The following is a 115,343-nucleotide window of genomic DNA, read 5'->3' as shown; positions in this document are numbered from 1 at the left end:
CGCGCACCAGGGCGTTGACCATCAGGCTGTGCGGCAGCGGCATCTCCTCCGAGCCGCCCGAGCCGAGCGGGTCGGCGTCCGGGGGCGGGGTCCACGGCGTCTCCTCGGTCGGGACGCCGGGGAAGCGGCCGAGGTAGTTCCAGGCCACCTCCGGCGTGACCGGATCCACCAGCCCCGCCGTGGTGAGGACGCCGTGGCCCAGGCCGTCCCCCTGCGCGCGCAACCGCTCCCGCACGGCCGGGACGTCGTCGTCCGCGTCCAGCAGGACGGGGTGGACGGCGGTGAACCAGCCGACGGTCTGGGAGAGGTCGACCTGCGGCGGACGGCCGTGACCCTCCAGCGCGACCAGCAGCCGCCGCGCCCCGCGCCAGGCCCGGACGGCCTTCGCCAGCGCGGTGAGGAGCACGGCGTCCGGCGTTGTGCGGTGCGCCGTGGGCAGGGTCGTGACCAGGGCGCGGGTCGTCGCGGTGTCGAGCCGGATCTCGTGGTGGGCGGCCGTGGCCACGGTGTCCCGGGCCGGGTCGAGCCGGCGGGCGAGGACCGGGCCGGTGGTCATCCGCCGCCAGTGCGGCAGCTCCGCGCGCCGGTCGGCCTCCCGCAGCGAGCGGGCCCAGCCGAGGAACGACTGCCCGTGCCGGGCCAGGGGGGCGCCGCCGTGGGCGTGTTCGACGTCGTCCAGCAGGACGCGCCAGGACACGGCGTCGACGACCAAGTGGTGCGCGAGCAGCACGAGCCGTCCCGGACGGGTCGCCCCCGCGTCCACCCACAGCGCGCGCAGCAGCGGACCGGTGCGCGGATCCATGGACGCGCGGGCCCGGGCCGTCCACGCGTCGGTCACCGCCCGCAGGTCGCCGGTGGCCGCGACGCGGGTCAGCACCTCGGCCCCCGTGACGCCACCCACCGGCGGGATCCGCAGCGCGTCGTCCACCAGCCGGGCCCGCAGGGCGTCGTGCCGGGCGAGGACCGCGTCCAGTACGGAGCGCCAGGTCGCCTCGTCGCCGCCCGCGGGCACGCAGACCTCCACCCACTGGCAGAAGCCGTCGGCGGCCGCGCCGGCGCGGCGCAGCAGGTCCCGCATGACCGGCGTCAGCGGGGCGTCCCCGACGGCGGGGCCGTCGGCGGTCTCCAGGGGGCGGGCCCGCGCCGCGATCCCGGCGACCGTCCCGCCCTCGAACACGTCGCGGGCGGACAGCCCGAGCCCGCGGCGCCGGGCGCGGGAGACCACCTGCAGGGAGACGATGCTGTCCCCGCCGAGGGCGAAGAAGTCGTCGTCCGGGCCGACGGCCTCGCCGCCCAGCACCTCGCGCAGGATCTCCAGCAGCACGGCCTCGGCCGCCGTGGCGGGCTCGCGCCGCTCGGCGGCCGAGGTCCGCGGGGCGGGCAGGGCGGCGGCGTCGAGCTTGCCGCTGGGGCTCAGCGGCAGCCGGTCGATCGTCACGAACGCCGTGGGGACCATGTGGTCCGGCAGCTCCGCCGCGAGATGGTCGCGCAGCCGCCCGGCGTCCGGGGCCGCGCCGTCGGCCGGGATGACGTAGCCGACGAGCCGGCCCTCCCGCACGACCACGGCGCACGCGCGGACCTCGGGGTGGCGGGTGAGCGTGGACTCGATCTCGCCCAGCTCGACGCGGAAGCCGCGGATCTTGACCTGGTGGTCGGCGCGGCCGAGGAAGACCAGCTGCCCGTCCGGCCGCCACCGCACGAGGTCACCCGTGCGGTACATCCGCTCGCCCGGGGGACCGAAGGGGTCGGCCACGAAGGCCGCGGCGGTCAGGCCGGGCCGGCCGACGTAGCCGCGGGCCAGGCTCGGCCCGGCGAGGTACAGCTCGCCCGTCACCCCGGTGCCGACCGGCTGCAGACCGCCGTCCAGGACGTAGGCGCGGAGGTTCGGGTCGGGTCGGCCGATCGGCAGCGGGCCGGGGTCGTCCGGATCGTAGCGCCAGGTCACGGAGTTGATCGTGACCTCGGTGGGTCCGTAGGCGTTGAACAGCGCCCGGCGGCCCCTACCCCAGCGCCGCGCCAGCTCCGGGTCGAGGCGCTCGGCGCCGACGACGAACAACACCTCCGGGTCCACCGTGCGGTCGTCGGGCATCGCCGCCAGGAACGAGGGCAGCAGGTTCACCCCCGTCACGCGGTGCTCGGCGATGTAGTCGAGCAGTTCGTCGCCGGGGACGCGGACCTCCTCCGGGGCGATCACCGACGTCCCGCCGGAGAGCAGCGGCACCATCGTCTGCCAGAACGCCACGTCGAAGCCGGTCGAGGCGAAGTGCAGGTACCGGTCGTGCTCGGTGATCCCGACGACCTCCTCCTGGAGGGCGACGAGGTCGGGCACGCCGCGGTGCGTCACCCCGACGCCCTTGGGCCGCCCGGTCGTGCCGGAGGTGTAGATCACGTAGGCCAGCGCGTCCTCCGTCAGGCCGGCGCGCGCCTGCGCCGGATCGGTGTCCGGAACCGACGCGAGCGCCGCCGGGTCGTCCAGCCGCAGCACGGGGACGTCCCGGCCGGGGGGCGGCTCCGCCCCGCTCGTCACGGCGGCGGCGGGGGCGATGTCGTCGAACATGAACGCCAGCCGCTCACGCGGGTGGTCCGGGTCCATCGGCACGTAGACGGCACCCGCCTTGGCCACGGCGAACAGCGCCACCGTCATCTCGACGTCGCGCCCGAGCAGGACCGCGACCGGGTCCTGGGGCCGTACGCCGAGCCCGATCAGGGCGTGCGCGAGCCGGTTGGCCCGCCGGTCCAGCTCGGCGTAGCCGAGGCTGCGGTCGCGGCAGACCAGGGCCTCGGCCTCGGGCTTGCGGCGCACCCACCGGGCGAACGTCTCCAGCCACGGCCCGCGGTGCTTCGCGGGCACGGCTCCGGCGCCGGTGCGCAGCATCCGCTCCCGCTCCTCGGCGTCGAGCACGGGCAGCCCGAGAGCCGGCCGGGCCGCATCGTCGACGATCTCCCGCAGCAGGTGGTGCAGCCAGCGGCCGTAGTCGCGCACGGTCGCCTCGGAGAAGGCGCCCGGCTGGTGACCGAGACCGATGGTGATCTCGTCGTCGGGCAGCACGATGACGGTCAGCGCGTAGTGCGTGGCGTCGGTGATGTCCACCCCGGCGAGGTCGAGTCCGGGGGCGACGGGCGTGCGCCCGCGGCCGGAGAGCGGGAAGTTCTCCACGACCAGCATCGTGTCGAACAGCTCGCCGACCCCGACGGCCCGCTGGATCTCGGGAAGCCCGAGGTGGTGGTGGTCGGCCAGCGCCACGCTCCGGGCGTGCACCTGGGCCAGCAGGTCCGTGACGTCCTGGTCCTGGGTGTGCCGCACCCGGACCGGGATCGTGGTGCCCAACTGGCCGATCATCGACCCGACGCCGTCGACCTCGGCGGGCCGTCCGGAGACCGGGCAGCCGAAGACGACGTCGCGGCGCCCGGTGAGCCTGCCGAGCAGCAGGCCCCAGGCCGTCTGGAACACCGTGGAGAGGGTGACGCCCCGGGCGCGGGCGAAGGCCCGCAGCCGGTCGCTGAACTCCCGGCCCAGCTCCACGCGGACCCGGCCCGGACGTTCCACCCGGGGCCCGGTGCGCGCGGGGGCCAGCAGCGTCGCGTCGTCCACGCCGGCCAGCGCGTCCTGCCACGCGGCCAGCGACGCCCCGCGGTCCCGCGCCGCGAGCCACCGGAAGTACTCCGACAGCGGTGGTGCGACGGGCGCCGGGGGACCGCCGCCCAGCTCCGCGTAGAGCGCCAGCAGGGTCCGTCCGACGAGCGGCATCGACCAGCCGTCCAGCAGGGCGTGGTGATTGGTGATCACCAGCTTGTGCTCGGCCGGACCGGTCCGGGACAGCAGGAAGCGGATCAGCGGGGGCCGGGCCGGGTCGAAGGGACGCTCCAGCTCGGCGCGGGCGGCCTCGGCGAACCGGTCGTCCCGTCGCCACTCCAGAGAAACGTCGGCGGGCACCACCTGCACGACACCGTCCCCGGCGGGGGCCAGGTACACCCGCAGCGCGGGGTGCCGGCGCAGCAGTTCGCGGGCCGCCTCGGCCAGCCGCTCCGGTTCCAGTTCACCGACGAGCGTCGTCACGGCCTGCACGACGTAGACGTCCGCGTCGTGGTCCTCGCGGAGCAGGGTGTGGAAGGACAGCCCGACCTGCAGCGGCGTGGCGGGCAGGACGTCGGCCACGGGCCCGGTGCGTTCGAGGGCGTCGAGCGTGGGCTGGTCGAGCTCCACCAGCGGCAGGTCCGAGGGCGTCAGCCCGCCGGGCGCGTGCGCGGCGTGGTCGGCGAGGGCCGCCAGCGCCGCCGTCCAGGCGCGTTGCAGCGCGGCGACGGAGTCGGGGCCGAACACCGCGCTCGCGGCCGTCCATTCCACGGCGAGCCGGGGTGCCCCGTCCTCATGGACGAAGCAGTTGAGGGCCAGCACCTGTTCCAGGGCCTTGGCCTCGGGTTCGACGACCGAGAACGGGTCGCGTTCCGGCAGCCGCCACCCCGTGCCGCTCGGCGCCGCGAACCGGCCCAGGTAGTTGAGCAGCACGTCCGGCGGCGGGACGGCCCCGAGTTCGGCGGCGCCCCGCGGGTCCAGGTGCCGCAGCACGCCGTACCCGACGCCCGCGCCGGGCACGCCGCGCTTGGCCTCCTTGGCCGCGCGCAGCACCGTGCGCACGTCTCCGGACGCCGGTACGCGGACCGGGTACTCGCTGGTGAACCAGCCGACCGTGCGCGCCAGGTCCAGGTGTTCGCGTCCGTGGCCCTCCATCGTGACGGTGACCGCCTCGGCGCCGGCGCCCCACTCCCGCAGGGCGAGCACGAGCGCCGCCAGCAGCACCTCGTCGACACCGGCCCGGTAGGCCGCGGGCAGCGTGGTCAGCACCGCCTCGGTGACGTCGGGGCCGGCCACGGTGACCGACCGGTGGGCGGTGGCCACCGTGTCCCGCGCCGGGTCCAGCGGCCGGTCGCCCAACCGGGTGGCGCGGGCCAGCGCTTCCCGCCAGTGGCCCAGTTCGTCCCGCCGCGCACCGGAGGCGCCCTGCTCGGCGAGCAGCAGCGCATGGCGTCGCCAGGACGAACCGGTCGGCTCCGGCACGCCCCCCGTGCAGGCCGTGTGCAGATCGGGCAGCAGGACACGCCAGGACACGCCGTCCATGGCGAGGTGGTGCACCACGAGGACCAGGCGGTCCGGTTCCCCCGCACCGGTGCGGACCAGGGCCGTGCGCACCAGATCGCCCGAGCGCGGGTCGAGCTCCTCCGCCAGCCGCCGGGCCAGCGCGGCGACGGAGCCGTCGTCCCCGTCGCTCAGGCGGACGACGGCCGGCACGGTCCCGCTCGGCAGGACGTCCAACCCGTCGTCACCGACCCGCAGCCGCAGCGCGTCGTGCCGGTCGAGCACGACTTGGACCCCCGACTCCAGCTCCGCGAGGGTCAGTTCACCGACGCGCAGCGCGGTCCACTGGGCGTACCCGGCGACGGCGTCCACGTCGGGGTGCGGATCGAGCAGGGCCCGCACGATCGGCGGCGCGGGCACCGGCCCGGTGGGCTCGTCGGCCGGCTCCGCGTCGTCCTTCAGCCACTCGGCGGAGGCGGCCAGGGCGGCGAAGCCGCGCCGGGCGAGCAGATCGCGGGGCCGCAGCCCGAGCCCCACCGCGCGCAGCCTGCCGCTGACGGTGATCGCGGTGATGCTGTCTCCGCCGAGCGCGAAGAAGTCGTCGTCGACATCGACGTGTTCGACCTCGAAGACCTCCGCCAGGACGGCGCACAGCAGCCGTTCCCGCTCGGTGCCCGGCGCACGGCCGCCGCCGGAGAGCGTCGGCGCGGGCAGCGCGGCACGGTCCAGCTTGCCGTTGGGCGTCAGCGGCAGCGCGTCCAGCGGCACCACCACGGCCGGCACCAGGGGCTCGGGCAGCCGCCCGGCCAGGTGGGCGCGCACGTCCTCCGCGGTGACGGCGTCGCCCACGACGTACCCGACCAGCCGCGCCGACCGCAGGACGGCGGCCGCCGCGCGCACCCCCGGCACCGCCGCGAGCGCCGCCTCGACCTCGCCGAGCTCGACCCGGTGACCGCGCACCTTGACCTGCCCGTCCGCGCGTCCCAGGTAGCGCAGGCCCCGCCCGGGCACCCAGGCGGCCAGATCGCCCGTTCGGTACATCCGCGCGCCGGGCGCGCCGAACGGGTCGGCGACGAACCGCTCGGCCGTCGCACCCGGCCTGCCCAGGTAGCCCCGGGCCAGGTGCGGCCCCGCCAGGTACAGCTCGCCCGCGGCCCCGTGCGGCACCGGCTGCAGCGCGGAGTCCAGGACGTGGACGCGGGTGCCCGCCAGCGGGTGGCCGATCGTCGGCTCCGGGCCGGCGACGCGCGCGGTGGTGCTGTCCACGGTCGCCTCGGTCGGCCCGTACAGGTTGCGGGCCGCGACGCCCGACGCGGCGACTCGGCTCCACAGCGCGGGCGGTGTGGCTTCGCCGCCCAGCACCAGCAGCGTCGGACGCAGCTCCAGCAACCCGCCGTCCACCAGCGGTCCGGCCAGCGACGGCGTGGTGTCCACGACGTCGATGCCGTCGCGGGCGAAGGCGGCGAGCAGCTCCCGGGGGTCGCGGGCGGTCTCCGCGTCGTAGACGTGCAGTTCGTGCCCGCACAGCAGCCACATCAGGTGGTCCAGCGCGGAGTCGAAGGCGAACGAGTAGGTGTGCGCGGCCCGCAGCCGTCGGCCCGCCGCCCGCTCGGCCTCCGCCACGACGGTGGACCGCTGGTGGTGCAGCAGCGCCGCGAGGCCGCCGGCCCGTCCGAGCACGCCCTTGGGGCGTCCGGTCGAGCCGGAGGTGTGGATCACGTAGGCGAGGTCCTCCGGGTGTCGCGGCGCGGCCAGCTCGTCGGCGCCCAGCGGTGTACCGGGGCGTCCGGCCGCTTCGGCGAGCAGCGCCTCCCACGCCAGCCCGTCCACCGTCCCGTCGGTCAGCACGAGGGCGGGGCGGGCGTCCGTGAGGAGTCCGCGCAGCCGCTGCGGCGGGTGGGCGACGTCGAGCGGCAGGAAGGCGGCCCCGGCGTCCAGCACGGCGAGCAGGGCGACGACGAGGTCGGCCGAGCGCGGCAGCGCCAGGGCCACCACGTCGTCCGGTCCGACGCCACGGGCCCGCAGCGCCCGTGCCACCCGGTGCACCCGGTCCGCGAGTTCGTCGGTGCTGAGCCGGTCGTCCCCGCAGACGAGCGCGGTGCGTCCGGGGGCTGCGGCGACCATGGCGTCGAAGGCGGTGGGCACGTCCACCGGGGTGCCGGGCAGGGCGGGCGTCGACCGGTCGGCCAGCAGCCCGGCCACGTCCCCGGCGAGGGCGACCCGGCCCACGGTCCGGCCGTCGAGCAGTCCGCCCAGCAGGGCCCGCAGTCCGTCCAGTCGGGCGTCGACGGCGTCCTGGTCGCCGCTTCGGGCGTCGACCTCGAAGCCGAGCAGCAGTCCGCCGTCGCGCGTCGGCAGCACGCTCAGGCCCATGTCCTCCGGCGGCCCGCCGGCGACGTTGCGCAGCACGCCGCGTGCTCCCGCGAAGTCGAGCGCCAGGTCGAACGCCTTGAGGTTGATCCCGCGCCCGTGCAGCAGGGCACCCGCCCCGGGCACCCCGAGATCGCGCGGCAGGTCCTCGCCCCGGTAGCGCTGGTGGTCGCGCATCTCCCGCATCGCGGCGGCGACCCGCCGGCTCAGCTCACCCAGCCCGTCCCCGCCGTGCACCCGCACCCGCAGCGGCAGCACGTTGACGGCCATGGCGGGGGTGCGCAGCTCCACCGAGCCCGTGCGGCACATCAGCGGCAGCGCGAACACCACGTCGGTCCGCCCCAGCACGCGGTGCAGGAAGGCGGCGTAGCAGGCGATCAGCGCCTCGCCCCAGGTGACGCCCTCCCGGTCGGCGACGGCGCGCAGGCGGGCCGTCTCCTCGGGCGTGACGGCCGCGCGGGCCGTCAGCGTGCGTCCCGGCGGGCCGGCGGCGGACTCGTCGTCGCCCAGGTCGGGCAGCGGGGTGAAGCGCTCGACCCAGTAAGCCCGGTCCCGCGCGGCCCGGTCGCCGTCCCGGTAGGCCCGGTCGGCGGCGACCAGTTCGGCGAAGCCGCCGAACGTCGACGGCGGCACCTCGGTCCCGCGCACCGCGGCCGTGTAGCGGGCGGCGGTGCGGCGGGCGAGCATCGCGGCGGTGTAGCCGTCGAAGACCAGGTGGTGGCCGAGCTGCGTGTACCACACCTCGTGGTCGGACAGCCGGATCACCGTGCGCGCGTACAGCGGCCGGTCCGTCATGCCCCGGCAGATCTCGGCGGCGCGTTCCCGTTCGGCGTCGACGAGCGCGTGGGCGGCCGCCACCGGGTCGGCCGCGTCACCGACGTCGACCACCTCCGGGGCCGCGACCGGCTCGTCGCTGACCGTCTGACGCGGCCCGGACGCGGTGGCGTGGACCCGCAGCCGCAGGGACTCCGCCTCCTCGGTCGTCGCCCGGACCGCCTCGACGAGCGCGGCCAGGTCGACCGGCCCGCCGCCGGATATCTCCACCACGTCGCCGACCAGGTAGTACGGCGAGTCCGGTTCCAGCCGCTGGGCGTTCCAGATGCCCAACTGGGCGCCGGTCAGGGGCAGCGGTCCCGCTGCGGACCCACGTGCGCTGCTCAACTCATGCTCCTTGAAGTGTGGGGACGACCATCGGGGTGCCGGTCACCGGGTCGGGGACGATGACGCTCGGGAGGTCGAACACGTCCTTGATCAGGCCCGCGTCGACGACGTCGGCGGGGACCCCCTCGGCGACCACCCGGCCGTCCTTCATCGCGACCAGGTGGTCGGCGAACCGGCAGGCCTGGTTGATGTCGTGCAGCACGGCGATCACCGTGCGGCCCTCGTCCCGCAGCCGGGTCAGCAGGGCCAGCAGTTGGTACTGGTGGGTGATGTCCAGGAAGGACGTCGGCTCGTCGAGCAGCAGGTAGGGCGTCTGCTGGGCCAGCACCATCGCCATCCACACCCGCTGGCGCTGACCGCCCGACAACTCGTGGACGAGCCGGTCCGCCAGGTCGGCGACGCCGGCGGAGGCCATCGCCGAGGTGACGGCCTCCTCGTCGCGGGGGGACCAGGCGGCCACCAGCGACTGGTGCGGGAAGCGTCCCCGGCCGACCAGTTGCCGGACCCGGATGTCCTCGGGGGCCAGCGGGTCCTGCGGCAGGAAGCCGAGCTCCCTGGCCAAGGCCTTGTGCGGGTAGCCCGCGACCTCGCGGCCGTCGAGCTCCACCCGTCCCTCGGCGGGCCGCAGCAGCCGGACGAACGCGCGCAGCAACGTCGACTTCCCGCAGGCGTTGGGTCCCACGACGGCGGTGAACGCGCGGTCGGGCACATCGAGGCCGAGCCGGGTGGAGACCACCCGGTCGCCGTAGCGCAGGGTGATGTCCCGCGCGGTCAGGCGAGCGGTCACGCGCGCCCCACCTCCTTGGTCAGCAGCCAGATCAGGTAGCAGCCGCCGATCGCGGTGCTCACCACACCGACCGGCAGCGCGGCGGGCGCCAGCAGCATCTGCGCGAGCAGATCGGCGCCCTGGAGCAACACGGCCCCGGTCAGCGCGGCGGGCAGCAGCGGCACACCGGCCGCGCCCGCGAGGCGGCGGCCGATCTGCGGAGCGGCCAGGGCGATGAACGCGATCGGCCCGGCCACCGCCGTCACCGTGGCCGTGCAGCCGACGCCGACGAGCACCATCAGCAGCCGCAGCCGGCCCAGCCCGACCCCGGTGGTCACCGCGATCGCGTCGCCCAGCGCGGCCTGCTGCACGGCGTGCGCGCGGCAGGCCATCAGGGCCAGCAGGACCGCGATCACCGAGAACGGGATCCGCAGGTCCGCCCAGCCGACACCGTTGAGCGAGCCCGCGCTCCAGCCGACGGCCGCGATGGCCACCTCCAGCTCCGCCCGCAGCACGATCCACGAGTTGATCGCGGTGACCATCGCGTTGACGGCGATGCCGATCACCACCAGCCGCAGGCCGGAGAAGCCCCGGTCGAAGGAGAGCAGGTAGATCACGGCCGAGACGAGCAGGCCGCCGACGACCGACCCGGTCGCCAGCTGCCCGGAGGTGCCCGAGAGCACGGTGATCGCGAACAGCGCGCCGGTGTAGGCACCGGCGTCCAGGCCGATCACGTCCGGGCTGCCCATCGGGTTGCGGGTGAGGTTCTGGAAGACGGCCCCGGCGACGCCGAGCGCGGCGCCGAAGACCACTCCGGCCAGCACCCGCGGCAGCCGCCACTCCGAGATCACCACCGAGCGCTCCGTGCCCGTCAGCGCGGCCAGCACCTCGCCCGGACCAGACCACGTCGCGCCGTAGCACAGACCGAGCAGCCCCAGCCCCGCGGCCAGCGCGAGCAGGCTCGCGGTGAGCCAGACCGTGCGGCGCTCGGTCCGTATGCCGAAGACGTTCACAGCGACCCCGCCCCGTACCGGCGAACGGCCCAGATCAGCATCGGACCGCCGAGGAACGCGGTCACGATGGCCACCGGCACCTCGCCGGTGGGCAGCAGCACCCGGGACCCGATGTCGGCGAGCAGCAGCAGCACGGGCCCCAGCACCATCGTGTAGAGGATCAGCCACGGCACCGAGCCGCCCGCCGGCCTGCGGGCCAGGTGCGGCACGATCAGGCCGACGAACAGGATCGGTCCGGCGATCGCGGTCGCCGCCCCGGTCAGCACGGTGATGAGCACCAGCGTGACGGCGCGCACCCGGGCCACGCCCGCGCCCAGGGTGTGCGCCACGGTCTCGCCGAGCGCGAGGGCGTTGAGCGCCCGGCTCAGCAGCAGCGCCCCGAGCAGTGCCAGCCCGATCGCCGTCAACGGCAGGGCCAGCGGCGCCTGCTCCCGGGCCGCCAGCGAGCCGACGGACCAGAACCGGTAGGCGTCGAACACGTCGGGCAGCACCAGCCGCAGTCCCAGACCGACGCCGCTGAGCACGGCGGTCAGGGCGACACCGGTCAGCACCAGGCGCAACGGCGAGCGCCGGCCGACGGCGGCGACGAGCAGGGCCGCCGCCACCGAGCCGAGGACCGCGAAGGCCAACTCGCCCGCCTGGCCGACGGCCAGGCCGAGGGCCGAGCCGACGGTGATGGCGAAACCCGCGCCCGCGGTGACCCCGAGGATGCCCGGCTCGGCCAGGGGGTTGCGGGCCAGTGTCTGGATCAGCGCACCGGCCACGGCCAGGGCGGCGCCCACCGCGACGGCCAGGAGCGCGCGGGGGGCCCGCACGTCCCGCACGATGACGTGGTCGTCGGTGCCCTGGAAGTCCAGGAGCGCCCGCACGACCTCGGTGGGCGCGACCGCACGGGCGCCGACGCCGATGCTGAGCACCGCGACGACCGCGAGCAGCACCAGTCCGCCGACGAGGAGCCCCGCCTGCGGGGCGCCCCGTCCGGTCCGCTCCGCCCCGGGCGCGTGGCCGGCGGCCGTCACCGGTCCAGCAGCGGCGCGAACGCCTCGTCGATCGCGTCCAGGGTCTGGATCCCCTGCCCGTGGGTCGCGGCCTCGGTGTAGCGGATCGGGAACGTCTTCCCGGCCTTCACGGCGGGCAGGTTGTCCCACAGCGGCGAGTCCATGACGTACCGCACCGCCTCCGGGACGCTGCCGTCGGCCTGGACCGAGTAGGTGATGACGTCGGCCTCACCGAGCGACTCCGGGAGCTCCTCGATGGAGGGGTACTCGCTCACCGAACGCGAGCCGGGCCCGGGCTCCTTGACCTCTCCGTAGTACGTCGCGCCGATGTCCTCGGCGATGTTCGTCCCCCACGAACCGCTGAACTCGCGCTGGAAGGTGCCCTTGGCGACCTCCCCGTACGCCCCGACGTGGCCGAACTCCAGCCCGCCGAGCACGTCCTCGTACCGGGCGGCGACCTCGGCGGCCCTGTCCTCGTACTCCTTCTGCCGGGCGTCGAACTCCTCCAGCGCTCCGGCGGCGTCGGCCTGGTCGCGCGACAGGTCGCGCCACGCGGAGGGCACCGTCGGGCCGATCGCCACGACCGGGGCGATGGACTCCAGCCGCTCGACGTCGATGTCGCCGAGCACCGGGGCGGGGACGCCGATGACGATCAGGTCGGGCTCGGCCTCGGCGACGGCCTCGTAGTTCGTCTCCGCCGCCTGCTCACCGGCCACCTTGGGCAGGGAGGTGTAGGTCGCCAGGTCCTCGTCGCTCATCATCGGCTCGCCGCGCTGCCACGAGGAGATCCCCACCAGCGGCGCGTCGGCCTCGATCAGTGCGGGCACGGCGTAGCCGGTGGCCACGACGCGCTGCGGGTCGGCCGGGATCGTGATCTTCCCGTTGTCGGCGGTGAACACCCTGGTCTTCGCCGAGCCGGACGCCTCGTCACCGTCGTCGGAGGAGGAGGCGCCGCACCCGGTCAGGGCGAGGGCCAGGGCCACGGCTCCGACGAGGCCGGCGGATCTGCGTATCGACATGGTGGAACTCCTGGAGGTGAAAGCTGATCAAGCAGGTTCGGTTGACGCACGCCTGGGGACAGGCGCTCTGTGCGTGGGGGGTGCGTGGGGCGTGGGGTCGGGGGGACGCGGCGGGTCGGCCGCGCCCGGGGGAGAGGGGGACGTCGAAGGGGCGTCAGTGGTCGTCGTCGAAGTCGGCGACGCCGCGCTTCCAGTAGCCGGTGATGTCGTGGTCGTCCTCGGCCGGCCGCAGCGTGTCGCGGACCCAGCGGCGCAGCGGTTTGAGCTGACCCGCCTCGCCCGCGGCCCACACGAACAGCCGCTCGCCCTCGGGGACGGGCACCGAGGTCACGGCACGCGCCAACGCGTCGCCGGTGCCCGCCGGGCGCTCCCCCCGGTGCAGCCAGCGCACCTCGAAGCCCACCGGCGCCGACAGGGGGACCTCCTCCGACGCGTCGGCGACCTCGACGAAGGCCCAGCCCCGCGCGTCCTTCGGCAGCTCCTCCAGTCGGCGGGCGATGGCGGGCAGCGCCGTGAGGTCGCCCGCCAGGAGGTAGCGGTCGTAGGCGTGCGGCACGATCAGCCCGCCGGGCGGCCCGGCGACGTGCACCACGGCCCCCGGCCGGACGGCACACGCCCAGTCCCACACGAGCCCGCCGTCGTGCCGCGCGACGTCGATGTCGAGTTCGCCCGCCACCGGGTCGAAGCGGCGCACCGTGTACTCCCGCGTGGTGGGCGACGGGCGCGGCCAGCGCAGTACCGCCCCGTGCGGTTCGGGCAGCCGCAGCGAGCCGTCGGCCTCCGGGAAGACCAGCTTCACGTGCTCGTCGGGCGCGTGGGCCTCGAACCCCGCGACGCCGGGGCCGCCCAACGTCACCCGCACGAGGCCCGCCCCGACGGCGCCGGTGCGGACGACCTCCGTCTCCCGGACGCGGATCGGGTAGCCGACCTTCTCGGGTGTGCGGCCCTCCCGCACCTCGGCGATGCGCTCCAGGTGCCGGTGGCGGTGGTCGACCCGCGTCACGCGGTCCCTCCCGTCACGAGCCCGGTCCAGTGCGCCAGGACGGGCCGCTCGGCCAGGTCGGGGAACTCCAGCGTCGTCGCTCCCGCCGCGCGCCAGCGCTCGACGAGCGTCATCATCCGCACCGAGTCCAGGCCGCGGTCGAACAGGTTCTCCTCGGGGGACAGGTCGGCCGGGGCACAACCCAGCAGCTCCGCGACGTCGGCGCGGACCCGCTCGGGCGACAGGGACGTGTTCATCGGGTTGCTCCTGCGGGGGTCGGGGCGCCCAGCGCGCTCAGCGTGTCGGCGGTGGTGGTCACGACGCCGCAGCGCTGCGCGACGTAGACGCAGGTCTGGTCGTGGTGGGCACGGGAGAAGTCGGCCACCGCGTCGGCCACCAGGAACGGCTGCACGTCGCGCATGAACGCCTCGACGGCGGTGGCCTGGCAGCCGATGTGCGCGTACACGCCGGTGATCAGCAGCTGGTCACGGCCCAGCGCGGCGAGCCGCTCGGCGAGCGGGCTGCGCTGGAAGGCGCTGTAACGCCACTTCACCAGCACGGTGTCGGACGCGGCCGGGGCGAGGGCGGGCACGATCTCGGCGGCCTGCGGGTCGGAGTCGATCACCGTGCCGATCCCCTCGCCCCAGAACTCGGTCAGCAGCCCCCGCTCCTTCGGGTCCTGCCGGCCCGGCTGCGCGGTGTAGAACACCGGCACCCCCGCCCGTCGCGCGTGCTCCGCGAGGCGTCCGATGTTCCCGGTCACCTCCGGCACCGGTGCGCCGGCGTACGGCCTCAGGAAGTAGCGCTGCATGTCGTGGACCAGCAGGGCGGCGCGCGACGGATCGGGCCGCCACCGGACGCGCCCGGTGGGCAGTTCGCCCTCCGTGGGCAGCGGGTACTGCCGGATCTCGGGCAGGGACACACTCATCACTCCTCCCGCGCGAGCGCGGCCAGGGCCACTCTCAGCTCGCGCTTGCTGGTCTTGCCGACGCCGGTCACCGGGAACCGCTCCACGACGCGCACGAGGTCCGGCACCTTGAAGGCGGCCACCCCCCGCGTCCGGACGAACGTGCGCAGCTCCGGGCCGGTGAGGGACGCCTCGGCGGTGGGGACGACGTAGGCGCAGGTCCGCTCCCCCAGGTAGGGGTCGGGGACGGCCACGACGGCCGCGTCGAGCACGCCCGGGTGGGCCATCAGGTGGTTCTCGACCTCCTCGGCGGCGACCTTCTCGCCGCCCCGGTTGATCTGCTCCTTGGCCCGCCCGACGACCTCCAGGTGGCCGGAGGGCGTTCGGCGCACCAGGTCGCCCGTGCGGTAGAAGCCGTCCGGGGTGAAGGCGGCGGCGTTGTGCTCCTCGGCCCGGAAGTAGCCGCGGATCGTGTACGGGCCGCGCGTGAGCAGCGCTCCCGTCCGCCCGGGCGCCACCTCCGCGCCGGTGTCCGGGTCGACGACGCGGATCTCGTCGTCGGGGGAGAGCGGGCGCCCCTGCGTGCCGAGCACGGTCTCCTCGCCGTCGTCCGGCCGGGTGTAGCACACCAGGCCCTCCGCCATCCCGAACACCTGCTGAAGCCGGCAGCCGAGCGCCGGACCGATCCGTTCCGCCAGCTCGCGGCCGCACTTGGCGCCGCCGACCAGCAGCACCTCCAGGGAGGATAGGTCGCGCTCGGTGCGGGCGGCCGCCTGCACCCACGCGGCGGCCAGCGGCGGGACCACCCCGGTGATCGTGACGCGTTCCTCCTCGATGAGCCGGAAGGCGGTGTCCGCGTCCGGCCGGGGGGCCATGACCGTCGTCGCCCCGGCGTGCAGGGCACCGAGCACCCCCGGCGAGCTCAACGGGTAGTTGTGCGCCACCGGGAGGGCCGCCAGGTAGACGCTGTCCGGACGCAGTGCGCAGATCCGGGCGCTCTCGCGCACGCTGTAGAGGTAGTCGTCATGGGTACGCGGGATCAGCTTCGGCAGCCCGGTGCTCCCCCCGGAGAGCTGCAGGAACGCCACTCCCTCCGGGTCGGGGTCGGGCAGCTCGCGCGGAGCCGTGGCCGCCAGGTCGGTGAACTCGGCGGAGCCGACCACCAGCACCTGCCGTACGGAGTCCACCTCGGCCGCGACGGCACGGGCGGTGGCGGCGTGGTCGTGCCGCTCGTGTACGCCGACGGTGAGGACGGCGGCCGCCCCGCTGTGCGCGGCGAAGTGCCGCAGCTCGCTGTGCCGGTGCGCGGGCAGGGCGAACACCGGCAGCACGCCCGCCCGCCACAGGCCGAACACGACCGGCAGGAACTCGGGGATGTTGGGCAGTTGGAGGACGACGCGCTCACCGGGCGCGAGGCCGGCCTCCACCAGGCCCGCCGCGATCCGGTGGGCGCGTGCGTCGAGTTCGGTGAAGCTCCAGCGCCGCCCTCCGCCGACGACGGCGGTGCGCTCGGCGTACCGGTGGGCCAGCGACGTCAGCGCCGCCCCGAAGCTCTGCCCGCGCCAGTGGCCCGCCGCCCGGTAGCGCGCGGCGACGTCCGGCGGCCACGGTATGTGATCGTGGTTCCCGCTCACGCGGCCTCCTCCACCTCAAGGGCACGCAGCAGCGTCCCGAACTTCGCCGCGGTCTCCGCCAGTTCCGCCGCCGGGTCGGAGCCCTCGACGATGCCGGCGCCGGCGAACAGCCGGACCGTCCGGGCGCACACCTCGGCGCTGCGGATGGTCACCGCCCACTCGCCGTCGCCGTGGAGGCCGGTCCAGCCGACCATTCCGGCGTAGTAGCCGCGGTCCTCCGGCTCCAGCGCCGCGATGGCCGCCAGCGCCCCGGCCTGTGGCACCCCGCACACGGCCGGGGTCGGGTGCAGCGCCTCGGCCAGCCCGAGCGCCGAGCAGGCGGGGTCGCCGGGGTCGGCCAACCGCCCGGTGATGCGGGTGGACAGGTGCCACATGGTGGGCGTGCCGATCACCTCGGGCCGGTCCGGCACCTCCAGGTCGACACAGAACCGGCCCAGCACCTCGGCCACCTGAGCGGCCGTGTGGGCGTGTTCGCCGAGGTCCTTGGCCGACGCGCGCAACCGCGCGATCCGCTCCCGGTCGACCGCCTCGTCGCCGGAGCGCGGCGCGGACCCCGCGAGCGGGTTGGCCACCACGGTCGTCCCCCGACGGGAGACCAGCAGCTCCGGGCTGGCCCCGACCAGGGCGCGCGGGGCGGGGTCGCCGGGAGCCGTGACGTCGACGGCGAAGGCGTAGGCGGCCGGATCCGCCCGCACCAGCCGGGCCAGCAGCGCGGGGACCCACACCGGCGCGTCGGAGGTCAGCTCCAGGCACCGTGCCAGGACGACCTTGCGCAGGTCACCGTCGCCGATCAGGCGCAGCGCGCGGCGCACGGCGTCGGCGTACCGCGCGGGTTCGGGGCGCGGGACGGCCGTCCACACCGCTCCGGACCCCGCGCCGGGGGCGGAGACCTCCGACGCGGCGTCCGCGCGCCGCACCACGGAGGGCACCACCAGCGAGGACGGCGCGTCCGGCCGGAACCCGACCGCTCCGGCGACCACCGGGTCCGGCAGCCCCGCCGCCCTGGCCGCGGCCAGCGCCTCGGCCGCGGCCAGGGCCTTCGACCCGTCACCGGGCCGGACGTGGGCGTGCACGCCGTCGGCGAGCAGCACCCCTCGTGCCGAGGAGAAGAAGAACGAGCCGGGCAGGTAGGCAGCCAGCAGGTCGGCCGCCTGGTGCACGGGTCTGGGCCGCACCAGCGCGGATATGGACACGTCGGCGATTCCTTTCTCAGGCGCGCAGGGTCGCGCCGCCGTCAACGAACAGGTTCTGCATGGTGATGTGCCGGGCGTGGTCGGAGACGAGGAACAGCACCGCGTCGGCGATGTCGGCGGGGTCGGCGATCCGGCCCAGGGGGATGCCCACGCGGTACTGCTCCGGGCTGCCCGCGACGACGCGGGCCCGGTCGTCGTCACCGGTCCACAACTGACGCTGCATCGGGGTGTCCGTCGAGCCGGGGGAGACGACGTTGCACCGGATGCCGTGGCGGGCCACCTCCAGCCCCAGGCAGCGCGTGAGCATGACGGCGGCGGCCTTGGACGCCGCGTACGCGCCCATGCCCACCCGGGGGACGCCCGCGGCGTTGGACGCCACGGTCACCAGCGAGCCGCGGCCGCGCGGCACCATCCGGCGGGTCAGTTCCCGCAGCACCACGAACGGGCCCGTGGCGTTGACGGCGAAGGTCTCCGCCCAGTCCGCGTCGGTGGTCTCCGCCAGGGGCGCGGTGCGCAGGACGCCCGCGACGGACACGCCGGTCCCGATCGGGCCGACGTCCCGCTCCGTCCGGTCGACCACCTCGGCGACCGCCGCGGTGTCCGACACGTCGGCGGTGAAGGGGACGACCGCCCCCTTCGAACGGGCCGCCAGCTCGGTCAGCCCCGCCTCGTCGACGTCGACGGCGGCCACCCGTGCGCCTTCGCGCACCAGCGCGTCCACCACGGCGGCGCCGATCCCTCGGGCCGCGCCGGTGACCAGCGCCACCGAGCCCGCGACCCCCGAATCCCGGGCCAGCATGCGCTCTCTCCTCCCGCTAAGCAAGGTAAGGCTAACCTAACCATCTGAGTCGATCTCTGGCAAGCAAGCCGAAGCGTCCGGTCCCCGGTGGGCTGACACGACCTCACCTGGCCATGGGGGCTGGGGCCGTGGGGCGTTTGCGGGACGCCGCACGGAGCGGGAGGAGGGGGGCGGGGGCGCGTCCACCCGGCGCGGCGAGGCGGACACCGGTCCGGACCGCCACCCGATGGGCCCCGAGTTCGAGGCGCGGCGCGGGGGTACCCGGCCGATGTGACCGGCCCCCGGCGCCGAGCGCCGGGGTCATGGGCGTGGAGGAGGAAGTCCCTGCTCGTGGATGCGCGGACCGCCCTCCCCGTACCGGGGGCTGCGGCCGTGGCCACGCCGGTCGGCCCATGGTCGAGCGGTCACGCTTCCCCGGCGTCGCGCCCCGCTGCGGCGCCGCCGCCGACACCGCGACGCCCACCGGCGCGGCGGCCCCGCGGCCCTGGTGCGGTGCCTCGCCGACCGGGCCGACGCCCGGCAGCCCTCGGCGGACCCGCTCCCCTGACGGTGAGGCCACCGTCGGCCCGGGGCGGACCGGTCGGGCTCGCCGGGCGTCCCGCGTTCGAGGTCAGGGCAGGGTGAGCACGCGCGGACCGTCCTCGGTGACGGCCACGGTGTGCTCGACGTGCGCGGCCCTGCTGCCGTCGACGGTGCGCAGTGTCCATCCGTCGGGGTCGGTGCGGTAGCTGTCGCGTCCTCCGGCCATGAGCATGGGCTCGATGGCGAGGGTGACGCCGTGGCGCAGGCGGAAGCCCCGACCGGCCCGTCCGTGGTTGGGGACGTGGGGCTCCTCGTGCATGCTGCGGCCGATGCCGTGACCGCCGAAGTCGGTCGGCATACCGCACCGGGCCCCACCGGCCACCGTGCTGATGGCGTGGGAGATGTCGCCGACCCGACGGCCGACGGTGGCGGCGGCGATCCCGGCGTCCAGGGCCTGCTGGGTGGTGGCGATCAGCGCGAGGTCGGCCGGGCGCGGCGTGCCGACGGTGAAGCTGATCGCCGCGTCCCCGGTCCAGCCGTCGAGCCGGGCCCCGCAGTCGAGGCTGACCAGGTCACCGTCGCGCAGTCGGTAGTCGCCGGGTATGCCGTGGGCGACCGCGTCGTTCACGGAGGCGCAGAGCACGGCGGGGAAGGGCGAGGGCGCGAAGGCGGGTCGGTAGCCCAGGAAGGGGGAGTGCGCGCGAGCCTGTGACAGGACGCCGCGGGCCGCCTCGTCCAGATCGCGCAGACGAACCCCGACGGACGCGGCGGCCCGGGCCGCCGCGAGCGCGTGCGCGACGACGCGCCCGGCTTCCCGCATGGCCTCCAGGGCCGTGTCGGTCTTGATCTCCACCATGGGTCGTGTCTCCTTGCGCCGCGATGTGCCCCAATACTTATACCGGTATTAGTATCACGGGTATGGTCAGAGTCCCTTTGAGTCCGCAGGAGCGGCGGCGCGGAGAGCGCTTCGGCGCCCTGCTCCGCACCGCCCGCGGCGACCGCAGCATGGTCGAGGTGGCGGCGGCGGCCGGCGTCTCGGCCGAGACGCTCCGCAAGATCGAGACCGGGCGTGCGCCGACCCCGGCCTTCTTCACCGTGGCGGCTCTCGCCCACGCCCTGCACCTGTCCCTGGACGACCTGGCCGCCGCCTGCGCCGACCACGTCGAAGAGGGCGACCGGGCCGCGTCGGCATGACTCCCGCGCTCGCGCCGGCGGCCCGGCGCGTCGCGGAGGCCGGCCCGCGTCGTGCACGCGCCCTGAGCAGGCCGAAGTGCGGTGTTTGTGTGGCAACTTGCCGGGTAGGCGCTGCATTTCACGCCGTCGATTGAGCGCACACGCCGAAGGAGAAACGGTCTATGCCACAGCGGGAGCCGACCATCAGGAACCCCGACAAGGGCTACGTAGCGCTGCTGGGCTGGAGTCTCAACGCGGTGGAGGCCCTGGACCGGTTCGACCGGCGCTACGTCGTCGTCGCGCCGGAGTGGGCCGAGGAGTACTGCGTCGAACACGACATCCCCTACGTGCCGTGGAACTTCGAGCGCCTCAACGACCGCTCCATGGAGATCGCCGAAACCCTGCAGAGCGAGGGGGTCGACGTCGCGATCCCGCTCTTCGAGGAAACGGTCGAATGGGCGGGGGCGATCAACTCCGTCCTGCTGGACAACCCGCGTCTGTACGGTCAGGCCATGCTGCTCCGAGACAAGGCGCTGATGAAGCGCCGCGCGCAGCTCGGCGGCATCCGGGTCGGAATCTTCGAGGAGGCCCACGACCGGGACGACGTCACCCGCTTCCTCAAGCGTGTGAACCAGACCCTGCTCAAGCTCGACGGCGACCCGAACGACCCGATCCACCTCAAGGCCTTCGACAAGGCGGGATGCCTCGGGCACCGCGTCATCCGCACCCCCGACGAGGTCGACACGATTCCGGACGAGGAGTTCCCGATCCTCATGGAGTCCCACCTCGACGGTTGGGAGTTCGCGGTCGAGGCGTGGGTGCACAACGGCAAGATCAAGTTCCTCAACATCTCCGAATACGTGACGCTGGGCTACTCGGTCTTCGTGCCGGCCACACCGGAACTGGAGCGGTACCGCCCGCAGATCACCGCCCAGATCGAGAAGCTCATCAAGACGTTCGACATCGAGTTCGGCTTCGTGCACCCGGAGTACTTCGTCACCAGTGACGGCGAGATGTACTTCGGCGAGGTCGCCTACCGGCCGCCCGGCTTCAAGGTGTTCGAGCTGCTGGAACGGGCCTACGGGTTCAACGCCTACCATGCGCTGGTGCTGGCCTTCGACCCGAAGACGACCGAGGAGGAGATCGACGCGTTCTTCCCGCGCGAGGTCGTCGACGCCTCCGGGGTCGCCGGCTGCTTCGGCGTCTACCCGCGCCGCCGCGTCGTCAGCGAGCTGGAGATCCCGGAGGAGACCGAGGACGACGACTACTACGAGTCACACGACCTCTCGACTCCGCTGGAGGAGACGGTCACCAAGAGGACCGCGTTCGGCACCCACTGGGGCCTGGTGTACTTCTTCGGTGAGGACCCGTACCGGATGCGGGACCTGCTGAAGAAGCAGGAAGAGCTCGACTTCTACGTCTGACCGACACGGCGGACGTGGGCGAACTACCCGAGGAAGACCTGTGAAACCGACCGCCGACGTCCACGGCGAGGCCACGACGCTGGACAAGCGCGTGACCTCACTCGACGACGCCATCCTGGCCATGGCCGAAACCCGCGAGTTCGGCAAGCACACCAAGCTGCGGCGGCTCCTGGAAGCACTGCGCCGGGTGCTCCTGCAGCCGGGCGGCGCGGCAGCGGTCCAGGCCAGGGCCCGGGCTCTCGAGGAGGCCGGGCTCTTCCTGGGGACGGACTGGGCGTCGCCGGAGATCCTCATCCCCTCGCTGGTCGGCGCGGGGCTGCACAGCGGCGACGCCGACACCGTCGTCATGGAGGCCGCGAGCGAGCTGCGGATGCTCGCCATCGCCCGCGGTGACTTCACCCACCCCACCTTCCCCGCCGAGGACGCCCGGCAGTTCCTCTCCCAGGTGCTGGCCAAGAACGTGGAACTGCTGTTCACCACGCCCGGTGAGGCGGAGCGCGTCCAGCGTGGCCGCACGGCACGGCTCGTCCGGGAACTGTTCCGCCATCTCGCCGAGGAGATCGGCTACGACAGCGTTCTGGACGACCTGGTCGACGAGATCTGGCGGATCCTGCGCCAGCGTCCGATCCAGGTCGAGGCGGCCCAGTCGCTGATCACCCGGATCGCGGTCTACCGCGACGACCCGGAGATCGCCCTGGGCGCCTCCTCCGGGCAGGGCATAGACCGGCTCATCACGAGTCTGTTCGGGACCACCGAGGCGTGCCGGGAGGATCCCGGTATCGACGTCTTCCGCTCCCGACTGGAGGCGATGGACACCGGCGGCCTCCAGTACGAGGCCACCGGGTTCGCCCGGGCGATGCACGACACCGGCCTGGTGTCGCCGTACCACGCCGAACTGCTCCGGTACCTCCTGCGCGAGAGCGACTACCTCCTGGCCGAGGCCCTCGGGCTGTCCGATACCGGGCGGAACTGCCTGCTGCGCTACAGCCAACTGGTGCACCGGCTGATCGAGGTGGCCATCCACCCGCAGACCGCGCAGAGTGTCTACGGGCTCGCGCTGCTGCTCGACCGGGGCATCCTGTACGAGCCGCCGGTGGTGCCCTCCCTGTGGCGCCAGCTGGCCCTCGAGCTCTCCCCGGTGGCGCGGGAGCGGCTGACGACGGTCTTCGGCGCCGAGCCCGGGCCGCAGGCACGGCTGGTCGCGGGCGTGCTCTCGATGCTGGGACAGCCGCTCGGCGTCGGCCAGGGCGACAACCCGACCTGCCAGTCGGCCCGGGCCCTGTCGATGTGGTCGTACAACGACCCGGACTACCTGCTGCAGATGGTCGTCTGGGCGGCCCGCGACGACGAGGTCCGCATGCACTTCGAGGGCCTGCCGATCTCGTCGAAGGACAGCGGGGCCGGAGTCGCGAGCACGCTCCCGATGGACCTGGACCCCGTCTCGCTCCTCGTGGTGCCCCACCTGGACCGCATCTACGCCGAGATGGGGCGGCGCTGCGCCACCCGCCCCGGGGACCCGCACCGGTGGGTCAACCCCGAGTTCCACGGCTGGTGGGCGGCCCGCGAGTTCCACATCAACGTCGACGTCGCGACCGGCAACCTGGTGGACCTCGACGAGTTCCTGCGGCAGTTCCACGCCAGCTACCACCCGTTCTACAACGGCGAGCAGCCGCTGATCCACCCCCAGCCGGCCGGCGTCGCCGTCACCGACAGCGCGGCCCGGTACGTCGGCTGGCACGCGATCTCGATCCTGCGGGTCGCGCCCGACCCGCAGGACGTCATGCGGGTGTACTTCTTCAACCCGAACAACGACAGCGGCCAGGACTGGGGCGACGGCGTCGTCGTCTCCACCGCCGGCAACGGCGAGCGGTTCGGCGAGGCGTCCCTGCCGTTCGACCAGTTCGCCTCGCGCCTCTACATCTTCCACACCGACCCGCTCGAGCGCGGCGAACCGGAGCGGGTGCCCGCCGAGGACGTCGCCCGGATCATCGGCTACATCGAGCGCAGCTGGGGCGACGACCGTCTCCCCGGAGGGACGCTCCAGGCCCACGAAGGCCCCACCGCCCCGGAGGCCTGACCCGGCGCCCCCGTCCCGCGGGCAGTGGGCCTCTCGGTATGCCCGGACGGCTCCGGGAAACGGATCGAAAGGCAGCGCCTGGTCTGTGACCACCGCACGGAGCTGTGTGACGTCCCGACCGGGCAGCCGGCGACGGCTCTCGAAGTTGCCGACGTCGCGGCAGACCCAAGACGTGCTCCGTGCTGCGAAGAAGTCGCCGCTACACGCCTACATCGTGGTAGCACTCCTCACCGGGGCACGAAGCGAGGAGCTGCGGCCCCTCACGCGGGACCACACGTGGACCTTCTCATCCCCAGGATCGGGCTGTGGCCGCCCAGCCATCGAGGCAGGGCAGGCCAATCCGAAGGGCGAGGCTCAGGCCGAGTGACGACCGAGGAGAGGGGCAGCGCAACTCGGTGGTGGAGAAACACGAGGAAGGGGCACTCCCGAGGATGCCCCTGACCTGCTGTTGCACCGTCGGGACGACAGGATTCGAACCTGCGACCCGTCGACCCCCAGTGACCGAAGGACCGTCCACCGGCGTCCACCTGGCACTCACTGGCCGCCCCGCAGCTCCGCCCACACCCGCTTGCCCCACGGCAGCGGATCGGTGCCCCACGCGGCGGCCAAGTGCTCCACGATGGCCAGCCCCCGGCCGTCCTCCGCGTCCTCGGCGGCGCCCCGACGCTGCGGCGAGACCTTCGAGAAGTCCACCACCGCGATGCGCACGGCAGCGGGGCCGGGCCGGGTCACGGTCACCCGGATGGACTCCCGGCGGGCGTGCTGCACGGTGTTGGCCACCAGCTCGGACACGATCAGCACGCCGTCTTCGGTGAGGGCGTCCAGCCCCAAGCAGGACAGGGAGATGCGCACCAGTTGGCGGGCGGCGGCGGCGCTCTCGGGCTCTCGGGGCAGGGACTCGGTGTAACCGGGGTGCCCGAAGGGTCGGACTTGCACGCGGACTGTAGGTTGCGGCATGTCGGTCTGCTCTCTCAGATCGGCCGAGCCCCGGGGCCGTTCGCGCGGTCGCCGGGGCGCTTGCCGTCCATGTAAGCGAGCAGTGGCGGAGCGTAACCAGGGATGCAACGTCCCACTTTCCAGACGCTATTCGGCCACTCCGAGGAAGTCCGCAAGCGCGGCCAGCCCCGGCGGGTGGTTCGGAAGCGACCACAGGTCCCGCACGATCGCCACGGCCAACGTGTGGTGCTGCATCCACGTCGGCGCCACCCGGCGCAGCGACTCCAGTGTCTTCACCGCCCCCGCAGCGTCCCCCACGTCGGTGTGCGCCCGAGCCACGTCCAGCAGCAGCCACGTACGCCACGACGGCGGGGTGTCCTTGCTCAGCCGCATCCCCTTGGCGAGCGCCAGCGCGTCGTGCGGGTGCCCGTACTGCACGGCCAGGCGTACCCGCTCGATGCGCACCGACGACGGGCTGAAGACGCTCACCATCCGGTTGTCGCCGCTCTCCGGCAGCTTCGAGACGCGGGCGGCTTCCGTCTCCGCCGTCTTCATCATGGCCGCCGCGCGCTCGTAGTCGCCGCTGCGGGCCGCCGACGTGGCGGCGCTCATCGTGAGGGCGCCCCGCACCTTCAGCCCGTCGGCGGTCTCGGTGCGCCCCGCGTCCGCCATGTCCCGCGCGGCGTGCAGGGCGATGCTCAGGGCGTCTTCCAGCCGCCCCTGCCGCTGGTAGGTCCACGCGGTCGAGTTGACGACCATCGGCACCAGCAGGGGGTCCGAGGACCGCCCCGCAGCCTCTATGGCCCGCTCAAGGCTGATCAGGGCCAGGTCCGTCTTCCCCATGCGCACCGAGACGTGCCCCCCGAGTTGCAGTACCTTCGCCAGCGCCCCGTACCCGGCCGCCCGGTCGTCTTCGCCACCGGATGCGGTGGCGGACCGGGCCTCGGTGATCAGGTCGGGGAGGGCCTTCATCAGGGCGTCGAACTCGGCCGCGTGGTACTGCGACCACCCGTCGGCGATCTGTTCGCGCAGGTTCTCGATCGAGAAGTCGGGGCCGGTCTGCTCCGGCTCAACTCCCCCAAGCGCGGGCATGATGGCCCGCCGCACGGCGACGAAGCGTGGGCCGTCGCTCTCGCCTGTGGCGGCGACCGCCGGAGGGTCGCCGAGCAGCGTGGTCAGCTCCACGCCGAGCCCGTTGGCGAGGGCGTGCAGCGTCGGGAGGCGGGCGGAGTGTTTCCGCTGCTGTTCGAGTTGGCGAATCACATCGACGGAGACGCCGGAGCGCTCGGCGAGTTCCTCCTGCGTCAGAGCGGCCAAGCGGCGGTAGCGCCGTAGGGTCCGTCCGAGGTGTTCGTTGGCCACGCTGCCACGGTACCCAGCAAGCGGTGCGTACAGGGGTGATGCTGACCGCTCCGGGTGCGTGCTGCTCGCGGGAACTGGCCCCCGGGCTGACCCTAGATCCGAGCCGGCGAGTCCGCGCGGTCACGTTGTCGGGCGCGCGGGGCACACTTGGCGCGTGGTCGAGATGAGCCCTGACGAGGCCCGTGCCTTCTGGAAGGCGTTGGTGGACAAGGCCACGTCCCTGATCGCCGATGCGCACGTACTCCTCGCCGCCGAGTCTTACGGTCGCGCACGGTCACTGACTGTTCTGGCTCAAGAAGAACTGGGGAAGGCGCTCTGGATCTACGCTGCCTTCGAGAGCGCCTGGAACGAAGGCAGCGCTACGCGCCGCGCACAGTGGATGCTCTTCGCAGACATGGCCGTGACCACACGAAGAAGTATCTGGAAGCGACGCTATTCGGCGACGAACTCGCCGTCTTCTGGCGCGGCTACAGCGCGATGCGCGACTACCCGCCTGACAGTGAGTCGTGGGAGGACACCTCACGAGGAAGGGGCACCCCGTAGGATGCCCCTGACCTGCTGTTGCACCGTCGGGACGACAGGATTTGAACCTGCGACCCCTTGACCCCCAGTCAAGTGCGCTACCAAGCTGCGCCACGTCCCGGTGCTCTCGCGGCCCGGGGCTTTCGGCCCCGCGCCGTTCGTGCAGGAAAACTGTACCGCACTCGTCGCGGTGCTCGCGCACCCCTTCTGACGGGCAGGTTTCGTGGTCCTGGGGTGGGATACCCGGAGCCGGTACTGACCTTGATCACGAGTGGTGGGAGTGCGGTGTGAGGCGTCCCCGGATCGTCATCGTCGGAGCCGGTTTCGCCGGGTATCAGGCGGCTCGGGAGCTGTCGCGGAAGGCGCGGGGCGCCGCCGAGGTGGTGTTGGTCAACCCGAACGACTACTTCCTCTACCTGCCCCTGCTCCCGGAGGTGGCCGCCGGCACGCTGGAGCCCCGGAGGGTGACGGTCTCGCTGGCCGGAACGCTGCCGGGGGTGCGGGTGGTGCTGGGTGAGGTTCACGGCGTGGACATGGCCGGGAGGCAGGTCACCTACGCCGACCCCGACGGCCGCACCGGAACGCTGGACTACGACCGGCTGCTGCTGACCACGGGCAGTGTGAACAAGCTGCTGCCGATCCCCGGGGTGGCCGAGCACGCGCACGGGTTCCGGGGCATGCCGGAGGCGTTGTTTCTGCGTGATCACGTCAACCGGCAGATCGCGCTCGCGGCGGAGACCGAGGACGAGGAGGAGCGGGAGGCGCGCTGCACCTTCGTCGTGGTCGGGGCCGGGTACACCGGTACCGAGGTGGCCGCGCAGGGCGTGCGCTACACCGACGTGCTGGCGCGCCAGTACGACGTGCCCCGGCCCCGCTGGATGCTGCTCGACGTGGCGCCCCGGGTCCTGCCGTCGCTGGACGAGCGGCTCTCCGCCACTGCGGACCGGGTGCTGCGGGAGCGCGGGGTGGAGGTGCGCACCGGGTCGTCGGTCAAGGAGGCCACGGCCGACGGGGTCCTGCTGGACGACGGATCGTTCGTCGGTACCCGTTCCCTGGTCTGGTGCGTGGGGGTGCGCCCCGATCCGCTGGTGGAGGAGCTGGGGCTGCCCACGGAGAAGGGGCGGCTGTGCGTTGACGAGTACCTGACGGTCCCCGGGCACCCGGAGGTGTTCGCCTGCGGTGACGCGGCGGCCGTGCCCGACCTGACGCGTCCGGGCGAGACCACGCCCATGACGGCGCAGCACGCGGTGCGGCAGGGGAAGGTCGCCGCGCACAACATCGCGGCCTCCTGCGGAGTCGGTGCGCGCCGTGAGTACAAGCACAACGACCTGGGCTTCGCCGTGGACCTCGGTGGGATGCAGGCGGCGGCCAACCCGCTCAAGGTGCCCCTGTCCGGGCCCGCCGCAGGTCTGGTCACGCGCGGTTACCACCTCGCCTCGCTGCCGGGGAACCGCGTGCGGGTCCTCACGGACTGGGTGCTCAACGCGGTGCTGCCCCGGCAGTCGGTGCAGCTCGGGCTGGTGCCGAAGGTCGCCGTGCCGCTGGACACGGCCTCCCCGGAGACGGCGCGACTTCCGCGGTGATCACCGCCCGGAGACGGTCGGCCCGTAGGGGCCGACCACCTCCCGGTGCCACCACTCACCCGTGGCGCGCCGCTCCCGGGGCGTGGTGAAGCGGTAGCGGAAGAGCCGGGCCCGGACGTGCGCGGGCGGCGTGTCGGGGAAGGGGTTGTGACGCAGCAGCCGCACGGTGTCCGGATCGTTGGCCAGCAGCCGGGTGAGCAGTTGCGGGAACCAGGGGCGGGCGTAGCCGGGGGAGAGGGCGGCGAACCACATCAGCCAGTCGAGCCGCAGGTGGTAGGGGGCGAACTGGCGGGGCAGCCGCCCGACGTCGCCGGGTTTGCCCCGGAAGCCGTACTCCCGCCAGACCGCCCCTTCGGTGAGGCGCTGGGCGTCCGTGCCCTCGATGACGACCTCGTACCGCGTCCGCGTCACGCTGCCGAAGGCGCCGTAGGTGTTCACCAGGTGGTAGGCGTTGAACGAGCGGTTCATCTCCTGGCGGTGGGAGAGCAGGTTGCGTACCGGCTGGTAGCTGAGGACCGCCACGCACGCGGTGACCGCGACGACGACCACCGCGAACCACACCGGGGTCTGGCCGTGGGCGGGGGCGGAGGAGAGGAACGCGGTGTCGACGGCGGGGACCGCGAGCAGGATCGTCAGCCAGTTCAGCCAGGCGAAGTTCCCGGACGCCACGAGCCACAGCTGCGTGACGATGATGCCCGCCGCGGCCAGGCCCGCGACGGGCTGCGGCGCGAACACGAGGACCGGAAGGAACAACTGGGCTCCGTGGTTGGCCGCCGCCTCCACGCGGTGCAGGGGCTTGGGCAGATGGTGGAAGTACCAGCTCAGCGGTCCGGGCATCGGCTGGGTCTCGTGGTGGTAGTACAGGCAGGTCAGGTCCCGCCAGCAGCGGTCGCCGCGCCACTTGATCAGCCCCGCGCCGAACTCCACCCGGAAGAGCAGCCAGCGCAGGAGCAGCAGGGTGAGCAGCGGGGGCGCGACGGTGTCGTTGCCGAGGAACGCCGCGAGGAAACCGGCCTCCAGCAGCAGCGACTCCCACCCGAACGCGTACCACGTCTGCCCCACGTTGACGATCGACAGGTAGAGCGCCCAGGGCAGCAGCCACAGCGGGACGGTCGCCCACAACGGCACGAGGTCGCCGAGCCCCGCGACCAGGGCGGCGGACAGCGCCGCGCCGCCCCAGGCCACCCGGGCGAACATCCGGTCCGAGTAGTGCCACTGGAACAGGCCGGGGGCGGCACGGAAGGGCACGCGCGCGAGGTGGGCGGGGACGGGCGTCATGCCGTGCGCCCCGATCAGCGCGCGGAACTGCCTCGCCGCCGAGACGAACGCGACCAGGTACACCAGCGCCAACCCGCGCTGGAAGACGCTCCGTGCCAGCCAGTACTCGGGCGCCGCGAACCACTCCATAGCGGACATGAGTACCACCCGGCGGGTCGGACGCGGGCGCGCGGGACGTGTTCCGCACCCGCGCGGGGACGTCGGACCGCGGGCTCTGCGGTCAGCGTTCCAGCACCAGCGCCTGGCCCTGCCCCACCCCGATGCACAGGGCCGCCAGGCCGGTGCCCGAGCCCGCTTCGGCGAGCTGGTGGGCGACCGCCCCGGCGATGCGCGCGCCGGAGGCGCCGAGCGGGTGCCCGACGGCGATGGCGCCGCCGCGCGGGTTGACCTTCGCCGGGTCCAGCTCCGGCCACTCGGCCAGGCAGCCGAGGGCCTGGGCCGCGAACGCCTCGTTGAGCTCCACGGTGTGCAGGTCCTCAAAGCCCCGCCCCGCCTTGTGCAGCGCCCGGCGGACGGCTTCGACGGGGCCCAGCCCGAACAGCTGCGGCTCGATGCCGGTGACGGCGGAGGCGCGCACGCGGGCGAGCGGTTCCCGTCCGACGGCGCGCAGACCGGCCTCGTCGGTGAGCAGCAGGGCGGCCGCGCCGTCGTTGAGCGGCGAGGAGTTGCCGGCCGTCACGGTGCCGCCCTCCGCGCGGAAGACGGGCCGGAGCCCGGCCAGCGCCTCGACGGAGGTGGCGTCGCGGACGGTTTCGTCCCGCCGGAGGTCGACCCCCTCGTACGGCACGACCTCGGCGTCGTAGGAGCCGTCCTTCCAGGCCCGCGCGGCCTTCTCGTGGCTGGCCAGGGCGAAGGCGTCCTGCTGGGCCCGGGTGATGCCGTGCCGTTCGGCGACGAGTTCGGCGCCCTCGCCCAGGGAGACGGTCCACTCGGCCGGCATCCGCGGGTTGACCATGCGCCAGCCGAGTGTGGTCGAGAACATCTCCGGGGCCCCCGCGGGGAAGGCACGTTCGGGTTTGGGCATCACCCAGGGAGCACGGCTCATCGACTCCACCCCGCCGGCCAGGATCACCGACGCGTCGCCCGTCGCGACCGCGCGCGCCGCCTGCACCACGGCCTCCAGCCCGGAACCGCAGAGCCGGTTGACCGTGGTGCCGGGGACGGACACGGGCAGCCTGGCCAGCAGGACGGCCATGCGGGCGACGTCGCGGTTCTCCTCGCCCGCGCCGTTGGCGTTGCCGAGGACGACGTCGTCGATCCGCTCCGGGTCCAGGGCGGGGGAGCGGTCCACCAGGGCGCGGACGACGTGCGCGGCCAGGTCGTCGGGGCGCACGCCGGCGAGCGCGCCCCCGTACTTGCCCACCGGGGTGCGCACGGCGTCGACGATGTACACATCACGCAGGCGATCGTTGGTCATGCCGGCGATCGTGTCAGGGGTCCGCACGGCTTGGCCAGTGCCGGCGCACAGCGTTGCCGGTGCGAGGTGACACTCCGGCGGGATACGCCCGATGCGTGCCCGGCGGTCGTAGCGTGTCCGCATGCGTGTCCTGGTCACCGGCGGAGCCGGGTTCATCGGCTCCCACATCGTCGCGGCGCTGCGCGCCGAGGGTCATGAGGCGGTCGTCTTCGACGTCGCCGCACCGAAGGACGGGGAGGAGGGGAGCGAGATCCGGGGCGACGTACGGGACGCCGACGCCGTCGCCCGGGCCCTCACCGGCGTGGACGCCGTCAGTCACCAGGCGGCGATGGTGGGGCTCGGCAAGGGCTTCGCGGACGCCGCCGCGTACGTGGGTGTCAACGACCTCGGTACGGCCGTGCTGCTGGAGCAGATGGCACGGGCGGGCGTGGGTCGGCTGGTGCTCGCGGGCTCCATGGTGGTGTACGGGGAGGGCCGCTACGTCTGCCCGGACCACGGCCTGGTCCGGCCGGGCCCCCGGTCGGCGGCGGCGCTGGCCTCGGGCCTGTTCGAACCGCCGTGCCCGGAGTGCGGGGCCGAGCTGCGGCCGGGGCTCGTCGAGGAGGACGCGCCGGTCGACCCGCGCAACGTGTACGCGAGCACCAAACTCGCGCAGGAGCACCTCGTGGCCGCCTGGGCGCGGGCGACCGGCGGCCGGGCCGTCAGCCTGCGCTACCACAACGTCTACGGCGCGGGAATGCCGAGGGACACGCCGTACGCGGGTGTCGCGTCCTTCTTCCGCTCGGCCCTGGAACGGGGTCGGGCCCCGCAGGTCTTCGAGGACGGCGGCCAGCGCCGGGACTTCGTCGAGGTGACCGACGTGGCGGCGGCCAACGTCACGGCCCTGGAAGCGGTGGGGGAGCGGCCCGAGGGCGAGCTGCGGGCCTACAACACCGGCAGCGGTGAGCCGCACACGGTGGGCGAGATGGCCCGGGCCCTGGCCGTCGCGTTCGGCGGGCCCGCGCCCCAGGTCACCGGTGAGTACCGGCTGGGCGACGTCCGGCACATCACGGCGTCCTCGCGACGCCTGCGGGAGGAGCTCGGTTGGCGGCCCCGGACGCCCTTCAGCAGGGGCATGGAGCGCTTCGCCCGCGCGCCGCTGGGCGCCGCGGGGTGATGACGGCCCGGGTACGCGTTCGGCGCCGGCAGAACATCCCACCCGACCCGGGCGGGAGGGAAACATCCGCGTTTCGCGCGGTGATGCAGTCCGATTCAGTGCCTTTGTCCTCTTAGGGTGAGGCGGATGAACACCACCCCAACGCAGCGAGGAAGTCTGGTGCTGCCGTGTCTGGACGAAGCGGCGGCCCTGCCGTGGGTCCTGGGACGGGTGCCGCAGGGCTGGACGGCGATCGTCGTGGACAACGGTTCCACCGACGGGTCCGCGCAGATCGCCCGGGAGCTGGGGGCCCGCGTGGTGCGCGAGCCGCAACGCGGTTTCGGCGCCGCCTGTGACGCGGGTCTGCGCGAGGCCGAGACGGACATCGTCGCGTTCTGCGACTGCGACGGCTCGCTCGACCCGGCGGCGGTCGAAGCCGTCGCCGGGCCGGTGCGCGCGGGCGAGGCGGACCTGGTGCTGGCCCGCCGGGAGCCCACCGCGCGGGGCGCCTGGCCCCTGCACGCGCGGATGGGCAACCGCGCGTTGGCCCGCATGGTCCGGCGCCGGACCGGTGTGGCACTGCACGACCTCGGCCCCCTGCGGGCCGCCCGCCGGGAGGGACTGCTGCGGCTGGGCATCAGCGACCGGCGCAGCGGCTACCCCCTGGAGATGGTGATGCGCGCCGTCCGGGCCGGCTGGCGTATCCAGGAGACGTCGGTGGCCTACCAGCCCCGCACGGGCCGTTCCAAGGTCACCGGAACCTGGCTGGGGACCGCCCGTGCGGTGCGCGACATGCGGGCGGTGCTGCGATGACGACCGTGCCCGCGCAGTCCCATCCGTCCGGCCCCACCGTGCTCGTGATCGCCAAGGAACCGGTCCCCGGGCGGGTCAAGACCCGCCTCACCCCGCCCTTCACGCCCCAGGAGGCGGCCGACCTCGCCGCGGCGGCGCTCGCCGACACGCTCGACGTCGTCGCGGCCCTGCCGGTGCCCCGCCGGGTGCTGGTCCTCGACGGACGGCCCGGCGCCTGGCTCCCCGACGGGTTCGCCGTCCGGCCGCAGGCGTCCGGCACGCTCGACGAGCGGATCGCGGCCGCCTTCGCCGACTGCGACGGCCCCGCCCTGCTGCTCGGGATGGACACCCCGCAGGTGACGCCCCTTCACCTCGCGCCCGTCCTCGCGGCGGACGCCTGGGCGTCGCACGACGCCTGGTTCGGTGGCGCCACCGACGGCGGCTTCTGGTGCCTGGCGCTGGAACGGCCTGACCCGGACCTCGTCCGCGGCGTGCCGATGTCGACCCCGAACACCGGCGCGGAGCAGCGCGCCCGGCTCGTCGCGGCGGGTCTGCGCGTCGGGGACCTCCCCGTGCTGCGCGACGTGGACGTGGCCGAGGACGCCGCCGCCGTCGCGGCCCGGTCGGCGGCCCTCGGCGGGCGCCGGTTCTCCGCGACGCACGCCGCGGTGCACCGGGCGGAGGTGCGATGACGACGACGGTCCCGCTGACCGGGGAACAACACCTCCCCTGGCACGCCGATCCCTACGCCCGGGCCCTGGAGTCGGGCCGCGGGCCGCTGTTCCTGCGCCGGGCGGACGGCTGGCTCCTGCCGCTGGAGGTGGAACGGTGGTGTGCCGGCGCGGACGAGGCGGACCTCTCCGTGCTGCGGCGGTGCACCGACACCGTCATCGACCTCGGCTGCGGCCCGGGCCGCCTGGTCGCCGCGCTCGCCCGACTCGGCCGGACCGCCCTCGGGGTCGACTCCGCGCCCGCCGCCGTGCACCGGGCGCGGGCTCTGGGCGGAGCGGCCGTGTGCCGCTCCGTCTTCGACGCGCTGCCGGACGAGGGACGCTGGGGCAGCGCGCTGCTGATGGACGGGAACATCGGGATCGGCGGAGACGTCGCCGCACTGCTCGACCGGGTCGGCGCGCTGCTCGGCCCGAGCGGGGTGCTGCTCGCCGAGGCGGCCGGCTGCGAGGTCGACGAGCAGGTCGAGGTCCGGTTGCAGGACGCCGACGGCGTCTTCGGGCCCCCCTTCCGATGGGCGCGCCTCGGGGCGGCCGCCCTGCGCCGCCGCGCCCGAGCGGCGGGCTGGCACGTCCTCGAGGAGTGGACGTGCGGCGACCGGCGGTTCCTGAGCCTGTGTCCGGTCCGCGACGGAACGTCGGCCGCCGGCCCTCGCGGTGCGGTGGTCCGGCTCAGGAGGTAGCTCACCAACCCGTCAGCAGCAGATGGTTGACGGACAGCGCCACCGCTGCCTGGGCCGCCAGCCACCACCGGTGGTGGCGCCCGGGCAGCAGGGCCGCTCCCGGCAGCAGCCACAGGGCGAACGGCAGCCAGATGCGTTCCGTCTCCGCCTTGCTCATACCCGACAGGTCGGCGATGAGCATGGCGAGCGCCGCTCCGAGGACGAGCACGACCAGCGGCGAGGGGGCGCGCAGCCGGGACACGGCCCGCCGCAGACCGGCGGCGCCGGCGAGGCCGACCGAGACGACCTGGGCCGCCAGGTTCCCCCACACGTAGTACCAGTAGGGCCGGATGCCCGCCGCTCCGGCGTAGTAGCGCACCCGCAGGGTCAGGTACCCCTCCAGCCACCAGAACCCGGCCAGGGTGAACACCCCCACCCACGGTGCCGCGCCCAGCAGTACCCACGGCAGCGGCCGCACCGAGCGCGCGGCGAGCAGCACGGCCAGCCCGATGACGGCCATCAGTGTCAGCCCGTACGAGAGGTACAGGGTCCAGCCGAACAGCACACCGGAACCCAGCCCCGCGAGCCACGGCCGCCGGACGTCACCGGTCGCCGCGAGCGCCAGCAGCGCCACGGCCCACGCGCTGACCCCGGTGAAGTAGCCGTCGGCGGAGGTGCCCATCCACACGGCCGCCGGTGCCAGGACGAGGAACGGCGCCGCCCGCCGTGCCGTCTCCAGCCCGGCCAGGGCGCGCACGGCCACCACGGCCGCGGCCGCCGCCGAGGCGGCGGCGACGATGCAGAAGGCGCCGGCCCAGCCGCCGCCGGACAACCCGATCCGGTCGAGCCCGACGAAGGTGAGGAGCGCGCCGGGCGGATGCCCGGCCACGTGTGCCGGCCAGTTGTCGGGCGACTCGTACAGGATGCGGCCGGTGAACCCGCGCAGCATGGCGCCGACGTCCTCGACCCCGTCGACCGACTGCAGGTACTCGTACTTGGTGGTCAACCGCCCGGCGATACCGCGTTCCCGGCCGTCGACGAGCGCCAGCGACCAGATCCACGCGAGCGAACCCGCGAACGCCGCCCAGGCCAGCGCCGGACCGCCCAGCCGCGCCGCTGTCCGGGGCCCGTAGGCGATGACGAGGACGGCGACCGCCAGCGCGGCCGGTGTGCCCGGCCCCACGTGCGGTTCCGCGTAGGCGTACAGCGGCGGCCAGCGCAGCCGCAGCGTCTCCGTCCGGTCCTGGACGTGGTGGCCGACCAACGCCGCGACGGCGAACAGCAGCACGGCCGCCCCGGCCGCGTACAGGTCCTTGCGAGGTGAGGGGCTCGGTTCCACGTGCTCACCGTAGGACGGAGTGCCGTGGTGACCCGGATGGCTCGCCCGTCGTCACCGGTCGGGCGAGCCGAGCCGTCCGGCCACGACGGGTCTCCTGACGGCTTCCGGCCGCTCAGCCGCCGCCCCCTGAGCGCAGGAGCGCGGTGATGGCCTCCGAGGCCCGTTCGGCGGCCGTCTGCGGGTCCGCGCCGTTCAGGACCTCCGTCTGGTACTTCTTGATCGGGTTGTCCGCCTCCAGGTCCGCCCAGGACGGGGAGTTGGGCGTCGCCCGCCCGGCCTCGGCGCCCTCGGCCATGGCCTTCGCCCCCGGGTCGCCGTCCAGGGCGTCCATCAGCGTCGTCTTGCTGGGGACGTAGCTCATCGTGCTGGCGATCTCCCGCTGCCACGCGTCGCTGGTGAGGGTCTCCAGGAACGCGTACCCCCCTTCCGGGTCGCGGGCGTTTTCGGGAAGGATCAGCACCGAACCGCCGGTGAAGACGGCGCCGGGCGTTCCGGCCTCGGGCCCGGGCACCGGGAAGTAGCCCAGTTCGCCCTCCAGGTCGGGGTTCAGCTCGGTGATGAGACGGCTGTGCCCCGGCGGGGCGATGAGCTGGGCGATCTCGTTCTCGGCGAACACCTCGCTGTGATCGGGCTCGGCCTCGTCGCCGTCGGCGGGCGCGTCACCGAGCGCGTGCAGCTCCTCGTAGAACTCCATGCCCCGCACGGCCTCCGGCGTGTCCAGAGCGCCCTCCCACCGGCCACTGAGCTCCACGGCGAGATCGCCGCCCTCGTCCCAGATGAAGCCGGCCAGCACGTACCAGTTCTGCCCGGGGAGGTAGAGCCCCTGCTGGCCGATCTCGGGCTGGTTCAGCCGCTCGGTGATCTCCAGCCACTCCTCGCGGTCGGCCGGCGGCTCGGTGATCCCGGCCGCTTCGAAGAGATCCTTGCGGTAGACGACGACGCGGTTGGCGCCGTAGTAGGGGATGCCGTACTGGTAGCCGTTGATCTTCCCGGGCTCCTCCAGACCGGCGATCCAGTCGTCGCCGCCCAGATCGGGCACCTTCAGGGTGAGGTTGGAGACGCCGCCGTCCGCGACGTACCCGGCCACCTGGGTGTTGCCCACCTCGATGAGGTCGGGGGCGTCCTCGGAGGCCAGCGCGCGGGAGACCTTCTCGGTGATGTCGGTCCACTCCTGCACCGTGACCTCGACGTCGCGGCCCGGGTGGTTCTTCTCGAAGTCCGCCACGATGCGCTCGGTCAGGTCGTCGTTGAGGCTGTTGCGCATCAGCCACACGCGCAGCGGCTCCTCGGAGTCCGCGGTCCCCGAGGAACCCCCGCAGGCGGCCACCGTGCAGACCAGCAGCGCGGCGCCCGCGCCGCGGGCCAGACGTCCCCATGTGCCTTCGGGCATACCACACCCCTTGCTCCCCGTGCCGGGGCGATGCGTGAACAGTTCTCCGTGGGGGGAGGCAGACGCAAGGATTGGCATAGACCAAGGTGCAGGTCAAGCTGACGGGACGAAATGCTGAACGTCCGGTGTCCGGTCGACCCGCTCAGGGCACCTCGCCCGGGGGCGGCTGGGTGCTGACGATGCCTTCCACGACGCCCAGGGCCACCAGGTCCTGCGGCCGGACGCGCAGCTCGTCCGCCGTCCTGGGCACCTCCGCCGGGGACCGTTTGAGGATGGCCGCCGCCCACTCGGGCCCGATCACCGAGAAGTAGCTGTCCGGCGTGACCCAGGTCCGGCCGGGTGCCGCCAGCGCCAGAGCGCCGCCCGAGCCGCCCTGACCGATGACCAGCGTCGTCACCGGCACGGGGGACTCGGCCACGGCGGCGAAGCACTCGGCGATCGCCGGCCCCGCCCCCGCCCGCTCGGCCGCCGCGTCGTTGGCGGCACCCGGCGTGTCCACCAGTGTCAGCACCGGCGTCCCCAGGCGTCCCGCGAGCCGGATGAGCCGGGCCACCGTCCGGAAGCCCGCCGGACGCGTGGGCGTGCCCAACTGGGCCGCGTACGCCACCGTCCGTCCGGAGCGCTCCCCGAACCCGCAGCGCACGCCCGCGTCCACCCCGCCGCACCGGTCCCCGCTCAGCTCCTCGCGCACGCCGAAGTGGGCGTCGAGATACGCGTCCGCCCGGGGACGACGGGCGGCGCGCGCCCCGCGCACCGCGGCCCAGCCGCTGGCCGGGAGACGCGCGTCACCGAGCGCCGCCGGGGGCCGGGCGGGCCCCGCCGCCGGCCGGGTCAACAGACCCAGCCAGCGGCCCACGGCCGTCCGCAGGTCCCCCGGTGCCACGATGCCGTCCACGTGCCCGGTGGCACGCTGCCCCTCCGCGCTGTACGCCGCGGGGTCCGCGTCGGCGGGACGTACGCGGGATCCGGCGAACCCCACCTGTGCGCCGGGAAGGGCCAGGACGACGTCGGCGCCCGCGCCCAGCGTCGCCCAGCCTCCGCCCGTCGCCGGATCCCGGACGACCGCCACCTGGGCCAGCCCGTCCGCGCGGGTCAGCGCCGACTGCCGTGCCACGCGGTGGAGCTGGCTCAGGGCGCGCATGCCCTCCTGCATCCGGCTGCCGCCGGTGGCGATGAGGGAGACGACGGGCAATCCCAGGGCGCGTGCCCGGACGTGAGCGTGTTCCAGGAGGTCACCGGTCCGCTGGCCGAGCGAACCCCCCAGAAACCCGAAGTCGAAGGAGATCAGCACCGCCTGGACCCCGCCCACGCGGCCGGTCCCGCAGACGACCGCCTCCTGCTCCCCGGTCCGGTCCCGGGCGCGAGCCAGCGCCTGGCCGTAGCCGGCCCAGCCCAGCGGACCGTCGTCCCGGGGAGCCGCCGGTCCGGACCGTGCGCCGGACACGTCCCCGGAGCCACCCGGCGGGACGTCGAACGCGCGGAAGTCGTCCGTGACCAGGGCGAGTGCGGCCCGCGCGGACGCGGAACCCTCCCGGCGGCTCACCCGAGCTCCCGCTTCATGACCTTCCCCATGTCGTTGCGCGGCAGCTCCGCGACGAAGCGGACCACGCGAGGCCGCTTGTGGGGTGACAGCTGCGCGGAGACCTCCTCGGCGAGGCGGTCCGCGTCGGGCGGGGCGGCCCCGTCCACCGGGACGATCCAGGCGACGACACGCTCCCCGAGGTCGGGGTCGGGTTCGCCCGTCACCGCCGCTTCGCGGACGCCCGCACACTCGAGCAGGACGTTCTCGATCTCCCCGGCGCCGATCTTGTAGCCGCCGCTCTTGATGACGTCCGTCGAACTACGGCCGACGATGCGGTAGTAGCCCTCAGCGTCACGCGTCGCCATGTCGCCGGTGCGGAACCAGCCGCCGTCGAAGGCCTCCGCCGTCGCGTCCGGGCGGTTCAGGTACTCCGTGAAGAGGCTGGGGCCGCGCACCTGCAGCTCCCCGACGGTCTCTCCGTCACCGCCCTCGATCCGCTCGCCCCGCTCGTCCACGAGCCGTACGTCCACCCCGGGCAGCGGCACGCCGACCGTGCCGGGCCGGGACGGTCCGTCCACGCGGGTGCTCGTGTTCATGAGCGTCTCCGTCATGCCGTAGCGCTCGATCACCCGCGCTCCGGCGGCGGCCCGGATCCGCTCGTGGTCGCGCGGCGGGAGCGCGGCCGAACCGGAGACCAGCAGCCGTGCGCCCCGCAGCGCCGAGGCCACCACGGCGTCCTCCCCGGCCGCCTCGGCGAGCCGGTGGTACATCGTGGGAACCCCGAACACCATGGTGCCGCCCTGCTCGGTCAGGGCCCGTGTGACCCCCTCGACGGAGAACCGGCCCAGGTGGCGGACGGTCCCGCCCCGGCGCAGCGGCCCGAGCGCACCGAGGACCAGGCCGTGCACGTGGAACAGCGGCAGGGCGTGCACCAGGACGTCCTCGTCCGTCCACCGCCAGACCTCGGCGACGTCGTCCAGCGTGGCCGCGATCGCGCGGCGGGACAGCACCACGCCCTTGGGAGCACCGGTGGTCCCCGAGGTGTAGACGATGAGCGCGGCGCGGTCGTCCCGGCCGGGCTCCAGGGCGGCGGGCACCGGGGCGCCGCCCTCGGGCCGCTCGGTGACGACCGTCAGCCGCTCCTGGCCCGCCGCCACCTCCGGCAGCTCGTCCCCCGGCCCGGTGAGGAGGAGGTCCGGGGCGCAGTCCGCCAGGACGTGGGCCAGCTCGCGCTCGCCGCTGCGCGGATTCAGCGGCACCACGGGAACGCCCGCGAGTACGGCCGCCACCACGCCGACCACCGTGGTGGGTGTCGGCGTCGCCCACACGGCCACCCGGTCGCGTCCGGCCAGCTCCGCGGCGAGCGAGCCCGCGGCCTCGCGCAGCCTCGGGTAGCCGATGACCTCGTCGCCGAAGCACAGGGCCGGTGCGGCCGATTCCTTGCCGAGCGCGGGAAACAGGGCAGACACGCGGGCTCCTTCGCTGGGTGATCTCCTGGATCACGATCTCATCAGCGACGGCCGTCGTGCGGCAAGGGCGGGCGGTGCCCGGTGTGATCAGCGTGGGAAGGCCTGCGGGAGGAGCGTGGTGAACGGTTCGGTGGCGTCGGCGACGCCGCGCGCGTACGGAGCGTCGAAGTGCCAGATCAGGAAGAGCAGGAAGGCGATCAGGGCGCTGAAGAGGCCGGCCAGGAGCAACTCGCGCGCCGTACGGCCGATCTGGAGGGCGAAGACCATGCCGACGACCACCAGGGCTCCGGCGATGAGGCCGAACCACACCACGCCCGGCATCGTCGACCCCGCGCTCTGGCCCCGCGCGGTCCGTGCCTCGTCGGCGGCCGCCACCTGGTCGACGAGGCCGGGGTAGGCGTGCGACTCCAGCGTCGTGCCGGGTTCGAACGCGGCGACTCCGGTGCGCACACGGTGGAACAACGCGTCGCCTCTCTCGGTGAGTTCGCCCTGGGCGTTCATCCGCGGCCACTCCGTGCCGACGGTGTACGCGACGTAGGCGTCCACGTCGGAGCGCACCCGGTCGCGGACCGGGTCCGGGTACGCCTCGACGCGCTCGTGGACCTCGTGCAGCGCCTGTGCCTCCAGCCGCACCCACTCCGTCGCCCCGTCGCGGGCCTCCCAGACGCCCGCGATGGCCAGGCCCAGCACGATCGCGTACACGACTCCGATCATCATGATCAGGTACTCGATCACGTCGGGCGTCTGGGAGGCGTCCTCCGGCTGCTCCTCCGGTCCGGCCCGGCGTTCACGGCCGCGCTGCCAGATCACGACACCGGCGAGGACGAGGGCACAGGACGAGGTCATGGCCAGTGCGAGCAACAGCCAAGCGGACAAGGAAACTCCAGGGGGACGGGGCGGGACCGGACGGACGCCGGGGCCGGGACTACTCGGAGCGGGGGGCCGGGGTGCCGGAGCGCGGGCGCAGGGCGGCCGCGGCCAGGACGGCGGGGGCGACGATCAGCAACATCCGGCTCGTCGTGGACAGGCTGGGCTCGGGCAGTTCACGGGCCGCTGAGGCGTACGGGGGCGCGACGATCTGTCGCTCGGGCTCCGGAGCGGCAGAGGGGGTCGTGATGGCCTCCGGCTCCGGCTCCGGCTCGGGCACAGGCGCGGGCGGTGGGGCGGGCGGGGGTTCCGGAGCCGCAGGTGGCGGAGGGGGTGGCGGCGGAGGCGGCGGTGGCGGCGGTGCGGGCGGCGGTTCCGGAACGGGCGGAGGCGGCGCGGGTTCGGCCGGTGGGGCAGGGGGTCCCACCGAGCGGCACAGGCTCTCGATGGACTCACCGGCCCGTGCTCGTTCCGCCAGGTCGCGCACCGAGTGGTCACCGCCCGCGAAGGCGCAGGAGTCGAGGGGAGTCAGCGCCGAGGCCGATGAGGCGCTGCTCCACAGCAGCAGCCCGAGGGCGAGTGCCGCGACGCCGGTGCGGTCCCGAAGATCTCCCATGGGGTGATCGTGCGCGTTGCCCCACCGGCGTGCTGCTCCGAGTGAGTGAAATCCCCGGATCTGATGAAAATCAGCGCAGAAGGGTTACCGGCCACCGCACCGGGGCGGCCGTTGGGCGACTACTCCTCACGGCGCCTGCGGCGCTTGCGCTGCTTCCGTCGCCCGCGGCTGAAGAACCATCCCGCCGGCGGTTCGTCGGCCCGCCAGGGTGTGGGCTCGGGAGGGCTGTTCTTCCACCGTTCCCTCAGCATGCGTGTGCGGGCGGCGGGCTCGCGCACCTGAGCGTCTCGGATGAAGCGCTCGTCGAACTCCAGATCGTCCCACTCGTCCCCGCGGCTCTCGTCCCTGTCCTGCGGCTCGGGCTCCACGGCAGCCTCCCGTCCGACGGATCGCCTCCGGATCCTTCTACAACGTGCGGGGCGCGCGGAACATTCCCGAAGTCTCCGATGGGGCACGGTGACCACCCTCGGTCGCTCCTGGTTGCCCTGTGTGAGGGCGGTGGGGGTGGGAGGAGTCCGGTTCGGCGTCGAGTCGGTCCCCTCTCCGTGCGATCGACTCTGCTGCCGTGTGGTCGCCCGGTGCCGGGTTCTGTCGCTCCATCGGGTGACGCGCCGTCATTTTCCCCGTGTGTGCCGGTACGTGCGGCATCTTCTGTCGTTCAGGCAGGGAAAGAGCACATGACTTTTGGCATGGACACTTCTCGAACGGGTTGTGCGCTGCTACGACGGATGCCACAGGCGTTCCTCCATGTCCCCCCCCACGGGAGGTTCTGTGAGACTGTCCAGATTCGCGTCCGTTTCGGCCACCGTGGCAGCGCTCCTCGCTCTCACCGGCTTGAGCGGAGCCACCGCCACCGCCCAGGAAGCCACCGTCAACTACGTCGCCCTCGGCGATTCCTACTCCTCCGGCGTCGGTGCCGGCAGCTACGAGGCGGGCGACTGCAAGCGCAGCACCCGTGCCTATCCCCACCTGTGGCGCAACGCCAACGCCCCCACGTCCTTCTCCTTCACCGCCTGCTCGGGTGCGCGCACCCAGGACGTGATCAACAACCAGCTCGGCCCGCTCAACTCCTCCACGACCCTCGTCAGCATCTCGATCGGCGGCAACGACGCGGGCTTCGCCGACGCCATGACCACCTGTGTGCTGGAGGGCGAGAGCGCCTGCGTCGCACGGGTCGGACAGGCCCGCTCCTACATCAACAACACCCTCCCGGCCCGCCTCGACGCGGCGTACGACGCCATCCGGGCCAAGGCCCCCAACGCACGGGTCGTCGTGCTCGGTTACCCGCGGATGTACCAGCTCAACGGAAGTTGCTGGTTCGGCATCAGCGAGCGGTCACGCGCGGCCATCAACGCGGCCTCCGACGACCTGAGCGAGGTCACCGGTAAGCGCGCCGCCGACCACGGCTTCACGTACGGCGACGTCCGCGGCACCTTCACCGGACACGAGATCTGCTCGTCCGCGCCCTGGCTGCACAGTGTCACGTGGCCGATCGGCGACTCCTACCACCCGACCGCGGCCGGCCAGTCCGGCGGCTACTACCCGGTGATGGAGAACCTGGCCTGACACCGGAGCACCGCGGAACGCCCGTCGTCGCGGTGCGGCCCCGACACCATCGGGGCCGCACCGCCCTCGCACGTCACGCGCCGCCGCCACGCAGCGCGACGAGGCCCGCCAGTTCGGCGTCGGAGAGTTCGGTCAGCGCGCCCTCTCCGTCCCCGAGCACGGCGTCGGCCAGGCTCCGCTTGCGTTCGAGCAGCTCCGCGACACGGTCCTCGACCGTGCCCTCGGTGACCAACCGGTGGACCTGCACGGGCCGCGTCTGACCGATCCGGTACGCCCGGTCGGTGGCCTGGGTCTCGACCGCCGGGTTCCACCAGCGGTCGAAGTGCACCACGTGCTCGGCCCGCGTGAGGTTCAGCCCGGTACCCGCGGCCTTGAGCGACAGCAGGAAGACGGGCACCTCACCGTCCTGGAAGCGTCGGACCATCTCCTCCCGCCGCGCCACCGGGGTGCCGCCGTGCAGGAGCAGTACAGGCACGCCCCGGGACGTCAGGTGGTCCCGGAGCAGCCGGGCCATCCGCACGTACTGGGTGAAGACGAGGGTCGCCGCGCCCTGTGCGAGGACGGTGTCGAGGAGTTCGTCGAAGAACTCCAGCTTCCCCGACCGGCCGGCGAGCCGTCCGCTCCCGTCGGTGGTGCGGCCGGGCTCCTCCTTGAGGTACTGCGCGGGATGGTTGCAGATCTGCTTGAGCGAGGTCAGCAGCTTCACCACGAGCCCCCGCCGCGCCATGCCGCGGGTGCCGGAGACGGACGCCAGCCCCTCCCGCACGGCGGCCTCGTACAGGCCCGCCTGCTCGGCGGTCAGGGGCACCGCGTGGTCCGTCTCCGTCCTGCGCGGCAGCTCCGGGGCGATGCCGGGGTCCGACTTCCGGCGCCGCAGCAGGAACGGCCGCACCACCCGGGCCAGCGCGGCGGTGGTCGCGGGGTCCCGGCGCCCCTCCACCGCGTCCGCGTAGCGGTGCCGGAAGGCGGGCAGCGGACCCAGCAGCCCCGGGGTCGTCCAGTCCAGGACGGCCCACAGCTCGGAGAGGTTGTTCTCCACCGGGGTACCGGTCAGGGCGACACGGGCGGCCGACGGCACCGCGCGCAGCGCCCGCGCCGTGCGGGAGAAGGGGTTCTTCACGTGCTGGGCCTCGTCGGCGACGACGAGTGACCAGGGACCGGCGGCCGTCAGCCGCGCCGCGTCCCGCCGCAACGTGCCGTACGTCGTCAGGACGAACTCGCCGTCACGCACCCCCTCCAGGTTCCGCTCACGTCCGTGGTGACGGCGGACGGGAACGTGCGGCGCGAACCTCCTGATCTCACGCTCCCAGGTGCCGAGCACGGAGGCGGGGCACACCACGAGCGTCGCCCCGGCCGTGCCGGGCGGCGTGTGCCGGTGCAGGTGGAGGGCGATCAGTGTCACGGTCTTGCCGAGGCCCATGTCGTCGGCCAGGCACACCCCGAGACCGAGCGCCGTCATGCGGTGCAGCCAGCGGAACCCGAGCAGCTGGTAGTCGCGCAGCGTAGCGGCCAGGCCCGGAGGCTGGGGCGGTTCGGTGGCACCGGAAGGCACGTGCTCCGGGGCGGAAAGGCGGGCCCGCAGGTCCTCCAGAGCTCCGTCCGCCCGGACCTCCACCCGCTCCCCGGACTCCTCCACGGAACCGGCCAGCACGCTTCCGAGTGCCTCGGCGGCCCCCATGGCCCGGCCCCGGTGACCCGCCCGGCGCCGGATCTCGTCGAGGTCCAGCACCACCCAACGGTCGCGCAGCCGCACCAGCGGCCGTCGGGACTCTGCCAGCGCGTCCAGCTCCGCCCGGGTCAGCTCCTGGTCGCCGACGGCGACACGCCAGCGGAACGCGTACCACGACCCGGAGGAGAGGAGGGGACCGCCGGGCCCGGAGGCCGCCGACGTCTCCCGGGGCTCGATGACGCCTCGGGGTGACCGGACGTACCAGGTCACGCGGCCAGTGCACGTCGACCCCGGCAGCGGCGAGAGAGCGCCCGACGGCGGGGGAGAGCAGCCCGGTGACGTCCTCGTCGGTCAGCTCGACGGCATCCGGGACCGGGCCGTGGAGCAGGGGTGCCAGCGGCTCCCAGGCGGCGACCGCCCGACGCAGGGCCGGCCGGAGGTCCCTCCGCGCGTGCGGGCCGAAGCCGCGCGCCGCTTGCCTGCCCGCCCACACGTCCGCGGTGTCGGCCACGACCGCGGGCCCCTCGTGGCCGTGCACCTGGAGCACCGCGCGGCAGCGGGCTCCGCCCTCCTCGCCGTCGCCCTCCGTGGGTGCCTCGACGCGCAGGGACAGGCGGATTCCGGGCGTGTGCCGGGCCGCCGCGCCGGTGGCCCGCGCCCCGCGTTCGCGGGCCCGCCGTGCAGCGCGGGCGGAGGGGAGCGGGCCACGCGCGGCCGGGGCGGCGGCGTGCGGGCGGACCAGGCCCTCGGCGACGGCGTCCAGGAACGCCCGAAGCAACGGCAGCGGCTCGGGAAGGAGCGAGGGGCCTCCGTCGGGCGGGCACGGGGCCGCGCGGGCACAGGACGGCATCGTGGCGGCCAGTTCCCGCAGCCTGCGGGCGTCGGGCGGCCTGATCGGCCGGGCGTCGTGCGTCCGCGCGTCGCCGTCCGGCAGCGACCGCCCCCGGGCGGCGACTTGGAGCGCCAGCAGAGCCGCGGCCCCCCAGAAGGCGGCGGAGGACCGGGCCGGGTCGTCCCCCTCCCGGTGGGCCGCAGTCCCGGCACGCGCCCGGGTGAGGACCGGCAGGGCCTCGGCGGCGCTGAGCAGGAGAGCGGGTACGGACCGGAACGCGAGGGTGCCGTCCGCCTCGGGGAGGGCGACCGTCAGCTCGGCCAGGTCGCTCGGCTCAGACCCGTCCGGGGCGGAGCCGTCCGGTCGCCAGAAGGCGACGGCCGACTTCAGCGGGGGATCGGCGGCAAGGAAGGAGACCGCGCAACCGCGCAGGGAGGTCACCCGGGAGCGGACGACGGAGGCAGCGGAGCCCATTCTCGCCTCCGACACGAGTACGTTCGGGTGGTAGACGCTACAACACGGGCGGTACGGGCGGCCGCGCGGTCCGCTCCCACCACGGCCCCTGAGCGGGCGGGGGAACGCGATGCGCGGCGACCGCGTTCTAGTAGGCAGGCGGCCGGACCGTCCGCCTGCGCTGAGGAGGCGAAGAGACATGAGCACACGAGCGAAAGTCGCGGTTGGCGGGGTCGCCGTCGGCCTTCTGCTGCTGTTGGTGGGGTTGCCCCTGTGGGCCGTGCTGCTGATCGTGGTGGGGGTCCCGGCGGTGGCCTACCTGGCACTGGACCCCTCCCAGCGCCGGCGGCTGCGTCGCGTCAATCGCCGGGAGCTGGGCAGGTAGCGGGCTGCTCCCTCCTCCCTCGGCAGGCCGGGCGGGCTCGGGTGTGCGGGGGCGGCTCGCAGGCGTCGGTGGTGCTCGCGGTGCGGGGCGGGGTTCAGGAGCGCTCGGCGAGGGCGAGAAAGCGGGCGTCCTCGTCGACGTAGGACACCAGGCGCCAACCGGCGGCCCGCAGTAGCGCACGCAGTCTGGGCTCGGCCCGCGGGTCGTCCGGCGTCGGGACCCTGCCGTGGCGGGCGGCCAGGACCGCTCGGCCCACGGGGTGGAACAGGGCCAGGCGTCCTCCCGGGGCCGTGACGCGTGCCAGCTCCGCCAAGCCGGCGGCCGGGTCGGACAGGTGTGTCAGGAGCCCTGCCGCGAGCACCGCGTCCAGCGCGCCGTCCCGCAGCGGCAGCCGTTCGGCGTCGGCCAGCACCAGGCCGCCCGACCGGTCCCGGCCGGCGGCTGACGCCTCGGCGAGCATGGCCGGGGTGATGTCCACGCCCAGGACCGCTCCCTCGGGGCCCACGGCGGCACGCAGGAGCGGCAGGGCTCGGCCGGTTCCGCACCCGGCGTCGAGGACCCGGTCGCCGCCGCGGAGCCGCAGGGCCGCCACGGCGCCGGAACAGGCCGGGCCGTCGTCCGGGAAGCGGGCGTCCCATCCCGCCGCCCGCTCGGTGAAGAAGGCGCGGACGTCGCCTGCGTCGTACTGCGTCATGCGCTCATCGTCACGCATCGCAGGGGCGCGGGACCGTGTTGGGGTGGCGGCGGCATGGGTAGGGGTGCCACGACGAAGGGGGTAGGGATGGCTCTGCGCGCGCAGCTCGACTGGCTGCTGGAGGACGTGACCAAGCGGGTTCCCACGGTGCGGCACGCACTGGTTCTGTCCACGGACGGGTTGGTGACGGGGGCCAGCCAGGCGATTCCGGGACAGGAGGCCGACCGGCTCGCCGCTGTGGCATCGGGGCTGCACAGCCTGGCCAAGGGGGCCGGTCATCACTTCGCCGCAGGCCAGGTGCGGCAGACGATGATCGAGTTCGACGACGGCATCCTGTTCGTGACCCCGGCCGGGCACGGTAGCTGCCTGTGCGTGCTGACCACCGCCCAGGCCGACGTCGGTCTGGTCGCCTACGAGATGACCCTGTTGGTCAACCGCGTCGGGGAGCATCTGGCGGTCGCCGCGCGTGGCCACCGGTGAGGCGGCGGGCGCAGCGGGGGGCGCGGTCGTGGCGGGGACGCCGATGGTGTGGTCGGTCGTGTGGTCGACGGTGCGATCGGCGGCGTGGTCGGCCGTGACGGGCGATTCTGTCCCATCCTGAACAGGGCTTCTGCCTGGATTTCCACAGTGGGCACCGGGCGCTCCGGACCGACCTACGGTGGTGACACACCGTGATCGGACAACAGCGGAGGACCGCCATGTCAGTGTGTGTCGACCGGCTCGACGTTCCCTTCCGACGCCTGGGGCGCGGGGCGGCCCCGTGCGAGGGGCGGAAGGCGGCCACGAGTGTGTCCGGCGAGGAAGCCGCACGGGAGTTGCGTCTCGCGCCCCGTGAGTTCGAGCTCGCCGTGGAACTGGGGGAGGTGCGTACGGTGCCGCCCGCCCGTCCCGGGGGTCGCCGCCGGGTGCCGCGGAGCGAGGTGCTCCGGCTGCGCGTCCAACCCGGCTTCCCCGAGGCGTTGCACGCAAGGCTCCACTTGGTGGGAGCCGGCGAGGGGGCCGCTCGGCTGGGTGTCACGGCAGCTCGCTTCACCCGGCTCGCTCGTGCGGGGTGCGTCGGTCCCGTGCGCCTCACGGTCAACCGCTACCGCAGACCGGTCTGGCTGTATCGGACCATCGAGCTGGAGCAGTTCGCCACCCGACAGCCCGGTCTCCTGCACGGTGCCCTTCCCCGCACGGTACGGGATGTGGTGGCCGAAGGCGCCGACTGGCGACCGCGATGGTGGCGGGGCCGGCGGGTGGGGCAGTTCCTGCGTCAGGCGGAGGGGCCCTGGAGCGCCGCAGCCGTTCACGGCGCGGTTCTCTCCCCGGAGGCGTTGGAGGAGGCCGTGCCGGACCCGGCCGAACGGCGTCTCCTTTCGGCCCTCCGGCCTCCGTTGGTGCCGGGGCGCTCCGCCTCACCCTCGCTGCGGGCGGTCGCCGGGGAGATGTTCGTGGCCCGGTCGCCCGACGAGGTGCGCTGGCACCGGTTGAATCTGGCGCTGGAACTGGCCCGGGCCCGTGCCGCGGAGAGCGGCAGCCCCTCAGCCCCGGTGGGGGCGGAAGAGCCCCTCCTGGACCACCGACACCAGCAGCCTGCCCTCGCGGTCGTAGATCCGCCCCCTGGCCAGCCCGCGCCCGCCGGTCGCGATGGGTGACTCCTGGTCGTAGAGGAACCACTCATCGGTCCGGAAGGGGCGGTGAAACCACATGGCGTGGTCGAGCGAGGCCATGTCGAAGCCCCGCGGGCCCCAGAGCGGTTCCACGGGCACCCGCACCGCGTCCAGCAGCATCATGTCGCTGGCGTAGGCCAACGCGCACGTGTGCACGAGGGGGTCGTCGCCCAGCGGGCCCACCGCGCGCATCCACACCGCGCTGCGCGGTTCCGCGCCGCGCACCTCGTCCTCGGTCCAGCGCAGTCGGTCGACGTACCGGATGTCGAACGGCTGCCGACGGGCCATGCGCTCCAGTGCCTCGGGCAGCTCCCCGAGGTGCTCCCTCAGCTCGTCGGCCAGCCTCGGCAGGTTCTCCGGCCGGGGAACCTCACGAAGCGGCAGCTGATGCTCGATGCCCGGCTCGGGCCTGTGAAAGGAAGCCGTCAGATGAAAGATCGTCTTGCCCTGCTGCACCGCGACCACTCTCCGAGTGGTGAACGAACGTCCGTCCCGAACCCGCTCGACCTGGTACACGATGGGCACCCCGGGCACGCCGGGCCGCAGAAAGTAGGCGTGCAGGGAGTGCACCGGGCGCTCGCCGTCCGTCGTGCGGCCGGCGGCCACGAGGGCCTGCCCGGCCACCTGCCCGCCGAAGACCCTCTGGAGGTGCTCCTGCGGACTGTCACCGCGGAAGATGTCCACCTCGATCCGCTCCAGGCCGAGGAGATCGACCAACCGTTCCGCCGGGCTCTCGCTCATGGTGCTTCCCTTCTGCTCACACGGCCGGTCACCGCTGCGGCGGCCGACGCACTCGCGGGCATGCGCACGGCCACGGTGCCGGGGTCGGCGTCACAGCGCGCCGACGGCCGTCACCTTGACGACCGCGCGGCCCTCCGCGTCGGAAGCCGTCAGGTCGACCTCGGCCGAGATGCCCCAGTCATGGTCGCCCCGCGGATCCGCGAACGTCTGGCGGACGCGCCACAGGCCGTCCTCGGGCACCTCCTCCACGCGCAGAAGTTGCGGGCCCCGGGCGTCCGGTCCCGTCCCGAGCTCCTCGTACTCCTCGAAGTAGGCGTCCAGGGCGTCCGACCAGGCCGCCGCGTCCCAGCCCGCTTCGGCGTCCAGTTCACCGAGCTCGTCCACCCGGTCGAGCGCCGCCAGTTCCACACGGCGGAACATGGCGTTGCGCACGAGCACGCGGAAGGCCCGCCCGTTCGCTGTGACGGGGCGCACGTGGTCGGCCCGTTCCTGCGCCTCCTCGGGGGTCTCGTCGGCCGGGTTCGCCAACTGCTCCCACTCGTCGAGGAGGCTGGAGTCCACCTGCCGCACCATCTCGCCGAGCCACTCCACGATGTCCTGGAAGTCCTCGGACTTGAGGTCGTCCGGCACCGTGTGCTGAAGCGCCTTGTAGGCGCCGGCCACGTAACGGAGGACGATGCCCTCGGTGCGGGCCAGCTCGTAGAAGGAGACGAACTCGCTGAAGGTCATGGCGCGTTCGTACATGTCCCGGATCACCGACTTCGGGGACAGCGGGTGGTCGCCCACCCACGGGTGCGACGCGCGGTAGAGCCCGTAGGCGTGCAGCAGCAGCTCCTCCAGGGGCCGGGGGTAGCTGACGTCCATCAGCCGCTCCATCCGCTCCTCGTACTCCACGCCCTCGGCCTTCATGGCGGCGACGGCCTCCCCCTTGGCCTTGTTCTGCTGGGCGGCGAGGATCTGCCGGGGATCGTCCAGGGTCGACTCCACGACCGAGACCATGTCGAGCGCGTAGGAGGGGGACTCCGGCTCCAGCAGGTCGAAGGCGGCCAACGCGAAGGTGGACAGCGGCTGGTTGAGAGCGAAGTTCTCCTGGAGGTCGACGGTCAGCCGGACGGTACGGCCCTGCGCGTCGGGCTGAGGAAGCCGCTCGACGACGCCGGCGTCCAGGAGCGAGCGGAAGATGGCGATCGTCCGCCGGATGTGGCGCAGCTGCGCCCTCCGGTCCTCGTGGTTGTCCTCCAGCAGCCTGCGCATGGCCGTGAAGGCGTCACCCGGTCTGGCGATGACGGCCAGCAGCATCGCGTGCGTCACGCGGAACCGGGAGGTCAGCGGTTCCGGTTCGGAGGCGATCAGCTTCTCGAAGGTGTTCTGGCCCCAACTGACGAAGCCCTCGGGCGCCTTCTTCCGCACGACCTTGCGCCGCTTCTTCGGGTCGTCCCCGGCCTTGGCCAGGGCCTTCTCGTTCTCGATGACGTGCTCGGGGGCCTGCGCCACCACGAGCCCGGACGTGTCGAAGCCCGCCCGCCCGGCGCGTCCGGCGATCTGGTGGAACTCACGGGCCCGCAGGGTGCGTACACGGTTTCCGTCGTACTTGGTCAGGGCGGTGAACAGCACCGTGCGGATCGGGACGTTGACGCCCACACCGAGCGTGTCGGTTCCGCAGATGACCTTCAGGAGCCCGGCCTGTGCGAGCCGCTCCACCAGTCGGCGGTACTTGGGCAGCATGCCCGCGTGGTGGACGCCGATGCCGTGCCGCACGTACCGCGAGAGGTTCCGGCCGAACTTCGTCGTGAAGCGGAAGTTGCCGATGACGGAGGCGATCTCGTCCTTCTCCGCCCGGGTGCACATGTTGATGCTCATCAGGGCCTGGGCCCGTTCGACCGCCTGGGCCTGCGTGAAGTGCACGATGTACACCGGGGCCTGACGGGTCTCCAGCAACTCGGTGAGCGTCTCGGTCAGGCCGGTCGTGCGGTACTCGTAGCTGAGCGGCACCGGCCGGGTGGCCGAGCGGACCACCGCGGTGGGCCGCCCGGTGCGACGGGTGAGGTCGCCCTCGAAGCGGGAGACGTCCCCCAGTGTCGCCGACATCAGGACGAACTGAGCCTGCGGAAGCTCCAGCAGGGGAATCTGCCACGCCCACCCGCGGTCCGGCTCCGCGTAGAAGTGGAACTCGTCCATCACCACCTGGCCGATGTCCGCTTCCCTACCGTCCCGCAGCGCGATCGAGGCGAGCACCTCGGCCGTGCAGCAGATGACCGGGGCGTCCGCGTTCACCGAGGCGTCACCGGTGAGCATCCCCACGTTCTCCGTGCCGAACAGCTTGCACAGGTCGAAGAACTTCTCCGACACCAGCGCCTTGATGGGTGCGGTGTAGAAGGTGACCTCGTCCCGCGCCAGGGCGGCGAAGTGCGCGCCGGCGGCCACGAGCGACTTGCCGGACCCTGTCGGTGTCGAGAGGATGACGTTCGCCCCCGAGACCACTTCGATCAGCGCTTCTTCCTGCGCCGGGTAGAGGGTGATACCCCGCTCCTCGCTCCATGTGGAGAAGGCCTCGAAGAGGGAATCGGGGTCGGCGTCCTTGGGCAGCTGATCGATGAGGGTCACACCCCCATACTGCCTTCCCGCACCTCCAACCGGGGAACCGGCGGGAGTCGCAAGATCAACGGGGGCTACGCTGTCCCGCACCGCGACCGGCCGGGTACCGCCCGTTCCACGGCGGTGGTGCTCAGTACAGCGATGGGGTGGGGCAGACATGATGGGACCGGCGCACTCTCTGTCGGGGGCGGCCGCCTGGCTGGGTGCGGGCGCCGCCGCCCACGCGGTCGGCCGGCCGATGCCCTGGCCGGTCCTGGTGGCGGGCATGCTCATCTGTGCGGGCGCGGCCCTGGCTCCGGACCTGGACCAGAAGTCGGCGACGATATCCCGTGCCTTCGGGCCCTTCTCGCGAGGACTGGCCATCCTCATCGACCAGGTCGCGACGGTGGTGTTCAACGCCACGCGGGGCAAGGGCGAGCGGCGCCGTTCCGGTGGCCACCGCACCCTGACCCACACCTGGGTGTGGGCCGCACTCCTCGGCACCGGCTTCTCGGCCATCGCCGCGATCGGTGGGCGCTGGGCGGTCCTGGCGATCCTGTTCGTGCACATGGTCCTCGCCGTTGAAGGGCTCCTGTGGCGGGCGGCCCGGGTCTCCAGCGACATCCTGGTGTGGCTGCTGGGCGCGGCCGTGGCCTGGATCCTGGCGAACGTCCTCGACAAGCCGGGCAACGGTTCCGACTGGCTGTTCAGCGGAGCCGGTCAGGAGTACTGGTGGCTCGGTCTGCCGATCGTTCTGGGTGCCGTCGTGCACACGGTGGGAGACGCGCTGACCATCTCGGGGTGCCCCGTCCTGTGGCCGCTGTCCATCCGCGGCCGGCGCTGGTACCCCGTGGGCACACCGCGCTTCATGCGCTTCCGCGCCGGCCACTGGGTCGAGAACAAGGTGCTCATGCCGGCCTTCGGTGTGGCCGGCGCGGGCGGCGCCGTCTACGCTCTGGGGCTCCTCGGCTGACCGACCGGTCGTGGCTGCCGCCCCGCGACGGAGCGGTGCTCACCGTCCCGTCAGCCGTGCCACGAGCGCCACAGCGCGGCGTAGGCGCCCTGGGCGGCCACCAGCTCCTCGTGGCTGCCCAGTTCGCTGATGCGCCCGTCCTCGACGACGGCGATGACGTCCGCGTCGTGCGCGGTGTTCAGCCGGTGCGCGATGGCCACCACGGTGCGCCCCTCCAGCACCCGGGCGAGAGAGCGTTCCAGGTGCCGTGCCGCGCGCGGATCGAGCAGCGAGGTCGCCTCGTCCAGCACCAGCGTGTGCGGGTCGGCCAGTACGAGACGGGCCAGGGCGATCTGCTGGGCCTGCGCGGGCGTGATGGTCAGACCGCCGGAGCCGATCTCGCTGTCCAGCCCGTCGGGCAGCTTCTCCGCCCAGCCGTCGGCGTCCACGGCGGCGAGCGCGGCCCACAGCCGGTCGTCGGCCGCTTCCGCCCGGGCGAGCAGCAGGTTGTCGCGCAGCGAACCGACGAAGACGTGGTGCTCCTGGTTGACGAGCGCGACGTGCTCGCGCACCCGTTCCGCCGTCATCGTGCCCAGTTCGGCTTCGCCGAGTGTCACCGAGCCCAGCCGAGGGGTGTACACGCCCGCGAGCAGCCGCCCGAGTGTGGACTTGCCCGCGCCGGACGGCCCGACCAGGGCCACTCGCGCCCCCGGTTCGACGGACAGGGTGATGTCGTGCAGGACGTCCGCGGCGCCCTCGCCGTAGCCGAAGCGGACGGTGTCGGCCCGCAGATCCCGCCCTCGGGGGTCGGCCGCCGCGTCGCCCGGCTCGGGCTCGATCTCCCGCACCCCGACCAAGCGCGCCAACGAGACCTGGGCCTCCTGGAGCTCGTCGTACCACCGCAGGATCAGGCCGATCGGTTCGACCAGCATCTGGGCCAGCAGGGCACCCGTGGTCAACTGCCCCACGCTCAGCCAGCCCTCCAGCACGAACACGCCGCCGAGCACGAGGACACCGGCGAGGATGAGGAGGTGGGTGAGGTTCACCACCGGGAAGAGGACCGTCCGCAGCCATTGGGTGTAGCGCTCCCAGGCGGTCCACTCCCGGATCCGCCGGTCCGACAGCGCGACCCGGCGTGCGCCCAGCCGGTGCGCCTCCACGGTACGGCCCGCGTCGACGGTCTCGCTCAGGGCGGCGGCCACCGCGGCGTATCCGGCGGCTTCGGACCGGTAGGCCCCCGGTGCCCTCCGGAAGTACCAGCGGCAGCCCACGTACAGCAGGGGTGCCGCGATGAGCGCGGCGGCGGCCAGCGGGGGTGCCGTGACCACCAGCCCGCCCAGGAGCAGCACGGCCCACACCACACCGATGAGCAGCTGCGGTACCGCTTCCCGCATGGCGTTCGTCAACCGGTCGATGTCCGTGGTGATCCGCGACAGCAGATCACCGGTGCCCGCTCGCTCGAGCACGCCGGTCGGCAGGCGGACGGAGCGCACCAGGAAGTCCTCGCGCAGGTCGGCGAGCATCTGCTCGCCCAGGACGGCACCGCGCAGCCGGACCTCCCGCACGAACACGGTCTGAACGGCGAGCGCGACGGCGAACAGCGCCAGGACCCGGGGAAGGCCGACGTCCCGCGCGCCGTCGGACAGGTTCTCCACGACACCGCCGAGCAGGAAGGGCCCCGCCATCGACGCGAGGACCGCCACCGCCTGTGCCGCGACCAGCACGGAGAACGCCCGGCGGTGCCGCCTGACGAGGTCCCGTACGTAGTGCCGGACGGTGGCCGGCGAGCCCACGGGAAGCGTGGTGACCTCCTCGGAACCCGCCGGGTCGTAGGCGGGGGCTTCGACGCCGATCATGCGGTCTCCCTCTCCTCGTGTGCCGTGTCCACGCAGCCGGGGAGCGTGCGGTGGTCCCCGGATGCCCCGCGGCCGGGTGCGGTGTCGGGGCGGTGCGGGGTGGTGTCGTCGTGCAGCGGTTCCCTGCTGACGACCGCGCGGTAGGCCGCCTCCGTTCTCAGCAACTCCCGGTGCGTGCCGCTGGCGGTCACGGTGCCTCCGGAGAGCAGGACCACGCGGTCGGCCCGGTCCAGGACCAGGGGCGAGGAGGTGAGAACGACCGTCGTCCGGCCCGCGCGCAGCCGGATCATCGACTCGGCGATCCGCGCCTCGGTGTGGGCGTCCACCGCGGAGGTCGGCTCGTCCAGCACGAGGACGGGAGGGTCGGCGACCAGGGAGCGGGCCAGGGCCAGTCGCTGACGCTGGCCGCCGGAGAGCGAGCGGCCGCGCTCGGTGATGTTCACCGCCATCGGGTCGGCGTCCGGGCCGGCGGATCTGCCCAGGGCACGGAGCACGTCCGCGCACTGTGCGGCGTCCAGAGCCTGCTGGTGCGCCACGGCGCCGGAGCCGGGCACGTCCAGGAGCTCGCGCAGGGTCCCGGAGAGCAGGACGGGGTCCTTGTCCTGGACGAGGACGGCCGCGCGGGCCGCGGCGAGCGGGACCTCGTCCAGCGCGACGCCGCCCAGCAGCACGGACGTCTCACCGTCGGCGTCCGGAGCGTGGCCGCCCAGACGGTCGGCCAGACGTCCGGCCGCGTCCGGGTCGCCGCTCACCACGGCGGTGCACTCCCCGGCCCGGGCCAGCAGCCCGGTCTCGGGGTCGTGGAGATCGCCCGACAAGAGGGTGTCCGGGGGATGAGCGGCGGTTCCGGCCGTCCGCCGCAGGGCGAGGACGCGGGCCGCGCGCTGTGCCGACGGCCGGGAGAACGACCAGGCCATGGCGAACTCCTGGAACAGCCGCAGCGGGAACATGAGGAAGAGCACGGCTCCGTACACCGTCACGAGTTCGCCGACGGCCATCTGCCCCGCGGCGGCCAGGGTCGCGCCCCGCCACACGACCACGACGAGCAGCAGGCCCGGCAGCGCGACCTGCACCGCTTCGATGAGGGCCCACATGCGGGCGGTGTGCACGGAGGCGCGCCGCACCTCCTGGGAAGCCCGCCGGTACCGCCCGAGGAAGAGCTCTTCGCCGCCGATGCCGCGCAGCACCCGGAGCCCGGCGACGGTGTCGGCGGCCAGCTCGGTCGCGCGCCCGGCCTTGTCCCGCTGGGCGTCCGCGCGGCGGGTGGCCACCGGCAGGAGGGGCAGCACGGTCAGGGCGAGGAGCAGCACGCCGAGCACGACCAGCAGTCCGAGCCGGGGCTCGTACCAGAGGAGGGCGGTACAGACGCCGAGAGCGCCCAGGAGCGCCGCGGAGAAGCGGGAGGCGGACTCCACGCACCAGCCGATCTTCTCGATGTCTCCCGTGGAGACCGCCACGACTTCACCGGCCGCCACCTTGCGGGTCAGACCGGCGCCGAGTTCGGCGGTCCGCCGGGCGAGGAGCTGTTGCGTCCGGGCGGCGGCGGTGATCCAGTTCGTGACCGCTGTGCGGTGCAGCATGGTGTCCCCCACGGTCACGGCGACGCCCGTCAGGAGCAGGAGGCAGGCGGCGACGGCGAGTCGGTCTCCCGAGCGGGCGACGGCGGCCTCGACGGCCAGCCCCATCACCACCGGCAGCGAAGCCACCGCGGCCATGTGGAGCGTGCCCCAGGCGAGGGAGGTGAGCTGGCCGCCCAGCTGCCCCCGCCCCAGCCAGAGGAGGAATCGCAGCCCGCTGCGCACGTCGGGGACGCCGGGGTCGGGATACGGGAGGTCTCGGATCTGCATGGCGTCCCAGGGTCTGCTGAGGGGCATGGGCACGGGGCGACGCGCGGCGTGGTGGTCGACCGGAGCGCGGCGTGCCAAGGCTTGCCGGAATGCGGCGGGGAGGCAAAGGGTTTTCCGCGCGCCTCAGCCGCTGCCGGCGGTGCTCCAGCCGGTGTCGAGCACCGTCAGGAGGGCGCTGAGCTGCTCGCGCTGCGCGTCACCGAGAGGGGCCAGCAGGTCCTCGGCCGCCTCCCGGCGGGCCCCGCGCAGCTGGTCCACGAGGTCGCGGCCGGAAGGCGTCAGCTCGATGCGGGTCACGCGCCGGTTCCCCGGGTCGGGCACGCGGCGTACCGCCTGACGGTCCTCCAGCCCGTCGACGAGGGTCGTGACGGCGCGCGGCACCACGTCGAGGCGGTGTGCGAGGTCGGCCATCCGGGGCGGCTCCGCGCAGTGGGCGACGATGCCCAGGAGTCGGGCCTGGGCGGGCGTGACCCCCAGAGGTTCCAGGTGCCGCCGCTGGGCCCGGTGCAGCCGCCTGGAGAGCCGGATGAGCTGGTCGGCGAGCGGGGTGTCGGCGGGGCCGGAGGGGGCGGGGGGAACCATGGGTGGAGACTAACAGGATTTCACTCATTATGAGTAAAGGTAACAATAGGTTAGGGTCGGGACGGCACGGTCGTCGCCCGGCCGTCCCGAGGACCGTCCTGAGGAGCTCATGCACCCCGAACCGCCCCGGTGGACACCCCCGTCCAGGGAGTCCGCGGACCCCCCGCCGCCCGCTCAGCTCGGGCGCATCGTGCGGCTGTTCCGGCCCTATCGCGGCAGGCTCGCGTTGGTCGGGCTGTTGGTGTGTGCCGCGTCCCTCGTCACGGTCGCCTCCCCCTTCCTGCTGCGGGAGATCCTCGACGTGGCCATCCCCGAGGGCCGTACGGGGCTGCTGTCCCTGCTGGCCCTCGGCATGATCGCGATCGCCGTCCTCAACAGCGTGTTCGGGGTGCTCCAGACGCTGATCTCGACCACCGTCGGGCAGCGGGTGATGCACGACCTGCGGACCGGGGTCTACGGCAAGCTGCAGCAGATGCCGCTGGCGTTCTTCACGGCCACCCGCACCGGCGAGGTGCAGTCGCGGATCGCGAACGACATCGGCGGTATGCAGGCCACCGTCACCTCCACGGCCACCTCGCTCGTCTCCAACGTGACGTCCGTGGTGGCCACGCTGGTGGCGATGCTGGCGCTGGACTGGCGGCTGACGCTCGTCTCGCTCGCACTGCTGCCGCTCTTCGTGTGGATCAGCCGCCGCGTCGGACGCGAGCGCAAGCGGATCACGACCGCCCGGCAGCAGCAGATGGCGGCCATGGCGGCCATGGTGACGGAATCGCTGTCGGTCAGCGGCATCCTCCTGGGCCGCACCATGGGCCGGGCCGACTCGCTCGTCGACGGCTTCGCCTCCGAGTCCCGGCGCCTGGCGGCGCTGGAGATCCGTTCCAGCATGGCGGGCCGCTGGCGCCTGGCCACCATCGGCATCATCATGGCCGCGATCCCCGCCCTGCTGTACTGGTCGGCGGGGCTGATGCTCCAGTTCGGCGGTCCGGCGCTCTCCATCGGCACGCTCGTCGCCTTCGTGACGCTGCAGCAGGGCCTGCTGCGCCCGGCCACCTCGCTCCTCAACACCGGGGTCGACATCCAGGCCTCCCTCGCTCTCTTCCAGCGCATCTTCGAGTACCTCGACCTCCCCGTGGACCTGGCCGAGCGTCCGGATCCGGTACGCCTGACCGCCCCGCGGGGCGAGGTCCGGTTCGAGAACGTCTCCTTCCGCTACGCCTCCGGCGCCGCGCCGACGCTCAAGGGCATCGACCTCGCCGTACCGGCCGGCGGCAGCGTCGCGCTGGTGGGGGCGACGGGTTCGGGCAAGACGACGCTCGGCTACCTGATCGCCCGGCTCTACGACGTCACCGGCGGCCGGGTCCTGCTGGACGGGGTCGACGTGCGGGATCTCGACTTCGCCTCCCTGGCCCGGACCGTCGGCGTCGTCTCCCAGGAGACGTATCTCTTCCACGCGTCCGTGGCCGAGAACCTGCGCTTCGCCAGGCCCGGTGCCACGGACGAGGAGCTGCGGGCCGCGGCCGAGGCGGCCCAGATCCACGACCACATCGCGGCCCTGCCCGACGGCTACGACACGCTGGTCGGAGAGCGCGGCTACCGGTTCTCCGGCGGGGAGAAGCAGCGGCTGGCCATAGCCCGCACCATGCTGCGCAACCCTCCGGTGCTCATCCTCGACGAGGCGACCTCCGCGCTGGACGCCCGCACCGAGCGGTCGGTGCAGGCCGCGATCGACGAACTCGCCACGGGGCGGACGACGGTCACGATCGCCCACCGTCTGTCGACCGTTCGCCACGCGGACCAGATCGTGGTGCTGGACGGCGGCCGCGTCGCCGAGCGCGGGACGCACGAGGAGCTGATGGCCCGCGACGGGCGCTACGCCGCGCTCGTGCGCCGCGACGCCCGGGGCGAGCCGGCCTCCGCCGAGGTCGCCTCCTGACGTGATGCGGACGGGCCGGTCCTCGAGCCGTGTCCGGAGCCCGTCCGCGGAGGGACCGAGCGGGTGGAGCGTTCAGCGGCGCGCGAGGCGGACGCCGGGAACGGTCCGGGGGTCGGGCGAGAAGACACAGAACTCGTTGCCCTCGGGGTCGGCCAGCACGTCCCAGTTCCGCTCGCCCGTACGACGCCGTACGAGAGTGGCTCCGAGGCCGAGCAGCTCCCGCGTGTCACCCCAGACGTCGAGACGCATGCGGTTCCTCACGCTCTTGGGCTCCGGTACGGGGCTGACCCAGATGAGCGGCCCCTCACCGCGCGGGTCGTGGATGGGGACGGGCCATTCGCGCGGCGGGGGTTCCTCGCCGCCGGGCGGCACGCGCCGGGAGTAGCCCAACGCGGCGCACCACCAGTCGGCCAGCGCCTGGTGGTCGCCTGCGTCCAGGACCAGGTCCTTGAAGCGTGCGGACATGGTCGGATCGTACTGCGGCACTCCGGACACGGGCACGCGCTGCCGTCAGCCGTTCGGGCCCCGGACCGCGGGGTTCCGCGTGGTCCGGGGCCCGGTGGGGGGAGGGTCTGCCCGTCCCCGGAGAGAGGCGGGCAGACCCGGCGCCGGGTGCGGGGCAGGTGCGACCCGGCGCCGTACGGGGGCCGCCGCCCGTGGACGCTCCGCGTCCGTCGGGCCGGTCGGCGGTGGGACCGGCCCCGCCAGGGTCCGGCCCGGGGGTCATTTCAGAAGGTCGCGGACGACGCCGGGCTGCCTGCCGGCCGCCCCCGGACGGCCGGCCGCGCCCACGCCGGGAGCCGCGACGGCGTCCCGGCCGGGGTCGATCTCGGCGCCGACCGCCTCCAGAGCCGCGGTGACGGGCTGGAAGAACGTCACACCACCGCGGGTGCAGTCACCGCTGCCACCGGATGTCAGGCCCACGGCCGCGTCGCCGGAGAACACGGGGCCGCCGCTGTCGCCCGGTTCGGCGCACACGTCGCTCTGCACGAGCCCGGTGACGACGTCACCGTTGCCGTAGTTCACCGTGGCGTCGAGCCCGGTCACCGTGCCGGAACTGAGCCCCGTCGTGCTGCCGCTGCGTTGTACCCGCATGCCGACGGCGGCCGGGACGGCGCGGGTGATCTCGCGCACGGTGCCGTCCCGAAGGTCGACGGTGCTCGGCGCCTCGGCCCGGGGGTCGTCGTAGGCGACCAGGGCGAAGTCACCGTCGCCGGGGAACACCGAGGCCGTCACGGTGCCGAGTGGTTCGGTCCCGGCCGGGTCCGCGCTCCAGGTGGCGGCGGCGTCGCCGCAGTGACCGGCGGTCAGGAAGGCCCTGGCGCCACCCGCGTCGACGTTGAACCCCAGCGAGCAGCGCGCCCCGCCGCCGAACACGGCGTCCCCGCCGTCGACGGGCCCGGCGAAGGGCGTGAACGTGCCCGTGGAGCGGCGGACGCTGACGGTGTCGCCCAGCCGTTCGGTGACCCGGACGAGGCGGTCCCACCGCGCGCCGGTGACGGTGCTGTCGGCCACCACCGCGACCCGGTTGCCGCGCGGGTCGACCGACCATGCCGTGCCCGGCACCGAGGCGTCCTCGGCGAGCGCCCGGGCACTGGCGTGCAGCACCGCCGTGCTGTGGTCCACCCGCTTCGGTACGGCGCCCGTGTCGCCGACCCGCCCGGCGTCCCGGTCGTCCAGCACGTTCACCACGAGCCGGCCGGCCCCGTCGTGGTACCAGCCCGCCGCTTGCGCGCCGAGCCGCTCCGCGAGCAGCGGACCGACCCGTCCCGCCTCGGCCGGTGAGAAGACCCGCCCGTCCGCGTCGACGGCGGGAGAGGGCTTCTCGGGGGTGGCGTTGGCACCGGGCAGCAGGATCGCGCCTGCCAGGAGCGCGGTACTCGCGGCGGCGGCTGCCGCACCGGCACGCCTGTTCACTCGTCGGTGGCTCACGGACTGACCTCCAGCGGCGTCGGGATGCCTCTGTCTTCGTGGCCTCCCGTACGCCCCCGGAGCGCGGTGACGTTCAGGGCTCCTGAGAATGTGTCACCGCGCTCACAATCCTGTCGCCCCCGGACGGCGTCCGCGCCGTCTCAGGCGAAGTTGGCGCGCTCCAGCCAGAACGCGAGCAGGTCCGCGTCGCCGAGCACCTCGACGCGGCCGCTGTCCAGCGGCAGCCTCCGGTAGAAGGCCAGCAGGACGTCGGTCAGTTCACCGCGCAGCGCCACCGACGCCTTGGCGTGCGCGCGCCGCCAGTCGATGCCGCCTTCCGAGAGCTCGATCAGCCATTCGGCGTTCAGATCGGCGGGCGTGTCCGTGGCGTGCAGGTGGATGCTGCTGCCCGCGCGGGTGCGCAGCTCCCGCAGTTCCTCGTCCTCCTCCTGCAGCGCCGGACTGCTGACCAGTTCCAACCACTCGTCGATGGTGTCCGTCGCGACGTCGGGCGTGACGGTGAAGGGGATGCCGGCCGCCAGGCAGGCGTCCGCCCGGTGGACCACCGTCTCGTGCGTCATGCGGCGTGCCCAGAAGTCGGTGGTCCGGTCGGAGTGCCACGACCACACACCGGTGCCCGGACCGGCGGAGAGGAGCGCACCGTGGAGCAGTTCGGCGCCCTCGCCGAGCCAGGCGGTGAGCGGCTCGGCGTCCGTGGTGCTGGGAGCCCGCATCGCGGGGACGTCGTCGTCCGCCACCTCTGCGGTGGCCCGGGTGTGCACGATGCGGGCGGCCCAGCGGTGGGCCTGGCCGACGTGTTCGGCGAGCTCGCCGAGGGTCCAGTCGGGGCAGGTGGGAACCTGCCGGGTGAGGTCGGCCTCGTCGAGGACGGCGCACAGCGCCCGAGCCTGGGTCAGCACCTCGTCGCAGAGGCGCCCGTATGTCATACGCATCATCCGGACCCTAGACGTGTCCATGCGGATGGGCGAACTGTTTGCCGCACGTCCCGTCGGGCATCGCCGCTCGGCGCCAACGCCCCGGCGAGCTCCACCGCGGCCTCCCGCCCGGCCCGGTCGGCCCCGATCGTGCTGGCGGAGGGGCCGTAGCCGACCAGGTGCACCCGGGCGTCCCGGACCGCCCGGGTGCCCTCCAGCCGGATGCCGCCCCCGGGCTCGCGCAGGTGCAGGGGCGCCAGGTGGTCGAGGACGGGGCGGAAACCCGTCGCCCACACCACGGCGTCCGCTTCCACGAAGCGGCCGTCGTCCCAGACGACACCGTTCGCCGTCATGCGGTCGAACATCGGCAACCGGTCCAGGACACCGCGTTCCCGGGCCCGCCGCATCTCCTCGGTCATCGGCAACCCGGTGACCGAGACCACGGACTGGGGCGGCAGACCCCGTCGGACCCGGTCGGCCACCAGCGCCACGGCGCGGCGCCCGGCCGCCGCGTCGAACGCCTCCTCCCGGAACCGGGGCGGGCGGCGGGTGACCCAGGTCGTCTCCGCCGCGGAGCCGGCGATCTCCAGCAGGTGCTGCACCGCCGAGGTGCCGCCGCCCACCACCACGACCCTGCGCCCGCTGAACGCGCCGGGCCCCGGGTAGTGCCGCGTGTGCACCTGCTGTCCGGCGAAACCGGCCTGCCCCGGCACCCGGGGCCAGAACGGACGCTCCCACGTGCCCGTCGCGTTGACGACCGCGCGCGTCCGCCAGATCCCGGCGTCGCTCTCCACCAGCAGCCGTCCGTCCACGGCCGGACGCACCGCACGGACGTCGACCGGACGGCGCACCGGGAGGTCGAACGTCTCCTCGTAGCGGGCGAAGTACGCGCGCAGCACCTCGGAGGAGGGGCGCTGGGCCCCGGCGTCGGGCAGGACCGTCCCCGGCAGCGGGTGCAGGCCGTGGACCGCTCCGTAGCGCAGCGTCGGCCAGCGGGACTGCCAGGCGCCGCCGGGGTGCGGCGCGTGATCCAGTACGACGAACCCCGGTCCCGGAGCGAAACCGCGCCGGCGCAGGTGGTAGGCGCTCGACAGCCCGGCCTGTCCGCCGCCGATGACGACGACCTCCACGGTGTCCATGCCTCCACCAACCACCGTCGGGCCGTGCGCCTTCCCGGCCGACCGTGGCCGCAGGGGACCATGGGGGCATGAGCGAACGCTTCAGCACCCGCATCCTCGACCTCACGACCGGCTCCGCGGAGACGGTGACCGATCTCACCGCCGAGTGCGAGCGCTACCTGGCGGATGTGGCGGGCAGCGGCGACGGGCTCCTCAACGTGTTCGTGCCGCACGCGACGGCCGGTGTCGCGGTCCTCGAGACCGGCGCGGGCAGTGACGACGACCTGCTGGCCGCCCTGCGCGAGCTGCTGCCCGCCGACGACCGCTGGCGGCACCGGCACGGGAGCCCCGGCCACGGGCGCGACCACGTCCTGCCCGCACTGGTGCCGCCGCACGCGACGCTGCCCGTCATCGGCGGCCGGCTCGCCCTCGGCACCTGGCAGTCCGTGTGCCTGGTGGACACCAACCGCGACAACCCCCACCGTCAGGTCCGGCTGTCCTTCCTCGGGTGAGCAGGCCCGGGGCCGGTCCGGGTGAGGCTCCTCACGGTCGTCCGCGCCGACTTGGCGGAGAACCGGACGGCGTGCTTCCATCACATCGGTGTCGTATACATGTACAGGGCGCCGCGCAGTGCCGGACGGCAACGAAGCCGTTACCGGCCCGCGGCGCCCTCGTCGTGCCCGGCCGTCCACCACCCCCGGACGTCCCGCGCGCGGCGAGAACGTGGGAAAAGGGGGCGGCCGACCGCCGTGAAGAGGATGTTCACAGCTCCGGACCCGGAGCGACTGAGGCTACGGCAGGCGTCCCGCGCCGTCATCGGCGTGGGACTCGCGGTGCTCGCCGTGGCGGCCACGGGCCTCGACGTCCGCGCCGCCATCACCGGAGGCCTCGCGGCGCTGCTCGCCCTCTTCACCGTCACCGACGCCGACGTGCGCGGCCAGGCGGGCACCACGGCCCTCCTGCCGCTGGTCGGGCTCCCCGTCCTCGCGTCGGCGGCCGTGCTGCACGACGCCCCGCCGCTGCGGGACGCGGCCTTCCTCGGCATCGTCTTCGCGGGGGTGTACGCCCGCCGGTACGGGCCCCGGGGCAACGCGCTGGGCATCTTCGCCTTCATGACCTTCTTCGTGGCGCAGTTCCTGCGGCCCGCGCCGCAGGACCTCCCACCGCTGGCCGGAGCCGTGCTGCTGGCCCTGGCCGTGGCGGCCCTCGTGCGGTTCGGGCTGTGGCCGATCGAACGGCGCACCCCGCCTCCGGCCGCTCCGCCGCCCGGCGACGAGCGCGGTCTGCGGCGCCCCACCACGCGGCAGGCCGTGCAGGCGACCGTCGCCTGCGGCCTGGCCCTGCTGGCGGGGCAGGCCCTGTCCCACGAACGCTGGTACTGGGCCGTCGGAGCCGCCTGGTGGATCTTCGTCAACACGGCCTCGCGCGGGGAGACCCTCGTGCGGGGATTCCGCCGCGTGCTCGGCACGGTCGTCGGCATCGCCGCCGGGCTCCTCGTCGCCTTGCCGGTGGACGGTCACCCCGCTGCGACGGCCGGGATCGTCGCCGTGTGCGTGTTCGGCATCTTCTACACCGCTGCGGTGTCCTACAGCTGGATGATGTTCTTCGTGACGGTCATGGTGGGTCTCCTGTACGGCCTCCTGGGCGTCCTGGACGCCGGTCTGCTGGCGCTGCGCGTGGCCGAGACGCTCATCGGGGCCCTGGGCGCCGCGGCGGCCGTCGTGTTCGTCCTCCCGGTCACCACGCACGCGACGACGAACGCCTGGATCCGGCGCGCCCTGGTGGCCCTGCAGCGCGGCACCGAGGACGCCGCGCGGCGGCTCGCCGGTGACGCGGCCGCCGATCCGGCGCGCCGGGTGGCCGAGCTGGAGCTGCTCCTGGGCCGGGCCCGGCTCGCGCTCGCCCCGCTCGTTCATCCGCTGAACCCCTACCGGGAGCGCAAGGCGCGCGCCCGGCTCGTGCTCGGCCTGCTCGACGAGTGTGCCGCGCGCGCCCACGCCCTCGCGGGTATCGCGGCCGACCCGGAGGCCTCGCACGACGCCCGGCTCACCGAGGGCTGCCAGCGGGTGGAGGAGGCCGTCCGGCGGCTGCTGCGCCAGCAGGCCCCCGGAGCGGCGGAGGACCGCCGCGCCGATGCGGAGTGTGCTCACCGGCAGCCCGAGGGTGACCGCGCGGTGGCCCACCTCCACGCGCTGGAGGCCGCGCTCGCGGGCTTGGCGGGACCGCTGCACAGCGCCCCGCGCGGCCCGCTCCGCACCGCCTGAGGCCGCGCGCCACCCCTCTGCCGGGCCCGTCCGGCACCCGCTGGTCCAGACCAACTGCTACGGTGCCCCGCACAGATCGGGAACGTCGTGACGGGCGGGGAAAGGGGCAGGCCGTGGCCGGTTCGGGCAGTGGGCAGTTGGCGTACATCGGATCGTTCACCTCGGAGGGCGGTGCGGGGCTGACCGTCGCGGCCGTCGACCCGGCCGACGGAGCGCTCACGGTGCTCAGTCGCACCGCCGACGTCGCCGACCCCTCCTTCCTGGCGCTCGCGCCCGGCTCCGGCACGCTCTACACGGTCCAGGAGACCCCGGACGGGGCCGTCGCCGCGTTCTCCCTGCGGGACGCCGACCACCCCGCGCTGCTGGCCGCCCCGGTGCCGGTGGGCGGCGACGCACCCACGCACCTCACCGTGGCCGCCGGGTACGTCTTCACGGCCAACTACGGCTCGGGCAGTGTCAGCGCCCTGCCCCTCGGGGCGGACGGGGTGCCCCAGGGCGAGCTGCGCAGTGTGCGGCAGCACCGGGGAGCGGGGCCGGACGCGGACCGCCAGGCGGGCCCGCACGCGCACTGCGTCGTCGCCGACGCCGGCTGGAACTGGCTGCTCGCCGTGGACCTCGGCACCGACTCCGTGTGGGTCTCCCGTCTCGACCACTCCGGTGCCGCTCCGCAGCGGGAGGTCCCCATGCCGCCGGGCACCGGTCCCCGCCACCTCACCTTCCACCCCTGCGGCACGTGGGTCTACGTGATCAACGAGTTGCAGTCGACGGTCACCGTCTGCCGGTGGGACGGTGAAACGGGCGACCTGGAGCCCCTGCACCAGGTCGGCGTCCGGCCACCGGGGGCGGGGGGCGCCAACGCGCCGTCGGCCCTGGTGGTGTCCGAGGACGGCCGGTACGCGTGGGTGGCCAACCGGGGGGACGACTCGATCACGGTCCTGGCCCTCGGTGACGACGGCCGTGAGCCGCGCTTCGTCACCACCGTGCCGTGCGGCGGGCACTGGCCGCGCGACCTGGCGGCGGACCCGACCGGACGGCGCCTGTACGCGGCCAACGAACGCTCCGGGGACGTCAGCTGGTTCGACGTCGACCCCGCGACCGGAGTCCCCGCCTACGGGGGCACCCTGCCCGTGACGGCCGCGAGCTGCGTCGTCTTCGACTGAGGGCGCCCGGCGCCGCCTCGGCGGAGGGCCGCAGCACGCGGCGCGCGGTGGGGGCGGGCCCCGAGCTCCCGCCCCCACCGCGCGCCGTCAGTCCGGCGCCCCGCCGGACACCCGTCAGTGGGCCACGCTGCTCTGCGGTGCGCCGGCGGCGCCGATGCCGGCCTTCGCCCCGTACGCGGACGCCACCAGCTTGCCGATCGCCGGGTAGGCGCCCAGCGGCTCGGCCGCGTGGCACCCGGCCTCCTGGGCGGCCGCCGTCACCAGCCCACCGGGCACCTCGGGGCCGATCAGGCAGGGGGCCACCGCCAGTTGCTGCGAGCCCGCCGCCGTCAGTTCCGCTGCGGCACGCGCGACCGCGCCCTCCTCGTCCAGCGGCGCCGCCAGCACGGGCACGGCCAGTCGGGCCGCGAGCAGCATGCCGGTGATGCCGGCGACCTGTACGGCCTCCTCGCCGCCCACGGTGGCCAGCACGATGCCGTCGGCGGCGGTGGCCACGGTGAACAGCCGCGCCCGGTCGGCGCGCGCCAGGCCCGCCTCGGACAGTCGCACGTGGACGGCCTCGGCCAGTAGCGGGTGCGGCCCGAGGACGTCCGTCAGTTCGGCGCCCGAGCCGCTGTTCAGGACCGCCTGGCGTATGCGGCGCAGCACGGCCGCGTCGGGCCCCGCCAGGAGCGGTACGACGACGGCGCTGAGCGGCTCGGTGCCCGCCGTGGACGCCTCACCGTGCTCGGCCGCGTCCGCGTCCGCCGGGCGGCGGGCGGCGCGGGCGGCGCGTTCTGCCACGACCTGGGAGAGGACCGCCTCCACTCCGGGGAACTCGCCGTCCGCCCCGTCGACGAAGGCGACGCGCGCGTCCATGCCGGGAAGCTCGGACCGGGCGATGCTGATGATCTCCTCGGCGAGGGAGCGCACCGGGGCCGAGGGCTCGCCGGGGACGGCCAGAACCAGTGCGGGAGCGCCCTCGGGCGCGACGACCGGCTCCGGCCGGCGATGCCTGCCGGGCTTGCGGGGACGCGGCATTCGTACGGGCAGCCCGCCTTCGGGACCAGTGGAGGAGCTCATGGCCCGGCATGCTAATGCCTTGGCACTATGCACAGCCGTGCCGGGGGTGATTGGTCCGTTGATGGGTGTTTCGCCCCGCGCGTCGAGCCGTTTCGTACGCTGCGCGTTGTGCACGACGGCGTACACGCCACCCGTCTTCCCGCCGGTCACACGGTGCGCAGCAGCGCCGGGTCGGCGGGCAGCGCCACGCCGTCCCCGGCCAGCCGGGCGGCGACGAGGAGCGCGCCGGCGAGCGGATCGCCGGCCGGCTCGGTCAGCCGGGCCCGGGGCAGCCGGTCGGCCACCTCCCGGCGCAGCGGACCGAGCAGCGGCTCACCCAGACGCACCAGCCCACCGGTGAGAGCCACGGCCGGCCGGTCGTCGGCCGGGCACACCGCGGCCAGCGCGTCGGCGACGTGCCCGGCCGCGGCCCGCAGAATGTCGGCCGCGACCGGGTCCCGGGCGGCGCAGGCCGCCACCTCGGGCGCGAAGGACGCCAGCACGGCGGCGCGGTCGGCGCGCGGGTAGAGCCGCCCCGGGAGCCCGGCGACCGGACCGAAGCGTTCCTCCGCGCTTGCGAGCAGAGCCGCCGATCCCGATTCCCTGCCGTCGTGCGCGCGGAGCGCCGCCTCCAGCGCCGCTCTGCCGATCCAGGCGCCGCCGCCGCAGTCGCCGAGCAGATGCCCCCAGCCGTCGGCGCGGCGCCAGCCGCTGAGGTCGGTGGCCAGTGCCACCATGCCCGTGCCCATCGCGGCCACCGCTCCGGGCCGTACGCCCAGGGCTCCGGCGTAGGCCGTGACCGCGTCGGCGGCGAGGGCGAGTCGGTCGGTGCCCAACTCCGCGCGGAGCACACCGGGCAGCCGCGAGCGGAGGTCCTCGCCCAGGGACGCCATGCCGGCGGCGCCGACGCACACGGCCGGGACCGGCTCGCCGCAGGCACCCGCCCCCGTCAGCAGGGTCCGGGCCGCCGTCACGACCCGGTGCGCCAGTTCCTCGGCGTCGATCCCGCCGGGACCCGTCCCGACGGGGGGCGTGGCGAGGACCGGCCCCGACGACATCGGACGCCCCCGGACGGCGTCGGCGAGTGCGACGCGCAGACCCGACCCGCCCGAGTCGACGCCGAGCACCCAACGGCTCACGGCAGCCGCCAGTCGACCGGCTCCGCCCCCTGTTCGGCCAGCAGTGCGTTCGTGCGGCTGAAGGGCCGCGAACCGAAGAACCCGCGGTCGGCGGACATGGGGGAGGGGTGCGCGGACTCGACCGACGGGAACCCCTGCAGCAGGGGACGCAGGTTGCGGGCGTCGCGGCCCCACAGGACGGCGACGAGCGGGGTGCCCCGTGCGGCCAGGGCCCGGATCGCCTGCTCGGTGACCTCCTCCCAGCCCTTGCCGCGGTGGGCGGCCGGACGCCGTGGGGCGGTGGTCAGCGCCCGGTTCAGCAGCAGGACGCCCTGCCCGGTCCACGGTGTGAGATCGCCCGTGGAGGGGCGTGGGAGTCCGAGGTCGCTGTGCAGTTCGCGGAAGATGTTCTCCAGGCTTCCCGGCAGCGGGCTGACCTCGGGGGCCACCGAGAAGGACAGCCCCACCGCGTGCCCGGGTGTGGGATAGGGGTCCTGACCCACGATCAGCACCCTGACCTCGTCGAAGGGTTGCTGGAAGGCGCGTAGGACGTTCGCCCCGGCGGGGAGGTAGGTCCGGCCCGAGGCGACCTCGGCGCGTAGGAAGTCGCCCATCGCGGCGATGCGTCCGGCGACCGGGTCCAGGGCCTTGGCCCAGCCGGCTTCGACGATCTCGTTCAGCGGTCGTGCAGCCACGGCCCTCACCCTACTGGCTCACGCGCCCGCCGGTGGCGACGTGCTCCGTCCACCGGCCTCACACCCGTGCGGCCCGCACGCAGAGCACGTCCGGGAGATGGGCCACGACCTGACGCCACGACGTGCCGTCGTCCGCGCTCGCGTAGACCTCACCGTTGCGGTTGCCGAAGTACAGCCCCGCCGGGTCGCCGCCGTCGGTGCACAGGGCGTCCCGCAGCACCGGACCGTGGTGGTCCGTCGCGGGCAGGCCGTCGGCCAGGCCGGTCCACGAACGGCCGGCGTCCTCCGTCCGGTAGACGCGGCAGCGGCGGCCGGCCGGCACCCGGTCGGAGTCGGCGTTCAGCGGGAAGAGGTAGGCGGTGTCCGCGCGGTGGGGGTGGGCGAGGACGGGGAAGCCGAAGGTCGACGGCAGTCCCGACTCGATCGCGCTCCACCTCCGCCCGCCATCGTCGCTGCGGTACACACCCCAGTGGTTCTGCAGGTAGAGGCGGTCCGGGTGCACGGCGTCGCGGGCGACCTTGTGCACGCACTGGCCGAACTCGGGCTGCGGGTCGGGCAGGAAGACGGCCGACACGCCGGCGTTCGAGGGTCTCCAGCTCTCCCCGCCGTCCTCGGTGCGGTAGACGCCGCCCGTCGAGACGGCGACCGTGACCCTGCCGGAGTCCCGCGGGTCGACGAGGACGGTGTGCAGCCCGAGGCCGCCGCCGCCGGGTTCCCACCGCTCCCGATGGGGGTGCTCCCACAGCGAACGCACCAGGGCGAACGACCGCCCGCCGTCCTCCGAACGGTAGAGCGCGGCCGGTTCCGTACCCGCGTAGACGACGTCGGGTTCCCCGGCGCCGCCGGGCGCCAGCTGCCACAGCCGCTCCAGTGACGCCCCGGTGTCGGCCGGGAAGCGGATCGCGGGACGCGCCGGCTCCTGCCAGTCACCGCCCAGGTCGGTGGAGCGCAGCACGGAGGGGCCCCAGTGGGCGCTGTCCGCTCCGACCAGGAGGGTCGGCCGGCCGGAGCGGGTGTCGAGCGCGAGGGCGGAGACGGCCTGGTCGGTGAAGTGCGCCCCCGCCCGCTCCCAGCCCCCGACTGCGGTGACCGGGCCGGAACCGGCCCGGCCGCGGAAGAGGAACAGACCTTTGCGGGTGCCGACCGCGAGCAGCACGTCAGTCATGCGGAACACCTCCGGAACGCTCTCCGGCAGCCAGTGTGCCCCCGGCTGCCGGTATCGGCGTCCCGAACGGTGTCCGCGCAGGTCAGGCGGCGCGTCCGTACGGCAGCGGAGCGGCCGGCCCGCTCGCGCCGAGCTCGCGTGCCGCCCGCCGGGCCCAGTACGGCTCGCGCAGCAGCTGGCGGCCCAGCAGCACCGCGTCGGCCTGGCCGTCCGCGATGATCTTCTCGGCCTGCGTCGGCTCGGTGATGAGTCCGACCGCCGCGACGGGAAGGCGCGTCTCGGCCTTCACCCGGGCGGCGAAGGGCACCTGGTAGCCGGGGCCGGTCGGGATGGTGACGTCGGAGGCGTTGCCGCCGCTGGAGACGTCCAGCAGGTCGACGCCGTGCCGGTGCAGGACGTCCGCGAGGCGCACGGTGTCGTCCACGGTCCAGCCGTCGGGCTCGAGCCAGTCGGTCGCCGAGACGCGGAAGAACAGCGGCAGGTCCTGCGGCCAGACCGCGCGCACGGCGTCGACGACCTCCAGGGCGAAACGGGTCCGGTTCTCGAACGAACCGCCGTAGTGGTCCGTGCGGTGGTTGCTGTGCGGAGAGAGGAACTCACCGATCAGATAGCCGTGCGCCCCGTGGATCTCGGCGACCTTGAACCCGGCCTCCAGCGCGCGTCCGGCCGCGTCCGCGAACTGGCCGACGATCGTCCGGATCTGCTCCACGGTCAGCTCGTCGGGTACCGGGTGGCGCTCGTCGAACGCGACGGGGCTGGGTGCCACCGGCCGCCATCCCTCCTCGTGCGCTCCGAGCGGTGCGCCTCCGCGCCACGGACGGTCGGTGGCGGCCTTGCGGCCCGCGTGCGCGAGCTGGATGCCGGGGACGGTGCCCTGGCCGGTGAGGAAGTCCGTGATGCGGCGCAGGCCGGTGGTCTGCGCGTCGTTCCACAGCCCGAGGTCGGCCGGGCTGATGCGGCCCTCGGGGCTCACCGCGGTGGCCTCGACGAGGATCAGTCCCGTACCGCCCGTGGCCCGTGCCGCGTAGTGGGCGAGGTGCCAGTCCCCGGCGACGGAGGTCTGCGGCCCCTGGGTGGGGGCGGAGTACTGGCACATCGGGGCCATCCAGACCCGGTTCGGAAGGGTGAGGGACCGCAGGGTGCGGGGCTCGAACAGGACGCTCACGTAAGGCTCCTCGGAAACGGTGGCGCGCCTCGGTGCGCGCAGTCATACGATACTCGTCGTAGTACGGCGAATGTCAAACTACGAGGATTCTCGTACGATGGAACCGTGACGACGCCATCCGCCCCTTCCGCCGCCGGCCGGGACCTGCCCCACCCGCACCGCTCGGAGATCCGCCTGGAGGGCGTGCTGCACGCGCTCGCCGACCCGATGCGCCTGGCGGTGGTCCGCCGGCTGGCCGCCGGGCCGGCCGAGCAGAGCTGCTCGGCCCTGGACCTGCCCGTCAGCAAGTCGACGACGACGCACCACTTCCGCGTCCTACGGGAGTGCGGAGTCATCAGGCAGACCTATCGGGGGACGGCCAAACTCAACCGGCTGCGCCGGGACGACCTCCAGGCCCTCTTCCCCGGGCTGCTGGACAGCGTGCTGGCCGCCGCGCAGGCCGAGGCCGTCCGGCGCGCCTGACCGCCGCCGGCCTCAGCGGCCGGTACCCCGTGCCGCCGCGAGCAGGCCGTCCCAGTCCGCGATCTTCGCCGTCGCGCGGCCGAGGCTGCCGCCCAGCAGCGCCTCGGCGGCCTCGACGTTCAGCCACCCCGACCACGGCACGGGGGTGCGGCCCCGGGCGCCGAGCCGGGCCAGCGGATCGGCCTCGGCCACCGGGCGCGCCGCGAGGGCGTCGGCGTCCGCCAGCAGCGCCGCCACCGTCTCCTTGGCGCACGGCCGGTTCGTGCCGATGACACCGGTGGGCCCCCGCTTGATCCAACCGGCCACGTACTCGCCGGGCGAGGGCCGCCCGTCGCGCAGGACCCTGCCGCCGTCGTGCGGAACCGTGCCGCGCGACGCGTCGAACGGCAGCCCGGGAAGCGGTACCCCTCGGTAGCCGACCGACCGCAGGACCCATCGGGCCTCGATGTCCTCGAACGAGCCCGTCCCCCGGACACCGCCCCGGCCGTCCGGTTCCGTCCGTTCGAAGCGCACGGCCCGGACCGTGCCGGTGTCGCTCCCGAGGATCTCGACCGGGCGGAGGAAGAAGCGCAGCTCGATGCGGCGGCCCGACCCCGCCGCCCCGCCGCGGCTCCAGTCCCCGAGCGCGGCCAGGTTGCGCCGTACGGGCCCCGGCAGACCCTCCGGCCGCACGTACCCCGGGTCGCGTGCCAGTTCCGCTTCGCGGACGAGCGTCCGCACGCCCGGCAGGGTGCCCAGCTCGCGCAACTCCCGGGTGGTGAACTTCGCCTGCGAGGGGCCGCGCCGCCCGACCACGTGCACGGTGCGCGAGCCGCCGTGCACCAGGTCCTCCAGAGGGCGTTGCGGCATGTCCGTCCCGTGCAGCTCCGCGGCACCCCGGACGAGCATGCGGGCCACGTCGACGGCGACGTTGCCGACCCCGATCACCACCACCGACGGGGCGGCGAGGGGGAAGCCGTCCCGGGCGTCGGGGTGACCGCTGTACCAGGAGACGAAGTCGGTGGCCGAGCAGCTGCCGTCGAGGTCCTCACCGGGGATGCCGAGCCTGCGGTCCGCGGCCGCTCCGACGCAGTAGACGACGGCCTGGTAGAGCTCGCGGAGCTCCTCGGTGGACACGCCGTCGTCCCCGACGCGCACGTTGCCGACGAACCGCACCCGCGGGTCCTCCAGTACCCTGCGGAGGTTCTGCTGGAGGGACTTGATCTTCTCGTGGTCGGGGGCGACGCCGTAGCGGACGAGGCCGTAGGGGCACGGCAGCCGGTCCAGGACGTCCACCGCCAGCGCGGCCGAGGGATCCTGGTCCAGCAGCGCCTGCACGGTGTAGACCCCGCTGGGTCCGGAACCGACGACGGCAACGCGCTTGAGAGCACTCACGGCTGGGCTCTCCCTTCGCCCGGATACCGTCCAGCATGGCACCGGAAGCCGCCGCGCGGGAGGCCGGCGGCCGGGTCACGGACGTCCGTCGAGCCGCTTTGGCGGGCGCCTCCAGCGGTACTCAGCCCCTCATCGCCCGCATCCGTTCGACCTCGGCCGACTGCTGCGCCGCCGTGTCGGCCGCGAGTTCCTCCACCCGGACGTCGTTGCCCGCGCCGAGCACCTCGGCGACCATGGTCACCGCCCCGTTGTGGTGGTCGATCATCAGCTCCAGGAACAGGGCGTCGAACGCCGCGCCCTCCGCGGCTCGCAGCTCCGCCAACTCCTCCTCGGTCGCCATCCCCGGCATGTCGCCGTGGGAGTGCCCGTGCCCGGACGCGTCCGAGCCGCTCTCCTCGGCACGGTCGGGGGCGTGCCGCTCGAGCCAGGCCCGCATGGCGGTGATCTCCGGGTCCTGGGCGGCCCGGATGCGGTCGGCCAGCTTCCGCACCGGCGCACCGCCCGCCCGCTCGGGCGCCAGGTCGGCCATCACCAGCGCCTGCTCGTGGTGCACGACCATGCGGCTCATGTAGTCGATGTCGGCGCTGTTGGGCTGGCGCTCCTTGCGCCCCTGCGCCTCCGCCTCCTGGGGGGAGAGGGTGTGTGCCCGCTCGCCCGGCGCGCCCGGTGCGATGACCGAGGGGCCGGCGGCCGGACTCCCCTCGGTGCCGCCGGTGCAGCCGACGGTCAGGGCGGCCAGTCCGAGCAGGGCCGCCAGGGCGGTGAGGCTCCCGGACACGCGCCGGTGCTGACGGTTCATCACGACGTCTCCTCCTGTGGCGTGGTGGGCGCGCGCACACGCGGGCGGTGCTGTTCGGCCGCCCGACGTGCGCTTGCGGACAAGACTGCGCCTTCCTCTGTTGATCTGTACATGTAAGCGCCATACTGCACGAAGTTCCTGACCGAGCGCCTCCCCGACCGGGAGGGCGGAAGGAGAAGTCCGTGACGTCGTTGCCCTCACCCCCCGCACGGCGCAGACGCATAGCGGTGGCCGCGGCGGCCGCCGGCCTGTTCGCCTCGCTGCTCACGGCGGGCCCCGCGCTCGCCGTTCCCGACCCGGTGACCCCGCAGCCCGCGCCCGAGGTCGCCTCGGAGCCGAAGGAGGCGGCCATCGAGGCCGCCGTCGCCCGTGGGGAGCTGCCGGAACCGGGCGAGATCGTCCACAGCGACAACATCTCCCACCTGACCACGATGCCCAGGACCGCGCTGACCGGGACCAACACGGACATCGCCTTCCAAGGCGACCACGCGTTCGTCGGAAACTACGACGGCTTCGTCGTCTACGACATCAGCACGCCCGCGTCGCCGCGCGTCGTCAGCCAGGTGCTCTGCCCGGGCGGCCAGAACGACATCTCGGTCTCGGGCGACCTGCTCTTCCTCTCCGTGGACTCCTCCCGCAGCGACGACAGCTGCACCAGCGTCTCGCAGCCCGCCACCGAGAAGAGCTCCTGGGAGGGCATCCGCGTCTTCGACATCAGCGACAAGAGCCACCCGCGCTACGTCTCCGCCGTGGAGACTCCGTGCGGTTCGCACACCCACACCCTCGTTCCGGGCAAGAAGAAGATCCACGTCTACGTCTCGTCCTACTTCCCCCGCGACGTCTTCCCCGACTGCCGGCCGCCGCACGACGGCATCTCGATCGTCGAGGTGCCCCGCACGGCGCCGGAGCGGGCCGAACTCGTCTCCTTCGCCCGGCTGTTCCCCGACGGCGGGTACCCGGGCGAGGAGGACCGCCCGGACAACGTCCCCACCACCGGCTGCCACGACATCACCGCCTACCCCGCCCTGCGCCTCGCGGCCGGGGCCTGCATGGGGGACGGCGTACTGCTCGACATCAGCCGGCCGGAGCGGCCACGGGTGATCGACCGGGTGCAGGACCGGGAGAACTTCGCCTTCTGGCACTCCGCGACGTTCAGCCAGAACGGACGCAAGGTCGTCTTCACCGACGAGCTCGGGGGCGGCGTCGGTGCCACCTGCAACGAGCGCACCGGTGACGAGAAGGGTGCCGACGGCATCTACCACATCAGGGGCAAGGGCGCGAAGTCGCGCCTCGACTTCGTCAACTACTACAAGATCCCCCGGCACCAGGCGGACACCGAGAACTGCGTCGCCCACAACGGCTCGCTGATCCCGGTGCGCGGCCGCGACGTCATGGTGCAGTCGTGGTACCAGGGCGGCATCTCCGTCTGGGACTTCACCGACTCCCGCCGTCCGAAGGAGATCGGCTACTTCGAGCGGGGCCCGGAGTCGACCGAGCGGCTGACGTTCGGCGGCACCTGGTCCGCCTACTACTACAACGGCCACATCTACTCGAGCGACCAGAACGGGTTCGACGTCCTGCGGATCGACGACCGGCGCACCGACGGCGCGAAGCGGGTGCGGATGGACGAGCTCAACGTCCAGACGCAGCCCCGCTACCGCCGCTGACCCCGCCACACCGGCACGTCTCGCGCAGGGCCCGCAACTCACGGGTGCCGCCGTGCGGTTCACCGCCCGGCGGCACCCCGAGCCGCCAGTCCAGGCCGTAGCGGCTGAACAGTTCGGCGCGCAGCCGGGGCAGCGGCATGGGGATGCCCGGCAGCAGGAGCGCCACGACGGCCCCCATCAACAGCGCCCGAAGCAGCGGGTAGTCGGCGTCCACGTCCGGGGCGCCGTACGAGGTCATCGCCCGGCGCAACTCCGCCGCGAGCCGCTGCTGCTCCTCGCACTGCACGAAGCCCTCCTGCTGCAGGATGCCCGCCATGTGGGTGCGCATCAGGGTGGGATGCGTGCGGGCCAGTCCCAGGACGGCGTCGATCGCCCGCGCCAGCATCTCGCTCCCCGCCTCGGGCCCCTCCGGCCGCGGATCGGCGTCCAGGGCGGCACTGAGGGTGCGGTGCATCAGACGGTGCACCGCCGACTGCAGCAACTGCCGCTTGCCCGGGAAGTAGTACGAGATCAACCCGCGCGCGGCGCCGGCGCGGCCCGCGATGTCCCCGAGCGTGGTGGCCTCGTAGCCGCGCTCGTCGACCAGTTCCACCGTCGCCTGCAGCAGTCGCTCGCGCGAGCGTCGGCGCAATTCTTCGTTGACCGAAGCGCTCCGAGGGGACATGCTGTAACTCCTGCGTTGACTGGCTCCCAGCCAATATACTCAGCCAGGTGCCGGAGCACGCTCCTTCGGAGCACTCCGGCAGCCGGTCTCGGGCGACGCGGGGGATCGTCCGAGACCGGCTCTGTCGTGCGCGCCGCCCCGTGGCTCCACGCGGCTCAGCCGAGCGCGCGCAGCCCGGGGACGAAGGCGACCAGCAGCGGGACCACGGGGATGAGCGAGGCCAGCGCCGTCACGCGCAGCCGCCGCCCGACCGACAGCCGGTTCGCGGGCCCGAGCAGTCGGCTCACCCGCTGCGGCAGGTCGTCGTGGACGTGGGCGTGGTCGCCGCCCGGGCCGAACACCCCGCGGTCCTCGTTCAGCCCGACCAGCGCCAGCGCCGTGGTCAGCCGGCCGCAGCGGCGGGACGCGACGTCGTCGGCCGCCAGCTCCACCAGGCGGTGCATCTGCTGCCGGAAGGCCCGGAAGACGGGCACCCGGGGGAAGGCCGAGGCCAGGGCCGAGGACGAGTGCAGCAGCCAGTCGTGGCGTGCCCGCACGTGCCCCTCCTCGTGTGCCAGGACGGCGTCGAGCTGACGTCCCTTGAGCCGGTGCAGGGCCGCCGTGGTGATCACCAGCCGGGCGTCGGCGCCGGGCAGCCACCAGGCGCCGGGACGCGCGTCCTCCAGCACGGTCAGCCGACCCCCGTCGGCCTCCTCCTCGCCGGGCAGCCGGGGCGAGCGCTCCCGCAGCTCCGCGCGGCGGGCCCGGCGCGCGGCACGGACGCCGAACACCTCCCGGCCGAGCATCGCCGCCGTCCAGGCCCCGCCGCCGAAGAGCGCGACGGCGAGCACGGCGGCCCACGGATCGCCCTCGCCGGAGAGCGCGTAGGCGTCGATGACCTGTTGGGGGGCGGGCGCGAACACATGGCCCCGGACGGCCTGCCACGCCTCCGCGCCGCACAGGGCCATGGCCAGGACGCAGCACAGCAGGACGGCCGCCACGACGCACTGCCACACCCACAGGGCGAGGATCGGTTCCCGATCCGCCCAGGAACTCCGGGCCAGCAGCCGCGGCGCCGTCGCCGCGGTCAGGCCACCCAGCAGGATGAGGGCGAACGCGACCGTCATGGCGCCAGCCTAGGACGGCCCGCTACCCCTCGGTACGCCGACCGTCCCGAAGTGACGCACGCCTCACCGGGCCCGGTGTGCCTCATCAGCCCAGCAGCATCGCGCACATGGCCAGCGCGAGGGTGAGCCGGCAGGCGTCGGTCACGCCGGGCGAGGCGAGGACGGCCGACGGTGAGGGACCGGGCCCGCCCGAGGCGGCCGGCACGGGCAGCAGCCGGACGCCGCCGGCCACCGCGTACCCGGCGAAGTAGAGCAGCAGGCCCCCGGTCACCACGGCGGGTCCGCCGTGGTGACCGGCACTCATGCTGAGGACCAGGTAGCCCATGGCCGCCGCCTCGGTGAGGTGGTGGAGCTGGTGCCCCATCCCGCGTGAGCGCAGGCTGAGCGCCCACAGCGCCGAGGCGGCGAACAGGGCCACGTAGAACGGCCCGGGAAGCCGGGCGCCGGGTACCGACATGAGGGCCATCGACCAGGCCATGACGGTCTCGGCGACGGCCGCCTCCCGCGCCCGCCGCGCCGCCCGGCCGGCCGTGCCGCCGACGGCCCCCCGGCGGGCGCGGGTCAGACAGACCGCGCCCGCCAGCGCACACACGCCCGTCAGCAACCAGCCGACCAGTGCCGGGCCGTGCATGGCCACCTCCCCATCCCCTTGCCGGGGAGTGTGCCCTCAGGAGGCGGTGGCGCATGGGGGCGCGCCGGGGCAGAGGGGGCGCGTCGACGTCAGATGCCCGGCCGGTACCGCAGCGGGTGGTCGTCGGGGATCTGCACCACGCACAGCCGGACGTCGTCCGGCGCGGCGACCCACATCTCGATCAGCCCCCACGGTTCGCGCACCGGCGCGCGCAGCACGTCCACGCCCCGGTCGGCGAGCTCACGGTGCGCCTCGGCGGCGTCGGCGACCTGGAGCCACAGCCGCAGCCCCGGCGCGCTGGGGCGCTCGGAGCGGCCGGACACCTCCAGGAAGCCGCCCCCGAGGAAGTAGACGGTGCCCCGCTCGGGGCCGGTCCCGAACTCCCGCTGGACGGCGAGCCCCACGCGCCTGCCGTAGAAGTCCCGTGCCTCCTCCGGGTCGGTCGGTCGCAACAACACCCTGCTGCTCAGTACGTGAACCATGCGGTGACTCTAGGGGCTGTCGCCCCGCGGGAGACCCTTCGCGGAGGGCCTCCCGCGCGGTGCCCGCACCCGAAGGCGCCGGGTTAGGCTCGGGCGCCATGGACACCGCACAGCCCGCCCTCACCTTCCGGACGGCCACCGAGAGCGACGTCGATCCCCTGGTCGCCCTCGTGGAGTCCGCCTACCGGGGCGAGTCCAGCCGCGCCGGCTGGACGACCGAGGCCGACCTGCTGGACGGCCGCCGCACCGATCCCGAGGGGGTGCGCGCACTGGTGGCGGACCGCAGCAGCCGGCTCCTGGTGGCGGAGCGGGAGGGGCTGCCGGTCGCGTGCTGCCACCTGGAGCGGCGGGAGCGGCCGGAAGGACCGGTCGCCTACTTCGGCATGTTCGCGGTCCGCCCCGGTCTCCAGGGCGCCGGGCTCGGGCGCCGGGTACTGGCGGAGGCCGAGCGCACCGCGGCCGCGCTGTGGGGCGCCCGCATGATGGAGATGACCGTCATCACCCAGCGCGAGGACCTGATCGCCTGGTACGTGCGACGGGGCTACGCGCGGACCGGCCGGACGAGCCCCTTCCCCTACGGGGACGAGCGCTTCGGCATCCCGCGCCGACCGGACCTGTGCTTCGAGCTGCTGGTCAAGCCCCTGGGCTGACCGCCGGGGCGTCCGCCGGGACGTCGGCGAGCGCGCGCCCGATCTCCGGCAGGTCCGTCACGACCCCGTCCAGACCCAGCTCCCGGGCCCGAGCGAGCTCCTGCGGCGTGTTGACGGTCCAGCTGATGACCTTGATGCCCGCCGCGTGGCAGCGCTCGACGACGTCCGGTCGAAGGTGCCGCAGCTCGCAGGAGACCGTCCCGGCGCCCAGGCGGGCCGCCCGTTCCGGCGCCGTCGGTGTCGAGCCACCGGTGACCAGGGCGATGGGGATGTCGGGGAGACGCCTGCGGGTCTCGGCGAGTGCCTCCTCGTGGAACGAGATCACCCAGATCCTGTCGTGCAGCCGTCGCCGTTGGACGACCTCGGCCAGGACGCGCGCGGCGGCCCCGTTCTTGATCTCCGCCTGCAGGGGGGCCGTGACGGCGTCGACGACCTCGTCGAACACGGGCACGCGTTCCCCGAGGCCGGCGTCCAGGCCGCGCAGTTCCGCCACGGTCATGTCGCCCACGCGCCCGGACCCGTCGGTGGTGCGGTCCACCTCGGCGTCGTGCATGACGACCAGCTCCCCGTCCTTGCTCAGGTGCAGGTCGAGCTCGATCATGTCCAGGCCCTCCGCCTGCGCGCGGCGGAAGGAGCGGAGCGTGTTCTCCGGCTCGACTCCCATGACCCCGCGGTGCCCGACGGTCAGCAGTCCCACGTGGTTCTCTCCTCGTTGTGCGGGGTTCCCCCGGTCCGGCGTCGACCGGGCGCCAGCCTAACCGGCGCGGCCAAGTCGGGCTGAACGTGAGACGTCCGCCGGGTGGCCTGGGCCGAACGGGTGAGACAGGGGAGCGAAGGTGCGAACTGTACTGAACGGCACTTTCCTTGCATTTCACCTCGGACGTCCTGGGCTTCCGAGGTTCGGCCGAAAGAATCCTGCATTTTCCTCAGCAGTTCGGGAAGATTTCCTGCGTCTCCGCTTGAGGTGTGGGACGTGATGTGCCTACGGTAGGTCGTACAAGATTTTCTTCCGTGGAGGGACAGCGATGACGGATATTCTTTCGCCTGCGTTTGCCGAGGGAGATGTTCGTCCTGTCGGCTCGTCGATATCCGCGCCGGTGGACGCTGCCGAGCGGGTGGTCGGCCACCCCGCCTGGACCGAACTGAAGGACGCCGTGGAGCGGATCCGCCCCTGGCAGACGAAGGACGGCTCCGTCGACTTCGCGGCCGAGGACGCGCCCACCCGGGAGGTCGTCGAAGCCGAGGTCGAGCGGGTCGCCGCCGCCGTCGAGCGGCTGGCGCCGCTGCTGCCGCACAACGCCTCCTACCACCGGGCCCTCGTGGCCGACCTGCGCCGCTGGGCCGAGGACGGCTTCCAGGTGCCGGACTTCCTGGACTCGCTGCTGGCCTTCCAGCCCGCCGAGCAGCGCGTGGACGGGCGTCAGCACCTCGTCGTCTTCCCCATGTACACGCAGAACGGCAACCCGAACCGCAACCTGGAGGCCGTCGTCCTGCGCATGGTGTGGCCCGACTGGCTGGCCGACCTGGAGCGCACCCGCTACGACAACCCGCTCTTCCTCGGCATCACCTTCGAGGACTTCACCAGCGGCTACGACACGCACTCGGCCGTCCTCTTCCCCGAGACCATCGCGGTGCGCGAAGCCCCGGAGCGGTTCACCTGGGGCGGCATCTTCTGCGACCGCGAGGCGGCCCGTTTCCGCCGCGTCGTCGAGTCCGCCTGCGACGTGACCAGCCTGCGACTCCCCGAGGACGCCCTGGCCCTCCTCGGCGACCAGGAGCGCACCCAGCAGGCCTTCGTGCTGTGGGACATGGTGCACGACCGCACGCACAGCCACGGGGACCTGCCCTTCGACCCGTTCATGATCAAGCAGCGCCAGCCGTTCTGGATGTACGGCCTGGAGGAGCTGCGCTGCGACCTCACGGCCTTCCACGAGGCCGTCAAGCTGGAGGCCGACGGCGTTCCGCAGGGCCGTGACGTGCAGTACGCCGTCCTCCTGGACCGCCTGTTCCGCTTCCCCGTCAGCGGGGAGCGCAACCGCAACTACGACGGGCTCGGCGGTCAGCTGCTCTTCGCCTACCTCCACCAGAGCGACGCCCTGCGCTGGACCGACAACAAGCTCACCATCGACTGGGACCTCGCCCGCGAGGTCACCGTCCAGCTCCGCGAGGAGATCGAGACGCTGTACCGCCGGGGCATCGACCGGCCCAAGCTGGTGCACTGGCTCAAGGCCTACGAGCTCGTCTCGACGTACCTGGCCCCGCACCCCGGCTCCACCTGGGCCAAGGGGCCCGAGGCCCTCGACCTGAGCCTGCCGCCGCGCAAGCTCGTCGACGAGGTGCATCCGGACGAGTTCCCGCTCAGCATGTTCTATGAGGCGCTGGCCAAGAAGCTGCGCAGTGTGATCGCCTCGACCGAGGGCATCACCGCGGACCGCGTCACCGCCCCCGTGGCGGCGTGAGCGCACGCGGCACGGGCCGTGACGGCGGCGGCGACGGAACAGAGCGACAGGCGGGCACAGTGGAGGCGAGTGGCATGACGAGCGGTACCCCGGGCAACGGCGGAGCGGGATCACTGGAGGGCGCGGTCGTGGCCGTGGCCGGGGCCGGTGGACCCGCCGGACACGCGACGCTGCTGCGGCTCGCGGAGGCGGGCGCCGTCGTCGTCGGCGCCGACGCGGACCCGCAGCGGCTGGCCGAAGGGGTCGACGCGGCCCGCTTCGCCCACGGCGGCGCCACCGTCGTCGGCGACACCGTGGACCTCCTGGACCTCGACGAGACGCGGGAGTGGGCCCGGCGCACCGAGAAGGAGTTCGGCCGGATCGACGGGCTGGTCCACCTGGTCGGAGGCTGGCGCGGTTCGGCGACCTTCGCCGACACCGACCTCGCCGACTGGGAGCTCCTGGAGAAGCTGCTCATCCGCACCGTCCAGCACACCTCCCTCGCCTTCGAGGGCGCGCTCGCGCGGTCGGGCCGGGGTCGTTTCCTGCTCGTCAGCGCGGCCGGGGCGGGCAGGCCCACGGCCGGCAACGCCGCCTACGCGGCCGCCAAGGCCGCCGCCGAGGCGTGGACGCTCGCCATGGCCGACGCGTTCCGCAAGGCGGGGGGCGAGCGGGGACCGCAGGCGGCGGCTGCGATCCTCGTCGTGAAGGCGCTGGTGCACGACGCGATGCGCGCGGAGCGCCCGAACGCCAAGTTCGCGGGCTTCACCGACGTCACCGACCTGGCGGACGCGATCACCGGCACCTGGTCCACCCCCACCGAGGAAGTGAACGGAAACCGCCTGTGGCTCACCCCGAAGCCCTGAACGACCCCACACGCGCACGGACCGACGCCAAGCGGCGCCACGACCCCCGGGCCCGCGGGTTCGCCAGCGACAACTACGCGGGCGCCCATCCGGAAGTGATGGCGGCGCTCGCGCTGGCCAACGACGGGCACCAGACGGCCTACGGCGGGGACGAGTACACCGGGCACCTCCAGCAGGTGGTGCGTCGGCACTTCGGCCCCCGCGCGGAGGCGTTCCCCGTCTTCAACGGAACGGGCGCCAACGTCGTCGCGCTCCAGGCGGTCACCGACCGCTGGGGCGCGGTCATCTGCGCCGAGAGCGCGCACATCAACGTCGACGAGTGCGGGGCGCCCGAGCGGGTGGGCGGGCTCAAGCTGCTCACCGTCCCCACCGAGGACGGCAAGCTGACCCCCGAGCTGATCGACCGGGAGGCCTACGGCTGGGACGACGAGCACCGCGCCATGCCGCAGGTCGTCTCGATCACCCAGAGCACGGAGCTGGGCACCCTCTACACGCCCGCGGAGATCAAGGCCATCTGCGAGCACGCACACGAGCGCGGCATGGTGGTGCACCTGGACGGTTCACGGATCGCCAACGCCGCCGCCTCCCTCGACGTCCCCATGCGGACGTTCACCAACGTGGCCGGGGTGGACCTGCTCTCCCTCGGCGGCACGAAGAACGGGGCGCTGTTCGGCGAGGCCGTGGTCGTCCTCAACCCCGGTGCCGTCCGGGGCATGAAGCACCTGCGCAAGCTCTCGATGCAGCTGGCCTCCAAGATGCGCTTCGTCTCGGTGCAACTGGAGGCCCTGCTGGCGGGGGACCTGTGGCTGCGCAACGCCCGGCACGCCAACAGCATGGCCCGGCGGCTCGCGGAGGGCGCCGGTGCGGTCAAGGGCGTGGAGATCCTGTACCCGGTGCAGGCCAACGGCATCTTCGCCCGGCTCCCGCACGACGTCAGCGAGCGGCTGATGAAGCACTACCGCTTCTACTTCTGGGACGAGGCGGCGGGCGTCGTGCGCTGGATGTGCGCCTTCGACACCACCGAGGAGGACGTCGACGGGTTCCTCGCGGCGCTGCGGGCGGAACTGGACTCCGGCTCCTGAGCCGGCCGCCGAAGCCGCCGACGGCCGCCACCGGGCCCCCGGGCCCGGTGGCGGCCCTCTCTCACGGCTGCGGAGGCGCCGGCGCGGTGCCGCCGAGGTGGGCGGGCAGCCACCAGGAGTCGTCCGCGTTCTTCGGCCGGGCCGGGTAGGCGCGCTGAGCGGCCTCCAGCAGCTCCTGCACCCGGCCGCGCAGCCGCTCGGTGACGGCGCCCACCGACTCCCCGGCGCGGGGGAGGAGCGGAGCACCGACGCGGATGGTGATCGGGAAGTGGTTGCGCCCGAAGTCGCGGGGGCGTCCCTTCGTCCACAGGCGCTGCGTGCCCCACAGGGCCACCGGGAGGAGCGGGACGTCGGCCTCCTGGGCCATCCGCGCCGCGCCGCTCTTGAACTCCTTGAGCGTGAACGACGGAGAGATGGTCGCCTCCGGGAAGACGCCGACGATCTCCCCCGACCGCAGCGCCCGCACCGCGTGCCGGTAGGCGTCCTTGCCCGCCGCGCGGTCCACCGGGATGTGCTTCATGGCCCGCATCAGGGGGCCGGAGACCTTGTGGCGGAAGACGGACTCCTTCGCCATGAAGCGCACCAGCCGCTTCGCGGGCAGTGCGGCCCGTCCGGCGAAGATGAAGTCCAGGTAGCTGATGTGGTTGCTGACCAGGACGGCACCACCCCGCTGCGGCACGTGCTCGGTCCCCTCGATGTCGAAGCGCAGGTCGATCGCCTTGAACCAGGTGAGCGCCGTGCGGATGACGGGGGGATAGACGAGCTCTGCCATGGGGGTCCTTCGAGAAAGCGGCCGCCGGGCGGGGTGCCCGGCCGGTCCCTGTGAACTTACGCGTCCGTAACTTCCCGGACCAGCCCGGGGTGAGGAGATCCCGATCACGTTGTTCGCGGCCCCGCCCGCCGGCCGGGAAAGCGCCGCGCGCGACGCGAAGTCCGCACGTCACAGCGGCCGTACGCGGCGGCGGGGCGCGGGCGGGCGCCCCGCCGCGCAGGGGCCGGGATGCGATGCTGGCAGGGACGGAAGGACCGGTCGGCCGGGCGGCCGGTCGGCCACCGGCGACCGGAGGAGAGAAGAGGCGGGCATGACCGAGCGGAACCGGGCACGGCGGCTGAGCGCGGCGGATCTCGCCGTGGCCCGGCTGGGGGAGCGGGCCACGCTCGTGCAGTTCTCGACGGCGTTCTGCCAGCCGTGTCGGGCCACGCGCGGGGTGCTGCGGCAGGTCGGCGGCATGGTCGACGGCGTGCTCCACGTGGAGGTCGACGCCGAGGACCGACTGGCGCTCGTCCGCGACCTGGGAATCGAGGCCACCCCCACCGTCCTGGTGCTCGACGGTGGCGGGCGCGTCGTGCGCCGGGCCGTCGGCCCCCCGCGCACCGTGGACGTGATCGCCGCACTGGGCGAGGTCCTGTGAGTGGCGCGTGACCGATCTCGCACCCTCCGGCCCCCGCGGCCGCTTGACGCCGCCCACCGCCAATCGTCAGGGTGACGCTATGGGTGAGGTCAGACGGTCCGGGAGCCGCCGGTGAGGCCGCGGGACGCGGTCGGCGCCGCGGTGCTCGACGGCGGTCCCGACCTGCTGCGGGCCGCGTTCCGCCGCCATCCGGCCGGGGTGGCCGTGATCACCGCCGCCGAGCCCGGTGCGGGCGGTGCGGCGGTGCGGCCGGTCGGCTTCACGGCCTCGTCGGTGGCGTCGGTCGCCGCCGACCCGCCGCTGCTGTCCTTCGGCGTGGGCACCGGTTCGTCCAGCTGGCCGGTCCTGGCGGAGGCCACCCATGTGGGGGTGCACTTCCTGGGCGAGCACCAGCAGGGCCTGGCCGAGACGTTCGCCCGGCACGGCGCGGACCGCTTCGCGCCGCCGCTTCAGTGGCGCCCGGGTCCCTTCTCCGTTCCCGTCCTGGGGGACGTCCCGGTGTGGCTGGTGTGCCGGGTGGCGGGCCGGGTGCCCGCCGGCGACCACCGTGTGGTCGTCGCCGAGGTCGTGGCGGGCGACGCCGACGGGCCCGGTCGGCCGCTGCTCTATCACCAGGGGCGCTTCACGGCGTTGCGTGATTGAGTCGAGTCAGCGTTTCGCTCGTCCCGCGTTGGCAAGGTCACAGTTCACCGGCCTTGCTTCCCGGGAAAGTGATGGATGTACTGGCGAGTAATAAACTGGTCGGAGGGACCGGCCCACCCGGCCGGAACCCGCCCCAGCAGGCGCCTATGCTGCCTGCGAAGGCAGCAGCCCGTAAAGACGATGCAGTAGGAGAGCCGGCGTGAGCTTGAGGATCGTTGTCTGTGTGAAGTACGTGCCCGACGCCACCGGCGACCGGCACTTCGCCGAGGACCTGACCACCGATCGCGACGCGGTGGACGGCCTGCTCTCGGAGCTCGACGAGTACGCGGTGGAGCAGGCGCTGCAGATCGCCGAGAACGCCGACGACGCCGAGGTCACCGTGCTCACGGTCGGCCCGGAGGACGCGAGCGACGCGCTGCGCAAGGCCCTGTCCATGGGCGCCGACAAGGGCGTGCACGTCGAGGACGACGACCTGCACGGCACCGACGCCATCGGCACCTCCCTGGTGATCGCCAAGGCCATCGAGAAGACCGGCTACGACCTGGTGATCTGCGGTATGGCCTCCACCGACGGCACGATGGGCGTGCTGCCCGCGCTGCTGGCCGAGCGGCTCGGTGTGCCGCAGGTGACCCTGCTCTCCGAGGTCTCCGTCGAGGACGGCAAGATCACCGGGCGCCGGGACGGCGACTCCGCCACCGAGCAGCTGGAGGCCGCGCTGCCGGCCGTCGCCTCGGTCACCGACCAGTCCGGCGAGGCCCGCTACCCCTCCTTCAAGGGCATCATGGCGGCCAAGAAGAAGCCGGTGGAGTCCCTGGACCTGGACGACCTGGACATCGAGGCCGAGGAGGTCGGCCTGGACGGTGCCTGGACGAAGGTCGAGGACGCCACCGCACGTCCGGCCCGCACCGCCGGCACCGTCGTGAAGGACGAGGGCGAGGGCGGCAAGCAGCTCGCCGAGTTCCTGGCGGGCCAGAAGTTCATCTGAGCACCGCCGCCCGCCCCAAGCCCGCACATTCTTCGCAGGAGCGATCCCATGGCTGAAGTCCTTGTCTACGTCGACCACGTGGACGGTGCCGTCCGCAAGCCCACCCTGGAGCTGCTGACCCTCGCCCGCCGTATCGGCGAGCCGGTCGCCGTCCACCTCGGCGCCGGTGCCGACACCGCCGCGGCGACCCTGGCCGAGTACGGCGCGGTGAAGGTCCTCGCCGCCGACGCCCCCGAGTTCGCCGACTACCTGGTCGTACCCAAGGTGGACGCGCTGCAGGCCGCGTGCGACGCGGCGTCCGCCGACGGCTCCCCGGCCGCCGTGCTGCTGCCCTCCTCCGCCGAGGGCAAGGAGATCGCCGCCCGCCTGGCGCTGCGGTTGGGCTCCGGCATCATCACCGACGCAGTCGACCTGGAGGCCGGTGACGAGGGTCCGGTGGCCACCCAGTCGGTGTTCGCCGCCGCCTTCACCACCAAGTCCCGCGTCTCCAAGGGCACCCCGGTCATCACGGTCAAGCCCAACTCCGCCGCGCCCGAGGCCGCCCCGGCCGCCGGAACCGTCGAGCAGCTCCCGGTCTCCTTCGGCGAGCTGGCCACCGGCACCAAGGTGGTCTCCCGCAAGGAGCGCGAGTCGACCGGGCGCCCGGAGCTGACCGAGGCCGCGATCGTGGTCTCCGGCGGCCGTGGCGTCGGCGGCGCGGAGAACTTCAACGTCGTCGAGGCGCTGGCCGACTCCCTCGGCGCGGCCGTGGGCGCCTCGCGCGCCGCCGTCGACGCCGGCTGGTACCCGCACTCCAGCCAGGTCGGCCAGACCGGCAAGACCGTCTCGCCGCAGCTGTACGTCGCGGCCGGCATCTCCGGTGCGATCCAGCACCGCGCCGGCATGCAGACCTCGAAGACGATCGTCGCCGTCAACAAGGACGCCGAGGCCCCGATCTTCGACCTGGTCGACTACGGCGTGGTCGGCGACCTGTTCGAGGTCGTCCCGCAGCTCACCGAGGAGGTCACGGCCCGCAAGGGCTGACCGCCTCCGGCGCACCACGGCCGGGGTCCGCGCAGCAGTCGCTGTGCGGACCCCGGCCGTTCGCGTGTCCCACCCGACCGGCGGGCGGGTGTTGACGCGAGGGGAGCGGGAGGCATAGCGTCCAAGAAATTCAACGTTTTGTTGATGGTTCGAGGATTCGCGGTGGCCGCCGGGCCGCCCGGGGACGCAGGGAGTGCAGATGACGCAGGGCCGGCCGGGGGAGAACGAGGCGGAGGCGTCGGTGACCCTGACGCTCACACCGTCCGTGACGGAGCGGATCGGGGCGTCACTGGCCGCCGTCGACGCCGAACTGGACCGGCGCTACCCCGGTGATCCGGGTACGCGGCAGCCCGTGCACACCGTGTACGTGCCCGGTGACGTCCTCGCCGCCGACACCGCGCGCTCCTGGGGCGACCAGGCCCTCGGCCTGCTCGACGCCCACGCCCCCGACGCCGACGCGCTCGCCGCCGTGCTCGGGCTCGACGACGCGCTCGCCGCGGACGTCCACGCGCGGGTGCGGGCCAAGCTCCGCCGTGAGCCCGTGGAGGACCTGCGCATCGACTTCGAGGACGGCTACGGCAACCGGCCGGACGCCGAGGAGGACGCGCACGCCGCCCGCGCCGCCCGCCTCGTCGCCGCCGCGTTCGCCGACGGCGCGCCCTCCCGGGTGCCGCCGTTCCTGGGTATCCGCCTCAAGTGCATGGAGTCCGCCGTGCGCGACCGGGGCATCCGCACCCTCGACATCTTCCTCACCGCCCTCATGGAGGCCGGCGGCCTGCCCCCCGGCCTGGTCCTCACCCTGCCGAAGGTGACGTACGCGGAGCAGGTGACGGCCATGGTCCGGCTCTGCGAGGAGTTCGAGGCGGCACGCGGCCTGACACCGGGCCGGATCGGCTTCGAGATCCAGATCGAGACCAGTCAGTCGATCCTGGGCGCCGACGGCCGCGCCACGGTCGCCCGCATGATCGAGGCGGCCGAGGGCCGGGCCACCGGGCTGCACTACGGCACGTTCGACTACAGCGCGTGCTGCGGCGTGAGCGCGGCCCACCAGTCGCTGGACCACCCGGTCGCGGACCACGCGAAGGCCGTCATGCAGGTGGCCGCCGCGGGCACCGGTGTCCGGCTCTCCGACGGCTCGACCAACGTGCTGCCCGTCGGCTCGACGACCCGGGTCCACGCCGCCTGGAAGCTGCACCACGACCTCGTCCGGCGCTCCCTGGCCCGCGCGTACTACCAGGGCTGGGACATGCACCCCGGCCACCTGCCGACCCGGTACGCCGCCGTCTACGCCTTCTACCGTGAGGGGTACGAGGCCGCCGCCGCCCGGCTCGCCGCCTACGCGGCCGACGCGGGGGGCGACGTCATGGACGAGCCCGCCACCGCCAAGGCGCTCGCCGGGTACCTGCTGCGCGGCCTGGACTGCGGCGCCCTGGACGACACCGAGGTGGGTGTGGCCACCGGGCTGACCCGCACCGAACTGGAGGGCTTCGCGGCGCCGCGCCGCAGCGCCCTGACCGTCTCCGCTTCCTGAGGCGGCCCCACGACGCGCCCTCTCCGCGTCGCACGCTCGCGCCGCCCGGGCGGTGGCGGGCTGTACAACACGGGGAGGGCGGGCCACCATACCCGCCATGGCCCACGACCTCCTCCGGCCGCGCCCCGGTGGTCCCCGCGCCGTCGCCGCCCGGCCGGGAGCCGATCGGTGGACGCCACCCCGTGCGCCGCGCCCGACCCGGCGGCGCCTCCGCCACCCGCCCGGTCCGCCCGGGGGCGTTTCCCGTACGGGGCGGACGGGGCACGGAACAGGGGGCGACGAAGAGGGGGAGACGTGATCGTCTGGCTGAACGGCGCGGCGGGTGCCGGCAAGGGCGCGGTGGCGGGGGAGCTGGTGGAGCTCCTGCCCGGCAGTACGGTCTTCGACCCGTCCCTGGTCGGCTCCCAGTTGCGCGACCTGCTGCCGAGGGAGCGAACCGCCGAGGTGGTCGACTGTCGCGACCTGGCGGCCTGGCGGCGGCTGCTGGTGGAGACGGCCGCGGTGCTGCTGAGCGAGGTGCCGGGGCCGCTGGTGACGCCCATGACGTTGCTGCGCCAGGAGCACCGGGACGAGATCTTCGGCGCGCTCGCCTCCCGACGCGTGCCCGTGCGCCATTTCCTCCTCGACGCGGAGGAAACGATCCTCCGCGCCCGCCTCGCGGCCCGTGCGGCCCCCGGTACCCGCCCGGGGGACGACGAGCGCGCCCGGGGGGAGATGGCCGCCTTTCGGGCCGCCCGCGCGTGGCTGGCCACCGACGCGCACACCGTGGACACCACCGCACTCACCCCCCGCCGGACGGCCGAGCAGATCGCCAAGGCCGTGCACGACGGGGCTGGAACGTGCGACATCGTGCAGACCCCGCAGCCGACGGCGGAGACCGTGGCCGCGGGTGTCCTGCTCTTCGACGACCAGGACCGGGTCCTGCTCGTCGACCCCACCTACAAACCCGGCTGGGAGTTCCCCGGCGGCGTCGTCGAGGCGGGCGAGGCGCCCGCCCGGGCCGGTGTCCGGGAGGTCGCCGAGGAGTTGGGGCTGCGGCTGGCGGCGGAGCCCCGGCTGCTCGTCGTGGACTGGGAGCCGCCCGCTCCGCCCGCCTACGGCGGTCTGCGCCTCCTCTTCGACGGCGGACGGCTCACCCCGGACGTCGTGGACGGTCTCCTGCTGCCCCGAGCGGAACTGCGCGGCTGGCGCTTCGTCGGCGAGGAGGAGGCCGCCGGACTGCTGCCGCCGGTGCGACTGGCACGGCTGCGCTGGGCGCTGCGCGCCCGGGAGTGGGGACGCCCGCTCAACCTGGAGGCGGGCGTCCCGGTCGGGTCCGGGCCGGCCGGCTGAGCCGCTCAGCGGCGATCGGCGTACCGCTGGAGGAACAGGGCCTCCACGACCGACATGCGGTGCAGTTCGTCGGGCGAGACGCTCTCGTTGACGGCGTGGATCCGCGCGGCGGGCTCACTGAGCCCGGTCAGCAGGATCTCGGCCTCGGGGTAGAGGGCGGCCAGGGTGTTGCACAGCGGGATGGAGCCGCCCATCCCGGCCACCGCCATCCGCGCCCCGTCGTACGCCTCCGCCATCGCCTCGGCCATCGCGGTGTAGGCGGGGCTGGCGGTGTCGGCACGGAAGGGCTGGCCCTGACCGACCTCCTCCACACTCACCCGCGCACCCCAGGGGGCCCGGCTCCTCAGGTGCGCACTCAGCAGCCGGCCCGCGTCGGCGGCGTCCGTGCCCGGCGGGACGCGCAGGCTGACCAGGGCGCGGGCGGCGGCCTGCACGGAGGGGGTGGCTCCGACGACGGGCGGGCAGTCGATGCCCAGCACGGTGACGGCCGGGCGGGCCCACAGCCGGTCGGCGACCGTGCCCGAGCCGACCAGCCCGACCCCCTCCAGTACCTTGGCGTCCCGGCGGAAGTCCTCCTCGGGGTAGGGCAGTCCCTCCCACACGCCCTGTGCCGCGAGCCCGTCCACGGTGGTCGAGCCGTCCTCGGCCCGCAGTGAGTCCAGCAGCCGGATCAGCGCAGCCAGCGCGTCCGGTGCCGCGCCGCCGAACTGGCCGGAGTGCAGGTTTCCTTCGAGGGTGTCCACCTGGACGCGCAGCAGGGTCATGCCGCGCAGCACGCTGGTCACCGTCGGCAGGCCGGTGCGGAAGTTGCCCGCGTCACCGATGACGATCGTGTCGGCCGCCAGCAGTTCCGGATGGGCCTCCGCGTAGCGTTCCAGTCCGCCGGTGCCCTGCTCCTCCGACCCCTCCACGATCATCTTGACGGTCACGGGCACGCCGCCGTGGGCCCGCAGGGCCCGCAGGGCGAGCAGGTGCAGGATGAACCCGCCCTTGCAGTCCGCCGCCCCGCGCCCGTACCAGCGCCCGTCCCGCTCGGTCAGCTCGAACGGCGGGGAGTCCCACCCCGCGAGGTCCAGGGGCGGCTGGACGTCGTAGTGGGCGTAGAGCAGGACGGTGGGCGCGTCCGCGGGGCCGGGGAGCAGCCCGTACACCGACCGCGTGCCGTCGGGCGTCTCCAGCTCGGCGACGTCCGTGAAGCCCTCGGCGCGCAGGGCGTCGGCGATCCAGCGCGCCGCGCCCTCGCACTCCTCGACGGGGAACTGCGCGGGGTCGGCGACCGACTGGAAGCGCACCAGCGCGGCCAGTTCCTCGCGGGCCTGCGGCATCAGTGCCGCGACGGTCGCCGCGACGGAGTCCGATGCCGGGGGAGTGGGCGTGCCGTGTGTGGGGTCGGCGGCGTGCGCCGGGTGGTGCGCCATGCGGGAACGTCCTCCTGGATGCCGGGGTCGGGACACCGGAGAGCGGGATCGCCGCACGTCCGGCGGTGTGTTGATCCTCCCACAGCGGTCCTCGGGGGCACCGGGCCGTAGGATGCCGCAGGGGCCAGGCCCTTCCTGGCCGGTCGGTCGAGCGGGAGCAGAACAGATCGTGAGCAGCGAGAACACCCCCAGTACAGCCGACGGCGCCGGGGACGCGGGGGAGGAGTCGGCCGCCGTCTGGGACGTGGTCGTGGTCGGTGCCGGACCGGCGGGCGCCTCCGCCGCCCACGCGGCGGCCGTGGCCGGGCGGCGTGTCCTGCTGCTGGAGAAGGCCCGGCTGCCGCGCTACAAGACCTGCGGCGGCGGCATCATCGGCCCGTCCCGGGACGCGTTGCCGCCCGGGTTCGAACTGCCGCTCCAGGACCGCGTGCACGCCGTGACGTTCTCCCTGGACGGCCGCTTCAGCCGTACCCGCCGCTCGCGGCGGATGCTCTTCGGTCTGGTGAACCGCCCCGAGTTCGACCAGGCACTGGTCGAGTCGGCGCAGAAGGCGGGCGCGGAGCTGCGCACGGGCGTGACCGTCTCCCGGGTCGAGCAGCACGGTCCGGCGGTCCCGGACCGGCGCACGGTCGCGGTGGTTCTCTCCGGCGGCGAGACGGTGCTCGCGCGGGCCGTCGTGGGCGCGGACGGCAGTGCCAGCCGGATAGGGGCCCACGTCGGAGTGAAGATGGACCAGGTCGACCTGGGGCTGGAGGCGGAGATCCCCGTCCCGGACACCGTGGCGGAGGACTGGGCGGGGCGCGTCCTGATCGACTGGGGGCCGCTTCCGGGCTCCTACGGCTGGGTCTTCCCCAAGGGCGACACCCTGACCGTCGGCGTCATCTCGGCCCGTGGCGAGGGGGCGGCGACCAAGCGCTACCTGGAGGACTTCACGGCCCGGCTCGGACTGGCGGGGTTCGAACCGAGCGTCTCCTCGGGACACCTGACCCGCTGCCGCGCCGAGGACTCCCCGCTGACGCGCGGCCGTGTGCTGGTCTGCGGTGACGCCGCCGGGCTGCTGGAGCCCTGGACGCGGGAGGGCATCTCCTACGCCCTGCGTTCGGGTCGGCTGGCGGGGGAGTGGGCGGTCCGCATCGCCGGTGCGGGGGACGCCGTGGAGGCCCGGCGCCAGGCCCTCAACTACGCGTTCGCCATCAAGTCGGGCCTGGGCGTGGAGATGGGGGTCGGGCGGCGCATGCACCAGGTCTTCAGCCGCCGTCCCGGCCTGTTGCACGCGACCCTGACCGGCTTCCGGCCCGCCTGGAACACCTTCGCCGACATCACCCGGGGGTCCACGACGCTCGCCGAGCTCATCCGTACCCGGCCGCTGGCGCGCCGGGCGCTGACCGCGCTGGACAACCGCTCGCCCGACGGCGCTTCCTGACGGACGCGGCGGGCCGGACCCCGGGGCCGGGGGAGTCCGGCCCGGTTCCCCTCAGCGCTCCCGCGCGGACGGCTTGCGACGGACGTAGAGCTGCTTGCGCACCTCGGCCACGACGCTGCCGTCCGCCGCGGTGACGGTGCAGGCGAACCAGGGCAGCGCCTTGGAGCCGTCGGCCGTGGCGGAGGTGATCTCCTCCAGGCGGTCCGGCGTCAGCTTGAAGTCGGCGAAGACGTCGCCGCGTCCCGGTGAGACGAAGTCGATCTCACCGGCCCGGTCCCACACGATGTAGTCCCGGCCGAGCGACGAGACGACGAGCAGGGCCCAGAACGGGTCCGTCATGGAGAACAGCGAGCCGCCGAAGTGCGTGCCGAAGTAGTTCCGGTTGAAGCGGCCGAGCCGCAGCCGTACCCGGGCACTGCTCCAGTCGTCGGCGATGTGCAGAACCCGGACGCCCGCGAAGAGGAAGGGCGGCCACAGGTTCATTCCGCGGCGCAGCGTGGCCGCGCTGATTCGACGTGCCATGCGGTCAGGTTAGCACCGATATTACCGACGAGTAACTCCGGCGGGTGGTGCCTGGCCCCCGGAACGGGCACCGCACCCGAGCAGTGACTTCGCCCCTCACACGGCCGACAGCTCCCGCCATCGGGCTGCCAGGCCCGGGTCGCCCTCCACGGTGGCCGCCGTCAGTTCCGCCCGGTTCCACAGAGCCGTGTACAGCAAGGACGCCGGGCCGCTCACCGTGCAGTCCGCCCTGCCGTGCCCGCCCTCGGTGACCGCCGGTACGGCGGAGGTGACGCGTACCGTCCAGGTCCGTTCGGTGCCCGCGTCCCGGGTGCGGACCCGGAGCACACACGGCTTCTCGGCGCGCAGCCGACTGCGGTCGCGCGTGAGGATCCCGGCGAGCAGCTCGTCGATGCCGTCGGCAGCCAACGCGGCGTCCACCTCCGGCCGTTCGGTGCCGGCGGCGAGCTCGGCGTCGACCCGGTGGATCGCGGTCTCGTGCGCCTGGCGGCGGGCCCAGAACGCCAGCGGCGTCGGGGAGCCGGGCAGGAACGTCCAGCACTCCACGTCCTCCGGTGCGCCGGAGAGGGTGTCGAGCAGGCGTGCGTGCCCCTCGCGGTACCACCGCGCGAGCGTGGCGTCGGGGACGTCGTCCGACGCGCGCGGCGCGGGGGCGGCCCGGCGCTCGGCGACGGTGTCGGCGGCCCAACGGTGCACGTGTCCCTGGTGGATGACGAGGTCGCGCACCCGCCATCCGGGGCACGTGGGTACCGTGGCGTCCCATCCCGCCCGTTCGGCGGCGGAGAGGAGCGCTTCACCCTCCCGGGTGAGGGCGTGAAGGTGGTCCGTGGTCCGCATGACGGGGATTGTGCCACCGCCGTCGACGGGGTTTCATTTGTTTATCGTGAGCACAAAGCCAGAATGGATGCCGTGACCCACCACCGAAACCGTTCCGACCGGGGACGCAGCGCGCTGGGACCGGCGCTCCAGCTCGTCCACACCGGCCGCGCGCCCACCCGTGCCGTGCTCACGGCGGAGCTGGGCGTCACGAGGGCGACGGCGGGCGCCGTCGCCGCCGAACTCCAGGCCCTCGGCCTCATCACCGTGGACTCGCGACCCACCGGCTCCTCCGACGGTTCGCAGGGACGCCCCTCGCACCGCCTCGGAGTCGAACCGGACGGGCCCGTCGTGCTCGCCGCCCAGGTGCACGCCGACGGCTTCCGCGCCGCCCTCGTGGGCCTGGGCGGCACCGTCGTGGCCACCGCCCCCGGCTGCGGGGACGTCGGCGCCGACCCCGGCCAGGTCCTGCGCGAGGTCGTCGACGCCGGCGCCGAGCTCCTGCGCCGCACCGGCCGACGCTGTGTCGGGGCCGGGCTCGCCGTGCCCTCGGCCGTCGCCGAACCGGAGGGCACCGCGCTCAACCCGCTGCACGTGGCCTGGCCGCCGGGGGCGCCGGTCCGCGAGGTCTTCAGCGCCTGCCTGGCCGACGCGGGCGTCACCGGCCCCGCCCCGGGCAGCGTGGCCGTCGGGTACGCGGCCAACGACGTCAACCTCGGCGCGCTCGCCGAGCACCGCCACGGCGCGGGGCGCGGGGCGCGGCACCTGCTGTGCGTGGCCACCGGCCACCGCGGTGTCGGCGGCGCCCTCGTGCTCGGCGGACGGCTGCACACCGGCAGCTCCGGGCTCGCCCTGGAGGTCGGTCACCTGACGGTGGATCCGCAGGGCCGCCCGTGCCACTGCGGAAGCCGCGGCTGCCTCGACGTCGAGACCGACCCGCTGGCCTTCCTTGAGGCCGCCGGGCGTGACGCCGGGCCGGAGGTCTCCCTGCTCGACCAGGCCCGCGACCTCCTCCGCACGTGCTACCCCGGCGACTTCGCGGTCCGCGCGGCGGCCCACCGGCTGATCGACCGTCTCGGGCAGGGCCTCGCCTCGCTCGTCAACATCCTCAATCCCGACCGCGTCATCCTGGGCGGGCTCCACCGCGAGCTGCTGCGGGCCGACGAGGAGCGGCTGCGCGCCGTCGTCGCGGACCGGAGCCTGTGGGGCCGCAGCGGAGAGGTGCCCGTCCTGGCCTGCACCCTCGACCACAACTCCCTCGTCGGGGCGGCGGAGATGGCGTGGCAGCCCGTTCTGGACGATCCGCTGCTCCTCGCGGAGGTCTGACCGACCCGCCGGGCCGGTCGCCGTCCCGTGCCGCCGCATCGCGCGACGGCACGGGAGACGGCACGGGACACGGTTCAGGACCGCAGGAACGCGGCGAGCACGCGGTTGAACTCCCCGGGGCGTTCCACCATCGGCAGATGCGAGGCGTCCTCGATGACGGCCAGCCGCGATCCGGCGATGTGCGCGTGGAGGAACTCGGCGTCGGACACCGGCGTGTAGGTGTCCTCCTTCCCGACCACCACCAGCGTCGGAACGGCGATCCGGCTCAGCACCGGTGTGTAGTCGGGACGCTCGGCCCGCCCCCGCAGCGCGGCCGCCGCCCCCTCGGGGGGCGCGGCGAGCATCATGGCGCGCACCCGCCGGGAGGCCTCGGCGTACCGGGGGGCCACCATCTTGTCGATCGCCTCGGCCGTGTACCCGCCCATCCCCTCCCGGAGCAGGCGCTCGGCCATCCGACGGCGGCCGACCCTGCCGTCCTCGGTCTCCGCGTACGGCGCCGTGTCGCACAGTACGAGCCCCGCGACGCGTTCGGGGAACAGCCGGAAGAACTCCAGGGTGATCTGGCCGCCCATGGACACCCCGGCGACCGTGGCCCGTTCGATCCCCAGGTGGTCCAGCAGCCGCGCCAGGTCGGTCGCGAAGTGCGCCAGCGTCGTCGTGCCGGGGACGACCTCGCTGAGGCCGTAGCCGCGCAGGTCGGGCACGACGACCCGGTGCCCTGCGGCGGCGAACACCTCGGTCTGGGCGGCCCACAGCGTGCGGTCGAAGGGGTGGCCGTGGACGAGGAGCAGCGGTTCACCGGTGCCCTCGTCCAGATAGGCGGTGCGTATGCCGCCCAGCAGCGCTTCAGTGGTCATGCCGTGATGCTAAGCCCCCGTCACGCGCACGTCGGGGCGCTCGCCACGGCCGCCCGCCGCCTCAGCCGGGCACCGGGCTGGCGCGACCCGGCTCCCGCACGGTCGCGGTGGACGGCGCGGCCGCGGGGCGCGCGACCCGCGGGGAACCGGCACCCGGCCGCCTTCCCGCCGGTCGCCGTTCGCCCGGCGGCGGCGCGGGGAGCGTGAACCAGACGACCTTCCCCTCACCGCCGCGCTGGGCCCGCATGCCCCAGCTCGCGCTCATGGCCGCCACCAGGGCCAGCCCGCGCCCGCTGGTGGCCGTCGTGCCCGGGGAGCGCACCTCGGGCAGCCGGGGGTCGTGGTCGCGCACCGAGATCGTCAGCCGGTCCCACAGCAGCACGATCTCCACGGTGCAGTGCTTGTCCGCGCCGGTATGCCGGTGCACGTTGGCCAGCAGTTCGGTGACGCCGAGCGCGGCGGTGTCGGTCAACTGGGGCAGGTGCCAGTAGCGGAGCTGGGCGGAGACGATGCGGCGTACCTGGCCGATGCGCGAGGGCAGGGCCTGGAACTCGACCGCACAGTGCCTGCTGGGGGCGGGGTGACTGATCACGGCTGCGACTCCCTGGGGCCGGGGCGACGTACGGGGGCGACATGCGTGGCTGGGCGGAACCGGAACCCGGGCGACGGCCGCTGAGGGTTCCCGTGGCTTACCAGCGTGATCCAGCTCACATGGTTGCGCAAATCGGGTGGTGTTCACGGGTGCACGATGCGTCGATCCGCAGCGATCTTCGCCGCGCGTTCCCGGGCGTGACCGAGCGCGGCCGTCAACCGGGAGCGGTCACGCAGCGCGAGACCGAGCGTGTAGCGCGTCCCGCCCAGCACGACCACCGTCCGGCGCCGGGCGGGGCGCCACGCCCCCCACCACGGCCGGGGCAGGCGGACCTTCTCCACCGGTGCGCCGTCGATCTCCCGCCCGTAGCTGGTGAGCAGCGACATCCGGCCCCCCTGCACCAGCACCTGACCCGCGCGCGTCAGGGTGCGGGGCGGACGACGCACCGGGACACCGTCGACGTCGAACTCGGGAACCGTCATCGCGCACCACCTCACCCGCCGGTCACCGGAGGGTGACCGTCTCCTGCACGCAGTGTGCCCGGCGGTTCGGCGGTGCGCCAGAGGCCGCATATCATCGCCGCGTGAGCAGCCAGAACGTGTCCCGCACCGCCCGTCCCGCCCCCGTCGGGCAGCCCGCCGCAACACAGGACGTGGACCGCAGCGACACCGCCTACCGGGCCTGGCTGAAGAACGCCGTGCGCACCGTGCAGGCCGACGCCAACCGCAGCGCCGACACCCACCTGCTCCGCTTCCCCCTTCCGGAGGCCTGGGGGATCGACCTGTACCTGAAGGACGAGTCGACGCACCCCACCGGAAGCCTCAAGCACCGACTCGCCCGCTCGCTCTTCCTCTACGGGCTGTGCAACGGCTGGATCCGCCCCGGCAAGCCGGTGATCGAGGCATCCAGCGGCTCCACCGCCGTCTCCGAGGCGTACTTCGCCTCTCTGATCGGTGTGCCCTTCATCGCGGTCATGCCGCGCAGCACCAGCCGGGAGAAGACCCGCCTCATCGAGTTCCAGGGGGGCCGCTGCCACCTCGTGGACGACCCGCAGACCGTCTACGAGGTCTCGGCCCGGCTCGCCGCGGAGACCGGCGGGCACTACATGGACCAGTTCACCTACGCCGAACGTGCGACGGACTGGCGCGGCAACAACAACATCGCCGAGTCGATCTACCACCAGCTGCGGCTCGAACGCCATCCGGAACCCGCCTGGATCGTCGCCGCCGCCGGCACGGGCGGGACGTCGGCGACCCTCGGCCGGTACGTGCGCTACATGCAGTACGACACCCGGATCTGTGTGCCGGACCCGGAGAACTCCTGCTTCTTCGACGGCTGGGTCGCCGAGGACCCGCAGGCGGCGAGCGCGTGCGGCTCCCGGATCGAGGGCATCGGCCGCCCCCGGATGGAGCCGAGCTTCGTACCGGGCGCCATCGACCGCATGATGAAGGTGCCGGACGCCGCCAGCGTCGCGGCCGTGCGCCTGCTGGAGGAACGGGTGGGGCGCAGGGCGGGCGGCTCGACGGGGACCGGGCTGTGGAGCGCGCTGCGGATCGTCGCCGAGATGGTCGCCGCCGGCCGTCGGGGCTCGGTGGTCACCCTGATCTGCGACCCGGGCGACCGCTACCTCGACAAGTACTACTCCGACACCTGGCTCGCCGAACAGGGGCTGGACATCGCCCCGTACACCGCGACGCTCACCGCCTTCCTCGACACCGGCCTGTGGCCCCGGACGGTCGGATGACGCGCCCGGGGCCCCCGGCCCCGCCCGGCCGGGCGTTTCACCGGCCAGGGGTCGTGCCGCAGAAGGCCTGAGGATCCACCGCCCTCAGCGGTCGCCCCGCTCCGTCGCGGCGGCGTCGCCGCTCGGCGCGGCGGCCACGAGGGCGGTCTCGCGCGGTGCCGGATCCGGCGTGCCCCGCGGGCCGGCGTTGTCCTGGACGGTCCACGCCTCAAGGGCGGTACGACAGGCGTGATCCACGTGACGCAGCCGGGAGAGGTCGATCTCCACCGGCCGGTCCTTCGGCATCGCCTCCAGGGTGTCGAGGATCAGCGGAAGGCGCAGGAAGGTGGCGCTTCCGCTGAGCGCGACGGTGGTGCGCTCGTCCCGCTCCTCGACCTCCACACGGACCGCCGAGGTCTCCCACGCCGTCTTGACGACGGCCGCACCGATGCCGACGAGGACCCCCAGGAACATGTCCGTGGCGATGATCGCCAGCGCCGTCGTCGCCAACACCACGGCCTCGCCGCGGTGTTCGCGCCACAGCGTCCGGACCATGGCGACCGGGACGAGCTTCCCGCCCGCGTGGATGAGCACCCCCGCGAGGGCGGCCACGGGGATCAGTTCGAGCACGGCGGGAAACAGAGCGGCGAACAGCAGCAGCCACACGCCGTGGAGGATCCTGGACATCTTGGTGCGGGCGCCGGCCTGGACGTTGGCGGCGCTGCGCACGATGACGGCCGTCATGGGCAGCGCGCCCACGAGGCCGCACACCGTGTTCCCCGCTCCCTGGGCGATGAGCTCCTTGTTGTAGTGGGTGGGCGGGCCGTCGTGCATCCGGTCCACGGCGGCGGCGCTGAAGAGGGACTCGGCGGACGCGATGAGCGTGAAGGCGAGGACGACGCCCAGCAGCGCGGGATCCGCCAGCATCTCGACGTCGCCGAGCCCGGTCAGGTCGAGGGAGTCGATCAGGCCGCGGACCTCGATGGTGGCGACGGGCGGGTGCAGGACCGCCACCGCGAGCGTGGCCAGCCCCACGGCGACCAGCGGCCCGGGCAGGAGCCGGGGAAGGGACCCGGGAAGCCGCTTCCACAGCAGGAGGACGGCGATGGTTCCGACACCGATCGCGCAGGAGGAGAGCGCCGGGGTTCCGGACAGGCTCCCGGTGACCAGCTCCGGCAGGCCGGCCAGGTTGTCGAGGCCGTTCCCGTGGGCGTCGACGCCCACCAGGGCGTAGAGCTGGCTCGCGATCAGGACGAGCCCGATTCCGGCCAGCATGCCGTGCACGACCGCGGTCGAGATGGCGCGGAACCACCTGCCGACGCCGACGGCGCCGAGCGTGATCTGGAGCAGTCCCGTGGCCAGGACGAGGATGCCGAGCGCACCGACGCCATGGTGGGTCACGGCCTCGTACACGAGGACGGTGAGCCCTGCGGCCGGACCGCTGACCTGGAGCGCGCTGCCCGGCATCGCGCCGACCAGTAGCCCGCCGACGATGCCCGTGACCAGGCCCAGTTCGGCCGGTACACCGGACGCGACCGCGATACCGACGCACAGCGGTACGGCGACGAGGAACACCACGACGGAGGCGAGCAGGTCGCGGGAGAGGACGTCCGGCCGTAACCGGAGGTGTGGAGAGGTCTTCATTGACGTCAGCTCCTGGAAGTGGGGGGGAGCGGTGCCGATGGCGGCGGGCGGACGAACGCGCGCCGTCATCGCCTCTACAGGGAGGAGAAGGCCCCGGTGGCGATCTGATGGGCCTGGACGGCTCCGGTGTGGACCTCGTAGTACCAGGCGTGCAGGCCGAGCCGACCGTCCCGGACGGCCTCGCTGACACAGGGGTAGCCGCGGAGCTTCTCCATCTGGGTGACCACGTGGCGTTGCACCGGTCGTGCGACGTCGGGACCGAGGTCGCCGACGTCGGCCCCGCCCTCGTGCGGGGGGACGGACCGGCTGAGCCAGCCGCGCACCGCGGGCAGGGTCCGCAGGTCGTCGCCCCGCGCCACGGCTCCGACGGCGCCGCAGTGGGAGTGCCCGCAGAGGATGATGTCGGAGACTCCCAGCACGCAGACCGCGTACTCGATCGTCGCCATCTCGCTGGTGGCGTGCTCCGGGTCGTACGGGGGGACGACGTTCCCGGCGGTGCGCAGCTCGAACAGTTCGCCCGGGCCGACGCCCGTCAACAACGTCGGAACCACACGGGAGTCGGAGCAGGTGATGAACATCGCGGACGGCCGTTGACCGCCCGCGAAGCCCTGGAGAGCGGGTTCCTCTCCGCCGTAGCGGGAGGGGAAGGCCCGGGCCTGATCGATGATGCGTAGCACAGCGGTGTCCTCCTCGCGGAAGTGGTGCTCGATCCGTCGCGCCGGTGGTGGCCGCAGCCCGGCGTGGCGGAACCGTCGTGTGGGTGGGGTGACACGGGTACCGGGGAACCGGATGCGCTCGGTCGCGCGGGGGCTCCGCCGAGGTCGTGCATGCCTGTCGTCGGTACGGGGGTGCCCGGCCCCCGGGCCGACACCCCGGCGGGGGTACGCGCCGCATCGCGTGCGTCGCGTCCCCGGTGACCCGCAGGAGAACTATTGGTCCAGACCATGAGCCGGACGTGAGATGACGGTGAGACAGTTCTCATCGGTCGACCCGACCCGACCCGGGCCGGAGCCGTGGCACGGGTCAGGCTCTGAGCCGGTAGCCGACCCCGCGCACGGTCTGGACGCGCGCGGCCCCGATCTTGCGCCGCAGGTAGCGGACGTAGACGTCGACGATGTTCGAGCCGGGATCGTAGTCGAACCCCCACACGCGGCTGAGCAGCTGCTCCCGCGACAGCACGCGGTCGGGATTGCGCATGAGGATCTCCGCCAGGGCGAACTCGCGGGCGGACAGCTCGGCGACCTGGTCCCCCGCGCGGATCCGGCGGGTCCGGAGGTCCAGGACCAAGTCCCCCACCCGCAGCAGGAAGCCCTCCGGCGGCTCCTCGCGGCGCAGCCGCAGTCGTACCCGCGCCAGAAGCTCGTCGAAGGCGAAGGGCTTGGACATGTAGTCGTCCGCGCCGCTCTCCAGTCCGGCCACGACGTCGCTCACCGCGTCACGGGCGGTGAGGATGATGACGGGCAGGGTGACACGTGCGTCCCTCAACTTGCGCAGGACGGTCAGTCCGTCGTGGCCGGGCAGACCGAGGTCGAGGATCAGGAGGTCGAAGTCCCGGCCGCGCGCCAGCTCGTAGGCGGAGACGCCGTCGGCGACGACATGGGTGACGTATCCGCTACGGCTCAGCCCCCTTTCGACGAAGGAGGCGATTCTTGCCTCGTCCTCCGCAATCAGGATCCGGTTCACCGTGCACGTCCTCCGTCCTCGGCTGCGATGCGGGGATATCGATGACGAAGCGCGCCCCACCTCCGGCGGCGTCCTCGACGTGGGCGGCGCCGCCATGGGCCTGGGCGATCTCGTCGACGAGGGCCAGCCCGATGCCGATACCGGTGCTGGCCTTGCCGGAGCTCGCCGCGTCGCCCTGGTAGAAGCGGTGGAAGATGCGCTCGCGGTCCTCCGGGGCCACGCCCGGCCCGGTGTCGGCGACCCACAGCACCACCCGGCCGCGGCGCAGCCGAGAACCGATCTCGATGGTGTCCGCCTCGGTCGTGTGGGCGACCGCGTTGGCGGCGAGCTGCATCATCGCCTGCGTCACCCTCTGGGCGTCCACGTCCACGTGCGCGTCGGCAACCTCGGCGACCTGCCAGTGCCGGCGGCCCAACCCCTGCGCGTTGGCCACCACGTCTACCACCAGATCGGTCAGCGAGGTCGTCCCGAGGGTGAGGAAGCCCGGGCGCTCGGCCCGGGCCAGGAGCAGGAGGTCGTCCACGATCCTGCTCATGCGGTCCAGTTCGCCGAGGAGCAGGGCACGGGTCTGCTGGGACGCCTCGCGGTCGGCCGTGTCCATCAACTCCAGATGTCCGCGCACGACCGTGATGGGCGTCCGCAGCTCGTGCGCCACCTCGTCCAGGAAGCGTCGCTGTGAGGTGAAGGCGTGCGAGAGCCGTTCGAGCATGTGATTGAACATCTCGGCGAGTTGTGCCACGTCGTCGTTGCCCCGCACCGTGAGGCGCTGCGTCAGATCGGTCTCGCCGATCCGCTCCGCCGTCTGCCGGACCAGCCGGATCGGAGCCAGCACCCTGCCCGCCACCAACCAGCTGGCCGCTCCCGCCACCAGCAGGGCGACGCAGCCCGACGCCAGGAGCGTCTTCGCCATCTGCGACTCCCGGCTCAACTGCCGGTCCCGGAAGGCCACCAGGACCAGTCGGGTGTCGGCGGGGTCTCTCCGCACCTGCACCGGGACGACCCCGTAGCGGACCCTCCCCACGGAGGTGTCCAGCCATCGGATGCTCGGATCGGTCGTGTCCGCCATCATGGCCACGACCTCGGGATCCCGGTCCAGACGGACCGGCACCGGGCCGGGACTGCGCCGATGGGCGCGCCCCTCGACGATGCTGAAGAAGGCCGTGTTGTGAGCGGGGTGGTGCACCGTCATGAACGCCGTGAGCAGTTCGGCGCCCGTGGTGAAGGGATCGCCGGAGTGCGGGTCGCGGGAGGCCCGGGCGAAGGCGCGGAGTTTGTCCGCCTCGGCGCGGAGCTGGACGTCGACCTGGCGGTCCAACTCGGCCCGCCAGAGGACCGAGATCCCGAACGTGGGCACGGCCAGCGCTCCGATCAGCAGCAGCATCATCCAGCCCACGATCCGCGACCGGGCGCTGACGGCGAATCTCGGCATCAGTCGTCCCACTCGTCGTCTTCCCACGGGCAGTCCGACGCGTCCCACTCCTCCCAATCCGTCAGATCGTCCCAGAAGTCGTCGTCATCGACCTCGGGGGGCGGCAGGCCCGCCACCGCCCGGCCATCGCACCAGGGGCACGCGCAGAACGGATGCGGGGTGGTCGGCGGTGGCTCGACGGGCCGGGGCGCGGAGGTGACCGGTGGTGTCTGCGGGAACGGGGGCACGAGGACGACCGCAGGACCTATGGACGGCGGTTCGTCCTGACCCGGCCAGTGCCAGACGATCAGTAATGCCGGTAAGGCCGCTCCCGCTCCTATTGCCAATCCCAGCCTGCGCCACAGCATCCGATCATTCTGCCTGCTCATGCTACCGGCGCCGGTCACGAGGAGAGAATTCTCATGCACCGACCGGGAGAACCCCCGGCGGGCCGCCCGCCTCCCCGCCGTCGCCGCCGCGATCATTCACGGGATTTCTCGAGCCGGGCGTCCAGCTCGCGCATCGACCGCCGGAACGTGCCGCCGAGCCACGGCCGGGCCAGCGGCGCGAGGACGCGCAGCACCGGCGCGACGTCCAGGGCGAGCGTGCGGACCACACGCGTGCCCCCGGTCGGGCCCGGCGTCAGCCGCCAGTCGGCGACCAGGGCCCGCACACCCGGCACCCGCACCTCGTCGGCCCGGTAGGCGTAGTGCTCCCCGGGGCGCGCCGCGAGAACCGTCCCCCTGACCACCGGACCACCGCCGCGCCGTGCGGGCTCGACCACCCAGGCCCCGGTCGCCCGTGGCCCGTTCGCCCCGCGCTGAAGACGCGGTCCTCGCCGCCCGGCGGTGCCCTCGGCCAGCGCCCGATACACCTCTGCCGGAGCCGCCGCCACCCGCACCCGGCACGTCAGCCGCAGGGGAGCGAGGTGGACGAACTCCACCGGTACGTCCACGAGATGCCGTCTCATCACCGGAGCGTACGGCGGCCGTGGCGACCTGTCAGCAGTCGGGACGACGCGCCGGTCGGAGCCCGTGAGATGACGGCCGCACTCCCACTCCGCCAGATTGTGCAACGACACCGCCGCGCCGTGAGGCCCCGCATACCGAGAGAAGAGCACAACGAAGTGGAGCCAGCAGAGCACCGCGTCCCGCTCGACGCCACCTCCTCCCCCGTCCGGTCACGATTTCGCCCCGCATTCACCCCGGGGGGCTGCACAGGGCGGCGTCCCGGCCCGATCCTGAGACGTCAGGGCCGCCGGGACATCGGGGGAACCGCACATGGCTGACGTACCGCACATGCGCGAACCGGGCGCTCCGCCGCGGCGCGGCCCGGCCGGCGTTCCGTCGCTGGAACTCCTCGTCCACGGGGTCGGCGGCGCCACGCCGCAGGCGATGCTCGACGATCCCCGGACGGTCCGGGTCACGGGGGACGACACCGCGGGCATCCACCGTCGGGCGGACGATGCGCGGGCCGAGGACCACCCGGCCCGGCACGGCGGACGGCCGGTGCGCGAGGCGTACTGCTGGGCCGGACTCACCTCCGGCAACGGAGCCCGCGCGCTGTGGCTCGTCCTGCTGCCCTTCATGATCGTCAACCTGGCGCACTGGATGCGTCCGGCGGCACCGGGCGACCATCCCGCACACCGCTGGTACGGCGTGCTGGTACGCCTCATCGCGCTCACCCTGACCGTGTTGCTCACCGCCGCCGCCGGCGAGGTCGCCCTCGACCTGGCCGCCTGGCAGTGCGCCGGCTCGGCGCGGTGTGCCGCCGACACCTCCTGGCTGACGTTCCTCGCCGAGGGCGACGGCGGCTGGTGGAGCCTGCCCGGGCGCCGTCTCGTCGTCGCCTCGGTTCTGCCCCTCGCCCTCGTCGGGCTGCTGTGGTGGCTCGCGCGCCGTACCTGGGGCGCGTACGAGTCGGCGACGCCGCCGACCGCCGAGGACCGCTGCCCGGGCGGAGACGGAACGGCGGAGGAACAGCCGCTGAGCCTCCCGGGGTTCTGGTACGGCCGCCGCCTCGTGGCCCGGCTGCGGGCCGCGCACACGGCCGCCGCCCTCCTCACCGTCACGGCGGCCCTCCAGGCGGCGGCGGCGCAGTACGACGGCCCGCGCGGCGGGGCGCTCCGCGTCACCGGTGTCCTGCTGGCGGTCGCCGGTGCGGCGCTGTGGACGCTGGTCTGCGTCGTCGTCGCCCGGCGCGGCCGCAGCGAGCGCCGCACCGACGACCGGCCGGAGACGCACGCCGCCCGGCTGCTGCCCTGGGCCGCCCTCACCCTCCTGGCGCTGACGGCCGTGCACACCGGGTGGGACCGCCCCGGCTGGCGGGCCAGTGCCCAACTGCCCGGCACGGGCTACTTCGGCGTCTCCACGGCCGTCCAGGGCGCCCTCGTGCTGGCCCTCGCGTGCACCGCCCTCGTCCTGCACCGGCGCGCCCCCACCGCGCACCGCAGCGCCCTGGGCGGCCTCGGCGGCCCCGCCGTGGCGCTGCTCGCCTGCGCGCTGGGCGGCCTTCTGACCGGCGGTGTCGCCCAGCGGGCGGCCGAGACCCTCGCCCCCGGCTCCTCGGCGGCGCTCCCCGGTGCCCGGATCGCCGGCCCGCCCGTGGTGCTGACCTGGCAGGCGGCCGTGATCCCCGTGGTGGTCCTGGCCGTCGCCGTCTTCGCGGCGATCTGCGCCGTGCGGGTGTGGAGGCTCGGCCGACGACTCGCCCCGGACGTCGCCCACGGCTACCCCGACGAGGACACCCGGGTGCCCGCGCGCCGTGCCCGGATCGCCTCCGCCATCGCCCGGGCCGGGCTCACCGACGAGGCTCCCGTCCTCGTCGGCACCGTCGCGGGCCTCACCGCCCTGCTCGGGGCCGGCGCGGTGGCCGGAGCACTCGTCAGCGGCCACGCCCCCGAGCACGCCGTGGACGGCGCGCCACCGCCCGTCGCGGCGGCCGCCGACCTCGCCCAGGGCCTCGGGTCCTGGCTGATGGGCGGGCTGGTCCTGGTGCTCGTCGCGCTGGGACGCCGCGCCTACCGGGACGCCGGGGCCCGGCGGACCGTGGGCGTCCTCTGGGACGTCGGCACCTTCTGGCCCCGGGCCGCCCACCCCTTCGCGCCCCCCTGCTACGCCGAGCGCGCCGTACCCGACCTCACCTGGCGCATGTGCACCTGGACCCGGCTCACCGGGGGCCGCCTGGTGATCTCCGGGCACTCGCAGGGAAGCGTGCTGGCGGCCGCGGCCGTGTGGCAACTCGACCCGGCGACCCGCGGCCAGGTCGCCCTGCTGACCTACGGCTCCCCGCTGGAGAGGCTGTACGGGCGCTGGTTCCCCGCCTGGTTCGGCCCCGGCCCCCTCGGCGCGCTCTCCGCGCAGGTGGACCACTGGCGCAACCTGTGGCGGCTCACCGACCCCATCGGTGGGCCCGTGAAGGTGCCCGGCGTCGACCGGGGGCCGCTGCCCGACCCGCGGACCTTCGGGCGCACCCTGCGTGATCCGCTCCTCGCGCCCGTCCTGGGGCACGGCGACTACCACCTGGACCCGAGTTTCGCGGCGGAGCGGGCCGCGCTGCTGGCCGGGCTCGGGGCCCGGCCCGGCGCACCGGACGCCGGTGCCCGCGGCCGGCCGGTCCCGCCCGCGCCGCGGACACCTCAAGCCCGGACCGCGCCCGGCGGCCCCACGTCGCCTCCCCGCGCGGCCTTCGCGGATCCCGCACACCCCGAGGGACGCGGTTCCGGGAGCGGCGGCGCGGCGGAGGGAGTGCCGCCGCAGCACGCCGCAGCCGGCCGCCCGGAGGAGTCGGGGCGCCGCAGGGAGGTGCGGGCCCTGGTGCGCGGCGGGCCCGGGCTGGGGCTCGTCGCCCTCGTCGCGCTCGCCGTGGCAGCGGCCCTGGGTTCGCTGCCCGCCGCCCGCACCCCCGGTGGCGCCACCGTGCTGATGGTCGCCGCCGGCGGCGCGGCGGCGCTGGCCGTCGGCACCGGGACCGCCGCCCTCCTGCGGGCCGCGGGCGTGCTGGCACGGGTCCGCTCCGGGCTGCTGCCCGCCCGCCCCCGGCGCTCCGAGGGCGAACCGCCGACCGCCGGGCACGACGCACCGTCACCGGCCCGCGTGGGACGGCAGGAGGGCGATCCGGCTCAGGGCAGCGCCGGGAGGTCCTCGGCGTAGAGCAGCGTCAACTCCTCCGTGCTGGGGTCGTTCAGCCCCGCGACACGGCCCGCGTGCCGCTCGACCATGGCCTCGAACGTCTGCCGCGCGGTGCGGCCGTTGCCGAACGACGGGCCGCGCGGGAGGGTGTCGAAGTACTTGAGCAGCGCGTCCGGCGTGCCCTCGGCCAGGTGGTACTCGTGCTCGTCGGCCTGCTGCTCCACGATGTGCAGCAGATCGTCGGCCGAGTAGTCCCCGAAGGTGATGGTGCGGGAGAACCGGGAGGCGACGCCGGGATTGACCGCCAGGAAGCGCTCCATCTCCGTCGTGTAGCCGGCGACGATCACCACGACCTCGTCGCGGTGGTCCTCCATGAGCTTGACCAGCGTGTCGATGGCCTCGCGGCCGAAGTCCCGCCCGGAGTCCTCGGGGGAGAGGGCGTACGCCTCGTCGATGAACAGCACGCCTCCCCGGGCCCGTTCGAAGGCCTCCTGGGTGCGCTGGGCCGTGGAGCCGATGTGCTCGCCGACGAGGTCCACGCGCGACACCTCCACCAGGTGCCCGCGCTGCAGCACCTCCAGGGCGTGCAGGATCTCGCCGTACAGCCGCGCCACCGTCGTCTTGCCCGTGCCGGGTGAGCCGGTGAAGACCAGATGCCGGCGCACCGAGGCGGCCTTCAGGCCCGCCCGCTGACGGCGCCGCCCGACCTCGATCATGTCCGTGAGGGCCCGCACCTCCCGCTTCACGCTCTCCAGACCGACCAGGGCGTCGAGTTCGGCCAGCACTTCGTCGGCTGGCCGGGCCGCCGACACTGCGTCGGCGGCCGCCTCCGCCGTGGGCGCGGGCTGTCGTTCCGGCGCCGAAGGCCGGGTGGCCGCCGGCTGGGGCAGCGGGGCCAGCAACCCTCCGGCGGACCCGGCGGCGGGCACCGGCTCCGCGGCGGCCGGGGCGGCCGACTCGTCGCTGGCGCAGTCCTCGGCGACCGGTCCGTCCTCGGCGAACTCGTACCCGCCGCGCGCGCAGCGCTCGGTGCGGCAGCGGCGCAGCACCGAGCGGCAGCCGTCGATCACGTGGAAGCCGTAGCCGCGCGAGCCGGTCACGCGGCACTGGGTGAACGTGCCCCGCCCCTCGGCGGAGACGTAGAAGCCGGCCTCGGCCGGGCCGGTCACCGTGCACCGGTCGACGACCGGGTCGGCGCCCTTGGTGACGATGACGCCGGTGGCCGCTCCGTCGATCGTGCAGCCCGAGAGCGTGCCGCCGCTGCCGTGGTCGCGGAACCACGCGCCGGTGGCCGCCTCACGTATCCGGCAGTCGTCCAACTCCACGGTCGCGCCGTCGCTCACCGACACGGCGGTGCCGCGGACCTGCGTCAGGTCGCTGTCGACGACGTCCGCACGCGAGCCCCGGTCCAGGACGAACAGGGCGTCCGGGACGGAGTGCACGCGGCAGGTGTCCAGAACGGCGGTGGCTCCGTCGCTGACCCACACCGCCGGGTAGTCCCCGGTGCTCTCGTGGATCTCGCAGCGGTTGGCGTCCACCCGCGTGCCCGGATCCCACACGGACAGGCCGTTGCGGCCGAAGCGGCGCACGGTGGACCGGACGAGCGTCAGCACGGACCGCGAGCGCAGGTCGACCGCGTTCTCGGGGACGTCGTGGATGTCGGAGTCGGTGAGCGTGAGCACCGCGTCGGTGTCCAGGGTCACGCCGTCGGACGTGGTCCGGTGCACCCGGCAGTCCGTCAGCTGCCCGAGCGCACGGGCCGTCACGTGCACGCCGCTGCCCCGTACCTCGTAGAACTCGCAGCCGACCGCCTCCACGGCCGTGCCCTCGCCCGTCAGCTCCAGGCCCGCTCCCCCCGTGTGGTGGACGCGGCACCGGTCCAGCCGGGGGTGGGCTCCGTCCCTGGCGGCGAAACCCGACCGTCCGGCCGCCACCACCTCGCAGTCCTCGAACAGCCCGCCCGCGCTGCCGGACAGATCGAAACCGGCGCCCGCGGGGTTGTCCACGACGCAGCGGCGCACGGTCGGGCGGGCGCCGCCGCGGACCTCGACACCGGCCGCCGACCGCGTGACCACCCGCAGCCCGGACAGTTCGGGCGTGCCGTCCTCGACCAACAGGGCCGGAGCCGCCTGGTCCTGGCCCTCGATCTGAAGGTCCCGCACGACGGCGGCCGAACGTATCGTCAGCGGGACGCCGTCGGGCGGGCTGATCCGGACTGAGCCCGCGCCCGCGCGCTCCGGACCGCGCAGGGTGACGGACCGCTCGACGACGAGGTTCTCCCGGTAGGTTCCGGGCGCGACGGTCAGCACGTCGCCGTCCCCGGCGGCCTCGAGCGCGGCGGCCAGCGAGGAGTAGTCCCCGGTGCGGCGTCGCCATCGCGACGTGCTGGTGTACGTCACCTGGACCGAGCCGTGCGCCATAGGACCGTCGTGCCCCAAACCTCGTGCGATACGTGCGAGAACACGCCGTCCACCCGGGCGGACGGCGATCGGAGCCGCCACACGTGGGCGGCGGTGCACCACGGTAGCGCGTACGGCCGGAGACCTGTCACGCGTTCCCCGGTAGCGGCGGGGGGCCGCGGTCCGGGCCATCGGGGAGGCGGCAGGCGCGTCCCCCGTAGGGTACGACGACCTGTGACCCTCCGCGTGCGCGGCGTGCGCCCCCTGTGCGCCCTTTGCGCCCCCACGCCAACACCCGTCGTGTGTGTGGCGGTCAACCATCGAAGGAGAAGTTCTCGCGGAGGGTAGTCACTCGGGATTCCGTCGTGACACTTGGTAGTCGAAGGCGTGAATCTCGCGGCTCGTTACCCGTGTTGTCCGACCCGCAATCACGGCGCCGCGCTTCTTTCGAGTGAACTCCAATTATCTCACCGACTGGTTATGTTCATTGCGCACGGCGGGCGGAATCAGCCCGCGTTCCACAGTGATAGGTGGTGTCCTGCGTGACGACTTCGGTCGACCCCATCGAGATGCATTCGCGTGGCGACGGCTCCCCGGCGCGGCAGAGCCTCGCCCCGGCGGCGGCCCGGCAGCTGGCGACCACGACCAAGACGCCGCCGCAGATGCAGTCCATCACCTCGCGCTGGCTGCTGCGCGTCCTGCCGTGGGTGCAGGTGTCGGGCGGCACCTTCCGGGTCAACCGCCGGCTCACCCACACCCTGGGCGACGGCCGGGTGGAGTTCACCACCACCGGTGCCGAGGTGGCCGTCATCCCCGAGGAGCTACGGGAGCTGCCGCCGCTGCGCGGCTTCACCGACTCCGAGGTCCTGGCCCGGCTCGCCGGCCGGTGCGTGCAGCGCGACTTCGGGCCGGACGAGGTCGTCGTCGAGGCCGGAAGCCCGGTCGACCACGTCGTCCTGATCGCCCACGGCAAACTGCGCAAGCTGGGCAGCGGACTGTACGACGAGGAGACGGAGCTGGGCGTCCTGGCCGGGGGCGACCACGTCGGCTCCCACCAGATCGCCGCCGAGACCCCGGGCGCCTGGGAATTCACCCTCCGATCGCTCACCAGCGGCACCGTCCTGCTGCTGCCGCGCGACGCCGTCGGCGAGACCGCGGACCGGGCCCCCGCCCTGCGCGAGCACCTCGCCGCGTTCCGTGGCGAGGCGCCCGGCCGGCACAACGCCGACGGGGAGCGGGCCATCGAACTGGCCGCCGGCCACACGGGGGAGCCGGCCCTGCCGGGCACGTTCGTCGACTACGACTCCGCGCCGCGCGAGTACGAGCTGAGTGTGGCGCAGACCGTGCTGCGGGTGCACAGCCGCGTCGCCGACCTCTACAACGAGCCGATGAACCAGCTGGAGGAGCAGCTCCGGCTCACGGTGCAGGCCCTGCGGGAGCGGCAGGAGCACGAGCTGGTCAACAACCGGGACTTCGGGCTGCTGCACAACGCCGACCTCGGCCAGCGCGTGCACACCCGCACCGGACCGCCCACCCCGGACGACCTGGACGAGCTCCTCGCGACGGTCTGGAAGGACCCGGACGTGATCCTGGCGCACCCCAGGGCCATCGCCGCCTTCGGGCGGGAGTGCAGTCGCCGCGGCCTGTACCCGGGGACCGTGGACATGAGGGGCCACCAGGTCCCCGCCTGGCGGGGCGTACCCGTTCTGCCCTGCAACAAGATCCCGGTCACCGCGCAGGGCAGCAGCTCCATTCTGGTCATGCGCACCGGCGAAAAGGCGCAGGGTGTCGTCGGATTGCACCGGACGGGAATTCCCGACGAGATCGAGCCCAGCCTCTCCGCCCGTTTCATGGGCATCAACGAAAAGGCCGTCATCTCCTATCTCGTCAGCGCCTATTTCTCGGCGGCGGTGCTCGTTCCCGACGCGCTCGGAATTCTCCAGGACGTCGAGGTCGGGCACTGACCGTGTCCGGATGTGACGCACCCGACCACCCGCGAACGAAGGCCCACACGGAATGACGACCACCGACACGAACCCGACGAGTCTGGCCACCGCGGCGGCGCGGCAGCTGGCGACCACGACCAAGACGCCGCCGCAGATGCAGTCCATCTCCTCGCGGTGGCTGCTGAAGATCCTTCCCTGGGTGCAGGTGTCCGCCGGGACCTACCGGGTGAACCGGCGTCTGTGCCACACCCTCGGCAACGGGCGCATGGAGTTCCTGGTCACGGGACGGGAGGCGCGGGTCATTCCCGCCGAGCTCACCGAGATGCCGGCCCTGTCCGGTTTCGAGGGCGACGAGCTGGCCGCCCTGGCCGACCGCTGTGTCCAGCGGGAGTACAGCCCGGGGGAGTTGCTGGCCGAGCAGAACCAGCCGGTGGAGGAGGTGCTGCTCATCGTCCACGGTAAGGTCGGCAAGGTCGCGGCGGGCGCCTACGACGCCGAGAGCGACCTCGGGCGGCTGGCCGACGGCGCATGGGCGGGGGACCACGCCCTGGCCACCGAGGCCGGCACCTGGGACCACAGCCTGCGCGCCCTCACCCGGTGCACCGTGCTGGCCCTGCCGCTGGGGGAGTTCCGCACCGTCGTCGACGGATCGCCGGCGCTGCGTGAGCACCTGGACCGCCGGTCGCGGCCGGCGATCCCGAAACAGAACAAGCGGGGCGAGGCCGAGATCGAGCTGGCGTCCGGACACGACGGGGAGCCGGTGCTGCCGGGCACGTTCGTGGACTACGAGATCGCGCCGCGCGAGTACGAGCTGAGTGTGGCGCAGACGGTGCTGCGGGTGCACAGCCGGGTCGCCGACCTCTACAACGAGCCGATGGACCAGGTCGCCGAGCAACTGCGGCTCACCGTGGAGGCGTTGCGCGAGCGGCAGGAGCACGAGCTGCTCAACAACCGGGACTTCGGGCTGCTCCACAACGCCGACCCGCGCCAGCGCCTGCACACCCGCACCGGGCCGCCCACGCCGGACGACCTCGACGAACTGATCTCACGGCGGCGCAAGACCCAGTTCCTCCTGGCCCACCCCCGGGCCATCGCGGCGATCGGTCAGGAGTGCACGGCCCGGGGCCTGTACCCGGGGGAGACCGAGTCGCACGGCAGCACCGTACGCGCGTGGCGCGGCATTCCGCTCCTGCCGTGCAGCAAGATCCCCATCACCCCCGAGAACACCACCTCCGTCCTGGCCCTGCGCGTCGGGGAGGAGAACCAGGGCGTCGTCGGCCTCCACCAGAGGGGCATCCCGGACGAGCTGGAGCCCAGCCTCAACGCCCGCTTCATGGGTGTCAACGACCAGGCGGTGATCTCCTACCTCGTCAGCGCCTACTTCTCGGCGGCCGTCCTCGTCCCGGACGCCCTCGGCATCCTGGAGGACGTCCAGCTCTGACCGCCCGCGTGCGGTGGCCCGGCACTCCGCCGCGGCCACCGCACGCGCGCTCAGCGCTCGGCGGCCCCGTCGGGCCACCGCCAGCCCGTGACCTCCGGGAGGTCCGTCCCGTGCTCGCGGACCCAGGCGTGGTGGCGGTGGCGCACGTCGGCCATGGCCTGCCGCACGCCCGCCGCCCGGCCCACCAGCCCCGGCACGCGGTCGATGACGTCCATCGCCAGTCGGTACCGGTCCAGGCCGTTGCGCACGACCATGTCGAAAGGTGTGGTGGTCGCCCCCGACTCACGGTAGCCGTGCACGTGGAAGCGCTCGTCGGCGTTCCTGCCGTGCAGGAGCCGGTGAATCAGCCACGGGTACCCGTGGTACGCGAAGACCACCGGCCGGGTGTCGGTGAACAGGGCGCGGAACGCGGCGTCCGCCATCCCGTGCGGATGCCGGTCGGCGGGAACGAGCCGCGCGAGGTCGACGACGTTGACCACGCGCACCGACAGCTCCGGCAGCCACCCGCGCAGCAGTGCGGCGGCGGCCATCGTCTCCTCGGTCGGGACGTCCCCGGCGCACGCCAGGACGACGTCCGGTTCCCGCTCGCCGGTCTCGGTGCCGGCCCACTCCCAGATCCCCGCGCCGCGTGCGCAGTGCTCGCGCGCCTCGGCGGGGCCGAGCCAGTCGAAGCACGGCTGCTTGCCCGCCACGACCACGTTCACCACGTCCGTGGTGCGCAGCACGTGGTCGAAGACGCACAGCAGGGTGTTGGTGTCCGGCGGCAGGTACGCCCGCACCACCTCCGGGCTCTTGTTGAGGACGTGGTCCACGAAGCCGGGGTCCTGGTGCGAGAAGCCGTTGTGGTCCTGTCGCCACACGTGCGAGGTCAGCAGGTAGGTCAGCCCGGAGACGGGGGCGCGCCACGGCACCTCCCGGGCGCTCTGCAGCCACTTCGCGTGCTGCGTGGCCATGTCGGCCACGATCCCGGCGAACGCCTCGTAGCTGGCGAAGACGCCGTGCCGCCCGGTGAGCAGGTAGCCCTCCAACCAGCCCTGGCACAGGTGCTCCGAGAGGACCTCCATCGCCCGGCCGTGCCGGCCGAGGTGCTCGTCCGTCTCCCGAAGGCCGGCCTGCCAGGCGCGCGGCGACGCGTCGTAGACGGCTCCGAGGCGGTTGGAGTCCAGCTCGTCCGGGGACAGGACGCGGAAGTCCCTGCGGTCGGCGGTGGCGTCCAGGACGTGGCGCAGCAGGCCGCCCAGCACCCGGGTCGGCTCGTGGCGGTCCCGGCCGCGCTCCTCGGCGGGCACGGCGTACGCCGACGGGTCCGGCAGCGGCAGCGAGCGCCGCAACCGACCCCCGTCGGCGTACGGGGTCGCACCGAGCCGCAGGTCGCCCCGCGGCACCCAGGCCAGCACCTCGGGCCGGGGGCGGCCGTCGGTGTCGAAGAGCTCGGCGGGCCGGTAGGAGCGCAGCCACGCGTCGAGCGCCCGCAGATGTGCCGGATCCTCCCGCACCGCCGACAGCGGGATCTGGTGGGACCGCCAGGTGTCCTCGACCGGGACGCCGTCCACGGTGTCCGGCCCCGTCCAGCCCTTGGGGGTGCGCAGGACGATCGCCGGCCAGCGCGGGCGGGCGGTGACGCCGTCTTGCCGGGCGGCCCGCTGGTGGGCGGCGATGCGGTCCGCGGCGGTGTCCAGGGCCTCCGCGAGGGCCCGGTGGACGTCGCACGGAGCGCTGTCCGGCGTCGCGGTGACGAACAGCGGCTCGTGTCCGTAGCCGCGCAGCAGGTCCCCCAGCTCCTCCTCGGGGATGCGGGACAGCACGGTGGGCCCGGCGATCTTGTAGCCGT

95 protein-coding genes, 1 tRNA gene and 2 pseudogenes (2 of these 98 cut by a window edge) are annotated in these 115,343 nt (G+C 73.9%); 36 read left to right on the top strand and 62 right to left on the bottom strand.

What is annotated here, in order from left to right; all coding sequences use genetic code 11:
- From IF129_RS06020 to map, 12 genes are all read right to left on the bottom strand, one after another.
- Positions 1 to 8,605 carry the 5' portion of a non-ribosomal peptide synthetase gene (locus IF129_RS06020; RefSeq protein ID WP_191208428.1) on the bottom strand. It extends 1,370 nt beyond the left edge of the window, so only the first 8,605 of its 9,975 coding nucleotides appear in the window; it begins with the start codon at positions 8,603 to 8,605; the stop codon falls past the left edge of the window.
- 1 nt (position 8,606) lies between these two features.
- Positions 8,607 to 9,392: an ABC transporter ATP-binding protein gene (locus IF129_RS06015; protein WP_191208427.1), complete on the bottom strand. Its 786-nt coding sequence runs from the start codon at positions 9,390 to 9,392 to the stop codon at positions 8,607 to 8,609.
- A complete protein-coding gene (locus tag IF129_RS06010) occupies positions 9,389 to 10,384 on the bottom strand; it encodes a FecCD family ABC transporter permease (protein WP_191208426.1) in 996 nt (331 codons plus the stop codon). Before IF129_RS06010 ends, IF129_RS06015 begins: the two co-directional genes overlap by 4 nt.
- A complete protein-coding gene (locus tag IF129_RS06005; protein ID WP_191208425.1) occupies positions 10,381 to 11,403 on the bottom strand; it encodes a FecCD family ABC transporter permease in 1,023 nt (340 codons plus the stop codon). The genes IF129_RS06010 and IF129_RS06005 overlap by 4 nt, the downstream gene beginning before the upstream one ends.
- A complete protein-coding gene (locus IF129_RS06000; protein ID WP_191208424.1) occupies positions 11,400 to 12,401 on the bottom strand; it encodes an ABC transporter substrate-binding protein in 1,002 nt (333 codons plus the stop codon). Before IF129_RS06000 ends, IF129_RS06005 begins: the two co-directional genes overlap by 4 nt.
- Before the next feature lie 154 nt (positions 12,402 to 12,555).
- Positions 12,556 to 13,404 carry a siderophore-interacting protein gene (locus IF129_RS05995; protein ID WP_191208423.1) on the bottom strand — a complete coding sequence of 283 codons (849 nt, stop codon included), beginning with the start codon at positions 13,402 to 13,404 and terminating at the stop codon, positions 12,556 to 12,558.
- The gene (locus IF129_RS05990; RefSeq protein ID WP_191208422.1) at positions 13,401 to 13,640 is read right to left on the bottom strand and encodes a phosphopantetheine-binding protein; all 240 of its coding nucleotides are present in this window, start codon (positions 13,638 to 13,640) and stop codon (positions 13,401 to 13,403) included. Before IF129_RS05990 ends, IF129_RS05995 begins: the two co-directional genes overlap by 4 nt.
- Positions 13,637 to 14,305: an isochorismatase family protein gene (locus IF129_RS05985; RefSeq protein WP_381480735.1), complete on the bottom strand. Its 669-nt coding sequence runs from the start codon at positions 14,303 to 14,305 to the stop codon at positions 13,637 to 13,639. Before IF129_RS05985 ends, IF129_RS05990 begins: the two co-directional genes overlap by 4 nt.
- Before the next feature lie 5 nt (positions 14,306 to 14,310).
- Positions 14,311 to 15,924: a (2,3-dihydroxybenzoyl)adenylate synthase gene (locus IF129_RS05980; RefSeq protein WP_191208420.1), complete on the bottom strand. Its 1,614-nt coding sequence runs from the start codon at positions 15,922 to 15,924 to the stop codon at positions 14,311 to 14,313.
- Positions 15,921 to 17,117, bottom strand: coding sequence for an isochorismate synthase (locus tag IF129_RS05975; protein ID WP_191208419.1), 1,197 nt, complete (start codon positions 17,115 to 17,117; stop codon positions 15,921 to 15,923). Before IF129_RS05975 ends, IF129_RS05980 begins: the two co-directional genes overlap by 4 nt.
- A gap of 16 nt (positions 17,118 to 17,133) precedes the next feature.
- A complete protein-coding gene (locus IF129_RS05970; RefSeq protein ID WP_191208418.1) occupies positions 17,134 to 17,916 on the bottom strand; it encodes a 2,3-dihydro-2,3-dihydroxybenzoate dehydrogenase in 783 nt (260 codons plus the stop codon).
- A 610-nt stretch (positions 17,917 to 18,526) separates the two neighbouring features.
- Positions 18,527 to 19,294, bottom strand: coding sequence for a type I methionyl aminopeptidase (gene map / locus IF129_RS05965; protein WP_191208417.1), 768 nt, complete (start codon positions 19,292 to 19,294; stop codon positions 18,527 to 18,529).
- A 62-nt stretch (positions 19,295 to 19,356) separates the two neighbouring features.
- On the opposite strand from map, the gene IF129_RS05960 reads away from it, so the two are divergent.
- From IF129_RS05960 to IF129_RS05950, 3 genes are all read left to right on the top strand, one after another.
- Positions 19,357 to 19,632: a helix-turn-helix domain-containing protein gene (locus IF129_RS05960; RefSeq protein ID WP_191208416.1), complete on the top strand. Its 276-nt coding sequence runs from the start codon at positions 19,357 to 19,359 to the stop codon at positions 19,630 to 19,632.
- Positions 19,633 to 19,793: 161 nt separating this feature from the next.
- Positions 19,794 to 21,035, top strand: coding sequence for an ATP-grasp domain-containing protein (locus tag IF129_RS05955; RefSeq protein WP_191208415.1), 1,242 nt, complete (start codon positions 19,794 to 19,796; stop codon positions 21,033 to 21,035).
- Between the two features lie 40 nt (positions 21,036 to 21,075).
- The gene (locus tag IF129_RS05950) at positions 21,076 to 23,112 is read left to right on the top strand and encodes a hypothetical protein (protein ID WP_191208414.1); all 2,037 of its coding nucleotides are present in this window, start codon (positions 21,076 to 21,078) and stop codon (positions 23,110 to 23,112) included.
- A 534-nt stretch (positions 23,113 to 23,646) separates the two neighbouring features.
- Here the strand turns inward: IF129_RS05950 and IF129_RS05945 are convergent.
- Together IF129_RS05945 and IF129_RS05940 are read right to left on the bottom strand one after the other, a co-directional pair.
- Positions 23,647 to 24,048 carry an ATP-binding protein gene (locus IF129_RS05945; RefSeq protein ID WP_381480562.1) on the bottom strand — a complete coding sequence of 134 codons (402 nt, stop codon included), beginning with the start codon at positions 24,046 to 24,048 and terminating at the stop codon, positions 23,647 to 23,649.
- A gap of 147 nt (positions 24,049 to 24,195) precedes the next feature.
- Entirely contained in the window at positions 24,196 to 25,410 is a 1,215-nt protein-coding gene (locus IF129_RS05940; protein WP_191208412.1) for a helix-turn-helix domain-containing protein, read from the bottom strand.
- Between the two features lie 163 nt (positions 25,411 to 25,573).
- On the opposite strand from IF129_RS05940, the gene IF129_RS05935 reads away from it, so the two are divergent.
- On the top strand, positions 25,574 to 26,014 hold the full coding sequence (locus tag IF129_RS05935) for an AbiV family abortive infection protein (protein ID WP_224754527.1): 441 nt from the start codon (positions 25,574 to 25,576) through the stop codon (positions 26,012 to 26,014).
- On the opposite strand, the gene IF129_RS05930 is transcribed toward IF129_RS05935, so the two are convergent.
- Positions 25,980 to 26,053 (bottom strand) — tRNA-Pro (locus IF129_RS05930). The two genes, IF129_RS05935 and IF129_RS05930, sit on opposite strands and share 35 nt — an antisense overlap.
- A gap of 166 nt (positions 26,054 to 26,219) precedes the next feature.
- Here IF129_RS05930 and IF129_RS05925 point away from each other — a divergent pair.
- The gene (locus tag IF129_RS05925; RefSeq protein WP_191208411.1) at positions 26,220 to 27,515 is read left to right on the top strand and encodes an NAD(P)/FAD-dependent oxidoreductase; all 1,296 of its coding nucleotides are present in this window, start codon (positions 26,220 to 26,222) and stop codon (positions 27,513 to 27,515) included.
- Here the strand turns inward: IF129_RS05925 and IF129_RS05920 are convergent, their stop codons facing one another.
- Both IF129_RS05920 and IF129_RS05915 read right to left on the bottom strand, forming a co-directional pair.
- Positions 27,516 to 28,922 (bottom strand): lipase maturation factor family protein, encoded by a 1,407-nt coding sequence (locus IF129_RS05920; RefSeq protein WP_191208729.1) that lies wholly within the window; start codon positions 28,920 to 28,922, stop codon positions 27,516 to 27,518.
- Positions 28,923 to 29,013: 91 nt separating this feature from the next.
- Complete coding sequence (locus IF129_RS05915; RefSeq protein ID WP_191208410.1) at positions 29,014 to 30,210, bottom strand: thiolase family protein; 1,197 nt, start codon at positions 30,208 to 30,210, stop codon at positions 29,014 to 29,016.
- A 121-nt stretch (positions 30,211 to 30,331) separates the two neighbouring features.
- Here IF129_RS05915 and IF129_RS05910 point away from each other — a divergent pair, with 121 nt between their 5' ends.
- The 4 genes from IF129_RS05910 (at position 30,332) to IF129_RS05895 (ending at position 33,548) form a co-directional block, all read left to right on the top strand.
- Positions 30,332 to 31,366, top strand: a complete 1,035-nt coding sequence (locus IF129_RS05910) for an NAD-dependent epimerase/dehydratase family protein (RefSeq protein WP_191208409.1) — start codon at positions 30,332 to 30,334, stop codon at positions 31,364 to 31,366.
- A 126-nt stretch (positions 31,367 to 31,492) separates the two neighbouring features.
- Entirely contained in the window at positions 31,493 to 32,158 is a 666-nt protein-coding gene (locus IF129_RS05905) for a glycosyltransferase family 2 protein (protein ID WP_191208408.1), read from the top strand.
- Positions 32,155 to 32,829, top strand: a complete 675-nt coding sequence (locus IF129_RS05900; RefSeq protein ID WP_191208407.1) for a TIGR04282 family arsenosugar biosynthesis glycosyltransferase — start codon at positions 32,155 to 32,157, stop codon at positions 32,827 to 32,829. The genes IF129_RS05905 and IF129_RS05900 overlap by 4 nt, the downstream gene beginning before the upstream one ends.
- Complete coding sequence (locus IF129_RS05895) at positions 32,826 to 33,548, top strand: class I SAM-dependent methyltransferase (RefSeq protein ID WP_191208406.1); 723 nt, start codon at positions 32,826 to 32,828, stop codon at positions 33,546 to 33,548. Before IF129_RS05900 ends, IF129_RS05895 begins: the two co-directional genes overlap by 4 nt.
- A 1-nt stretch (position 33,549) precedes the next feature.
- On the opposite strand, the gene IF129_RS05890 is transcribed toward IF129_RS05895, so the two are convergent.
- The 7 genes from IF129_RS05890 to IF129_RS05860 all read right to left on the bottom strand — a co-directional run bounded on the left by IF129_RS05890 (position 33,550) and on the right by IF129_RS05860 (position 41,098).
- Positions 33,550 to 34,866, bottom strand: coding sequence for a hypothetical protein (locus IF129_RS05890; RefSeq protein ID WP_191208405.1), 1,317 nt, complete (start codon positions 34,864 to 34,866; stop codon positions 33,550 to 33,552).
- Between the two features lie 112 nt (positions 34,867 to 34,978).
- Positions 34,979 to 36,256, bottom strand: a complete 1,278-nt coding sequence (locus IF129_RS05885) for an extracellular solute-binding protein (RefSeq protein WP_191208404.1) — start codon at positions 36,254 to 36,256, stop codon at positions 34,979 to 34,981.
- A 142-nt stretch (positions 36,257 to 36,398) separates the two neighbouring features.
- The gene (locus IF129_RS05880; RefSeq protein WP_191208403.1) at positions 36,399 to 37,799 is read right to left on the bottom strand and encodes a carboxyl transferase domain-containing protein; all 1,401 of its coding nucleotides are present in this window, start codon (positions 37,797 to 37,799) and stop codon (positions 36,399 to 36,401) included.
- Positions 37,796 to 39,247 (bottom strand): acyl-CoA synthetase, encoded by a 1,452-nt coding sequence (locus IF129_RS05875; protein ID WP_191208402.1) that lies wholly within the window; start codon positions 39,245 to 39,247, stop codon positions 37,796 to 37,798. The genes IF129_RS05880 and IF129_RS05875 overlap by 4 nt, the downstream gene beginning before the upstream one ends.
- 87 nt (positions 39,248 to 39,334) lie before the next feature.
- Positions 39,335 to 40,123 (bottom strand): bestrophin-like domain, encoded by a 789-nt coding sequence (locus IF129_RS05870; RefSeq protein ID WP_191208401.1) that lies wholly within the window; start codon positions 40,121 to 40,123, stop codon positions 39,335 to 39,337.
- A 49-nt stretch (positions 40,124 to 40,172) separates the two neighbouring features.
- On the bottom strand, positions 40,173 to 40,730 hold the full coding sequence (locus IF129_RS05865; protein ID WP_191208400.1) for a hypothetical protein: 558 nt from the start codon (positions 40,728 to 40,730) through the stop codon (positions 40,173 to 40,175).
- A gap of 119 nt (positions 40,731 to 40,849) precedes the next feature.
- On the bottom strand, positions 40,850 to 41,098 hold the full coding sequence (locus tag IF129_RS05860; RefSeq protein WP_191208399.1) for an SGM_3592 family protein: 249 nt from the start codon (positions 41,096 to 41,098) through the stop codon (positions 40,850 to 40,852).
- Between the two features lie 379 nt (positions 41,099 to 41,477).
- Here IF129_RS05860 and IF129_RS05855 point away from each other — a divergent pair, with 379 nt between their 5' ends.
- Positions 41,478 to 42,296, top strand: coding sequence for an SGNH/GDSL hydrolase family protein (locus IF129_RS05855; protein ID WP_191208398.1), 819 nt, complete (start codon positions 41,478 to 41,480; stop codon positions 42,294 to 42,296).
- A gap of 73 nt (positions 42,297 to 42,369) precedes the next feature.
- Here the strand turns inward: IF129_RS05855 and IF129_RS05850 are convergent.
- Positions 42,370 to 45,271 (bottom strand): annotated as a pseudogene (locus IF129_RS05850) (DEAD/DEAH box helicase).
- A gap of 178 nt (positions 45,272 to 45,449) precedes the next feature.
- Here IF129_RS05850 and IF129_RS05845 point away from each other — a divergent pair.
- Entirely contained in the window at positions 45,450 to 45,635 is a 186-nt protein-coding gene (locus IF129_RS05845; RefSeq protein WP_191208397.1) for a hypothetical protein, read from the top strand.
- A 94-nt stretch (positions 45,636 to 45,729) separates the two neighbouring features.
- On the opposite strand, the gene IF129_RS05840 is transcribed toward IF129_RS05845, so the two are convergent.
- Positions 45,730 to 46,329, bottom strand: coding sequence for a methyltransferase domain-containing protein (locus IF129_RS05840; RefSeq protein ID WP_191208396.1), 600 nt, complete (start codon positions 46,327 to 46,329; stop codon positions 45,730 to 45,732).
- An 87-nt stretch (positions 46,330 to 46,416) separates the two neighbouring features.
- On the opposite strand from IF129_RS05840, the gene IF129_RS05835 reads away from it, so the two are divergent.
- Together IF129_RS05835 and IF129_RS27055 are read left to right on the top strand one after the other, a co-directional pair.
- A complete protein-coding gene (locus IF129_RS05835) occupies positions 46,417 to 46,809 on the top strand; it encodes a roadblock/LC7 domain-containing protein (RefSeq protein WP_191208395.1) in 393 nt (130 codons plus the stop codon).
- Between the two features lie 218 nt (positions 46,810 to 47,027).
- Positions 47,028 to 47,966: a DUF6397 family protein gene (locus IF129_RS27055; RefSeq protein WP_224754481.1), complete on the top strand. Its 939-nt coding sequence runs from the start codon at positions 47,028 to 47,030 to the stop codon at positions 47,964 to 47,966.
- Here IF129_RS27055 and IF129_RS05830 read toward each other — a convergent pair.
- Together IF129_RS05830 and IF129_RS05825 are read right to left on the bottom strand one after the other, a co-directional pair.
- Positions 47,853 to 48,722 (bottom strand): acyl-CoA thioesterase, encoded by an 870-nt coding sequence (locus IF129_RS05830; RefSeq protein ID WP_191208394.1) that lies wholly within the window; start codon positions 48,720 to 48,722, stop codon positions 47,853 to 47,855. The two genes, IF129_RS27055 and IF129_RS05830, sit on opposite strands and share 114 nt — an antisense overlap.
- Before the next feature lie 90 nt (positions 48,723 to 48,812).
- Entirely contained in the window at positions 48,813 to 51,326 is a 2,514-nt protein-coding gene (locus tag IF129_RS05825) for a DEAD/DEAH box helicase (protein WP_191208393.1), read from the bottom strand.
- Between the two features lie 148 nt (positions 51,327 to 51,474).
- Between IF129_RS05825 and IF129_RS05820 the strand changes: the two genes are divergently transcribed.
- Positions 51,475 to 52,269, top strand: coding sequence for a metal-dependent hydrolase (locus IF129_RS05820; RefSeq protein ID WP_191208392.1), 795 nt, complete (start codon positions 51,475 to 51,477; stop codon positions 52,267 to 52,269).
- 50 nt (positions 52,270 to 52,319) lie between these two features.
- Here IF129_RS05820 and IF129_RS05815 read toward each other — a convergent pair whose 3' ends face one another.
- From IF129_RS05815 to IF129_RS05805, 3 genes are all read right to left on the bottom strand, one after another.
- Entirely contained in the window at positions 52,320 to 54,104 is a 1,785-nt protein-coding gene (locus tag IF129_RS05815) for an ABC transporter ATP-binding protein (RefSeq protein WP_191208391.1), read from the bottom strand.
- The gene (locus IF129_RS05810; protein WP_191208390.1) at positions 54,101 to 55,951 is read right to left on the bottom strand and encodes an ABC transporter transmembrane domain-containing protein; all 1,851 of its coding nucleotides are present in this window, start codon (positions 55,949 to 55,951) and stop codon (positions 54,101 to 54,103) included. Before IF129_RS05810 ends, IF129_RS05815 begins: the two co-directional genes overlap by 4 nt.
- A gap of 123 nt (positions 55,952 to 56,074) precedes the next feature.
- Positions 56,075 to 56,533 (bottom strand): MarR family winged helix-turn-helix transcriptional regulator, encoded by a 459-nt coding sequence (locus tag IF129_RS05805; RefSeq protein ID WP_191208389.1) that lies wholly within the window; start codon positions 56,531 to 56,533, stop codon positions 56,075 to 56,077.
- Between the two features lie 109 nt (positions 56,534 to 56,642).
- Between IF129_RS05805 and IF129_RS05800 the strand changes: the two genes are divergently transcribed.
- Positions 56,643 to 58,466: an ABC transporter ATP-binding protein gene (locus IF129_RS05800; RefSeq protein ID WP_191208388.1), complete on the top strand. Its 1,824-nt coding sequence runs from the start codon at positions 56,643 to 56,645 to the stop codon at positions 58,464 to 58,466.
- A 72-nt stretch (positions 58,467 to 58,538) separates the two neighbouring features.
- Here the strand turns inward: IF129_RS05800 and IF129_RS05795 are convergent, their stop codons facing one another.
- The 4 genes from IF129_RS05795 to IF129_RS05780 form a co-directional block, all read right to left on the bottom strand.
- A complete protein-coding gene (locus IF129_RS05795) occupies positions 58,539 to 58,931 on the bottom strand; it encodes a VOC family protein (RefSeq protein WP_191208387.1) in 393 nt (130 codons plus the stop codon).
- Between the two features lie 258 nt (positions 58,932 to 59,189).
- The gene (locus IF129_RS05790; RefSeq protein ID WP_191208386.1) at positions 59,190 to 60,398 is read right to left on the bottom strand and encodes a S1 family peptidase; all 1,209 of its coding nucleotides are present in this window, start codon (positions 60,396 to 60,398) and stop codon (positions 59,190 to 59,192) included.
- 140 nt (positions 60,399 to 60,538) lie between these two features.
- On the bottom strand, positions 60,539 to 61,333 hold the full coding sequence (locus tag IF129_RS05785) for a maleylpyruvate isomerase family mycothiol-dependent enzyme (RefSeq protein WP_191208385.1): 795 nt from the start codon (positions 61,331 to 61,333) through the stop codon (positions 60,539 to 60,541).
- Complete coding sequence (locus tag IF129_RS05780; RefSeq protein WP_191208384.1) at positions 61,330 to 62,451, bottom strand: NAD(P)-binding domain-containing protein; 1,122 nt, start codon at positions 62,449 to 62,451, stop codon at positions 61,330 to 61,332. The genes IF129_RS05785 and IF129_RS05780 overlap by 4 nt, the downstream gene beginning before the upstream one ends.
- 68 nt (positions 62,452 to 62,519) lie before the next feature.
- Here IF129_RS05780 and IF129_RS05775 point away from each other — a divergent pair, with 68 nt between their 5' ends.
- From IF129_RS05775 to IF129_RS05765, 3 genes are all read left to right on the top strand, one after another.
- Positions 62,520 to 62,942, top strand: coding sequence for a YjbQ family protein (locus tag IF129_RS05775; protein ID WP_191208383.1), 423 nt, complete (start codon positions 62,520 to 62,522; stop codon positions 62,940 to 62,942).
- 246 nt (positions 62,943 to 63,188) lie between these two features.
- On the top strand, positions 63,189 to 64,694 hold the full coding sequence (locus IF129_RS05770) for an FUSC family protein (protein WP_191208382.1): 1,506 nt from the start codon (positions 63,189 to 63,191) through the stop codon (positions 64,692 to 64,694).
- 113 nt (positions 64,695 to 64,807) lie between these two features.
- A complete protein-coding gene (locus tag IF129_RS05765; RefSeq protein ID WP_191208381.1) occupies positions 64,808 to 65,854 on the top strand; it encodes a lactonase family protein in 1,047 nt (348 codons plus the stop codon).
- 114 nt (positions 65,855 to 65,968) lie between these two features.
- Here the strand turns inward: IF129_RS05765 and IF129_RS05760 are convergent, their stop codons facing one another.
- The 5 genes from IF129_RS05760 to IF129_RS05740 form a co-directional block, all read right to left on the bottom strand.
- Complete coding sequence (locus IF129_RS05760; protein ID WP_191208380.1) at positions 65,969 to 66,916, bottom strand: hypothetical protein; 948 nt, start codon at positions 66,914 to 66,916, stop codon at positions 65,969 to 65,971.
- A 146-nt stretch (positions 66,917 to 67,062) separates the two neighbouring features.
- Positions 67,063 to 68,034: an N-acetylglucosamine kinase gene (locus IF129_RS05755; RefSeq protein WP_318153572.1), complete on the bottom strand. Its 972-nt coding sequence runs from the start codon at positions 68,032 to 68,034 to the stop codon at positions 67,063 to 67,065.
- Complete coding sequence (locus IF129_RS05750; protein ID WP_191208379.1) at positions 68,031 to 68,708, bottom strand: uracil-DNA glycosylase; 678 nt, start codon at positions 68,706 to 68,708, stop codon at positions 68,031 to 68,033. Before IF129_RS05750 ends, IF129_RS05755 begins: the two co-directional genes overlap by 4 nt.
- A 58-nt stretch (positions 68,709 to 68,766) precedes the next feature.
- Positions 68,767 to 69,873 carry a WD40/YVTN/BNR-like repeat-containing protein gene (locus tag IF129_RS05745; RefSeq protein ID WP_191208378.1) on the bottom strand — a complete coding sequence of 369 codons (1,107 nt, stop codon included), beginning with the start codon at positions 69,871 to 69,873 and terminating at the stop codon, positions 68,767 to 68,769.
- Positions 69,874 to 69,955: 82 nt separating this feature from the next.
- Positions 69,956 to 71,038 carry an NADH:flavin oxidoreductase/NADH oxidase gene (locus IF129_RS05740; protein ID WP_191208377.1) on the bottom strand — a complete coding sequence of 361 codons (1,083 nt, stop codon included), beginning with the start codon at positions 71,036 to 71,038 and terminating at the stop codon, positions 69,956 to 69,958.
- Between the two features lie 105 nt (positions 71,039 to 71,143).
- On the opposite strand from IF129_RS05740, the gene IF129_RS05735 reads away from it, so the two are divergent.
- The gene (locus IF129_RS05735; RefSeq protein WP_191208376.1) at positions 71,144 to 71,500 is read left to right on the top strand and encodes an ArsR/SmtB family transcription factor; all 357 of its coding nucleotides are present in this window, start codon (positions 71,144 to 71,146) and stop codon (positions 71,498 to 71,500) included.
- Positions 71,501 to 71,512: 12 nt separating this feature from the next.
- Here IF129_RS05735 and IF129_RS05730 read toward each other — a convergent pair whose 3' ends face one another.
- Complete coding sequence (locus IF129_RS05730) at positions 71,513 to 72,874, bottom strand: FAD-dependent oxidoreductase (protein WP_191208375.1); 1,362 nt, start codon at positions 72,872 to 72,874, stop codon at positions 71,513 to 71,515.
- A 121-nt stretch (positions 72,875 to 72,995) separates the two neighbouring features.
- Positions 72,996 to 73,673 carry a DUF305 domain-containing protein gene (locus IF129_RS05725; RefSeq protein WP_191208374.1) on the bottom strand — a complete coding sequence of 226 codons (678 nt, stop codon included), beginning with the start codon at positions 73,671 to 73,673 and terminating at the stop codon, positions 72,996 to 72,998.
- Between the two features lie 182 nt (positions 73,674 to 73,855).
- Between IF129_RS05725 and IF129_RS05720 the strand changes: the two genes are divergently transcribed.
- Entirely contained in the window at positions 73,856 to 75,340 is a 1,485-nt protein-coding gene (locus IF129_RS05720) for an LVIVD repeat-containing protein (RefSeq protein ID WP_318153571.1), read from the top strand.
- Here IF129_RS05720 and IF129_RS05715 read toward each other — a convergent pair.
- The 4 genes from IF129_RS05715 to IF129_RS05700 all read right to left on the bottom strand — a co-directional run bounded on the left by IF129_RS05715 (position 75,306) and on the right by IF129_RS05700 (position 78,223).
- A complete protein-coding gene (locus IF129_RS05715) occupies positions 75,306 to 76,004 on the bottom strand; it encodes a TetR/AcrR family transcriptional regulator (protein WP_191208373.1) in 699 nt (232 codons plus the stop codon). The two genes, IF129_RS05720 and IF129_RS05715, sit on opposite strands and share 35 nt — an antisense overlap.
- 155 nt (positions 76,005 to 76,159) lie before the next feature.
- Positions 76,160 to 77,110: a M56 family metallopeptidase gene (locus IF129_RS05710; protein ID WP_191208372.1), complete on the bottom strand. Its 951-nt coding sequence runs from the start codon at positions 77,108 to 77,110 to the stop codon at positions 76,160 to 76,162.
- 85 nt (positions 77,111 to 77,195) lie between these two features.
- Positions 77,196 to 77,741 carry a DUF5134 domain-containing protein gene (locus IF129_RS05705; protein ID WP_191208371.1) on the bottom strand — a complete coding sequence of 182 codons (546 nt, stop codon included), beginning with the start codon at positions 77,739 to 77,741 and terminating at the stop codon, positions 77,196 to 77,198.
- Positions 77,742 to 77,830: 89 nt separating this feature from the next.
- Positions 77,831 to 78,223 carry a VOC family protein gene (locus tag IF129_RS05700; protein WP_191208370.1) on the bottom strand — a complete coding sequence of 131 codons (393 nt, stop codon included), beginning with the start codon at positions 78,221 to 78,223 and terminating at the stop codon, positions 77,831 to 77,833.
- A 98-nt stretch (positions 78,224 to 78,321) separates the two neighbouring features.
- Here IF129_RS05700 and IF129_RS05695 point away from each other — a divergent pair, with 98 nt between their 5' ends.
- Positions 78,322 to 78,873, top strand: coding sequence for a GNAT family N-acetyltransferase (locus IF129_RS05695; protein ID WP_191208369.1), 552 nt, complete (start codon positions 78,322 to 78,324; stop codon positions 78,871 to 78,873).
- Here IF129_RS05695 and IF129_RS05690 read toward each other — a convergent pair.
- On the bottom strand, positions 78,857 to 79,570 hold the full coding sequence (locus tag IF129_RS05690; RefSeq protein WP_191208368.1) for a glycerophosphodiester phosphodiesterase: 714 nt from the start codon (positions 79,568 to 79,570) through the stop codon (positions 78,857 to 78,859). The two genes, IF129_RS05695 and IF129_RS05690, sit on opposite strands and share 17 nt — an antisense overlap.
- Before the next feature lie 328 nt (positions 79,571 to 79,898).
- On the opposite strand from IF129_RS05690, the gene IF129_RS05685 reads away from it, so the two are divergent.
- The 3 genes from IF129_RS05685 to IF129_RS05675 all read left to right on the top strand — a co-directional run bounded on the left by IF129_RS05685 (position 79,899) and on the right by IF129_RS05675 (position 83,259).
- Positions 79,899 to 81,332, top strand: a complete 1,434-nt coding sequence (locus IF129_RS05685; protein ID WP_191208367.1) for a DUF6421 family protein — start codon at positions 79,899 to 79,901, stop codon at positions 81,330 to 81,332.
- Positions 81,333 to 81,406: 74 nt separating this feature from the next.
- Entirely contained in the window at positions 81,407 to 82,177 is a 771-nt protein-coding gene (locus IF129_RS05680; RefSeq protein WP_191208366.1) for an SDR family NAD(P)-dependent oxidoreductase, read from the top strand.
- Positions 82,156 to 83,259: a threonine aldolase family protein gene (locus IF129_RS05675; RefSeq protein WP_318153570.1), complete on the top strand. Its 1,104-nt coding sequence runs from the start codon at positions 82,156 to 82,158 to the stop codon at positions 83,257 to 83,259. The genes IF129_RS05680 and IF129_RS05675 overlap by 22 nt, the downstream gene beginning before the upstream one ends.
- A 61-nt stretch (positions 83,260 to 83,320) precedes the next feature.
- Here IF129_RS05675 and IF129_RS05670 read toward each other — a convergent pair whose 3' ends face one another.
- The gene (locus IF129_RS05670; protein ID WP_191208365.1) at positions 83,321 to 84,031 is read right to left on the bottom strand and encodes a lysophospholipid acyltransferase family protein; all 711 of its coding nucleotides are present in this window, start codon (positions 84,029 to 84,031) and stop codon (positions 83,321 to 83,323) included.
- 310 nt (positions 84,032 to 84,341) lie between these two features.
- Here IF129_RS05670 and IF129_RS05665 point away from each other — a divergent pair, with 310 nt between their 5' ends.
- The 6 genes from IF129_RS05665 to IF129_RS05640 all read left to right on the top strand — a co-directional run bounded on the left by IF129_RS05665 (position 84,342) and on the right by IF129_RS05640 (position 90,184).
- A complete protein-coding gene (locus tag IF129_RS05665) occupies positions 84,342 to 84,671 on the top strand; it encodes a TlpA family protein disulfide reductase (protein WP_191208364.1) in 330 nt (109 codons plus the stop codon).
- Between the two features lie 111 nt (positions 84,672 to 84,782).
- Entirely contained in the window at positions 84,783 to 85,313 is a 531-nt protein-coding gene (locus tag IF129_RS05660; protein WP_191208363.1) for a flavin reductase family protein, read from the top strand.
- 199 nt (positions 85,314 to 85,512) lie between these two features.
- Entirely contained in the window at positions 85,513 to 86,298 is a 786-nt protein-coding gene (locus IF129_RS05655) for an electron transfer flavoprotein subunit beta/FixA family protein (protein WP_191208362.1), read from the top strand.
- 48 nt (positions 86,299 to 86,346) lie between these two features.
- Positions 86,347 to 87,321 carry an electron transfer flavoprotein subunit alpha/FixB family protein gene (locus IF129_RS05650; RefSeq protein WP_191208361.1) on the top strand — a complete coding sequence of 325 codons (975 nt, stop codon included), beginning with the start codon at positions 86,347 to 86,349 and terminating at the stop codon, positions 87,319 to 87,321.
- Positions 87,322 to 87,520: 199 nt separating this feature from the next.
- Positions 87,521 to 88,852 (top strand): DUF6986 family protein, encoded by a 1,332-nt coding sequence (locus IF129_RS05645; RefSeq protein WP_191208360.1) that lies wholly within the window; start codon positions 87,521 to 87,523, stop codon positions 88,850 to 88,852.
- Between the two features lie 294 nt (positions 88,853 to 89,146).
- Positions 89,147 to 90,184: an NUDIX domain-containing protein gene (locus IF129_RS05640; protein WP_191208359.1), complete on the top strand. Its 1,038-nt coding sequence runs from the start codon at positions 89,147 to 89,149 to the stop codon at positions 90,182 to 90,184.
- 5 nt (positions 90,185 to 90,189) lie between these two features.
- On the opposite strand, the gene IF129_RS05635 is transcribed toward IF129_RS05640, so the two are convergent.
- Positions 90,190 to 91,509 carry a dipeptidase gene (locus tag IF129_RS05635; RefSeq protein ID WP_381480730.1) on the bottom strand — a complete coding sequence of 440 codons (1,320 nt, stop codon included), beginning with the start codon at positions 91,507 to 91,509 and terminating at the stop codon, positions 90,190 to 90,192.
- A gap of 205 nt (positions 91,510 to 91,714) precedes the next feature.
- On the opposite strand from IF129_RS05635, the gene IF129_RS05630 reads away from it, so the two are divergent.
- Complete coding sequence (locus tag IF129_RS05630; protein WP_191208357.1) at positions 91,715 to 93,025, top strand: geranylgeranyl reductase family protein; 1,311 nt, start codon at positions 91,715 to 91,717, stop codon at positions 93,023 to 93,025.
- A gap of 51 nt (positions 93,026 to 93,076) precedes the next feature.
- Here IF129_RS05630 and IF129_RS05625 read toward each other — a convergent pair whose 3' ends face one another.
- Both IF129_RS05625 and IF129_RS05620 read right to left on the bottom strand, forming a co-directional pair.
- Positions 93,077 to 93,547 carry a DUF4442 domain-containing protein gene (locus IF129_RS05625; RefSeq protein WP_224754480.1) on the bottom strand — a complete coding sequence of 157 codons (471 nt, stop codon included), beginning with the start codon at positions 93,545 to 93,547 and terminating at the stop codon, positions 93,077 to 93,079.
- A 96-nt stretch (positions 93,548 to 93,643) separates the two neighbouring features.
- Positions 93,644 to 94,384, bottom strand: coding sequence for a maleylpyruvate isomerase family mycothiol-dependent enzyme (locus tag IF129_RS05620; protein ID WP_191208356.1), 741 nt, complete (start codon positions 94,382 to 94,384; stop codon positions 93,644 to 93,646).
- A 72-nt stretch (positions 94,385 to 94,456) separates the two neighbouring features.
- On the opposite strand from IF129_RS05620, the gene IF129_RS05615 reads away from it, so the two are divergent.
- A complete protein-coding gene (locus IF129_RS05615; protein WP_318153569.1) occupies positions 94,457 to 95,689 on the top strand; it encodes an ROK family protein in 1,233 nt (410 codons plus the stop codon).
- Positions 95,690 to 95,763: 74 nt separating this feature from the next.
- On the opposite strand, the gene IF129_RS05610 is transcribed toward IF129_RS05615, so the two are convergent.
- The 3 genes from IF129_RS05610 to IF129_RS05600 all read right to left on the bottom strand — a co-directional run bounded on the left by IF129_RS05610 (position 95,764) and on the right by IF129_RS05600 (position 97,620).
- Complete coding sequence (locus IF129_RS05610) at positions 95,764 to 96,546, bottom strand: alpha/beta fold hydrolase (protein WP_191208354.1); 783 nt, start codon at positions 96,544 to 96,546, stop codon at positions 95,764 to 95,766.
- 61 nt (positions 96,547 to 96,607) lie between these two features.
- Entirely contained in the window at positions 96,608 to 97,138 is a 531-nt protein-coding gene (locus IF129_RS05605; RefSeq protein WP_191208353.1) for an ATP-binding protein, read from the bottom strand.
- A gap of 143 nt (positions 97,139 to 97,281) precedes the next feature.
- Positions 97,282 to 97,620 carry a hypothetical protein gene (locus tag IF129_RS05600; protein WP_191208352.1) on the bottom strand — a complete coding sequence of 113 codons (339 nt, stop codon included), beginning with the start codon at positions 97,618 to 97,620 and terminating at the stop codon, positions 97,282 to 97,284.
- 101 nt (positions 97,621 to 97,721) lie between these two features.
- On the opposite strand from IF129_RS05600, the gene IF129_RS05595 reads away from it, so the two are divergent.
- Positions 97,722 to 98,882: an L-cysteine desulfhydrase Cds1 gene (locus IF129_RS05595; RefSeq protein ID WP_381480547.1), complete on the top strand. Its 1,161-nt coding sequence runs from the start codon at positions 97,722 to 97,724 to the stop codon at positions 98,880 to 98,882.
- Positions 98,883 to 98,966: 84 nt separating this feature from the next.
- Here IF129_RS05595 and IF129_RS05590 read toward each other — a convergent pair whose 3' ends face one another.
- The 6 genes from IF129_RS05590 to IF129_RS05565 all read right to left on the bottom strand — a co-directional run bounded on the left by IF129_RS05590 (position 98,967) and on the right by IF129_RS05565 (position 104,566).
- Entirely contained in the window at positions 98,967 to 100,505 is a 1,539-nt protein-coding gene (locus IF129_RS05590) for a SulP family inorganic anion transporter (RefSeq protein WP_191208351.1), read from the bottom strand.
- Positions 100,506 to 100,579: 74 nt separating this feature from the next.
- Complete coding sequence (locus IF129_RS05585) at positions 100,580 to 101,182, bottom strand: carbonic anhydrase (RefSeq protein ID WP_191208350.1); 603 nt, start codon at positions 101,180 to 101,182, stop codon at positions 100,580 to 100,582.
- A 346-nt stretch (positions 101,183 to 101,528) separates the two neighbouring features.
- Positions 101,529 to 102,188, bottom strand: a complete 660-nt coding sequence (locus IF129_RS05580; protein ID WP_191208349.1) for a response regulator transcription factor — start codon at positions 102,186 to 102,188, stop codon at positions 101,529 to 101,531.
- Positions 102,118 to 103,617 (bottom strand): sensor histidine kinase, encoded by a 1,500-nt coding sequence (locus IF129_RS05575; protein ID WP_191208348.1) that lies wholly within the window; start codon positions 103,615 to 103,617, stop codon positions 102,118 to 102,120. The genes IF129_RS05580 and IF129_RS05575 overlap by 71 nt, the downstream gene beginning before the upstream one ends.
- On the bottom strand, positions 103,617 to 103,844 hold the full coding sequence (locus IF129_RS05570; protein ID WP_191208347.1) for a hypothetical protein: 228 nt from the start codon (positions 103,842 to 103,844) through the stop codon (positions 103,617 to 103,619). The genes IF129_RS05575 and IF129_RS05570 overlap by 1 nt, the downstream gene beginning before the upstream one ends.
- A gap of 233 nt (positions 103,845 to 104,077) precedes the next feature.
- On the bottom strand, positions 104,078 to 104,566 hold the full coding sequence (locus IF129_RS05565) for an SRPBCC family protein (RefSeq protein WP_191208346.1): 489 nt from the start codon (positions 104,564 to 104,566) through the stop codon (positions 104,078 to 104,080).
- A 328-nt stretch (positions 104,567 to 104,894) separates the two neighbouring features.
- On the opposite strand from IF129_RS05565, the pseudogene IF129_RS05560 reads away from it, so the two are divergent.
- Positions 104,895 to 107,252 (top strand): annotated as a pseudogene (locus tag IF129_RS05560) (hypothetical protein); the annotation flags it as partial.
- Between the two features lie 464 nt (positions 107,253 to 107,716).
- Here IF129_RS05560 and IF129_RS05555 read toward each other — a convergent pair.
- Complete coding sequence (locus IF129_RS05555; protein ID WP_191208345.1) at positions 107,717 to 110,146, bottom strand: right-handed parallel beta-helix repeat-containing protein; 2,430 nt, start codon at positions 110,144 to 110,146, stop codon at positions 107,717 to 107,719.
- 521 nt (positions 110,147 to 110,667) lie between these two features.
- Between IF129_RS05555 and IF129_RS05550 the strand changes: the two genes are divergently transcribed.
- Together IF129_RS05550 and IF129_RS05545 are read left to right on the top strand one after the other, a co-directional pair.
- The gene (locus tag IF129_RS05550) at positions 110,668 to 112,089 is read left to right on the top strand and encodes a family 2B encapsulin nanocompartment shell protein (protein ID WP_381480545.1); all 1,422 of its coding nucleotides are present in this window, start codon (positions 110,668 to 110,670) and stop codon (positions 112,087 to 112,089) included.
- A gap of 52 nt (positions 112,090 to 112,141) precedes the next feature.
- Entirely contained in the window at positions 112,142 to 113,512 is a 1,371-nt protein-coding gene (locus IF129_RS05545; protein ID WP_191208344.1) for a family 2B encapsulin nanocompartment shell protein, read from the top strand.
- A 50-nt stretch (positions 113,513 to 113,562) separates the two neighbouring features.
- Here the strand turns inward: IF129_RS05545 and IF129_RS05540 are convergent, their stop codons facing one another.
- Positions 113,563 to 115,343, bottom strand: the 3' portion of a protein-coding gene (locus tag IF129_RS05540; RefSeq protein WP_191208343.1) for a phosphoketolase family protein. The gene runs 613 nt beyond the window's last position; 1,781 of the gene's 2,394 nt are visible here — the last part of the coding sequence; the start codon falls outside the window, past its right edge — the gene reads right to left on this strand; its stop codon occupies positions 113,563 to 113,565.

Origin of the sequence: Streptomyces chumphonensis, from assembly GCF_014779715.1 — a bacterium.
Classification (GTDB): domain Bacteria; phylum Actinomycetota; class Actinomycetes; order Streptomycetales; family Streptomycetaceae; genus Streptomyces; species Streptomyces chumphonensis.
Note: the sequence above shows the minus strand (reverse complement) of the source record. Positions and strands in the feature narration are given on the sequence as shown.

Bases quoted from the DNA above. Each gene is read 5' to 3' on its own strand.
- IF129_RS06000 (WP_191208424.1), bottom strand. From the start codon at position 12,401: ATGTCGATACGCAGATCCGCCGGCCTCGTCGGAGCCGTGGCCCTGGCC.
- IF129_RS05990 (WP_191208422.1), bottom strand. From the start codon at position 13,640: ATGAACACGTCCCTGTCGCCCGAGCGGGTCCGCGCCGACGTCGCGGAG.
- IF129_RS05970 (WP_191208418.1), bottom strand. From the start codon at position 17,916: ATGCTGGCCCGGGATTCGGGGGTCGCGGGCTCGGTGGCGCTGGTCACC.
- map (WP_191208417.1), bottom strand. From the start codon at position 19,294: ATGGTGGAGATCAAGACCGACACGGCCCTGGAGGCCATGCGGGAAGCC.
- IF129_RS05960 (WP_191208416.1), top strand. From the start codon at position 19,357: ATGGTCAGAGTCCCTTTGAGTCCGCAGGAGCGGCGGCGCGGAGAGCGC.
- IF129_RS05955 (WP_191208415.1), top strand. From the start codon at position 19,794: ATGCCACAGCGGGAGCCGACCATCAGGAACCCCGACAAGGGCTACGTA.
- IF129_RS05935 (WP_224754527.1), top strand. From the start codon at position 25,574: ATGAGCCCTGACGAGGCCCGTGCCTTCTGGAAGGCGTTGGTGGACAAG.
- IF129_RS05920 (WP_191208729.1), bottom strand. From the start codon at position 28,922: ATGGAGTGGTTCGCGGCGCCCGAGTACTGGCTGGCACGGAGCGTCTTC.
- IF129_RS05915 (WP_191208410.1), bottom strand. From the start codon at position 30,210: ATGACCAACGATCGCCTGCGTGATGTGTACATCGTCGACGCCGTGCGC.
- IF129_RS05910 (WP_191208409.1), top strand. From the start codon at position 30,332: ATGCGTGTCCTGGTCACCGGCGGAGCCGGGTTCATCGGCTCCCACATC.
- IF129_RS05905 (WP_191208408.1), top strand. From the start codon at position 31,493: ATGAACACCACCCCAACGCAGCGAGGAAGTCTGGTGCTGCCGTGTCTG.
- IF129_RS05900 (WP_191208407.1), top strand. From the start codon at position 32,155: ATGACGACCGTGCCCGCGCAGTCCCATCCGTCCGGCCCCACCGTGCTC.
- IF129_RS05895 (WP_191208406.1), top strand. From the start codon at position 32,826: ATGACGACGACGGTCCCGCTGACCGGGGAACAACACCTCCCCTGGCAC.
- IF129_RS05885 (WP_191208404.1), bottom strand. From the start codon at position 36,256: ATGCCCGAAGGCACATGGGGACGTCTGGCCCGCGGCGCGGGCGCCGCG.
- IF129_RS05865 (WP_191208400.1), bottom strand. From the start codon at position 40,730: ATGGGAGATCTTCGGGACCGCACCGGCGTCGCGGCACTCGCCCTCGGG.
- IF129_RS05855 (WP_191208398.1), top strand. From the start codon at position 41,478: ATGTCCCCCCCCACGGGAGGTTCTGTGAGACTGTCCAGATTCGCGTCC.
- IF129_RS05845 (WP_191208397.1), top strand. From the start codon at position 45,450: ATGAGCACACGAGCGAAAGTCGCGGTTGGCGGGGTCGCCGTCGGCCTT.
- IF129_RS05840 (WP_191208396.1), bottom strand. From the start codon at position 46,329: ATGACGCAGTACGACGCAGGCGACGTCCGCGCCTTCTTCACCGAGCGG.
- IF129_RS05835 (WP_191208395.1), top strand. From the start codon at position 46,417: ATGGCTCTGCGCGCGCAGCTCGACTGGCTGCTGGAGGACGTGACCAAG.
- IF129_RS27055 (WP_224754481.1), top strand. From the start codon at position 47,028: ATGTCAGTGTGTGTCGACCGGCTCGACGTTCCCTTCCGACGCCTGGGG.
- IF129_RS05830 (WP_191208394.1), bottom strand. From the start codon at position 48,722: ATGAGCGAGAGCCCGGCGGAACGGTTGGTCGATCTCCTCGGCCTGGAG.
- IF129_RS05820 (WP_191208392.1), top strand. From the start codon at position 51,475: ATGATGGGACCGGCGCACTCTCTGTCGGGGGCGGCCGCCTGGCTGGGT.
- IF129_RS05815 (WP_191208391.1), bottom strand. From the start codon at position 54,104: ATGATCGGCGTCGAAGCCCCCGCCTACGACCCGGCGGGTTCCGAGGAG.
- IF129_RS05810 (WP_191208390.1), bottom strand. From the start codon at position 55,951: ATGCAGATCCGAGACCTCCCGTATCCCGACCCCGGCGTCCCCGACGTG.
- IF129_RS05805 (WP_191208389.1), bottom strand. From the start codon at position 56,533: ATGGTTCCCCCCGCCCCCTCCGGCCCCGCCGACACCCCGCTCGCCGAC.
- IF129_RS05800 (WP_191208388.1), top strand. From the start codon at position 56,643: ATGCACCCCGAACCGCCCCGGTGGACACCCCCGTCCAGGGAGTCCGCG.
- IF129_RS05795 (WP_191208387.1), bottom strand. From the start codon at position 58,931: ATGTCCGCACGCTTCAAGGACCTGGTCCTGGACGCAGGCGACCACCAG.
- IF129_RS05785 (WP_191208385.1), bottom strand. From the start codon at position 61,333: ATGATGCGTATGACATACGGGCGCCTCTGCGACGAGGTGCTGACCCAG.
- IF129_RS05780 (WP_191208384.1), bottom strand. From the start codon at position 62,451: ATGGACACCGTGGAGGTCGTCGTCATCGGCGGCGGACAGGCCGGGCTG.
- IF129_RS05775 (WP_191208383.1), top strand. From the start codon at position 62,520: ATGAGCGAACGCTTCAGCACCCGCATCCTCGACCTCACGACCGGCTCC.
- IF129_RS05770 (WP_191208382.1), top strand. From the start codon at position 63,189: ATGTTCACAGCTCCGGACCCGGAGCGACTGAGGCTACGGCAGGCGTCC.
- IF129_RS05760 (WP_191208380.1), bottom strand. From the start codon at position 66,916: ATGAGCTCCTCCACTGGTCCCGAAGGCGGGCTGCCCGTACGAATGCCG.
- IF129_RS05745 (WP_191208378.1), bottom strand. From the start codon at position 69,873: ATGACTGACGTGCTGCTCGCGGTCGGCACCCGCAAAGGTCTGTTCCTC.
- IF129_RS05725 (WP_191208374.1), bottom strand. From the start codon at position 73,673: ATGAACCGTCAGCACCGGCGCGTGTCCGGGAGCCTCACCGCCCTGGCG.
- IF129_RS05715 (WP_191208373.1), bottom strand. From the start codon at position 76,004: ATGTCCCCTCGGAGCGCTTCGGTCAACGAAGAATTGCGCCGACGCTCG.
- IF129_RS05710 (WP_191208372.1), bottom strand. From the start codon at position 77,110: ATGACGGTCGCGTTCGCCCTCATCCTGCTGGGTGGCCTGACCGCGGCG.
- IF129_RS05705 (WP_191208371.1), bottom strand. From the start codon at position 77,741: ATGCACGGCCCGGCACTGGTCGGCTGGTTGCTGACGGGCGTGTGTGCG.
- IF129_RS05700 (WP_191208370.1), bottom strand. From the start codon at position 78,223: ATGGTTCACGTACTGAGCAGCAGGGTGTTGTTGCGACCGACCGACCCG.
- IF129_RS05695 (WP_191208369.1), top strand. From the start codon at position 78,322: ATGGACACCGCACAGCCCGCCCTCACCTTCCGGACGGCCACCGAGAGC.
- IF129_RS05685 (WP_191208367.1), top strand. From the start codon at position 79,899: ATGACGGATATTCTTTCGCCTGCGTTTGCCGAGGGAGATGTTCGTCCT.
- IF129_RS05680 (WP_191208366.1), top strand. From the start codon at position 81,407: ATGACGAGCGGTACCCCGGGCAACGGCGGAGCGGGATCACTGGAGGGC.
- IF129_RS05670 (WP_191208365.1), bottom strand. From the start codon at position 84,031: ATGGCAGAGCTCGTCTATCCCCCCGTCATCCGCACGGCGCTCACCTGG.
- IF129_RS05665 (WP_191208364.1), top strand. From the start codon at position 84,342: ATGACCGAGCGGAACCGGGCACGGCGGCTGAGCGCGGCGGATCTCGCC.
- IF129_RS05650 (WP_191208361.1), top strand. From the start codon at position 86,347: ATGGCTGAAGTCCTTGTCTACGTCGACCACGTGGACGGTGCCGTCCGC.
- IF129_RS05645 (WP_191208360.1), top strand. From the start codon at position 87,521: ATGACGCAGGGCCGGCCGGGGGAGAACGAGGCGGAGGCGTCGGTGACC.
- IF129_RS05635 (WP_381480730.1), bottom strand. From the start codon at position 91,509: ATGCCGCAGGCCCGCGAGGAACTGGCCGCGCTGGTGCGCTTCCAGTCG.
- IF129_RS05630 (WP_191208357.1), top strand. From the start codon at position 91,715: ATGCCGCAGGGGCCAGGCCCTTCCTGGCCGGTCGGTCGAGCGGGAGCA.
- IF129_RS05625 (WP_224754480.1), bottom strand. From the start codon at position 93,547: ATGGCACGTCGAATCAGCGCGGCCACGCTGCGCCGCGGAATGAACCTG.
- IF129_RS05620 (WP_191208356.1), bottom strand. From the start codon at position 94,384: ATGCGGACCACGGACCACCTTCACGCCCTCACCCGGGAGGGTGAAGCG.
- IF129_RS05610 (WP_191208354.1), bottom strand. From the start codon at position 96,546: ATGACCACTGAAGCGCTGCTGGGCGGCATACGCACCGCCTATCTGGAC.
- IF129_RS05600 (WP_191208352.1), bottom strand. From the start codon at position 97,620: ATGACGGTTCCCGAGTTCGACGTCGACGGTGTCCCGGTGCGTCGTCCG.
- IF129_RS05590 (WP_191208351.1), bottom strand. From the start codon at position 100,505: ATGAAGACCTCTCCACACCTCCGGTTACGGCCGGACGTCCTCTCCCGC.
- IF129_RS05575 (WP_191208348.1), bottom strand. From the start codon at position 103,617: ATGCCGAGATTCGCCGTCAGCGCCCGGTCGCGGATCGTGGGCTGGATG.
- IF129_RS05565 (WP_191208346.1), bottom strand. From the start codon at position 104,566: ATGAGACGGCATCTCGTGGACGTACCGGTGGAGTTCGTCCACCTCGCT.
- IF129_RS05555 (WP_191208345.1), bottom strand. From the start codon at position 110,146: ATGGCGCACGGCTCGGTCCAGGTGACGTACACCAGCACGTCGCGATGG.
- IF129_RS05545 (WP_191208344.1), top strand. From the start codon at position 112,142: ATGACGACCACCGACACGAACCCGACGAGTCTGGCCACCGCGGCGGCG.